This window comes from Pseudomonas sp. BIGb0381, from assembly GCF_024809815.1.
In the GTDB taxonomy this organism is placed as follows: domain Bacteria; phylum Pseudomonadota; class Gammaproteobacteria; order Pseudomonadales; family Pseudomonadaceae; genus Aquipseudomonas.
Genome location: NZ_JANUEN010000004.1, coordinates 1 through 115343, shown reverse-complemented (window position 1 = coordinate 115343; position 115343 = coordinate 1). Strand labels below are relative to the sequence as shown.

103 protein-coding genes, 11 pseudogenes and 1 riboswitch (1 of these 115 running past the window's edge) are annotated in these 115343 nt (G+C 56.1%); of the genes and pseudogenes, 47 read left to right on the top strand and 67 right to left on the bottom strand.

Features of this window, described 5'->3' with window-relative positions:
• The 8 genes and pseudogenes from fmdA to urtA all read right to left on the bottom strand — a co-directional run.
• Positions 1–706: the 5' portion of a formamidase gene (gene fmdA / locus M2397_RS14025; protein WP_131700170.1), read on the bottom strand. It extends 524 nt beyond the left edge of the window; the window shows 706 of its 1230 coding nt (coding positions 1–706); its start codon is at positions 704–706; its stop codon lies beyond the left edge, outside the window.
• Positions 707–795: 89 nt separating this feature from the next.
• A pseudogene (locus M2397_RS14020) lies at positions 796–936 on the bottom strand (GntR family transcriptional regulator); the annotation flags it as partial.
• A gap of 250 nt (positions 937–1186) precedes the next feature.
• Positions 1187–2164 carry a hypothetical protein gene (locus M2397_RS14015; RefSeq protein WP_259243679.1) on the bottom strand — a complete coding sequence of 326 codons (978 nt, stop codon included), beginning with the start codon at positions 2162–2164 and terminating at the stop codon, positions 1187–1189.
• 432 nt (positions 2165–2596) lie between these two features.
• The gene (urtE, locus tag M2397_RS14010; RefSeq protein WP_145337231.1) at positions 2597–3286 is read right to left on the bottom strand and encodes an urea ABC transporter ATP-binding subunit UrtE; all 690 of its coding nucleotides are present in this window, start codon (positions 3284–3286) and stop codon (positions 2597–2599) included.
• Positions 3287–3296: 10 nt separating this feature from the next.
• Positions 3297–4055 carry an urea ABC transporter ATP-binding protein UrtD gene (gene urtD / locus M2397_RS14005; RefSeq protein WP_259243678.1) on the bottom strand — a complete coding sequence of 253 codons (759 nt, stop codon included), beginning with the start codon at positions 4053–4055 and terminating at the stop codon, positions 3297–3299.
• Positions 4052–5203, bottom strand: a complete 1152-nt coding sequence (gene urtC, locus M2397_RS14000; protein WP_145337229.1) for an urea ABC transporter permease subunit UrtC — start codon at positions 5201–5203, stop codon at positions 4052–4054. The genes urtD and urtC overlap by 4 nt, the downstream gene beginning before the upstream one ends.
• A gap of 10 nt (positions 5204–5213) precedes the next feature.
• On the bottom strand, positions 5214–6131 hold the full coding sequence (gene urtB / locus M2397_RS13995; protein ID WP_178116768.1) for an urea ABC transporter permease subunit UrtB: 918 nt from the start codon (positions 6129–6131) through the stop codon (positions 5214–5216).
• Between the two features lie 103 nt (positions 6132–6234).
• Positions 6235–7443, bottom strand: coding sequence for an urea ABC transporter substrate-binding protein (gene urtA / locus M2397_RS13990; protein ID WP_131700166.1), 1209 nt, complete (start codon positions 7441–7443; stop codon positions 6235–6237).
• 215 nt (positions 7444–7658) lie between these two features.
• Here urtA and M2397_RS13985 point away from each other — a divergent pair, with 215 nt between their 5' ends.
• Together M2397_RS13985 and M2397_RS13980 are read left to right on the top strand one after the other, a co-directional pair.
• The gene (locus M2397_RS13985) at positions 7659–11042 is read left to right on the top strand and encodes an ATP-binding protein (RefSeq protein ID WP_259243675.1); all 3384 of its coding nucleotides are present in this window, start codon (positions 7659–7661) and stop codon (positions 11040–11042) included.
• Positions 11017–11682, top strand: coding sequence for a response regulator (locus M2397_RS13980; RefSeq protein WP_131700164.1), 666 nt, complete (start codon positions 11017–11019; stop codon positions 11680–11682). The genes M2397_RS13985 and M2397_RS13980 overlap by 26 nt, the downstream gene beginning before the upstream one ends.
• Positions 11683–11691: 9 nt before the next feature.
• Here M2397_RS13980 and M2397_RS13975 read toward each other — a convergent pair.
• Positions 11692–11793: pseudogene (locus tag M2397_RS13975) on the bottom strand (IclR family transcriptional regulator); the annotation flags it as partial.
• A 31-nt stretch (positions 11794–11824) separates the two neighbouring features.
• Here M2397_RS13975 and M2397_RS13970 point away from each other — a divergent pair.
• A pseudogene (locus M2397_RS13970) lies at positions 11825–12067 on the top strand (ABC transporter substrate-binding protein); the annotation flags it as partial.
• A 34-nt stretch (positions 12068–12101) separates the two neighbouring features.
• On the opposite strand, the gene nadE reads toward M2397_RS13970, so the two are convergent.
• Together nadE and pncB are read right to left on the bottom strand one after the other, a co-directional pair.
• Positions 12102–12908, bottom strand: a complete 807-nt coding sequence (gene nadE / locus M2397_RS13965) for an ammonia-dependent NAD(+) synthetase (protein WP_259243673.1) — start codon at positions 12906–12908, stop codon at positions 12102–12104.
• Position 12909: 1 nt separating this feature from the next.
• The gene (pncB, locus tag M2397_RS13960) at positions 12910–14088 is read right to left on the bottom strand and encodes a nicotinate phosphoribosyltransferase (protein ID WP_259243672.1); all 1179 of its coding nucleotides are present in this window, start codon (positions 14086–14088) and stop codon (positions 12910–12912) included.
• Positions 14089–15111: 1023 nt separating this feature from the next.
• Between pncB and M2397_RS13955 the strand changes: the two genes are divergently transcribed.
• Genes M2397_RS13955 through M2397_RS13935 form a run of 5 tightly spaced genes read left to right on the top strand, consistent with a single transcriptional unit; the run spans position 15112 to position 20947 of the window.
• Positions 15112–16533 (top strand): site-specific integrase, encoded by a 1422-nt coding sequence (locus M2397_RS13955; RefSeq protein ID WP_259243671.1) that lies wholly within the window; start codon positions 15112–15114, stop codon positions 16531–16533.
• The gene (locus M2397_RS13950; protein ID WP_259243670.1) at positions 16520–18421 is read left to right on the top strand and encodes an integrase; all 1902 of its coding nucleotides are present in this window, start codon (positions 16520–16522) and stop codon (positions 18419–18421) included. The genes M2397_RS13955 and M2397_RS13950 overlap by 14 nt, the downstream gene beginning before the upstream one ends.
• Positions 18418–20346, top strand: a complete 1929-nt coding sequence (locus M2397_RS13945) for an integrase (RefSeq protein ID WP_259243667.1) — start codon at positions 18418–18420, stop codon at positions 20344–20346. Before M2397_RS13950 ends, M2397_RS13945 begins: the two co-directional genes overlap by 4 nt.
• Positions 20343–20558: a hypothetical protein gene (locus M2397_RS13940; protein ID WP_259243666.1), complete on the top strand. Its 216-nt coding sequence runs from the start codon at positions 20343–20345 to the stop codon at positions 20556–20558. The genes M2397_RS13945 and M2397_RS13940 overlap by 4 nt, the downstream gene beginning before the upstream one ends.
• Entirely contained in the window at positions 20555–20947 is a 393-nt protein-coding gene (locus tag M2397_RS13935; protein ID WP_259243664.1) for a hypothetical protein, read from the top strand. The genes M2397_RS13940 and M2397_RS13935 overlap by 4 nt, the downstream gene beginning before the upstream one ends.
• A 498-nt stretch (positions 20948–21445) precedes the next feature.
• Here M2397_RS13935 and M2397_RS13930 read toward each other — a convergent pair whose 3' ends face one another.
• Positions 21446–22060 carry a hypothetical protein gene (locus tag M2397_RS13930; protein WP_259243662.1) on the bottom strand — a complete coding sequence of 205 codons (615 nt, stop codon included), beginning with the start codon at positions 22058–22060 and terminating at the stop codon, positions 21446–21448.
• Positions 22061–22658: 598 nt separating this feature from the next.
• On the opposite strand from M2397_RS13930, the gene M2397_RS13925 reads away from it, so the two are divergent.
• From M2397_RS13925 to M2397_RS13900, 6 genes are all read left to right on the top strand, one after another.
• Positions 22659–23690 (top strand): hypothetical protein, encoded by a 1032-nt coding sequence (locus tag M2397_RS13925; RefSeq protein WP_259243660.1) that lies wholly within the window; start codon positions 22659–22661, stop codon positions 23688–23690.
• Between the two features lie 277 nt (positions 23691–23967).
• Positions 23968–24279 (top strand): hypothetical protein, encoded by a 312-nt coding sequence (locus tag M2397_RS13920; protein WP_259243659.1) that lies wholly within the window; start codon positions 23968–23970, stop codon positions 24277–24279.
• A complete protein-coding gene (locus M2397_RS13915; protein ID WP_259243658.1) occupies positions 24276–24878 on the top strand; it encodes a DUF262 domain-containing protein in 603 nt (200 codons plus the stop codon). The genes M2397_RS13920 and M2397_RS13915 overlap by 4 nt, the downstream gene beginning before the upstream one ends.
• 512 nt (positions 24879–25390) lie before the next feature.
• Positions 25391–26008: a hypothetical protein gene (locus M2397_RS13910; RefSeq protein ID WP_259243656.1), complete on the top strand. Its 618-nt coding sequence runs from the start codon at positions 25391–25393 to the stop codon at positions 26006–26008.
• 18 nt (positions 26009–26026) lie between these two features.
• Positions 26027–27076 (top strand): hypothetical protein, encoded by a 1050-nt coding sequence (locus M2397_RS13905; RefSeq protein WP_169873802.1) that lies wholly within the window; start codon positions 26027–26029, stop codon positions 27074–27076.
• Positions 27077–27347: 271 nt separating this feature from the next.
• Positions 27348–28163 (top strand): DUF1206 domain-containing protein, encoded by an 816-nt coding sequence (locus M2397_RS13900; protein WP_259243654.1) that lies wholly within the window; start codon positions 27348–27350, stop codon positions 28161–28163.
• Between the two features lie 33 nt (positions 28164–28196).
• On the opposite strand, the gene M2397_RS13895 is transcribed toward M2397_RS13900, so the two are convergent.
• The 3 genes from M2397_RS13895 to M2397_RS13885 form a co-directional block, all read right to left on the bottom strand.
• Entirely contained in the window at positions 28197–28400 is a 204-nt protein-coding gene (locus M2397_RS13895; RefSeq protein ID WP_259243652.1) for a hypothetical protein, read from the bottom strand.
• Positions 28401–28412: 12 nt separating this feature from the next.
• Positions 28413–28820: a hypothetical protein gene (locus M2397_RS13890; protein ID WP_259243649.1), complete on the bottom strand. Its 408-nt coding sequence runs from the start codon at positions 28818–28820 to the stop codon at positions 28413–28415.
• A 227-nt stretch (positions 28821–29047) separates the two neighbouring features.
• Positions 29048–29605: a hypothetical protein gene (locus tag M2397_RS13885; protein WP_259243648.1), complete on the bottom strand. Its 558-nt coding sequence runs from the start codon at positions 29603–29605 to the stop codon at positions 29048–29050.
• A 244-nt stretch (positions 29606–29849) separates the two neighbouring features.
• Between M2397_RS13885 and M2397_RS13880 the strand changes: the two genes are divergently transcribed.
• Both M2397_RS13880 and M2397_RS13875 read left to right on the top strand, forming a co-directional pair.
• A complete protein-coding gene (locus M2397_RS13880; RefSeq protein WP_259243646.1) occupies positions 29850–30320 on the top strand; it encodes a helix-turn-helix domain-containing protein in 471 nt (156 codons plus the stop codon).
• Positions 30321–30504: 184 nt separating this feature from the next.
• Positions 30505–31113, top strand: a pseudogene (locus tag M2397_RS13875) (histidine phosphatase family protein); the annotation flags it as partial.
• 767 nt (positions 31114–31880) lie between these two features.
• Here M2397_RS13875 and M2397_RS13865 read toward each other — a convergent pair.
• Together M2397_RS13865 and M2397_RS13860 are read right to left on the bottom strand one after the other, a co-directional pair.
• Positions 31881–32345, bottom strand: a complete 465-nt coding sequence (locus M2397_RS13865) for a DUF3429 domain-containing protein (RefSeq protein WP_259243644.1) — start codon at positions 32343–32345, stop codon at positions 31881–31883.
• A gap of 514 nt (positions 32346–32859) precedes the next feature.
• Entirely contained in the window at positions 32860–35112 is a 2253-nt protein-coding gene (locus M2397_RS13860) for an EAL domain-containing protein (RefSeq protein WP_259243643.1), read from the bottom strand.
• Between the two features lie 295 nt (positions 35113–35407).
• On the opposite strand from M2397_RS13860, the gene M2397_RS13855 reads away from it, so the two are divergent.
• The 11 genes from M2397_RS13855 (at position 35408) to M2397_RS13805 (ending at position 43543) form a co-directional block, all read left to right on the top strand.
• The gene (locus M2397_RS13855; RefSeq protein WP_259243640.1) at positions 35408–35872 is read left to right on the top strand and encodes a thiol-disulfide oxidoreductase DCC family protein; all 465 of its coding nucleotides are present in this window, start codon (positions 35408–35410) and stop codon (positions 35870–35872) included.
• A 154-nt stretch (positions 35873–36026) separates the two neighbouring features.
• Entirely contained in the window at positions 36027–36587 is a 561-nt protein-coding gene (folE, locus tag M2397_RS13850) for a GTP cyclohydrolase I FolE (RefSeq protein WP_259243638.1), read from the top strand.
• 36 nt (positions 36588–36623) lie between these two features.
• Positions 36624–37334, top strand: a complete 711-nt coding sequence (locus tag M2397_RS13845; RefSeq protein ID WP_259243637.1) for an SDR family NAD(P)-dependent oxidoreductase — start codon at positions 36624–36626, stop codon at positions 37332–37334.
• Positions 37335–37666: 332 nt separating this feature from the next.
• Positions 37667–38104 carry a PAS domain-containing protein gene (locus M2397_RS13840; protein ID WP_259243635.1) on the top strand — a complete coding sequence of 146 codons (438 nt, stop codon included), beginning with the start codon at positions 37667–37669 and terminating at the stop codon, positions 38102–38104.
• 150 nt (positions 38105–38254) lie between these two features.
• Positions 38255–38464, top strand: coding sequence for a hypothetical protein (locus M2397_RS13835; RefSeq protein WP_259243634.1), 210 nt, complete (start codon positions 38255–38257; stop codon positions 38462–38464).
• Positions 38461–38937, top strand: a complete 477-nt coding sequence (locus M2397_RS13830; RefSeq protein WP_259243632.1) for a hypothetical protein — start codon at positions 38461–38463, stop codon at positions 38935–38937. Before M2397_RS13835 ends, M2397_RS13830 begins: the two co-directional genes overlap by 4 nt.
• Positions 38938–39154: 217 nt before the next feature.
• Positions 39155–39559 carry a helix-turn-helix domain-containing protein gene (locus M2397_RS13825; protein ID WP_259243631.1) on the top strand — a complete coding sequence of 135 codons (405 nt, stop codon included), beginning with the start codon at positions 39155–39157 and terminating at the stop codon, positions 39557–39559.
• Between the two features lie 142 nt (positions 39560–39701).
• On the top strand, positions 39702–40091 hold the full coding sequence (locus M2397_RS13820; RefSeq protein ID WP_259243630.1) for a DUF2946 domain-containing protein: 390 nt from the start codon (positions 39702–39704) through the stop codon (positions 40089–40091).
• Between the two features lie 105 nt (positions 40092–40196).
• Complete coding sequence (locus tag M2397_RS13815; RefSeq protein WP_405046435.1) at positions 40197–42278, top strand: TonB-dependent receptor; 2082 nt, start codon at positions 40197–40199, stop codon at positions 42276–42278.
• Between the two features lie 92 nt (positions 42279–42370).
• Positions 42371–42745 (top strand): copper homeostasis periplasmic binding protein CopC, encoded by a 375-nt coding sequence (copC, locus tag M2397_RS13810; protein WP_240888419.1) that lies wholly within the window; start codon positions 42371–42373, stop codon positions 42743–42745.
• A 510-nt stretch (positions 42746–43255) separates the two neighbouring features.
• The gene (locus M2397_RS13805; protein ID WP_122557269.1) at positions 43256–43543 is read left to right on the top strand and encodes a cytochrome c5 family protein; all 288 of its coding nucleotides are present in this window, start codon (positions 43256–43258) and stop codon (positions 43541–43543) included.
• Here the strand turns inward: M2397_RS13805 and M2397_RS13800 are convergent.
• The 5 genes from M2397_RS13800 to M2397_RS13780 form a co-directional block, all read right to left on the bottom strand.
• A complete protein-coding gene (locus M2397_RS13800; protein ID WP_259243619.1) occupies positions 43436–43831 on the bottom strand; it encodes a TonB-dependent receptor domain-containing protein in 396 nt (131 codons plus the stop codon). The two genes, M2397_RS13805 and M2397_RS13800, sit on opposite strands and share 108 nt — an antisense overlap.
• Positions 43750–44046, bottom strand: a complete 297-nt coding sequence (locus M2397_RS13795) for a DUF2946 domain-containing protein (protein WP_259243617.1) — start codon at positions 44044–44046, stop codon at positions 43750–43752. Before M2397_RS13795 ends, M2397_RS13800 begins: the two co-directional genes overlap by 82 nt.
• Positions 44046–44684 carry a putative natural product biosynthesis protein gene (locus M2397_RS13790; protein WP_259243615.1) on the bottom strand — a complete coding sequence of 213 codons (639 nt, stop codon included), beginning with the start codon at positions 44682–44684 and terminating at the stop codon, positions 44046–44048. The genes M2397_RS13795 and M2397_RS13790 overlap by 1 nt, the downstream gene beginning before the upstream one ends.
• A gap of 234 nt (positions 44685–44918) precedes the next feature.
• Positions 44919–45302 (bottom strand): DUF2946 domain-containing protein, encoded by a 384-nt coding sequence (locus M2397_RS13785; protein WP_083213929.1) that lies wholly within the window; start codon positions 45300–45302, stop codon positions 44919–44921.
• Between the two features lie 99 nt (positions 45303–45401).
• Positions 45402–46049, bottom strand: coding sequence for an energy-coupling factor ABC transporter permease (locus M2397_RS13780; protein WP_259243613.1), 648 nt, complete (start codon positions 46047–46049; stop codon positions 45402–45404).
• Between the two features lie 41 nt (positions 46050–46090).
• Positions 46091–46288: riboswitch (cobalamin riboswitch) on the bottom strand.
• A gap of 364 nt (positions 46289–46652) precedes the next feature.
• On the opposite strand from M2397_RS13780, the gene M2397_RS13775 reads away from it, so the two are divergent.
• From M2397_RS13775 to M2397_RS13760, 4 genes are all read left to right on the top strand, one after another.
• Complete coding sequence (locus M2397_RS13775; protein ID WP_259243612.1) at positions 46653–47036, top strand: DUF2946 domain-containing protein; 384 nt, start codon at positions 46653–46655, stop codon at positions 47034–47036.
• Between the two features lie 273 nt (positions 47037–47309).
• Positions 47310–49232 carry a TonB-dependent receptor domain-containing protein gene (locus M2397_RS13770; RefSeq protein ID WP_259243610.1) on the top strand — a complete coding sequence of 641 codons (1923 nt, stop codon included), beginning with the start codon at positions 47310–47312 and terminating at the stop codon, positions 49230–49232.
• Positions 49233–49295: 63 nt separating this feature from the next.
• A complete protein-coding gene (locus M2397_RS13765) occupies positions 49296–49736 on the top strand; it encodes a copper uptake system-associated protein (RefSeq protein WP_259243608.1) in 441 nt (146 codons plus the stop codon).
• A gap of 394 nt (positions 49737–50130) precedes the next feature.
• Positions 50131–52191, top strand: coding sequence for a TonB-dependent receptor (locus M2397_RS13760; protein WP_259243606.1), 2061 nt, complete (start codon positions 50131–50133; stop codon positions 52189–52191).
• A 643-nt stretch (positions 52192–52834) separates the two neighbouring features.
• On the opposite strand, the pseudogene M2397_RS13755 reads toward M2397_RS13760, so the two are convergent.
• The 4 genes and pseudogenes from M2397_RS13755 to M2397_RS30530 all read right to left on the bottom strand — a co-directional run.
• A pseudogene (locus M2397_RS13755) lies at positions 52835–53455 on the bottom strand (GGDEF domain-containing protein); the annotation flags it as partial.
• Positions 53456–53668: 213 nt separating this feature from the next.
• Positions 53669–54031 (bottom strand): histone-like nucleoid-structuring protein, MvaT/MvaU family, encoded by a 363-nt coding sequence (locus M2397_RS13750; RefSeq protein WP_259243605.1) that lies wholly within the window; start codon positions 54029–54031, stop codon positions 53669–53671.
• A 188-nt stretch (positions 54032–54219) separates the two neighbouring features.
• Positions 54220–54756 (bottom strand): annotated as a pseudogene (locus M2397_RS30535) (methyl-accepting chemotaxis protein); the annotation flags it as partial.
• 327 nt (positions 54757–55083) lie between these two features.
• Positions 55084–55206, bottom strand: a pseudogene (locus M2397_RS30530) (HAMP domain-containing protein); the annotation flags it as partial.
• Between the two features lie 1332 nt (positions 55207–56538).
• Between M2397_RS30530 and M2397_RS13740 the strand changes: the two are divergent.
• Positions 56539–56976: pseudogene (locus M2397_RS13740) on the top strand (transposase); the annotation flags it as partial.
• 407 nt (positions 56977–57383) lie between these two features.
• On the opposite strand, the gene M2397_RS13735 reads toward M2397_RS13740, so the two are convergent.
• From M2397_RS13735 to M2397_RS13725, 3 genes and pseudogenes are all read right to left on the bottom strand, one after another.
• A complete protein-coding gene (locus M2397_RS13735; RefSeq protein ID WP_259243599.1) occupies positions 57384–58445 on the bottom strand; it encodes a diguanylate cyclase in 1062 nt (353 codons plus the stop codon).
• Between the two features lie 529 nt (positions 58446–58974).
• Positions 58975–59193: pseudogene (locus M2397_RS13730) on the bottom strand (universal stress protein); the annotation flags it as partial.
• 11 nt (positions 59194–59204) lie between these two features.
• Complete coding sequence (locus tag M2397_RS13725) at positions 59205–60692, bottom strand: SulP family inorganic anion transporter (RefSeq protein WP_065889630.1); 1488 nt, start codon at positions 60690–60692, stop codon at positions 59205–59207.
• Positions 60693–61162: 470 nt separating this feature from the next.
• Here M2397_RS13725 and M2397_RS13720 point away from each other — a divergent pair, with 470 nt between their 5' ends.
• Positions 61163–62485, top strand: a complete 1323-nt coding sequence (locus M2397_RS13720) for a chloride channel protein (protein WP_259243596.1) — start codon at positions 61163–61165, stop codon at positions 62483–62485.
• 3 nt (positions 62486–62488) lie between these two features.
• Here M2397_RS13720 and M2397_RS13715 read toward each other — a convergent pair.
• The 13 genes and pseudogenes from M2397_RS13715 to M2397_RS13655 form a co-directional block, all read right to left on the bottom strand.
• A pseudogene (locus M2397_RS13715) lies at positions 62489–63811 on the bottom strand (DUF2254 domain-containing protein).
• A gap of 289 nt (positions 63812–64100) precedes the next feature.
• The gene (locus M2397_RS13710; RefSeq protein ID WP_259243594.1) at positions 64101–65741 is read right to left on the bottom strand and encodes a methyl-accepting chemotaxis protein; all 1641 of its coding nucleotides are present in this window, start codon (positions 65739–65741) and stop codon (positions 64101–64103) included.
• A gap of 666 nt (positions 65742–66407) precedes the next feature.
• Positions 66408–66860 carry a DUF4253 domain-containing protein gene (locus M2397_RS13705; protein WP_259243591.1) on the bottom strand — a complete coding sequence of 151 codons (453 nt, stop codon included), beginning with the start codon at positions 66858–66860 and terminating at the stop codon, positions 66408–66410.
• A 304-nt stretch (positions 66861–67164) separates the two neighbouring features.
• On the bottom strand, positions 67165–68271 hold the full coding sequence (locus M2397_RS13700) for a YecA family protein (protein WP_259243589.1): 1107 nt from the start codon (positions 68269–68271) through the stop codon (positions 67165–67167).
• 623 nt (positions 68272–68894) lie between these two features.
• The gene (locus M2397_RS13695; protein WP_259243588.1) at positions 68895–69806 is read right to left on the bottom strand and encodes a site-specific integrase; all 912 of its coding nucleotides are present in this window, start codon (positions 69804–69806) and stop codon (positions 68895–68897) included.
• Positions 69807–70061: 255 nt separating this feature from the next.
• Positions 70062–71177 (bottom strand): YiiX/YebB-like N1pC/P60 family cysteine hydrolase, encoded by a 1116-nt coding sequence (locus M2397_RS13690; protein WP_259243587.1) that lies wholly within the window; start codon positions 71175–71177, stop codon positions 70062–70064.
• Positions 71178–71245: 68 nt separating this feature from the next.
• Positions 71246–71818 (bottom strand): hypothetical protein, encoded by a 573-nt coding sequence (locus M2397_RS13685; RefSeq protein WP_259243585.1) that lies wholly within the window; start codon positions 71816–71818, stop codon positions 71246–71248.
• Between the two features lie 376 nt (positions 71819–72194).
• Positions 72195–73967 (bottom strand): ATP-dependent endonuclease, encoded by a 1773-nt coding sequence (locus tag M2397_RS13680; RefSeq protein WP_259243584.1) that lies wholly within the window; start codon positions 73965–73967, stop codon positions 72195–72197.
• Between the two features lie 273 nt (positions 73968–74240).
• Entirely contained in the window at positions 74241–74849 is a 609-nt protein-coding gene (locus M2397_RS13675; protein ID WP_259243583.1) for a Sir2 family NAD-dependent protein deacetylase, read from the bottom strand.
• 3 nt (positions 74850–74852) lie between these two features.
• Entirely contained in the window at positions 74853–75107 is a 255-nt protein-coding gene (locus M2397_RS13670) for a hypothetical protein (protein ID WP_259243582.1), read from the bottom strand.
• A gap of 64 nt (positions 75108–75171) precedes the next feature.
• Positions 75172–75555, bottom strand: a complete 384-nt coding sequence (locus M2397_RS13665; RefSeq protein ID WP_259243581.1) for a hypothetical protein — start codon at positions 75553–75555, stop codon at positions 75172–75174.
• Between the two features lie 88 nt (positions 75556–75643).
• Positions 75644–76087: a hypothetical protein gene (locus M2397_RS13660; RefSeq protein ID WP_259243579.1), complete on the bottom strand. Its 444-nt coding sequence runs from the start codon at positions 76085–76087 to the stop codon at positions 75644–75646.
• Positions 76088–76134: 47 nt separating this feature from the next.
• The gene (locus M2397_RS13655; RefSeq protein ID WP_259243578.1) at positions 76135–76530 is read right to left on the bottom strand and encodes a DUF6957 family protein; all 396 of its coding nucleotides are present in this window, start codon (positions 76528–76530) and stop codon (positions 76135–76137) included.
• Positions 76531–76660: 130 nt separating this feature from the next.
• Between M2397_RS13655 and M2397_RS13650 the strand changes: the two genes are divergently transcribed.
• Positions 76661–77122 (top strand): helix-turn-helix transcriptional regulator, encoded by a 462-nt coding sequence (locus M2397_RS13650; RefSeq protein WP_259243576.1) that lies wholly within the window; start codon positions 76661–76663, stop codon positions 77120–77122.
• A gap of 386 nt (positions 77123–77508) precedes the next feature.
• On the opposite strand, the gene M2397_RS13645 is transcribed toward M2397_RS13650, so the two are convergent.
• Positions 77509–78156, bottom strand: a complete 648-nt coding sequence (locus tag M2397_RS13645; RefSeq protein ID WP_131700161.1) for a nicotinamidase — start codon at positions 78154–78156, stop codon at positions 77509–77511.
• A 146-nt stretch (positions 78157–78302) separates the two neighbouring features.
• Here M2397_RS13645 and M2397_RS13640 point away from each other — a divergent pair, with 146 nt between their 5' ends.
• The gene (locus M2397_RS13640; RefSeq protein WP_131700160.1) at positions 78303–78995 is read left to right on the top strand and encodes an NUDIX hydrolase; all 693 of its coding nucleotides are present in this window, start codon (positions 78303–78305) and stop codon (positions 78993–78995) included.
• Between the two features lie 139 nt (positions 78996–79134).
• Here the strand turns inward: M2397_RS13640 and M2397_RS13635 are convergent, their stop codons facing one another.
• Both M2397_RS13635 and M2397_RS13630 read right to left on the bottom strand, forming a co-directional pair.
• The gene (locus M2397_RS13635) at positions 79135–79908 is read right to left on the bottom strand and encodes an L-iditol 2-dehydrogenase (RefSeq protein ID WP_131700159.1); all 774 of its coding nucleotides are present in this window, start codon (positions 79906–79908) and stop codon (positions 79135–79137) included.
• A 21-nt stretch (positions 79909–79929) separates the two neighbouring features.
• The gene (locus M2397_RS13630) at positions 79930–81189 is read right to left on the bottom strand and encodes an ABC transporter substrate-binding protein (RefSeq protein ID WP_405046434.1); all 1260 of its coding nucleotides are present in this window, start codon (positions 81187–81189) and stop codon (positions 79930–79932) included.
• 262 nt (positions 81190–81451) lie between these two features.
• Between M2397_RS13630 and M2397_RS13625 the strand changes: the two genes are divergently transcribed.
• From M2397_RS13625 to M2397_RS13615, 3 genes are all read left to right on the top strand, one after another.
• Complete coding sequence (locus M2397_RS13625) at positions 81452–82390, top strand: AraC family transcriptional regulator (RefSeq protein ID WP_259243571.1); 939 nt, start codon at positions 81452–81454, stop codon at positions 82388–82390.
• 155 nt (positions 82391–82545) lie between these two features.
• The gene (locus tag M2397_RS13620; protein WP_259243570.1) at positions 82546–83493 is read left to right on the top strand and encodes a nucleoside-specific channel-forming protein Tsx; all 948 of its coding nucleotides are present in this window, start codon (positions 82546–82548) and stop codon (positions 83491–83493) included.
• A 14-nt stretch (positions 83494–83507) separates the two neighbouring features.
• A complete protein-coding gene (locus M2397_RS13615) occupies positions 83508–84536 on the top strand; it encodes a purine nucleoside permease (RefSeq protein WP_259243569.1) in 1029 nt (342 codons plus the stop codon).
• 16 nt (positions 84537–84552) lie between these two features.
• Here M2397_RS13615 and M2397_RS13610 read toward each other — a convergent pair whose 3' ends face one another.
• The 3 genes from M2397_RS13610 to M2397_RS13600 all read right to left on the bottom strand — a co-directional run bounded on the left by M2397_RS13610 (position 84553) and on the right by M2397_RS13600 (position 86562).
• Positions 84553–85512: a zinc-binding alcohol dehydrogenase family protein gene (locus tag M2397_RS13610; protein WP_259243567.1), complete on the bottom strand. Its 960-nt coding sequence runs from the start codon at positions 85510–85512 to the stop codon at positions 84553–84555.
• A gap of 30 nt (positions 85513–85542) precedes the next feature.
• Positions 85543–85716, bottom strand: coding sequence for a DUF1427 family protein (locus M2397_RS13605; RefSeq protein ID WP_131700718.1), 174 nt, complete (start codon positions 85714–85716; stop codon positions 85543–85545).
• Positions 85717–85785: 69 nt separating this feature from the next.
• Positions 85786–86562, bottom strand: coding sequence for a helix-turn-helix transcriptional regulator (locus tag M2397_RS13600; RefSeq protein ID WP_259243874.1), 777 nt, complete (start codon positions 86560–86562; stop codon positions 85786–85788).
• A gap of 117 nt (positions 86563–86679) precedes the next feature.
• Between M2397_RS13600 and M2397_RS13595 the strand changes: the two genes are divergently transcribed.
• A complete protein-coding gene (locus M2397_RS13595; protein WP_131700717.1) occupies positions 86680–86922 on the top strand; it encodes a DUF6555 family protein in 243 nt (80 codons plus the stop codon).
• A gap of 16 nt (positions 86923–86938) precedes the next feature.
• A complete protein-coding gene (locus M2397_RS13590; RefSeq protein WP_131700716.1) occupies positions 86939–87202 on the top strand; it encodes a hypothetical protein in 264 nt (87 codons plus the stop codon).
• Between the two features lie 45 nt (positions 87203–87247).
• Here M2397_RS13590 and M2397_RS13585 read toward each other — a convergent pair whose 3' ends face one another.
• The 3 genes from M2397_RS13585 to M2397_RS13575 all read right to left on the bottom strand — a co-directional run bounded on the left by M2397_RS13585 (position 87248) and on the right by M2397_RS13575 (position 88452).
• Entirely contained in the window at positions 87248–87418 is a 171-nt protein-coding gene (locus M2397_RS13585; RefSeq protein ID WP_131700715.1) for a metallothionein, read from the bottom strand.
• 88 nt (positions 87419–87506) lie between these two features.
• Positions 87507–87959 (bottom strand): DMT family transporter, encoded by a 453-nt coding sequence (locus tag M2397_RS13580; RefSeq protein ID WP_167655416.1) that lies wholly within the window; start codon positions 87957–87959, stop codon positions 87507–87509.
• 4 nt (positions 87960–87963) lie between these two features.
• A complete protein-coding gene (locus M2397_RS13575; protein ID WP_065939787.1) occupies positions 87964–88452 on the bottom strand; it encodes a DMT family transporter in 489 nt (162 codons plus the stop codon).
• 118 nt (positions 88453–88570) lie between these two features.
• Here M2397_RS13575 and M2397_RS13570 point away from each other — a divergent pair, with 118 nt between their 5' ends.
• The 3 genes from M2397_RS13570 to M2397_RS13560 all read left to right on the top strand — a co-directional run bounded on the left by M2397_RS13570 (position 88571) and on the right by M2397_RS13560 (position 90354).
• Entirely contained in the window at positions 88571–89503 is a 933-nt protein-coding gene (locus M2397_RS13570) for a LysR family transcriptional regulator (RefSeq protein WP_145337222.1), read from the top strand.
• A gap of 126 nt (positions 89504–89629) precedes the next feature.
• Positions 89630–89980, top strand: coding sequence for a type II toxin-antitoxin system Phd/YefM family antitoxin (locus tag M2397_RS13565; RefSeq protein ID WP_405046433.1), 351 nt, complete (start codon positions 89630–89632; stop codon positions 89978–89980).
• Positions 89977–90354, top strand: a complete 378-nt coding sequence (locus M2397_RS13560; RefSeq protein WP_131700710.1) for a type II toxin-antitoxin system VapC family toxin — start codon at positions 89977–89979, stop codon at positions 90352–90354. Before M2397_RS13565 ends, M2397_RS13560 begins: the two co-directional genes overlap by 4 nt.
• Positions 90355–90375: 21 nt before the next feature.
• On the opposite strand, the gene M2397_RS13555 is transcribed toward M2397_RS13560, so the two are convergent.
• From M2397_RS13555 to M2397_RS13545, 3 genes are all read right to left on the bottom strand, one after another.
• Positions 90376–91695 (bottom strand): Nramp family divalent metal transporter, encoded by a 1320-nt coding sequence (locus M2397_RS13555; protein ID WP_145337221.1) that lies wholly within the window; start codon positions 91693–91695, stop codon positions 90376–90378.
• A 41-nt stretch (positions 91696–91736) separates the two neighbouring features.
• On the bottom strand, positions 91737–93290 hold the full coding sequence (locus M2397_RS13550; RefSeq protein ID WP_259243561.1) for a DUF726 domain-containing protein: 1554 nt from the start codon (positions 93288–93290) through the stop codon (positions 91737–91739).
• Between the two features lie 93 nt (positions 93291–93383).
• The gene (locus M2397_RS13545) at positions 93384–94166 is read right to left on the bottom strand and encodes a helix-turn-helix domain-containing protein (RefSeq protein ID WP_259243560.1); all 783 of its coding nucleotides are present in this window, start codon (positions 94164–94166) and stop codon (positions 93384–93386) included.
• Positions 94167–94269: 103 nt separating this feature from the next.
• Here M2397_RS13545 and M2397_RS13540 point away from each other — a divergent pair, with 103 nt between their 5' ends.
• The 3 genes from M2397_RS13540 (at position 94270) to M2397_RS13530 (ending at position 97689) form a co-directional block, all read left to right on the top strand.
• A complete protein-coding gene (locus M2397_RS13540; RefSeq protein WP_259243559.1) occupies positions 94270–95127 on the top strand; it encodes an EamA family transporter in 858 nt (285 codons plus the stop codon).
• Between the two features lie 126 nt (positions 95128–95253).
• Complete coding sequence (locus tag M2397_RS13535) at positions 95254–97062, top strand: monovalent cation:proton antiporter-2 (CPA2) family protein (protein WP_131700705.1); 1809 nt, start codon at positions 95254–95256, stop codon at positions 97060–97062.
• Between the two features lie 72 nt (positions 97063–97134).
• Complete coding sequence (locus M2397_RS13530; RefSeq protein ID WP_145337217.1) at positions 97135–97689, top strand: hypothetical protein; 555 nt, start codon at positions 97135–97137, stop codon at positions 97687–97689.
• 131 nt (positions 97690–97820) lie between these two features.
• Here the strand turns inward: M2397_RS13530 and M2397_RS13525 are convergent, their stop codons facing one another.
• From M2397_RS13525 to M2397_RS13515, 3 genes are read right to left on the bottom strand one after another with little or no spacing between them, the layout of a single operon-like run.
• Positions 97821–98540, bottom strand: coding sequence for an alpha/beta hydrolase (locus tag M2397_RS13525; protein ID WP_259243557.1), 720 nt, complete (start codon positions 98538–98540; stop codon positions 97821–97823).
• An 11-nt stretch (positions 98541–98551) separates the two neighbouring features.
• Positions 98552–99307, bottom strand: a complete 756-nt coding sequence (cobF, locus tag M2397_RS13520; RefSeq protein WP_131700702.1) for a precorrin-6A synthase (deacetylating) — start codon at positions 99305–99307, stop codon at positions 98552–98554.
• A 45-nt stretch (positions 99308–99352) separates the two neighbouring features.
• Positions 99353–99907, bottom strand: coding sequence for a histidine phosphatase family protein (locus M2397_RS13515; protein WP_131700701.1), 555 nt, complete (start codon positions 99905–99907; stop codon positions 99353–99355).
• 158 nt (positions 99908–100065) lie between these two features.
• Here M2397_RS13515 and M2397_RS13510 point away from each other — a divergent pair, with 158 nt between their 5' ends.
• Positions 100066–104676, top strand: coding sequence for a dermonecrotic toxin domain-containing protein (locus M2397_RS13510; protein ID WP_259243556.1), 4611 nt, complete (start codon positions 100066–100068; stop codon positions 104674–104676).
• Between the two features lie 26 nt (positions 104677–104702).
• Here the strand turns inward: M2397_RS13510 and M2397_RS13505 are convergent, their stop codons facing one another.
• The 10 genes and pseudogenes from M2397_RS13505 to M2397_RS30525 form a co-directional block, all read right to left on the bottom strand.
• Positions 104703–105680 (bottom strand): LysR family transcriptional regulator, encoded by a 978-nt coding sequence (locus M2397_RS13505; protein WP_259243555.1) that lies wholly within the window; start codon positions 105678–105680, stop codon positions 104703–104705.
• Positions 105681–105731: 51 nt separating this feature from the next.
• Positions 105732–106673, bottom strand: coding sequence for a peptidylprolyl isomerase (locus tag M2397_RS13500; protein WP_145338846.1), 942 nt, complete (start codon positions 106671–106673; stop codon positions 105732–105734).
• A complete protein-coding gene (locus M2397_RS13495) occupies positions 106670–107131 on the bottom strand; it encodes a YbjN domain-containing protein (protein ID WP_145338845.1) in 462 nt (153 codons plus the stop codon). Before M2397_RS13495 ends, M2397_RS13500 begins: the two co-directional genes overlap by 4 nt.
• Before the next feature lie 20 nt (positions 107132–107151).
• Complete coding sequence (locus M2397_RS13490; protein WP_131700696.1) at positions 107152–107778, bottom strand: DNA repair protein; 627 nt, start codon at positions 107776–107778, stop codon at positions 107152–107154.
• Between the two features lie 18 nt (positions 107779–107796).
• Entirely contained in the window at positions 107797–109497 is a 1701-nt protein-coding gene (locus tag M2397_RS13485) for a putative porin (protein ID WP_259243553.1), read from the bottom strand.
• A 46-nt stretch (positions 109498–109543) separates the two neighbouring features.
• Positions 109544–110248 carry an energy transducer TonB gene (locus tag M2397_RS13480; RefSeq protein ID WP_131700694.1) on the bottom strand — a complete coding sequence of 235 codons (705 nt, stop codon included), beginning with the start codon at positions 110246–110248 and terminating at the stop codon, positions 109544–109546.
• Between the two features lie 3 nt (positions 110249–110251).
• Positions 110252–110677 (bottom strand): biopolymer transporter ExbD, encoded by a 426-nt coding sequence (locus tag M2397_RS13475; protein WP_010211136.1) that lies wholly within the window; start codon positions 110675–110677, stop codon positions 110252–110254.
• Positions 110678–110688: 11 nt separating this feature from the next.
• On the bottom strand, positions 110689–112488 hold the full coding sequence (locus tag M2397_RS13470) for a DUF2341 domain-containing protein (protein WP_259243552.1): 1800 nt from the start codon (positions 112486–112488) through the stop codon (positions 110689–110691).
• Positions 112489–112512: 24 nt separating this feature from the next.
• On the bottom strand, positions 112513–114102 hold the full coding sequence (locus M2397_RS13465) for a ShlB/FhaC/HecB family hemolysin secretion/activation protein (protein ID WP_131700691.1): 1590 nt from the start codon (positions 114100–114102) through the stop codon (positions 112513–112515).
• A 265-nt stretch (positions 114103–114367) separates the two neighbouring features.
• A pseudogene (locus M2397_RS30525) lies at positions 114368–114464 on the bottom strand (transposase); the annotation flags it as partial.
• Positions 114465–115343 lie beyond the last annotated feature (879 nt).

The window sequence follows — 115343 nt, the reverse complement described above, 5'->3', positions numbered from 1 at the left end:
AGATCTTCGAACCCCGGGACAAATCCTTGATGTCGCAGTTACCGCCATGTTCACGCGGCGGCACGGTGCGCGCGCCGGTGGCGGCGGCATCGTCGCGGGCCTGCCCCTTGAGCTTGCCCATATGCGCGGTGGCGGCCAGCGGTGCGTTGGCCAGTGGCGGTACACGGGTTGGGTTGGTGTCGATCAGCTCCTGTTCACGGCGGTTCCAGTCGGCGAGCATCACCGGATCGGGCAAGCAGCCAATCAGACCAGGGTGGATCAGGCCGGCGAAATTCACCCCCGGAATATGCCGCGAGCGGGTGAACATGCCCTTGAAATCCCAGATGGCTTTTTGTGCGCTGGGGAAGTGATCAGTGAGAAAACCACCGCCATTCTGCCGGGAGAAAAACCCGTTGAAACCCCACTGTGAATCGGCCTTGGCACCGATATCGAGCAAGTCCACCACCAGCAGGTCTCCGGGCTCGGCGCCGTGCACACCTACCGGGCCCGACAGGTAATGCACGGTGGACAGGTCCACATCGCGCACATCGCTGGCGTCGTCGTTGTTCTTGATTGCGCCGGCGGTCCAGTCGTAGGTTTCCAGGATGAAGTCGTCGCCCGGCTTCACCCAGCACGCCATCGGGATATCCGGGTGCCAGCGGTTATGGATTTGCTCGTTCTCGGTAACAGGCTGGTTGAGGTCGACTTTGATCAGCGTTTCGGTCATGGACTGGCTCCTGGACGGATGACGTAGGGCGTTCGATCCAGTCTCGGGGAGCCAGGTAAATCGGGGAATACGTTGGATGACGTATGAGGTCAGACCTTGTCGCGTTTCATCTGCATGGTCAGGGTGAAACGATCGGTGGGGTAGACCGATTCCGACACGGCGATCAGCCCACCGGGCTCATCGCGATATTGACGAATGATGGCCAGGCCCAGTGCGCCACTTTGCGCTTTGAAGCAGTGCATCACCGGCGCTGGCGTCGACCTTGATGCTCGACACACAGAAGTAATGCCCCCCGGTTCCAGCCCCAGTCGCCGGGCCAACGCACTATCGAGTACGTTCGAGTTGAATGTGGCCAAGCCGGTGCTGATCCACAACGTAGAGCATTCACTGTTTATGACCACAGCACTCAACCCCGTACTGGGCTATGAACGCGTCGCTACGAAGCGAGGTGCCACCGAGACGGTCGGCGGCACCCTCGGTTCATCCAGCGGCAGTTGCACGCTTTTTATCGATCACGTGATCCAGGTTCGCCAGATCAAACCGCCCGTCCTTGTACCCAGGGCCGCCTTTGTCATTAACGCCAACATCCGTATCTTCCAGAAGCTGTTTGCGCTTGAGAAGTTCTGCCGCCGCCTGGCGCGCTTCCGGACTGTAGGCTTTATCCGAAGGCAACAACCCTGCTGCTTGTTTCAACTCCTTGAAGTTGACATAGTCATCACCATCACCGTACTCGACAAAGTTCGCTTTAATTGTTCTAAGCAGCTCTTCATCACTCATGCCTTTAAATCTATTGGAGGTATTACCGAGGTCGTCCCGGGTAAAACTCCCATCCAGCGTGCCTGTTTTACCTTCATCAAGTTCCTTGAACAAACTCCCCCGCGCCAGCAGTTCCTTGGCAATATTTATCTCATCCTGAGTGGCAGGTGTACCGTCCAGACGGTAACCCGAGGCCACTGCATTCAGCGACCTGTCGGTTATGGCGCCCGGGGTATTCGGGTCTTCCAGGGAACTGAAATGGGAGAGTACCTGATTGGAAAAGTCTTCCTTGCTGAGGTGGGTATAGGACTTACTCTCGGCATCAGGCATGCGCAAGACCTGGCCCCCACCGTAGTAGGGTTGCTGCGCGGCGAAGTTTGAATTGTCATACCTCGGCGATTGCCCGAAGTGCGGCTGGGGAAACTGCTGGTTGACCCTTTGCTGCTGCATGGCGCCGTTATAAGGCCCCGAGCGCGGCGACTGCTTGAAGGGTGCCTCCTGCGCTTCATAATGGTCAACGACGGCGGATACGTCCCCATGGCTGATAACGCCATCCTCCTGGCCGCCGTGGTTGATTGCGTCAAGCAGGTGTTCCATTTTCGGATTGTTGAGAATCGCGCGGGCCAACAGGGTCATCTGATCATGATAGGGGTTTCCCGTCGGCGGACGACCGGCAGCGTGCTGAAGCGAATCACGCGACACAAAAGCCGTTCCCGGGGTTCTGAAGTAATCAAAATTACCTGAAAAGTCTCGCGCGATTCTAGAGCTCTGAGCGCCCTCATAACCGCTATAACCATGACCCCTTCCAGCGCCATCAGTGACTGGATTAAAGCCAGTGCCGGCAACTGGCTGACAGTGGGGTTGTTGACGACAATACAGTTCCATAGCTACACCTCAGTGTTATGGGGGTCGATAAATGCCAATCCAATAAAACTGCTTGCTGGATCAACGCCCCTCTCTGTGGTGACTGATAATAAGCCGGTTCCAAAAAACCAATTAAATGTACAACTAAGCGCGGGAAAACTACTTGGACATACTCTGCATGCGCCCCGAGCAGCAATACGATAAAACCTGCCATGGCTGTCGGAGAGCGCCTGGAATAAACCTGTATCCTCGCAGCCTTTGCCGCCCTGCTCACACCGACAAGTACCGACTGATCGTCGCCTCATCCACCCGATCCCGGGTCTCTTCAATCACGAACCGCCCCTTCTCGATCACCAGGAAGCGGTCGGCGATCTCCAAGGTAAACGACAACACCTGCTCCGACACCACAATGGTCAGATCCCGCAGGTTGCGAATCTCCTTCAACGTGCGCGCGATGTCCTTGATGATCGACGGCTGAATACCCTCTGTCGGCTCATCCAGCAGCAGCACCTTGGGGTTGGTTGCCAACGCCCGGGCAATCGCCAGTTGCTGTTGCTGGCCGCCGGACAGGTTGCCACCCTTGCGCGATTGCATGTCGTAGAGCACCGGGAACAGTGCATACAAATCCTCCGGCACTTTCCCCCGCGCGGACGCCGACAGGCCGGTCTGGATATTTTCCAGCACGCTCATGCTCGGGAAAATCATGCGGCCCTGGGGCACATAGGCAATCCCGCGCGCTACCCGTTCATGGGTTTCCAGCGCCGACACATCCTGCCCGTCAACGCTGACCTGGCCCTTCCACTGCGGCAGGATGCCCATCAGGCTCTTGAACAAGGTGGTCTTGCCCATGCCATTGCGGCCCATCACCGCGACAATCTCGCGCTTGGCCACGCTCAGGTCCAGGTCGTGGAGGATCTGGCTCTGCCCGTAGCCGCAGGACAACTGGTCGATCTTGAACATGCGCGGTTCCTCAGTGGCCCAAATACACTTCGATGACTTTCGGATTGCTTTGCACCGACTCCATGCTGCCCTCGGCCAGCACCTTGCCCTGGTGCAGCACCGTGACTTTGTGGGCGATGCTTTTGACAAACTCCATGTCGTGCTCGATCACCAGCACCGAACGGCCCTGGCTGATGCGGTTGAGCAGCTCGGCGGTTTGCGCGCGTTCGTTGACGCTCATGCCGGCCACCGGTTCGTCGAGCATCAGCAGCTCGGGGTCTTGCATCAGCAGCATGCCGATCTCAAGCCACTGCTTTTGCCCATGGGACAGCAGGTCGGCCTGTTGCTGCAGAAAATCGCCAAGGAAGATCTCCCGCGCCACCTCTTCCACCCGTGCAATCACCTGGGGGTTACGCTTGAAAAACAGCGCCCCCCACACCTTGCGACCTGCCGGATAAGACATCTCCAGGTTCTCGAACACCGTGAGGTTTTCGTAGATGGACGGGTTCTGGAACTTGCGTCCCACCCCTGCGCGCACGATGTTGTACTCGCGCATCTTGGTCAGTTCCTGGCCGTCGAACTGGATACTGCCGCTGGTGGCGCGGGTCTTGCCGCAGATCAGGTCGAGCACCGTGGTCTTGCCGGCGCCGTTGGGGCCGATCACCACGCGCACTTCGTTGCGGTCGATATACAGGTTGAGGTTGTCGACGGCTTTGAAGCCGTCGAACGAGACAGTGAGGCCTTCGATGGCCAGCACCGGTTTATTCATTTCAAAGCCGACGGCGGTCATGGCTGGGTCTCCAGGATCTTGGTGTTGGCCTTGGCTTTAACCGGGGTGTTCGCCACAGGTGTGCGCCGCAGCAGTTTCGCCAACGCCTGGCGCCCATGACTGTCCCACAAGCCGGCCAAACCGTTGGGGAAGTACATGACCACGGCGATAAACAGCCCGCCCATCAGGTAAAGCCACAGTTCGGGGAAGGATTCGGAAAAGTAGGTCTTGCCGTAGTTCACCAGCAGCGCGCCATACACCGCGCCGAGCAACGACATGCGCCCGCCCACCGCCGCAAAAATAACCATCTCGATCGACGGCACAATGCCCACGAACGACGGCGACATAAAGCCCACCTGCAAGGCGAACATCGCCCCGCCAATCGCCGAAAACGCGGCGGCCACGCAGAACACGAAGATCTTGAAGCTGGCCACGTCATACCCGGAAAAGCGCACGCGTTCTTCCTTGTCGCGCATGGCCATCAACAGCCGGCCGAGCTTGGACGCGAGGATGAAACGGCCGATAAAGATGCAGCCGAACAACAAGCCGGCGTTGATGAAGTACAACATCATCTTCGCGCTGTCGGTACGCAGGTCCCAGCCGAGCAGCGTCTTGAGGTCGGTGACGCCATTGACGCCACCCGTCAGGCCTTGCTGGCCGACGATCAGCACCGTGAGGATCAGCGCAATCGCCTGGGTGACGATGGAAAAATACACATCGCCTACGCGCCGCTTGAACAGCGCCATGCCGATGACAAACGCCAGCAGCACCGGCACGGCGATCACCGCCGCCAGGGTAAAGCTGAAACTGTGGAACGGCTGCCACAGCCAGGGCAACTCAGTGATCTGGTTCCAGTCCATGAAGTCAGGGATGCCCGGTGTGGATTGGATCCTGGTGCTCTGCGGGTCCGATGCCTCAAGCTTGAGAAACATCGCCATGCAGTAGCCGCCAACCCCAAAAAATACGCCCTGCCCCAAACTGAGGATGCCGCCATACCCCCAGCACAGCACAAGGCCCACGGCGACAAACGCGTAGGTCAGGTACTTGCCGACCATATTCAGGCGAAAAGCGTCCAGGGTCAGGGGGAATATCACCAGGATCAGCAGCGCCAACAGCACGAGGCCGATCATGTTTTGCTGGCCGCCCAGCAGCTTGTCTAAAGCCTTCATCTGCTCGCCTCTACTTGCGCACTTTGATGGAGAACAGCCCTTGCGGGCGCAGCATCAGGATCAGAATCACCGAGGACAACGTAAGTACCTTGGCCATCGAACCACTGAGGAAAAACTCCGACAGCGATTGGGTCTGCGCGATCACGAACGCCGAGGCAATGGTGCCAAACAGACTTTGCGCACCACCGAACACCACCACCAGGAAGGTGTCGACAATGTACTGCGAACCTGCCGTGGGTCCCGTGGAGCCGATGGTGGTGAACGCCGCACCCGCCACGCCCGCCACGCCGCAGCCGAGGGCAAAAGTCATGCGGTCGACCTTGCGCGTATTGATGCCCACCGCGCGGCTCATCAGGCGGTTCTGTACGGTAGCGCGCACTTGCAAGCCCCAGCGCGAGCGGTACAGCATCAGGAAGATCACAGCGGTCAGCAGCAGGGTCAGGGCCATCATGAACAGGCCGTTGCGCGGGATTTCGATGGCGTCGGTGAAGTTTACCGAGCCCATCAGCCAGGTCGGCGGTTCGGCGCTGACTTCGCGGGCACCGAATACCGAGCGGAAGGTTTGCTGCATCATCAGCGACAAGCCCCACGTGGCGAGCAAGGTGTCCAGCGGGCGCTTGTACAAACGACTGATCATCGCCCACTCCACCAGCCAGCCAACGGCACCGGCCACCAGGAATGACAGGGCGATGGCGAAGAAGAAGTAATAGGGTTGGAAGCTCGGCGCAAAGTGCGCGGTAAGGCTGGAACATACGTAGGTGGTGTAGGCGCCGATGGTCAGGAACTCACCGTGGGCCATATTGATCACGCCCATCTGGCCGAAGATGATCGCCAGCCCCAAGGCCATCAGCAACAGCACGCAGAATACGGACAAGCCGTTGAACCCCTGCATCGCCGCGATGGCTCCAAATTCCGATAGCCATTCCATGATGATGGTCTCCTACAAAGAGATAAAATGCAGTCTGCTTTGGCTTTGCTGTATGCGGGAGGGGGCTTGCCCTCCCACATGTGGATCTGGGTTCGCCTGTTACTTATTGGTAGCCTTTGGGGAACGGGTTCGGCTCGATCAGATCCGACTCGTAGATCACCTTGAACTGGCCGTTGGGCAGTACTTCACCGATGCGCGACTTGCTCCACAGATGGTGGTTCTCGTGGATTTTCACGTAGCCTTCCGGCGCGGTTTTCAGCTCGATGCCTGGAGACGCGGCGACGACTTTATCCACGTCGAAACTGCCGGCCTTCTCCACCGCCGCTTTCCACAACCATGGCCCGAGGTAGGCCGCCTGGGTCACATCGCCGATCACCGAATCCTTGCCGTACTTGGCCTTGAACGCATCGACGAAGGCTTTGTTGTTGGGGTTGTCCAGGCTCTGGAAGTACTTCATCGAAGCGTAGAAACCGGCCATGTTTTCGCCGCCGATGCCGAGCAGTTCGTCTTCGGTCACCGAGAGCGTCAACAGCGTCTGCTTGGACGCATTCACACCTGCCGCATTGAGCTGCTTATAGAACGCCACGTTGGAACCGCCGACCACTGCGGCGAACACCACGTCCGGCTTCTTCAGCTTGACCTTGTTGATCAGCGACCCGAACTGAGTGTTGCCCAGTGGGTAGTAGTCTTCGCCCACCACGGTGCCGTGCAGCACGTTTTCAATGTGCTTGCGCGCGATCTTCATCGACGTGCGCGGCCAGATGTAGTCGGAGCCGACCAGATAGAAGGTCTTGGCGCCTTTGGTCTTGGCGATCCAATCGAGGCTGGCGAGGATCTGCTGGGTCGCTTCCTGCCCTGTGTAGATGACGTTTTTCGACTGTTCCAGCCCTTCGTAGAAGGTTGGGTAGTAGAGCAGGCCATTTTCTTTCTCGAAAATCGGCAGTACGGCTTTGCGCGAGGCCGAGGTCCAGCAGCCGAACACGGCGGCGACTTTGTCGTTGACCAGCAGCTTCTTGGCTTTTTCGGCGAAGGTCGGCCAGTCGGAGGCGCCGTCTTCCTGGATCACCTTGATCTGCCGTCCCAGAATCCCGCCCGAGGCGTTGATCTGCTCGATGGCCAGGCGCTCGGCCTGGATCGAGCCGGTCTCGGAGATCGCCATGGTGCCGGTGGCCGAGTGCAACTGGCCGACGGTGACTTCGGTGGGGGTCACAGCCAGGCCTTCGTTATCGGCCAGCACGCCCTGACTGAACAAAGCGGCCGCCAGTAATGACAGGGCCAACAGCGGTTTGGAGCGAATCAATCGTGATGCCATGGGGCGACTCCTCTGCAATGAGGAGGTCAGCATGGCGGCAGCCGGCCAGCGCGGGTATACGCAGCCTGACGTAACGGCATACGTCATTTGACGTATGCCGTTGCGCACTGTTTCAAGGCAGGTTGTGGCGAGCGACTTCACATGTGGGTCCTCAGCGTCTGCTGAGGCATAGAACTTGCTCAGTAATCACGCCAACTTCCCGGAGCCTACCCACCGTGCAATCCCCTCCCGGCACCCAGCGCATCGTCAAGATCCGCCGCGACTACAACACCTGGGTCGCCGACGAGACGATGGAAGACTACGCCCTGCGCTACACCCCCAAGTCCTTTCGCAAATGGTCGGAGTGGCGTATCGCGAACACCGCCTTGGGCGCGGTGTCGTTCCTGGCGCTGGAAGCCATCGGTGGCGTACTGGCCTTGAGTTACGGCTTCACCAACACCTTCTGGGCGATTCTGACCATCAGCCTGGTGATCTTCCTCACCGGCCTGCCCATCAGTTATTACGCCGCGCGCTACGGCGTGGACATGGACCTGCTCACCCGTGGCGCCGGCTTCGGCTATATCGGTTCCACCATCACCTCGCTGATCTACGCCAGCTTCACTTTCCTGTTTTTCGCCCTGGAAGCGGCGATCATGGCCTTGGCACTGGAGCTGTATTTCCATATCCCGCTGGGCATCGCCTATGTGATCTGCTCACTGCTGGTGATCCCGCTGGTGGCGTACGGTGTGACCCTGATCAGCCGCTTGCAACTGTGGACGCAACCCATCTGGCTGCTGTTGCTGGTGTTGCCCTACGGCTTTGTGGGGTGGAAAAACCCCGACGCCTTCAGCGACTGGACCAGCTTCGTCGGGCGCACTGGCGATGGTGGCGGCTTTAACCTGTTGGCGTTCAGCGCCGCCTGTACCGTGGCCCTGTCACTGGTCACGCAGATCGGCGAGCAAGTCGATTACCTGCGCTTCCTGCCGGAAAAAACCGCCGCCAACCGCACACGCTGGTGGGCCGCCCTGCTCTGTGCCGGCCCCGGCTGGATCATCCCCGGGGCGTTGAAAATGTTTGCCGGCGCGTTCCTCGCGTTTCTGGCCCTGCAACACGAAATCCCCATGGAGCGCGCCGCCGAGCCGACCCAGATGTACCTCGTCGCATTCCGCTACGTGTTCAGCTCACCGGAATGGGCACTCGGCGCCATGGTGCTGTTTGTGTTCATCTCGCAGATGAAGATCAACCTGACCAACGCCTACGCCGGTTCCCTGGCCTGGTCGAACTTCTTCGCCCGCGTGACTCACAGCCATCCCGGGCGCGTGGTATGGCTGGTGTTCAACGTGGCGATCGCGCTGATGCTGATGGAGCTGGGCGTATTCGATGTGATCGACCAGGTGCTGGGGCTGTACGCGAATATCGCGATTGCCTGGATCGGCACGCTGGTGGCCGACCTGGTGATCAACAAGCCCCTGGGGTTGTCGCCCAGGCATATAGAGTTCAAGCGCGCACACCTTTACGATATCAACCCGGTGGGGGTCGGCTCGATGCTGATTGCCTCATTGCTATCGATCCTCGCCCACTTCGGCCTGTTCGGCGCCCTTGCCCAGGCCGCGCCGCCCTTCGTTGCGCTGGGCACGGCACTGATCATGGCGCCGCTGTTGGCGTGGCTGACCCAGGGCAAGTACTACATCGCGCGCACCAGCGAAGTGCACTTGATTCATCCGGTGGCGCCCGCGACCCACGCGGTCTGCGGGCTGTGCAGCAACCCGTTCGAGACCGCCGACATGGCGTTCTGCCCAGCCTACAGCACGCCGATCTGTTCGTTGTGTTGCTCGCTGGATGCGCGCTGCGGCGACCGTTGCAAACCCCACGGGCGACTGGTCAGCCAGTTCGAAGGCGTGTTGCACTGGTTGCTGCCCAACACCTTGATGCCGCGCTTGCATACGCGCCTGGCGCATTACCTGGGTTTATTGCTCGCACTGGTGCTGATGCTTGCGGGGGCATTGGCGTTGATCTATGTCCAGGCTGCCCAAGGCTTGCCCCATTCGGAAACCCTCTACCAGGCGTTCTTCAAGGCTTTTCTCACCCTCTCGGTATTGGCCGCCGTGCTCGCGTGGTGGGTGGTGCTGACCCGCGAAAGCCGGCGCGTCGCCCAGGAAGAGTCCGACCGCCAGACCCTGCTGCTGATGCAGGAAATCGATGCCCACAGCCTCACCGACCAAGCCCTGCAACAGGCCAAGGAAGCCTCCGAAGCCGCCAACGCCGCCAAGAGCCGCTATGTCACCGGGTTGTCCCATGAACTGCGCACGCCGCTCAACAGCATTCTCGGCTTCACCCAGATTCTGCAGCGCGACAGCGCCATGCCCGAGCAGCATCAGGACGCACTGGCGACCATACTGCGCAGTGGCTCGCACCTGCTGTCGCTGATCGACGGCCTGCTCGACGTGGCCAAGATCGAGGCCGGCAAGCTGCGCCTGGAACTCACCGAAATCCCCTTTCCCGAGCTGATCCATGACCTGGAGCAAATGTTCACGCCCCAGGCCCGTGACAAGGGCCTGCGCTTTCGCCTGGACTGCGTGGGCAAGATCCCGGCAGTGGTGCGCGGCGATGAAAAACGCGTGCGCCAGATCCTGATCAACCTGCTCGGCAATGCGGTGAATTTCACCGACAGCGGCGAGGTGTGCCTGCGAGTCAGTTACCGGCGCGAGACCGCCAATTTTGAAATCATCGACACCGGTATCGGCATCGATCCGGGACAGTTGGAGCGGATTTTCCAGCCATTCGAACGTGGTGACCTGATGCGCCAGGACAAGGGCGTGGGCCTGGGCCTGACCATCACGCGCATGCTCACCTCGTTGATGGGCGGCGAGTTGCGTGTGACCAGTGAGCTGGACAAGGGCACGTGCTTCCAGGTGCGTTTGTTCCTGTCCCAAGTACGCGCGCCGCAAGCCGTGGTGCATGTGGAGCACGACATCATCGGTTATCACGGAGTACGCCGACGCATCCTGGTGGTGGATGACCATGTGGACCATCGCAAAGTGCTCAGCGGCATGCTGACGCCGCTGGGGTTTGAAGTGATCCAGGCCAGCAATGGCCAGGATGCGATCCGCCAGGTGGCGTTGCTGGCGCCGGACCTGATCCTGATGGACCTGTCGATGCCGACCCTGGATGGCTGGGAAACCAGCCGCCTGATCCGCCGCAATGCGCTGTCGAACGCGCCGATCATCGTGATCTCCGCCAACGCCTTTACCGACGACCGCGAACGCTGCATCGCCGCCGCCTGCAACGACTACCTGGCCAAGCCGGTGCGCACCCCGGAACTGCTCGGGCGCCTGCAACAGCATCTGGATCTGCACTGGCTGCGGCGCACCAGAAGCTTGACACCGCCGACGCGACCCAGTGTGTTGCCCAGCCCTGACGACCTTGCCGCACTTGCCGAACTCAGCGCCATCGGCTATGTGCGCGGCCTGCACGAAAAGCTCGACACGATCCTTGAACAGCGCCCCGACACCAAACCCTTTATTACCAAGGTTCGCGGGCTGCTCAAGGGTTTCCGCCTGGATGAACTCAACCGAACCCTCAAGGAGGCCGAAGATGAATGCACTCACCCGCAGCACTGAACCCGGCGTGGTGCTGATCGTCGACGATACGCCCGACAACCTGGCGATGCTCTCCGATGCCCTCGACGACGCCGGCTACATGGTGCTGGTGGCCCTCGACGGCCTGAGCGCCCTGAACCGCGTGCAACGCCGGCGTCCGGACCTGATCCTGCTGGACGCGATGATGCCCGGCCTGGACGGTTTCGAGACCTGCCGCCGGCTCAAGGCCCAACCGGCCAGCGCGGATATCCCGGTGGTGTTCATGACCGGGCTGACCGACAGCAAACACGTGGTGCGCGGTTTTGAGGTGGGCGGCAGTGATTACGTGACCAAGCCGATCCAGACCGACGAAGTCTTGGCGCGGGTGGCGGCGCATTTGCGCACGTCACGGATTTTGTTGTCGGCGCGAAAGGCGCAGCAGTCGAACGTGTTGACACTGGAAGACGAGCCGGCGCAAAAACTGCTATCGGCCAGGTTTCAACTGACCGAGCGCGAGGTGGAGGTGCTGCGCTGGGTGGCGTGCGGGAAAACCAATCGGGATATTGGCGATATTCTGGGGTTGAGTCCGCGCACGGTGAACAAGCACCTGGAGCATGTGTACGTGAAGTTGGGTGTGGAGACTCGGACAGCGGCCACATCAGTGGCCCTGGCAGCGATCTGAATGTGTGTGAGGCCCCAGGCGATCACTGATGGTCGCTACGCTCAACGCTGCCACCGCATGCCCATCGCGATTGAGGATCGGCACCGCCAAGCCCGCCATGCCTTCCAGCACCCACGCTGTACCTGGGCATGAACGGCGGCACCATGGTTTCCTGATGTTCAACCGCCTGCGGGGCGGCGACGAAACCAACGTGGAGCCCGGCTTCAAGGCCTGGCCAAAAACCGTCGGCCCCAACGTGCTGGAATACATCGCCAGCTCGGCGAAGATCTGCGAGCCGGTGCAAGCCGACGAAACCGCACTATTGCCCCTCACCCCGACCCAGGTCGCAACCCAGAAACTGCTCGGCGTGCCGATGGAATATGCGCGGCCCAAGGAAGGTGCGGTGGAGTCGGTCGATTGAGCGTTGAGCATGGGAACGATCATGGAACGATGGGTTCCGCGCGTTTGTGGGCGGTCTTCAGGTAGGCGCGTTCCACGATGTCCCGCACCCGCTCACTCACCGGCTCGCCCATCAGGTACGCATCGATCTCTTCGTACGTGCAGCCATAGGCCTGTTCATCCAGCTTGCCCGGCGCCAGTTCCTCGAGGTCGGCCGTGGGTTGCTTGTGCACCAGGTTCGCCGGCGCGCCAAGGGCACTGGCCAAGAGGCGCACCTGGGTCTTGGTCAGGCCCGACAGCGGTGCCAGGTCGCAGGCGCCGTCGCCGAATTTGGTGAAAAAACCCATCAGTGCTTCGGCGCCATGGTCGGTGCCGACCACCAGGCCATTGTGCAGGTTGGCCACGGCGTACTGGGCGATCATGCGGGTGCGGGCCTTGACGTTGCCTTTGATGAAGTCGACCTGGGCGGCGCTGGCGGCGGTGGCGGTCAGGCTGGCCATCAGGCCGTCGACGCTGGCGGCGATGTTCAGGGTGTCGATGTGGTCCGGGGTGATGAAATCCAGCGAGGCCTGGGCGTCGCTCTCATCGGCCTGGGTCTTGTAGGGCAGGCGCATGGCGATAAAGCGCGCGGCGTAGTCCTCGGTACGCAATTGCTCCACCGCCAGCTGGCACAGGCGGCCGGCGGTGAGGGAATCGACGCCGCCGCTGATCCCCAGTACCAGGGCCTTGCAGCCTGAATGACGCAAGGTGGTCTTGATGAAGTCAATGCGCCGCTGGATTTCCTGGGCTTCACCGCCCTTGACCAATGTGCGATCGATATTGAGTTCCTGCGCGATACGTTCCTGCATGTCACACCTCCACGTTGCCGACATTGAATACCTTCGCTGCGTACTGCAAAAACGAGGGGTCTTCGCAGACGTTCTTCACCGGGTCATCGGAGAACTTCACCACCGGTTCGCCGTGCACGCGCACCAGCTTCATGACGATGCTAAGCGGCTCCACGCCCTCCACATCACAGGCCAGGCTGGTGCCCATGCCGAAACCGAACTTGGCCTTGCCACGGATGTGCCGCAGGATCGGCAGGCATTTTTCGAAGTTCAGGCCGTCGGAGAACATCAGGTCCTTGGTCATCGGGTCGATGCCCAGCTGTTTGTAGCGGGCCAGCACCTTGTCGGCCCAGGCGATGGGATCACCGGAGTCCTGGCGCAGGCCGTCGTAGAGCTTGGCGAAGTACAGGTCGAAATCCTTGAGGAAAAAATCGGTGCTGATGGTGTCGGTCAAGGCAATGCCCAGGCGGCCGCGGTATTCACGCACCCAGTTTTCCAGGCCGGCGTTCTGGCTTTCGCGCAACCGCCCCAGTTGCTGGTGCACCATCATCCACTGGTGCGCCATGGTGCCGATCAGCGGCAGGTCGAATTCGTAAGCCAGGTGCGCATTGCTGGTACCGACGAACTGGCCGGGGAAGTCGCGGCGCATGATGTCCACCACTTCGCGCTGGGCCTTGAACGACAGGCGCCGGCGCGTGGAGAAGTCGGAGACGCGCAGGTCGGCCAACTCGTCGCGGCTGAGGTTTTTCTCCAGCCAGTCGAACTTCTGGTAGAGCTTGCGGGTGACGTCTTCCAGGGTCACGTCGGGGTATTTGGCGCGGTTGCGCAGCTCGCTGACCAGTGCCAGTACCGGTTGCTCGAACATGATGCAGTGCAGCATCGGCCCGACCACACGGATGTTCAGTTGGCCGTCGACTTCGCTGACGTGGATATAGCGCAGGTTGAAGCGGAACAGGCCGAGGAAGCGTTCGTAGTCGGGGGTCAGGTATTCGCGAAAGCGTGGGTTGAATAGAAAGCGCAGCTCGCCCTCACGCATCTGCAGGCCGGCCATGTTCTCAAGCTCGGCGCGCAGTTCGGGGATCAGGTGGCCGAGTTTTTCCTTGGAGCGCACGATGAAGTTGTATTCCACATCGACATTCGGGTGCTGGTGCAACACCGCCTGCATCATGGTGAAGGTGTAGTAGCACCCGTGAGTTTTCAACGATTGACTGATCCCTGTGAATTCCGCAAAAAATGGACAACCGAGTCTCAAGGTTTTCTAGAACCTGCACCCCAGGTGTCCCTTCCTGCTTCTCCTCAATGACAGGCAGCGCAAATAGCCCAACGGATGGTTTACGGGCGGACGACCAACTTCCTTTAATCAGCTAAAAAACGACAACTGGCTGGTAAGTGCTTCATGCGATGACAGCCCCCCTCCCGAGCAAATGAGGAACGTCATCGGAAGTAATGCGCTTGGCTAATTAACTGCTGAGAACACAGCTCACGCAGACCGATGTGAGTCACACCTATTAGATGAAAGAGAGGCGGTGGGTCTGGAAGGTGCACTAGCAAAGTGACCATGTCTTAGTCGATTTGAGGCAAATCGCTGCGAATGCCAGATACCCACACTTCGGGGAACGCCGATACCAATCTGCGTACCCAAACGCCTCTCGTCTGATGGAGCAGACGCCCTCGGGGATTCATCGTTGACAGTTCCACCCTACTGACACGAGGCGCCCGTATCTTGGGCCCCGTTGAGCATTTCCCAAAAAACTGGGTGCCGGAGGGTATCCCGAGGCGATTTGACGACCTCCGGATTGTCTCTGGCGTATCGCCTTAAGCGTTGAACTCATACCAGAGAGTGTCTGCCCACTCGCGCTAACAGTCTATTCGGCGACCGCCCATCAGTAATTACCTTGCCCTAAGGAACATCACGATCTCAATCCGCTACAACGCTACATTATTCGATATCTGCTGTTTACACATCAGCGCCATATATCTTCCTTAATCCGGCCCCTCCCCCATAAACCCCCAAAACCTCGATACGTAAGGCCTAGGAGATAACCCACCCCAGAAAAACAAAGGAAAGGCAAACCAAAATGAATATTGTCAATTAATAGAATAATATTAGCACTTCAAAACAAACTGCACACAAGGATAGTTAAAGCATACTTTGAATTAGGCTTGACAGCGACTAATCAACAACTTTAAATCTCCTATCCGAGATCACCAAGCCCCCCTGAAAATGCCTGCAGTAGTCAATCGAAAGCCGCGTCAGACTCCATACAGAAAGTACCGATACGTGGTGCTCCCACGCATATTCCTATTCAAGACTGAAAACGCTGCGAATGATGAATGTGCTACGAGCACGGTCATTATCCAGGGCAAATATGTTATTCAGCCTTTCAAAACCGAGTCAGGAAAAGACGATTTAAGGAATGTGCCAGTCATATTGAAACCAGACGGTTCTATATGGCACCACGGATCTCTCTACCTGCTTTCACGAGCATCTGAGTACAACCCTCCTTCCGACCAAACGCTCAGATCATATGCAAAGGGGCTGGTTGATTACATCAATACTTTGGCCGTTGACCAAATAGACTATCTGTCAACTCCAATTCGACAAGGTTCTCGACCCACCTACCACTACAGAGCCGAGCTAGAAGCAAGAATAAGTGAAAACCTGCTTGCGATATCTACGGCCAACTCACGTATAAGCACAGTAGTTAATTTTTATCGATGGATGAAAAAACGATATGACTACCATCCAAGTCAAGACCTCTGGACTGAGATTAAAAGATACGTTCGTTTTAGCAACTCAAAAGGCTTCGGCAGTGGTAAAGAAGTTATTACAACGAATTTGCATATCAAACAATCGCCAGAAACCAATACAGGAGAGTATGTCGTAGATGGTGGAAAACTATATCCATACACCGAAGAACAGCAACGCACGCTTGCAAAAATTCTTTTTAAAACTACAAACACAGAGATGATACTAAGTTTTCTAGTGGCATTAACTAGCGGCGCACGCTCGCTGGCAACTTACACCCTTCGAACATCTGACATATTGATTCCTTACACGGTTCAAGGCAGTGAAGTAGCCATCAAAATTGGGCGCAATACGGGCGTCGACAACAAAAACAATAAAAAAATGAAAATCTACATTCCGGCATGGCTAAACCGCCTGATATATACTTATATACACTCCGAACGTTACAAGCGTAGAGTTGCAAAGGCGGGACAGCCCACCGATGGCGAGCAGTACGTATTCCTAACATCGCATGGCAACCCATTTCATATGTCCAAAAGCGACATGAGAAGGGGACAGGGCCAGGCGATCCAAGAAGGAAGCTCTGTTCGTAAGTTTATTTCAGAGACGCTTCAGCCTGCGCTGAACCAACTAGAATCCCCTTTCAAGTTCCGTTTCCACAACTTGAGGGCGTGCTTCGGCATGAATCTTCTAGAAGAAAAGCTTAAAGGCTTACCTCAAGACTCTATCGCCTACACCCGAGCGGTGGGAAAAGTCCAACAGCGCATGGGTCATGCTGATATCTCTACCACGAATAGATATCTGAGTTATCGAGAGGATAACGAGTTGAAATTCCAGGCGCAGAGCATGTTCGAGCAGCATTTACAATCAATATCCGAAAATTATGTATACAGTTAAAATCAAATCCATTCTGCGTCAAGTATCGGGAATTACTATCATCGAGTTTGACAAGCTGTCGATGCAAGAAATCAACGCGAAAATTGATGAGATTGGCATACATCAAGTAGCGTTTGCGACTAAATACGAAACAGTATTCCACGTTGGATCACACTGCTTTCGCAAACGTTATCGCATTGGTGGCACTGCCCTCTATCAATGCCAGAGGTTTGATCTGATTGAGAGCAGGTGCAAGGCACTTGACGGCTGGGCGAGAAACGCCATCACAGCCGTAAAAACTGGCATGATTAGCCAACCGACATTCACATCGAATTCCCGCGAACTTAATCAGTTTCTCTGCTGGAGTTACAAAAATGGTTACTCTGACCTTTTTGACAGTGTCGAAAGGTATTACGAAGCCTACACTTCATACTCCAAACTTGCTTATGACAAATACACAGATGGTAAATATGTCTACCACACCGCCGCCATAAAACAAAGCGTCGCATTCAGCACGCTTTACTGGTTCTTTCCCGACTGCACTATTAATTACAAACCTGCACTGCCGAAAGTACCAGTGAAACATGGCTACAACCAAACTCCTGTACCACGGGAACAAGATGTGGCTCGCGGACTGGGATTGTGCACTGAGATTTTCAATGGATTCACAGAGGCGCTACTGAACGGCTGGAAATATCCATTCCAGGTAAATCTGATGGGTGAATATTTTTGGACAGTCCCACATCGCTGGCTATGTCATACCAATAGGGCAACTCCACCCGAGGTGAGCACGGGTCTATGGCACTACAGGTCAGGCACGTTAAAGCCTCAAACGCATGAGTATCGTATTAAGCGCTACTTCGAGGCTCTGGAGACAATTGCGGAAGAGAACAAGAACCCGCAGGTGCTGACGACTCACCGACACCGATTGGGAAAGTGGGCCCATGACAGCTTTGTCCTAATGTTTGCCGCTAACACTGGTATGAACGAGCATCAGATCAGGGATCTAGAATGGCTAACCGGTGAGTACGAGGTAGTACCAAGTACACAGGGATTCAGGACTGTAAAATGGCGCGCCGGTCGAAAGACGCAGAGTTTTACGATCACAAATCGCTTTGTAAAAGATTTTGAACAATATCTTAAACTAAGAGCGTTTCTCACTAGAGAAAGGCCAATCAACTCTCTTTTCATCCAAATCCCCGTTCAGGTGGAAAAACGGTGGAAACCGCTACAACTTTCCGCTCTGAGAAAACTAGGCGATGCAATTCGTCAATACCTTGATGAAAGCTTCCCATTTCTGAGTTACCGCCAACTGCGACTTTATAAATACAACTACTTATTAAAAGAATTTGGAGTTGTGGTGGCTAGTCAAATAATGCAGAGCAGCATCGGCACAATCGCTAAGGCGTATTCGTCTGCAGCTGACGATGTAGCAACCAAGGAAATCAGCGCTTACTACAACCTCCTTTCAGAGGCGCACAAAAAAAACATCCAGAGAAGGAAGCAAACGAGCACACCTTCAGGGCATTGTATTGAGCCAGGCAAAGCAATTCTACTGGTACAGATCGATCACACTGTAGCGGAACCTTCTTGTAGCAACTTTATCACTTGTTTGTTCTGTGAACACTTTGTCGCACACGCCACGTCCAACGACGTCCGTAAGTTGCTCAGCTTACGCTATTTCCTTATGGAGATACGGAGCCAGTCAATTTCTGCGGAAGAATTTGAAAAATTGAACGGAGCCACTCTACAAAAAGTGAACTACATCATTGAACGACTTAGAAATACCTCGAGCGAGTTCAGCGCAGCTGCAGACCTAATTGAATCAGAGGTTTTTGCCAGCGAAATTTTGACGGACTATTGGGCAGCGCTGCTAAACAACCTAGTAAGAGTTGGAGCTATGAAATGAATTCGACCAAAGCTAGAAAACACGCAGATAAGGGCCCCGACGCTTACCTAGACATGGAAGTAGCTGAGATCAATGAAAGCACCGTGATCAGCCGTGACGAGGATGGAAATATCAGCTCTATATTTGCTCACAACAAATGGTTCACACCTCAGCTTAACAATCATCATCTCAAAACATCCTGGGTTTGTTTTTCCAAGTTCAGCTGTAACAATACGAACGAGCTCGAAAGCCTGACACAAGCTAAAACTATTATCTGTACACAGATGTTTCGCCCGTCAAAGAGAACAGGCTCTCATCCTAGCCACGACGGAGTGATGTCCATTCTTGGGGCTCTCCGTAAGCTGCATGCATTCGCGTCAACAAAGAGTTTGACTTTAGCTCAGACATTTGAACGCCCAGTAGAATTCGGAGATTACATTCAAAAAATAGATTCTCTTATTGATCTGAGAGTCTTTAAGACAATGCTCAACAAAGTAGTGGAGCACTCCATATACCCGGTCTCGCCTCTCGCTCTCAAACTAACTGACCAGCTTATTCGAGAGTCAAACGACGAATCAGAGCAACACCCAGTTATTCCTGGTCGTATCCTCTTCCAGAAAATGTCAAATTACAAAGAACTTCTCACAGAATACAATTCTGTTGCAGAAAATATTGAAAAGCTCAACCTCAGAGTCGGTGCCAACCCGTTCTATGGTAGGACAAAGCAGATATCCACCGACCCAACGCTTCCCAATATTGCTTTCAAGCAGGCCATGGATGAGTGTGGCCTGACTGAAATTAGCGAGAAATATAAATTCAATCAGTTATCTAATATCGCAAAATACATCAATCGGTGCTATTACGCTGCAAAGATGCTCATACATGTGTTTACAGCAATGCGCGAGCGGGAAGCATACCTACTGAAAGAATCCTGCATTGAAAGGATCTCCACTGATACATATATAGTTCATGGTTTAACCATCAAGCTAACTAAAGCACCTCAACCAGCCAAATGGGTGACATCAGCCGATATTCTCTTCCCGTACGAGACGGCAATGAACATCACGCGGCTTATAAAGAATTTTATTCCAGACAGCATCAAAACCCAGGATTATCTTTTCCTATCTGTATCCTACTTGCCCACCTCCAATTATCACAACAGCGCTTGTAAATCAAAAAAATTAACTCAGGCTATCTTGTCGCCATTCAAGTTTGAGCAAACCTTCCCACCAACGCTTATCAGTTCCGAAGACTTTAGTGAGCTTATGATGCTGGATCCACTTAGAGAATGGCAATCTCAAGCGGCTTTCCAACCGGGTGAAAATTGGCGATTAACCACTCATCAATTCAGACGTTCAATGGCCGTATATGCCGCACAAAGTGGTCTGGTATCACTGCCATCTTTGAAAAAGATGCTGCAACACACACTGCTCCAGATGTCACTGTATTACACCAAAGGTTTTGCTACAGCTAAATACCTTTTCGAGGACATTAACCCTGAAACCGCAAGATACTTCAAAGAACAAGCGATTCCGGCGGAGGCTAGCCTTTTCTTGAAAGACGTCATTATGGAGGAAGCAACGCTTCACGGCGCAGCGGGGACTTTTCATGAGCGCAACATCAAAAATTCGTTCTTGGGAAATATTGTTACTAACTTTTCTGAAACGCTAAAAAAAATGAAGCAAGGATTGATTTCTTACAAAGAAACCATTTTGGGAGGTTGCCTAAAGGTAGGAGAGTGCCATGAGCGGGCTCATCACAACTATGTCGCCTGCCTCAACTGCACAAATGCCTGCATCAAAGAGAAGAAGCTAGACCAATCAATCCTAATTCAGGTCAAAGTTATCGAAAACATTCCGAAAGGAACGTTTGCCTACAACACCGAGCAGACCAAGCTCAGCATGTTACAACTCTTCAAAGACAAAATCTCACAGGTGATCGCATGACCTCAGATGTTATCCAGCAATACGAAGCTGCTCTTCAACGACTAATCAACAACCAGTCTGCTTCATCAAGAGTGAAAATCAGCCGCGATAGCGTGGCTAAAGCATCACTGCAAAGGAGCTCACCTAGCGGTAAACATCCTCGCCCCAAAGTACGCGCTCCAAAAAATAAAGCACAGCGTGTTGAGATTGTTACGGATGATGCGAACTCATGACTTCCGATGTCATTCTTCAATATGAAACAGCACTTCAACGACTGGTTGAAAACAAGCCTAACATTTTGCCGCCGGGCAGCAAGATCACCATCAACAACGTGGCCTTGGAAGCTGGGCGCGGTAAAGGCTCCATCAGAAAAGATCGCGAGTGCTTTGATGAGCTTCGCGAAAAGACCAAGGCAGCCGCAGCCAAACAAAAAAAAGAAAATAGTGCGAAACCCAACAAGGGGGCTGAAAAGCTTTTCAAAGACCTTTATCACGAGAGCTTGGCCAGGGAGCTGATGCTTATCTCGCAGATCGATGAGTTGGATAAAGACCTCTCGGCATTGAGTAACGTTACCAACATCGCCACTCATAAGGAAAAAAACAGCAAGGGTGCCAAGAAATGAGCGCCCGGAACAAGATTCTCAATTTTGCGTAGTGGATTAATGGAGTCACTGGAGAGGTCGCCGGAATGCCTTTCCAGAGCCGCTTTCAACGAATTGGAGAATTACCCCGAGAGTGATGATTGGCGAGGAAGGGGCTCCGGTTCATGACACTACTGAGGCGACCATTCGTACCTAGATCACTTCTGAGTTTGAACGTTACTCGCGGCTCCAACATAGTCCTCTTACCACGTTGCAGGTTACGCTTGACGGAGGAATGCGGAATGATCCCGAAGAACCGGGATCAGATTATCGCTGGTCGGGAACGGCTGAAATGCTTGGTCAGACAATGATGCCTATCGGCTTTCTGTAGTAGCCAGTGCAATGGCCTGCCATTCGCTCTGAGCCCGTAACTCACACCTCGACGAAAGCTATTCGTAACTTATTTGCACAGCCCTAATTCAGAACAAGTACCTTTTGGAACACGTCACCGGCTGCAAACTTAAACAGGGTCTCAAGCAACTAATCTCGCGTCTCGATTGGCACAGTCGCCCTTCGCGTCAGGGCGTTATTTCTGATCATCAAAAACTCACTTTCTTTTTCACTACGTTCCTTTTTTTTCTTTCGCTTTATTTCTTTGAAAACCCCATCGCGAATCTTATTGAACTGAAGATTTTCGCGCATCCTTAACGAAACTTCTGAAGATGGCCAACTTTTCCGCTCCATATCTTCAAACAAACAACCATTATTTACCATCCCCAACGGCCATAGGTTTTCCACATAATGGTCAACTGAACGGCACATATAAGCAAACCTATATTCCGCATATCCTAGGCAGTTAGCAACTATGTTGTAGGCAAAACTCAGCTTCATCGTCCCCCCGGATGAACTCACAACTCTCATAAGCTTCCGCGCTCGATATTTAATCTGAGCAACAGTCATACCCTTCGAGGTGCCAAGATATACTAGCACATCTGCCACTCTATCCTCTCTAAGAGTGTAATCGTCCAGTGGCGCCCAATTTGAAATATTGTTCGCATTCAGGAATGCTTGGAAATGTTCACCCAAATGTGTAATTGCAGCTCTAGCACTGAGAACGCTGTCGACTTCTTGCGGAGGATAGACTGTGTAGTTCATGGCAGGGAATGCTCTTAGATCAGTTCCTTTCGGTCATAATAATCAAAAAAAACCATCTGGCAAGCACGGAAAAGTTCGAGCTGTCAATATATACTTAATCTTATTGACATATATTGACAGGCTACCTTGCGCTTTGACGGATTGATTCTTTTTAGTGCGTTATTTTTTACCTCAGCGTGGCAACAAAACAACATTGAAGAGTCCGTAAACAAGCGGGGCTGATGTTAACCCATCATGTTGATGAGTGCTCATCTAACAGGTTGCTAGGACGAAGCGGTTTCACTTATAGGCGCCGCTAGGTTCAGAACCTTCCATCACTTCCTTAAGCATATCTGAGGTACCAATCGACGTGGCCATGTGGCGTAGCGCGTATTCAGAAGGTCTGCTCCATGGACGCCCTGTAAGAACGCAGAGCGGAATGGCGGCTAGAATGTCAATCACTGGATATGCTAACGTGATCGCTTCGGATCCCTAGTCGAGATCGGGCGGTCGGTTCGCCAAGGCGGTATAGCCACAGGGTGCTTCATCTCTTTCGCTTCATATGCATTCCGACAATAGTCAGAGGGCAGCCGACACCGCTGGCGAATTGGAGGATGCTATGCGCGTACCAATCTCTCTTGCCGACCTACGTATCAAATACGGCTTTAACCGTATCGTCAAAAAGCTCCAGCGCAATTGGCGGAGCGCTTTTTCCCTATCCCTCGCATCTTCGCAAGAAATCCTCTCGAAGGGTCTTGGCTATCAGGATCTTCATGATCTGCAAACCTCGGCTAGCAAGCACGCCGAGAATGTCGCCGGGCCTACTCAAGATGAAGTCAGGGACGGGATCAGTAACGCCCTTACCGCTTTCTGTCAGTCCAAAAAAGTTACTGACATGGGCGAGCGCGACGTCAACCAGTTAGTAAGGTTGCTGCCCCTACACGAGCTTACCGTGTTCCAGACTTCACGCTCACAACAGGCCGGTACTCTCGCTTCTCAGTCCGTCTTTGAATTAATCACAAGGCCAGCCAATGAGCTGGCTGGGGCTGCCAGTCAGGGACAGTCGAAGCGTCCCGCACACTTACGCGACGATCTGAGTGCAGAGCTTCTGAAGCCTCCAGCAGACCCCATCAGCCAAGAAGAACTGAAAAGCTTTTGGGAGGTTGTAGAGCGCAAGGGTAGTCTTCATGACCAATGTTTGTGCCTGGGTTTGCTGCAAGGTATTCGTCCGCTTGAACTGCTAAACGTCAAAGCTCATGACGTTTACACTACTGACGAGCACTCTCTCCTACGGATCAAGAATTTTAAAGCGCGCAGTCGTAGTGGTCAGCTATTTATCCCTCCCGTATTCAGTACCCTCATTGAGAGGTACGTGCGCCAAGCGAAGATTCCTCCAATCGGTTACCTCTTTCCTTCTCCGAAAGACAGCAATGTCCCTATGTCGCTCGAGCAAATGCATCGGATTATTGGAGTCTATCTGCGAGAGGCCATAGCTAATCCATCTCAGAGGCGTGCATCCTCCATTCGCCAATCCATGCTCCACGTTGCTGCGAAACATATTCTCGAGCGGATAGCGCAAAACATGGGACATCAGGTTAGCGGGATGACGATGAAGTATCTGCGCATTCCGAAATCAAGCTCTGAGGAGTGATGATTTGGCAGGGGCCACGTTTAATTTATGCCGTGCCCTAGCGGGCCGGCTGTCGTGAACCAGGCCCGGCGATACTCGCCGTTGTCCTGGCCCTGCCGGGCTTCCATCTTCGTGCCTGCGCGCTCCGCTTGCCTGATGCGACAGTCCTCCAACACACCAGTCCCAACTGCCGCGATTGGGCAAACCTGTATCTCTTCAAAAAAAATCATATCAGGCTCAAGGTTTTCCGAAACCAACCGTTTGTGATGGGTAAATACCCTTTTTTTGAGCGACGGCTTTGACCTTCTCTACACATGACTTCGCACAGCGCCTGAGCGGCGCCTTTTCGTTCCCCTGCACGATTCTCGGCAACCGCCAGCGGCGCACATGGGAGCGGCTGATCAGCTACATCGAATCCTCGGCCTGCGCATCCGAATTCAACAAAGCGGCGGCCTATGCCGAGGGTTATGCGCAGGCCTTGGCCGATACCGACCAGATCGAGATTTCCATCGCACGAGATCTTTTGATCATCGAAACGGTCGACGCCTGGCGATACGCCCGTACTTATACGAATACTTCGACCAACCTGAGCTATCCAGGAAAACCATGACTTCCTTTTTTAAACGCTACGCTGACGGCGGAACATCAGACCTGCACATCCATATGCCGCAGCGTCTTCTGCCCACTACCGTCAGTCATTGTCCCCTCGAGGTCTTAGTGGGCAATTGGGAAAAGTATCTCTTAGACCCCTCCTCCCCTCGAGAGCATTTTCCATGGGCAGCGCGTTTCGTTATGGGAATGCCCGTTCCAACCTGGGCGCGCGGGCTGGAGTGGAACCTCGGACAGAGGTCTCGTTTCATCTCTGCAGTATGGTCAGGCGCAGATCTGGGGAGCTACCTCACGAATGACTGGTACGAATCAGAGAGCGGTGGCAGGACATTGGCCGAAAACAGTGAAATTTTGATTGATGGCCAACAACGTCTGCACAGCTTGGAAGAGTATCTCCTCGACCGTCTCGCGATTCCTGATGCACAAGGGCAGCCACGGATTTGGTCTGAGCTCGGCAACGGCGAAAGGAAAAGGTTTCTTTCGACGATATTCACCCATGCGCGTGTTTCCTCTGCCGACGAAACAGCATTGCGCAGGACATACTATCTTTGCGCGCTGGGCGTTGTGCCTCGGTCATTTGATCAACGAGCTGTTCGGTAATCTTTTAATCAAGGCGGTCGGGCGTACCCCTTCGGGAGCGGCTGTCGTAAACCGAGCCCCGCTACGCTGGGTCTCGGCCCTTTGGGCTTCCACCCTTACGCTCTTCGACCATCATGGTCTGCGCGCTCCGCTTGCATGCTAGCAGAGGTCACTTCCTTGCTTGGACATTACCTCCAGCTCCCACATACTGATCTCGAAGCAATCGGAGATGAGGCCGGCGATGTCATGGCTTTTTTGGAAAGATAAACGCCCTGCCTGGGTGCAGGCAGAAGAGCGAGAGTTCATCAAAGCGGTGAACAGCCTGCAAACGCTGCAGACAACTCCTCGTGGCGGGATGAGGATTGATCCTGAAGAGCTCAGGGATCAGATCCTGGCGTCACGAGAACGGTACAAAAGCCTGGTGAAAAGATAGCCGTATCTAAGCGATGGCTTGATGAGGAAGATGTGGCGTAAGGAATTAGCACCTAGACTTCATCCTGCGTCCTATGGAAGGGACAGTCTCAGGAGATCACATGCGCATAATCATTAAATATCAAGACGGTGAAGGCTGCATTACCGAACGCGAAATCTCGGATCTGCAAAAGGAAAACGATAATCTCATTGGCGCGTTTTGCCACACCCTTGATGAATGGCGATCATTTAATGTAAATCGAATAATTCATGCGGTAGCTCGAGATACGGGAGAGTTGATTAACCCGTATAGGCTTGTGTCAGAGATGCGTGACGAGCAGTCTCTGGACTCGCTGACCTGGAAGTACCGACAGGCTATCAAGTCGGTGAAATTTTTCTGTCTCACCACTCGAGGATTGGGTAAACGCGAGCGCCCTCGGATCGTCGATTTCGTCAAAGTCCTAGTGGATCCGTCACAGCACTCCAGAGAAGATATCACCGAGTGGGTTAACAACCTGTGGTGCGCAGACCTTTATCGATACCGCGATGGTGACGTTGATGAGTACAAAGGGCTGCTACAGCAAATCCCTTACTCACTGCTCGACCAATGTCGGGAGTGCGCGCTGAAGATAATCGTGGGCTCAGGCCGGAAATCCGAAAACCCCGACTGGTTGCAGAGAATTGATGAAGAATTCAGCTCTCACCCCGTAGTGCGAAAACCGATCAATCCCGGGGTTTGACCATGATCGAAGGAGTGAATAATGAAGCTATTACGGGACGCACGAACCCTTAAGATCAAAGCTGTCAGTTCCCTTCGTATCGGGATGCAGTCCTTCAATAGCTTTGACGACGATGGCCGTATCACTACTGTATTGCTCCACCTTCAGCACGCCTGTGAAATGCTGCTCAAGGCAGTCCTTGTTCAGAACAAGGCCAAAGTATTCGATAAGGTTACAGGGCGCTCAATTTCGTTCGACAAAAGCCTTGGGCTTTGCATTGCCCACTATGGTCTGACTCAAGAAGAAGCCGGTGTGATGCGCGCGGTGGATAGTCTGCGTGATGCTGCCCAACATTGGTCGGTGGTTGTTGCCGAAGACTTGCTTTACCTCAACACTAGGGCGTTGATAACGGCATTTGATGCCTACCTGCTCCGAGCATTAGAGATTAGCCTGATTGATCACATTCCGGCTCGTGTACTGCCAGTGTCGACTATGCCGCCAGGTGATTTTGAGTTTTTAGTGGACAGGGAATACAACCTGATTAGGGATTTGTTGGAGCCGGGAAGACGTCAACGTGATGAAGCACGTGGCCGTATACGATCAATGCTGGCCATGGAATCCATCGCGGTGGAAGAAGTAGAAGTATCCGAACGCGATATTGATCGGGTAGAAAAGGCAGTGCGTGGCGGCCAAGGCATCAATGAAGTATTCCCTCGACTTTCGATGGTGGGCACTCGTACTGACGGCGAAGGCGTGAACTTGGTTGTTCACTTCACGAAAAAAGTAGGTGCGCCTGTACGATATATCGGCGGAGATGACCCAGCAGAGGCTGCGGCAGTGCGTGAGTTAGATCTACAGAAAAAATTTCATCTTGGAGCAGCCGATCTCGCGAAGAAGGTCGGGCTTTCCCAACCTAAAGCCAAAGCCCTACGAGCACATCTGGGCATAGACGAAGATGTGAAGTGCCGTAACGTATTCGAATTTGGATCGACTCGTATTCCTCAGTTTTCGGACAACGCCTTTACGCTGATGCGCGATGCCTTGGCCAATCTCGACATCGAAGAAATATGGCGGGCACGGAAGCGTTAGTTTAAAAAACCACCTCTCAGAGCTATCTGGCCGCTCTATCTAACAGGCCCATCGGATATGACCGCAAACTTCCGCACTTCGATAAAGAGTTTCCACTGACATCAAAGCCTCCGCGCTGGCAAGCAATACATGAAATCGATGGACGTACTGAGCTCAGGTTTGATGCCGGCAGTCGCCTTGGATGACGAATTCCCCGCAGTCACCGGCTTGATATAGAACCCTGCCCGGCGAGAGGGGTCTGCTCTTGTATCAGATCTCGGGAATACATCGAATGTCCGCGCAACACAGCCTAGTAATACTCGCTCGTGGAGGCTACGCCGCTCGAGGATTGCTGTATTTGATCATCGGTATTTTCGCGTTGCTCGCAGCACAAGACTCGACAAAACCGAAGGACAGCCACAAGAGCCTGGAAGCATTGCTGAGCCAACCATTCGGCTATTTTCTGGTTGGGCTTGTGGTGGCGGGTCTGCTCGCGTTTGCGGCGTGGCGCGTGCTTCAAGCAACGCGTGATGTCGATCATCATGGCAAAAAATTCAAAGGTTTGGTAATTCGCGCAGGTCTGTTCGCGGGAGGTATGGTCAACGGCGCTCTCGCGTTTTTCGCGTTGGGCCTACTCATTAGCGGTATTAAAAGCTCGGGCGATTCCGGAGGGCAAACCAAAGACTGGCTAGCGCATTTCCTATCCTGGGATCACTCGAATTTGTTGGTGTACCTGATCGCTCTCGTTCCCCTTGGTGTGGGTGTTGCTCACATCATCAAGGGATGGAAGGCGTCGTTCGAGAAATATTTTGAAGCTGACGAAGACGTCATGCGGTATGTCCGTCCGGTGTCGCGGTTCGGCCTAATAGCCCGAGGGGTTGTTTTTATAGAGATTGCGTTGCTGCTGGCAATCAGCGGTTCCACTTATCAAGCCATGGATCCACCTGGTATGAAGGAATCACTAGACGCACTCCAAAATCTACCTGCTGGTTGGTTGATTTTGATTGTGATGGCCTTGGGGCTGATTGCCTTCTCGGTTTACAGTTTCTCAGAAGCCTTTTGGCGCAAGATCAACATGGATGTGCCGGGAGTACCGAGCAGGGGTTGATGAGAAACGGAAGTCTTACTGCCATGAGGAGCCTTACTCGCACCAAGGCCCCCATGTTGGTGGGTGATCTACGATATCGATGGACGTACTGAGTTCGTCTTGCATGTGCTCGAAGACTTTGTCGAGACGCGGATGAGCTTTCGATTCTCGCAGTGCATTTACCAACTCCAGAAGCTCTCGGCCCTGGGCTAGCGGCATCTGGATATCGCAGTACACCGTGTCATCGTCTTGTCCCATGCCCTCACCCGCTCAGTCTTTTTTAGATTTATTTCTTGCGGCCCGATGCTGCTCCAGGTGTCGCATCTCTGCTTCCCAACTCGCCAGGAATTTATCCCAGCCTGAGGCGTATGGCCCATCGACCAACCTGGTCGACCCGACGCTTGCCTGGTAGAAACGCTCTCTCCAGGGTTGCGGAATAGTCTGCTCCAAAATGATGTTGATTCCGGAGTTATGGCGCATCACCGAGGCAGAGTTACGAACCTGAATGAGGTCGAGTAGCTTATCGCTAGAGGGGGTGTCGTTTCGCTCTTGGTCGTCGAGATCATCGAGGATGGCAAGGAGGTCGGATGCATTGGGATCACCAGGACGGCGGCTTGCAAGCGCCCACAGAACCTTTCGCCTAGTTCTCTCACGCTCGCGGAGTAAATCGCAGGTCATTTCAGCCTCCTTTTCACAAAGCTGGGCGGTGGTTATGGCGTGCCACCTTCGGCGGATGGCTGGCGTGAACCGAGCCACGGCAAACCGCGTCTCGGCCCTTCGGGCGCTCATCCTGCACGCCTGCGCGCTCCGCTTGCCTAACGTGTAGTGCGCCGGAATTCTGACTGAGTTCAATTTTCAGCGAAATTGTGGCGCAAACGTTTCGCTTTTCTCGCAAGCCACGAACATTACTCCTTATGAAACTTGCTGAAGCGACTCGACAGCGTAGAAGGAGCAATTATTTCCCAAGACTCCGGTCTAGAGGTCGCACTGAAAATTACCCAGGCACGCCAAAGGAAAAACAACGCAACCAAACCAGCTTCAATTATCGTAAGCACTGTAGCGTTATACATATAGCTTTGATCTTGTCCGAATAAGCAGATCAATGCGAATAAAGAAGGAAACCAGCCGATAAGAAATACCATGCAGAATGCGAGAGCGGCGGCGCCCGCCAAAATCATTGGCACCATGAGCCTAAAGGAAGTAGCGAAAATTTTCTCGCCACTTTCTTTTTGAACACCATAAATCACACCAATATTTTTTTCTTTTTTACTACTGCTCTTGAACATCCCATAAAATGTCACACTTTGGCCACCCTCTAATTCTTCGTAAATTTTATTGGTCAATGTCAAATTAGGAATGATGGATCCATCAATACTGATCTTGGCTTTATACCCACCGTTCATGGGCATCACAGATCGGACATAGTCGAGCGTTCCGGAAACTTTTACGCAATCAAACTTCATTACAACATTTACCTTTTATTCACGTAATAGAGTTCTGGAGCAGTTGAAATCTACAGCTTCCCCAAATGTAACCATGTCCCGGTAGCAGAGAGGTGCGCGCGGAAGACCCTGCTGCGAGGAGCTCTGGCGTTTCCCTGCTGGTAGGCGATACGCAGGTGATATCAACCAGCCACGCCCAAGGCTGAATATATTAGATGGAATGGGTTTTAGCAATGTGGCCTTATCCTCGCATTTGGAGATTCCAATGCTTGCTAAGGATTCACTTGCCGCTGTCCTACGCGTCCTCAGACGTGCGCGTGATCTGAAAGCAGAGGATTTTTCGACTGGCATCGACCCCACTCACGTGAACAACCTTGAAAACGGTAAAGTCAGCGTATCGCTTGAAACGCTAGAGTCCGTAGCAAAGATCCTTGACCTCCGAACCATCTCGTTGCTGGTGCTCGCAACAAGTCTTCGCGAAAAAATATCGCCTCATGAGTTACTGGCCGAAGTAAAAACGGAAGTACGCGAGTTTTCTTCGCCACGATTTTTGGCCGATTTCGCAAGCCAAATAGAAAATGGCGAGCTGGTGCGCAGACCCTCGGGAGCTCAGGTTTCCCAGAAAAAATTGGCTGCTGTACGAGAGTGCAAGGTTGCGGGCATGACTCAGCGTGAGACAGTCGTAAAGCTCGGTTTACCTGCTTCCACCGTGCAAAGGTACTGGCACAAAGAATAATTTCCTCACTAAAGCGCAGTAAGATCCGCAGCGGCTTTGCGCATCACCCCATCCTGATTTACCCGTGCAGCATTACTGATCAGAGCGTTCTGATATCGTTGCAGCAATAATCCTTGGCTCTACTTCAGTCCTGAAGATCAGCAATGGATAGAACGCTATGCGTACCAAGCCGTGAGAGAATTCGATGAAGCATGTCAGGTTAATCCGACACGGGGAAAGTGCGGCTAACGCCGGCGAAGCAAGCCTGGATCACGCGACCATCCCTCTTACGCCAAAGGGCGTGGGACAAGCGAGCCTAGTGGCAGGGTCATTCGCCCAGGCCCCAGATCTGATTGTTACGTCTCCATTTTCCAGAGCTCAAGCAACTGCGATGCAGACAGTGGCTGCTTTCCCTTCAGTGCCGTTTGAAATATGGCCTATCCAAGAGTTCACCTACCTTGAGCCCGCACGGTGTATCAACACGACCGTTGCTCAGAGGCGAGATTGGGTGGAAGCATATTGGGCCAAAGCAGACCCCGCATTCACGGATGGTGAAGGTGCCGAGTCTTTCCTGGACTTTATATCTCGGGCTCAGTCTTTCTTGGATCACCTTGCAGAGCATCCTGCTCATGACATCGTAGTGTTTTCGCATGGGCAACTTATCAATGCCGTAGCGTGGCTGATCGAGCGCAACCCGCTGACAATCGATGGCCAGGCAATGACCGAGTGGCGCGAGTACGAGATCACCAACCACGTGCCTAATTGCTGTGGCTACAAGCTAACCAAGCACCCAGAAGATGCTGGCTGGAGATTAAGTCCTGGAGAGTCGCGAATTGACGTAGCTCAATGCGTGCCCGGCAGAGCCTACCAAGCAGTTCGCGATCCCGAGCGTTTGCTCATTGAAGAGCGCGCCGAAGCTATCTCAGCTGCAGGCTATCCACTGCCAGTTGATGATCCGGCTATGTACGCTGAGCAAAGGCTAGAAGAGGCCACAGCGGCAGCTCGTTCATCCCGGGTAAGTCGCGTCAGCAATAGCACTGCGGCTGAGCTCTCAGCGAGAGAGGTATGCCAAATATTCCGAGAGGTCACCTTCGAGCGACGGACGATGACCAAAGTGAGCCAGACGTCTTGGGATGAGACTTATGCGGGACATTTCGTGGTGAGCGTCGAGGGTTGGCGGATATCGATCTACAACGACTGTGACACGCTCGACTACTGCGAAGAATGCGTCAATCCGGATGGACGGCGATGGTCGTTTGACGCGGGGGATAGATTTGGAACAGATCCCATTGCGTTGCTCAGCACTTGGGAACATCAGACGCTTGAGCGTCTCCTGAAGGCGCTCTAGGGAGCCAATGTCGAGCGGGCCTCTGCGAGGACGGCTGTCGTGAACCAAGCCTCGCCGTTGCCGAGTCTTGGCCCTGTGGGCTTCCATCCTCCCGCCTGCGCGCTCCGCTTGCTACTGACCCCCATGTCACCTTTCCACGAGCTAAGAGGCCCAACAGCCTCGTCTTAATTCAGACGCGGTGCTCGGATGGAAGTGAGTCGTGCATACAGGCCACGAGTCGGGCGCACGAGACTTCATGAATGAAGCGCCTCAACGAGCGCGGCAAGCAGCAAGCAGACGCTCGCCACCAGGGTAAGCCGTAATCGCATCGGCAGGTACCAGGCGGGCAAGCTCATAACCCGCAACAGCTGCCTGTCCTGCCGGAGGTGGACAACAAAGCCGATGACCAACAGCAAGCAACCCAATGGCATTGGCAATAACGTGGCAATCCAAGCAATAAGCGCAGGAATGACACTCCAGATGAACCGGTCGCTGCGCTGCTTGGCACTCATGTCTTGCACGGTCATGGCGAAGCCCCAGTGCAAGGCTCCAACGAAGCTCAGGATGACTGCGCCGTAGTTAACAAGCGCATTATCAAACAACGTCCGATAGTCGAGAGAGAACGGGATCAGCAGCGCCAGAAAAATAAACGGCAACAGACCGCCATAACCCAGCAGGCTGACGTACTTTGGCGGAGAGATTGAAGGCAACACGTTCATTTGTATTCCTTGCTGTGAGCGACACTCAAGACTGTAGGCCCAAAAGCCCCGCCTGGGCGAGATATTCATGGGATGGTGGATTACGTGACTGTAGCCCAGTGCAGTTCCAAACTTCGTGAGTCTGTTAATCGACCGTTCAGCACGAACTTGCACTTAACAGAGGCTGGGATCAAATTTGGAGCCGCGCCAGCTTTCCTCTCCATGCTTACCCTGGTCGCGCTTACTCGTTATACGTCCTTGATCTTTACCGGGCGTCAGTCTGAAGACGCTTGAGCGTCTCCTGAAGGCGCTCTAGGGGCAAAGTCGCAAGGACGGCTTTCGTGAACAGAGCCTCGCAGTCACCGAGCCTTCGCCCTGTGGGCTTACATCCTCCCACGTGCGTAATCCGTTTGCTAATGACCGCGCTTCACTTTTTCAGAAGCGCTGTTGACCCAATGGTACCGTGATTGATACGCGCTGATTGAAAGCAGCGAAGCTAACATTCTAAAACTCACCACGTTGGGGCATAACGACCTTAGCAGCTCGCATTCCAGGAATTCAGCAATGTAGATAACTCTTCCGCTCGTACTGGAGGGCTGAGCAAATACCCTTGTACGAATGGACAATCCATTTCTCTCAATCGTTGGAGCTGAGCGAGCGTCTCAACGCCTTCCGCTGTGATAGCCAAGTTCAACGTCCTGCCAAGGGAAAGGACACTTCTGATGATGGCATCACTTCGGTCGAAGGACATCATTCTAGAAACGAAGGAACGGTCGATTTTGATGGCGTCGAACGGGTAGCGGTCAATATATCCAAGGGAGCTATAGCCAGTACCGAAGTCATCAAGCGCCACGCGAACCCCTAGCGCACGAACGGCCTCCAGCACGCTTGCGGTCATCTCCGGCTCGTGAAGAAAAACAGATTCCGTAATCTCGATCTGAAGCTCGTGCGCGCAAACTCCCGTGGTCGACAGCACATTGATGACTTGAGCTACATAACCAGGGCGAATGAGCTCAGTGCCTGATACGTTCACATTCAAATGCAATTTTAGCGAAGGGAATTCGTGCTTCCAACGCTGCAATTCCGAGCAAGCTTGTTGCATGACCCAACGGCCCAACTCGTGAATTACACCGATATCTTCAGCTACCGGAATGAAGGTGTCTGGAGGCACATGCCCCAGCTCTGGATGTAGCCATCTGACCAAAGCTTCGACGCCACTGATTTCACCGGTCTCGACGTTATAAATCGGCTGGTAAACAACTGAAAACTCTTGGCGCGCGATGGCTTGTTTCAGCGCGTTTTGCATCAGGAGTGCATCAATAGCAGCCTTTCGCATTGAGGCATCAAATATCGTCCAGCGGCCACGCCCTTTCTTCTTCGCGGCGTACATCGCAACATCAGCGTCTCTAAGCAAATCTTCAGGTGTTTCGTGTGAGGCGTCAGCTGTCACAATGCCCAAGCTGCAGGAAGTGAAAATATCCTGGCCATCAATAGCAACTGGCTGGCTGAGTTGGCTAACGATGCGTTGAGCGAGCTCGATGGCTAGAGGAGCCTTTTCATCCCCGGCCAGTAGAATTGCAAACTCGTCGCCGCCAATGCGGGCAAAGATGTTGTCTCCCTGGATACAGCTTTCAAGACGCCGCGCGACGACTTTCAGGAGATGATCACCTGCGATGTGGCCGAGACTGTCATTGACAAATTTAAATCGGTCAAGGTCTAGAAACAGTAACGTGGCCGCAGGTATATAGTGGGGCTTGCTCGCAGTGAACATACTCAGCAACCTAGACATAAGATAAGCCCGGTTGTGCAGCGAGGTCAGATTGTCGTGAAAGGCTGCATATGAAAGCTCCTCCTCAATGCGCGCCCTCTCCAGCAGCCGCGTCTCCAACGCAACCTTCGCGTCTCTATCAGCCTGAGCCTGACGTGCGAGCAATTCTGCGTCCTTGCGTTCGCTGATATCCCTCTGAACGGAAACCCAATGGGTGAACCATCCTTGCTCGTTGGCGACAGGCACTATGCTCAGTTGCACCCAAAATTTGCTACCGTCTTTGCGAGCGTTGATAAGCTCCACCTCAATGGGCTCCCACTTAGACAATGCGACACGAATTGAATCGAGAGTTGCTCTGCTCGTATCTTCTGAATGGAGAATACGTGGGGTTAGCCCGATCACGTCTGACAAGCTAAAACCCGTAATGGTGAGGAACGCGGGATTACAGTAAACAATCCTCGGGCCGGGCTGATCTATGGGCTCGGCCTCAGTGATCAGGATTGAGTCTTTCGCATTGACCACCACAGACTCAAGTAGCCTTAAGCGCTCGATCAACGGATCTATAGCCGGAACAGGTTTGGTTTCCTTGGATTCGATCAGCTGACTAAAAAGAGCGCCATGAGTTTTCAATGCGTATTTTTGCGCCGCACTCAAGCGTTGTTGTGGCTTAGCACTGCTGACCAGCAACACGCCCAACAAACTGTTGTCCGCCCCACGTACGGCTAGGCCAATCAGAAAGCCCTCTCGAAAGTACATAAGCCGGTGACACAAGATAGGCATAACCTGTCCTGCGGCTTCACTGATTGCGATCAAGCCTTTTTGAAAAACCGCATCACGTAGAAAGCTTTCAGTAGAAGCCTCGACGATTAGGTCTTTGTGCACACCGTAACTGGCGATAATCCCCCACTTCCCTGGCAGCCCCCCGACAAGCAATCCCCTGGTGCAGTCTGCTGAGTGGGCAGCAGCCTGAGCCAACAAATTCATCGCGTCTGAGCTTTGGGTGTTGAAGTTATCTTGCATTTAATCGCCTATTATCAAGCCATCACTCGGGCTGGCGGTTACCAAAGTATCACTATGCCACCACCTGCGTATGAGGCTTTGACGGATGGCTAGGTTCCTACGCTATAGGAATAGGTAAGACAAACAGTGCACAGCCCGACCTAGCTGGCACTGCGTCTGAATCTCCGCTCTCCTCCCACACAAAGCTACGGTGTTTGAGGTCGGTAAAGTCTATCTCGCGGCAACCGCAACGTTCCCATTGTCAGTATGTTTCTTTCAGAATATCTTGTACAAGAGTTATACAAGAGTATTGTCAATGTACAAGAAAATGAATTGGCCGCTGACGCTGTACTTTGACGGTGAATGTCCTCTTTGTGCGCGCGAAATCAAGTTCCTGCGCGGACATGCCGTAAAGGAGCTACTGATTTTCGTGGACATCAGCAGCGGTGCATTCGACGCCAAAGCACTCGGGTTCACGTTCGAGCAGATGCAGTCCTCGCTGCACGCCCGCTTCGCTGATGGACGTTGGGTAACCGGCCTGGATGCCACCCTGTGGAGCTGGCGAGCCGCCGGCTTGGGTTTCTGGGCAGCGCCACTGACGTGGAATGTATTCCGCCCGCTGCTTGAATTCGGTTATCGCCTTTTCTGCCGCTTACGCCCCCATTTGGCGTGGTTACCTCACCCAGATAGCGGCAGCCGCTGCGTCGATCAACAGTGCGCGGTGCCGGCGTCAAAACCCGCATCAGACGAGCAGTCCACTTTGAAAAAAAAGCAGACCTAGAAAGCTTCGCCTTGTCATGTCCCAGACGCAGAACCTGGGTAATGGCTGATCTGGCGAACCCTGTGTCATCTGCGCCAGATCGTGCGCAGCAGATAGTCTCCTACCGCCAAGGATTGCCGACACATACAGCGCAGCATGGCTGCGAGGAATCAAGATGAACCCATCATTAGCCGAACATTACCGTGAAATTCTCGTCGGCGTAGGCGAGAACCCTGAGCGTGAAGGACTGCTGGACACGCCCAAGCGCGCAGCCAAAGCAATGCAGTACCTGTGCAATGGCTACGCAATGAGTCTCGATGATGTGATCAATGGCGCATTGTTCGAATCGCAAAACGATGAAATGGTCATCGTGCGCGACATCGAACTGTATTCATTGTGTGAGCATCACATGCTGCCCTTCATCGGCAAGGCTCATGTAGCGTACATCCCCACAGGAAGGGTACTGGGCCTGTCGAAGGTGGCCCGAGTGGTGGATATGTTCGCTCGTCGCCTACAGATCCAGGAAAACCTGACCAAACAAATTGCCGACACCATTCAGCACATCACCGATGCCGCCGGCGTGGCGGTGGTCATTGAAGCGAAGCACATGTGCATGATGATGCGGGGCGTGGAGAAACAAAATTCGGTGATGACCTCATCCGTGATGCTGGGCGCCTTTCGCGAGTCCTCCTCTACGCGTCACGAGTTCCTGCAACTGATAGGGCGACAGGGTTAACACCAACAAATCGCATCAGACTGCAGGAGAGCCTAGATGAACAGTCCCTTAACGATGAACTCCCTTAGTGAGGGCTATCGTGCCCTCGTAATAGGCGCCAGTGGGGCGCTCGGCTCGGCGTTTTGTGAGTTGCTCAATCAGGATCCACGGTGTGCGTATGTTCGTGAGTTAGGGCGCAACAGTGTTCCCTGCCTCGACCTGGAGGATGCCGACAGTATCGCCAAAGCGGCAGCCGAATTGACTGAAGAAGCACCGTATCAGTTGATCGTGCATGCCGCAGGTCTGCTTCATCGCGACGAAATAAAGCCTGAAAAAAGTTACTCCGCGATTGAAGCAGACGCGTTGCAGTCGGTATTTCAAATCAACACGTTTGGGCCTGCTCTGGTTTTGCGTCACTTCTTGCCGTTGCTGGACGCTCATGGCGCAATGGCGATGCTCTCTGCCAAGGTGGGTAGCATCGGCGATAACCGCCTAGGCGGCTGGTACGCCTATCGTGCCTCCAAGGCAGCACTGAACATGCTGATTAAAACGGCGGCCATCGAGCTGGCAAGAACTCGACCTCAGAGCCGACTGCTGAGCCTTCACCCGGGTACAGTTGTATCAGCACTGTCGCAACCCTTTCGGGGTGCATCAGCCGCCAGGCCGGCAAAGGTGGCCGCCTGGGAATTACTATCGCTGATCGACCGATTAGAGCCTGCCGACAGTGGCAATTTCTTCGCTTATAACGGAGAACGCCTTCCCTGGTAGTCGGGAGTGAACATTGATTCTGCAGCCGCTGACTGAAAGGGCCCGCGAGTGGGCAAGTACGCGATTTGGAGTAACTGTCGCTGGACTGCTATTTTTATCTGGCACGAACCTGGCTCTATAAGGGGCCGTTCACTTTGCGGGACGTTATAGCCAAGCCTATGCACCTTCGCTCCATCAATCATCTACTTGGGTTACCGCGCCCCCACCATTTCCATGCGCTCTTATGCAGCAGTGCGTCCGTGGTAGTCATAGAGATATTTTCAAAAGATCTCGAAAATGCTCATAACCCGCAAGTTATCCTAGAATGATGTGAAATTCACCGGGCTCTGAAAATGATCGACGCAGAACTGCTGAAACTGATGGTTGAAACTTCGAATGATGGCATTGTAATTGCCGAGCAAGAAGGCGATGAGAACATCCTGATCTACGCTAATCCTGCCTTCCAGCGCCTGACGGGATACAGCGTTGACGAAATTCTGTATCAGGACTGCCGCTTCCTACAGGGTGAAGACCGAGACCAAGCGGGCTTGGCTGTTATCCGAGAGGCGATAAAAATGTATGAGCCCTGCCGGCAAATCATTCGCAACTATCGTAAGGACGGTAGTGCCTTCTGGAATGAGCTGTCGATTACTCCGGTTTTTAACGAGGCGGATCAGCTCACCTATTACATCGGCATCCAGAAGGACGTCAGCGTTGAATTTGAGGCCCACGAACGAGTGCGTGAACTTGAATCGGAAGTCGCCAGCTTGAAAGCTCGCCTGGCTCAATAGCCATGTGAATCGCGCGAACGCTGATAGCGCCTTAAATGGAGGAAGTCAGTCGGCGTGTCAACGACTCTGCTAAAAGCGAGTGCGAAGATCTCATTCCAATACCATTCTCTCCTGCTGCTATTCTGTCGTTTCCCAACAAGAAGTTGAAAAATGCACGGTGAATACTCGCTTTCAGACACCTTAGAAAGAATGTACGAAAACCAGCTCGCCCTGGAGGCCGCCCTGATGGAACTGACGCTCCAGGTAGAAGCCCAGGGACATGCGGAAGTCGGCGACAACGTCCGTGGTGCGCTTTACACAATTGGTGAGAACGCTGGTCATATCAAACAGGGACTGGCCCGGCTCAAAAAGCTCCCATGATCCAGCCGCTTTTCGATTTTGACCTCAAACGTGTGTCACGCGAGCACTACATAACTGGTAAAGCCGCCATCAATTTTCCGCACGCTGGAAGCACTACAGGTGGGTGGCATTTCCTGTCCTACTTCGACCGCGATTCGGGCGTAGCGAAAGTGTCGCTTGCAGGTATTCATTATCCTGATACCACCGACTTCTTTGGTGACGCTGGGATATGCGACGTTACCGACCAGCTGGCGAAGCTAGGATGGGCATCAGAGGGCAAACGCCTGTTCATGGCCGATCATTACCGAGCGGCTTCCGACATGATCGTGAAGTGGGCACTGAACGGTTCCAGGCACTGCAATGTCGAGGTAGCTGAATGGTTTCCAACCAAAGTAGAAAAACAGCTGCTGCTCGCAACTCTTGAGATGGGAAAACCCAAGCTCTTCGAGCTAGGTATGCTGAAACAAGTGGAGGCCTGGCTAAGCTCGCAATAGATCAATCGAGACCGCAGATGTAAATCACAGCAGTCCCGGTAGGGTTAGAGTACGTAGCCCAACTCAGTGGGCATAGTTCCAGCTAGCTACAAGATTCATCTCGGCGTCTCTTGACGCATGAAACCCAGGCATACCGTGATAGACTTTGATTTGCCTAGAATGGCTCGTCCCAACGTATACAAGCTCACAGAGACTGACTCAAATCAGGAACGCGTATATGTCGCTCAAAAAAGCTTTCGCTGCTGTGCTTAAAGCGATGCGCGCTGGTAGGGGACTGACCCAGAGAAACCTGGCAGAAGTCAGCAGTAGGACATACGTCTCGAAACTAGAACGCGGTCAATCGAGTCCAACGCTAGAGATGATCACCGCGCTAAGTGGCCCACTCAATGTACATCCTCTGACCCTAGTAGCCATTACCCTTTGCGCCGAATCGGGGGAGTCCACCAGCGCTTTGCTGCGCCGGGTTCAAGATGAATTAGCGGATCTAGCCCATGACGGAATTCTTAAGAATTTATCGATTTCGTCGGACGATGGCTCGCCGGTAACACGCCTCTCTACTAAGACTTCAATTAATCGCTCAGTGACGAACTCTCCGCAAGTAGAATTCTGCTTCGTGGAGTAGACGATCCCCGACGCAGTGACACCGTATGGCCTGATCGTACTCGTCAGCCAACTATCTCAGGAAAGGAATGGCGCACGCATGAAAATTTTACATTGCTCCTTAATTCCGGCTAAATAACCGCCCCTCTACGCTGACTTTGAACATGTCCTCGTTGAAACGCATAAGCCCTTGGATCGCCTGCCTGGCCGTGTTGCTAAACATGTTTGCCATGCCGATGAGCCGCGCTATGCAGACGCCGGATGTTCAGCTAATGCTTTGGGGTGGGTTCTGCTCGGGAGGTAGTTCTCAAGCTTTACCTCCAGGGTTCAAGAAAACAGTCGACACTTTCCAGCAAGCCCCTTCAAAAACGGTTATGCAGCACGGTGATTGCTGCTGTGGCCATGCTGGAATGGCAGCGCTTCCCTCCAACTACTACCGGCACTTTTTACCGCAATACACATCCGACACTTCCCTCGAAAATCCTGCACTGCCGAAGCTCCATCCCAGGATTCGGTGGCCAAGCCTAAGTCCACGCGCCTCTCCCTTCGCTTGATCACGACGCCGCGACATTGTCCGGTGCTGTCTTTTTAAATCTTTTAGCGGCCTCAATGGACGCTAAACGCCCTTGAAGTTTCTTGATCATCAGGAAGTGCGTGCTATGCCTGCTTCATTTACTTTGCGTCATGCAAAGCGTCTGTCTGTGTCCCGTTCCATATGGCCGTTGATGTCGGTTGGTCTATTCGCAATGAACCCTTTGTGCTCGGCTCTGGCCGACGTCGGTAAAGTCGAAGACTCGACCCTGACTTTGGGCACCGTGAACGTTCAGGGCACAGCCAGCGGCCCCCTGAGTACCAGCAGTGTACTCAGCTCGGTGGATATCCTCGGGGGAGATATCCTCGAAAAGATGCCAGTCAATTACAGCTGGGAGTTATTCAGCCGAGCTCCTGGGGTGATGCTCACGGAGTTCAACCAGGGCACAACCTCAGGGAAAATCTCCTTCCGTGGCTTTAACGGCGAAGGCGAAGTGAACGCCGTAAAACTGTTGATTGACGGGATTCCGAGCAACAGCAACGACGGCAACATGCCGTTCATGGACATGATTTTCCCCATGGAGCTGGACAGCATCGAGGTTGTCCGTGGCACCAGTGATGCGCGCTATGGTCTGAATAACATCGCCGGTAACGTCAACATGCTGACCCGCACCGGTGGGGACTACAACAAGGCGCGGATTCGGTACGGCAGCTTCAACACTCAGGAAACCCAACTTGCCAAGGGCATCGAAAGCAGCAACTGGACTCAGAACTACTTCTTTGCCTATCAAAAATCCGATGGCTACAGGGATCATTCCCAAGCAGACCGCTTTTCTATGTCTGGTAAGTGGTTTTACACACCGGATGACGACAGCTACCGAATCGGTTTGATCGCCCGTCACTACGAAGCTGAGGCTCAGGAGCCTGGCTATTTGACCGAAGATGATGCCCGCCATCATCCGAACATGACCAACAGTTTCAACGCTACCGACAAGGGCACTCGGCGTATGAATCAGGTCAGTCTGCATTTCGATACGGACTTGGCTGAGAACCTCGCATGGTCGGCGAAGACCTACGTCAACACCTTCGATGATCGACGCTGGACGCAATATTGGCGCACTAGCTCCCAACAGGAGCGTGATGCCTATGAAACTCAATATGGCGCCCTCACATCTCTGACATGGCGACCGGAGGTCAGCTGGCTGTATGACTTCGCCTTGGAAGGTGGTGCAGACGTACAGCAGCAGCAAAACAAGAGTGAGCGCTATCGCACCAAAGACCGTGCTCGTCTGGCAACTACCCGAGATCAGCAATTCGACTTCGACACCTACGGCGCCTACGTCCAGGCTGAGATCAAACCTTTCGAGTCGTTGAAGATTGTCCCGGCATATCGAGTCGACAAAATCCAGGGTGATTTCACCAACGAAATGACCGGCCTGGATTACGATATCAACGATTATGGCCTGATCAAACAACCTAAGCTTAGCGTGGTCTATTCGCCCTGGGACGTGGCCAGTTTTTATGCTAACTGGGGCCGTACCTTCCAAGTTGGCACCGGCGCGGCAGCCTACAAAATCCCGCCAAGAGATACCGATCTGGCACCTTCAATCAATGAGGGCTGGGAAACAGGCATCAAGTTCACCCCGGCGGACTGGATTGATGGTCGCGTGGCTTACTGGCAGCAGGAGGCCTCGGGTGAAGTCAGTCGCCGCCTCAACGACCCGAGCGGCGAGTCGGACAACGTCGGTGAAACGCGACGGTGGGGTTATGACTTGCAGATGAACCTACACCCTAACGAACGCACTGAAATATGGATGGCCTACTCTTGGCAGTATTCGAAAATACTCCAGCCAAGCGCCAGTTTGCCTAACAGCAAAGGCCAGGAAATCGACCATATCCCCCATCACCTTTACAACGCTGGCATCAGTTATGAAGCGACACCTGCCTTGCAACTGACTGCCTGGATGAATGGCCAGACTAACTACTACCTGGAACGAGAAAACACCAAAGGGACTTATGGTGGATACGTACTGATGAACCTCGGCGCGACCTACAAAGTGACCGAATCGGTGAGCGTCGATCTACAGTTGAAAAACCTCACCAACCGCTATTATGAATACGTTTGGTACGACCCGGATGGTGCCCAAGCATCCCTGCACTCACCAGGTGATGGGCGTGCTTTGTACGCCGGGCTTACTCTTGACTTCTGATGTGGATAACCGCTGGGGCCCATCTGGCCTCAGCGATACAGAGTACGAATTCGCAGCAAACCTTTACTCGTCATTAACCAGAGGTAATAAAGATGCCAGCTCATTTTGCGAAAAAAATCCTGACCTCCGTGGCGTTGCTTGCATCCCTTGCAACGGCCACTTCAGTGTTTGCCCATGCCCACCTTAAGAGTGAAACGCCGGCTGCTGATAGCACGGTAAGTGCACCGCAGGAGCTGCGTCTGGTGTTCTCTGAGGGTGTCGAAGCCAAGTTCACCAAAGTTATCATCACTGGCGATGGCTCCGCAGTTGCGGTCAAAAGCATCGAAACCGCTCCTGGCGACCAGAAAACACTGATCGTCACACCTGAGAAGCCGCTGGCAGCCGGAAAGTACAAGGTTGAATGGCATGCCGTTTCGGTTGATACCCACAAAAGTGATGGCGACTACGGTTTCACCGTGGGCAAGTGATCTTGATCGGTAAGCTCGACTGAAGTTAACGAGGCCCACGCTGTGGGCCTTTTCTTTGAGGCGCTTTCAAAGAAAAGCTGGAGATGAGTCTGCTGGAGAATCAGTAAATAAGGAGCGCAGATATCGTATGCGGGAGTGAGCTACTTAGAGAAAAGAAAAGTGCCACGGCCCTTTCAGGCCATGGCACTCAGTGACACGACGTTAACCCTGCCAAGAGAAATCACCGCGTCGGCTTTAAATGTAGCATGCATCCACTGACACACTGGCCTGCGACAACCTGCCACAGGTGACGCTCGCCCCCCTCAAGCGAGCTACGGTTCATTAGCTAGGTCGCCAGGTGCGGCGGCCTGTCGCATTTGGGGTCTCGATACGCCCTCACTAAACTCAAAATGCCCTGCTGATGTGCTTTCTGCCAAACGGCAAATGCGTCGGCAATGCTCATGTGCCACGGATGGACTCTGTCATTCTGAAGGCGCCGCCTGATTATAAAAATGCCCCATGAGGTCGACCGTGAAGAAAGTATTGGCAGCAGCCTGTTTACTCGCATTCTCTACCGCTTATGCCGCCCAAGAGCCTGAAGCGGTATTCAACCGCGCCTGCACCATGTGCCATAGCGGCCAGTTACCTATGGCACCAAAAAAAGGTGATCAAGCGGCATGGAAACCCCGCCTTGAGCAGGGCACCGATGTATTAGTCAAACACGTGACCGAAGGCTTTAATGCAATGCCGGCGCGGGGCCTGTGCATGGACTGTAGCGCCGAAGACTACAAGGCCGTAATTGCGTGGATGTCGAAGTAAGGGTCGCGGTAGGGAGGCAGCTTGCTGCCCCCACCAGCTCATATCCGTAAGTGCGGAACTACCGCATATGCCTAGATCGTTGAAAGCCAGCTTAACGCCCGCCTCATAGTTGCGAGAGAGCTCAGGCTTGGGAGTCTCGCGACCAGTGAAGTTGAATGCCCCCCTGAAACCGGTGGAATACGCCGCGTAGAGCGCAAGACTTTCGGTCAGGTCATAGGTGATGCCAATCCGGGCAGATTCGACTCGATGAGTGCAGGGTGTTGGAACAGCAGTGAGCAGTACCCACACTTTTCCCACACGATCAGGTCATGGTGTTTGTCAGCAGAGCCGTGATGAGTCATCTGACTCATGCCAGGCATGTCGTGGCATTCCATGCCAGCCATTCCCATTTTCTGACTTTGGCCATGGGCAAGGCTGACACCCTGACTGATCAGCGGGCCGGCAAAAATCATCAGCATGGCGAACAGACTCAGCCATGCTCCGATGATGTAGCGCTTATGCACTAGCAGGACTTCTGCTTATCACGCACAGCCTTCAAAGGCTGGGCCTGTGGCTCGTATCCGGGGATAGGCAACCAGCGGCGAAAGCCAGCGCCCCCCTTTCCTGTAAGAGGGCACCAGGCGAAGTCCCAAGGCGTCGGTGGAAATTCCTCTTTTTCAGGGTCAACGCCGGCGACAGAACGGGGGGCTACCTTCCAGTCAAACACCCTCATAGGCGAACCCTGCCAAGCCAAGACCAGCCCGCGAGCTTGGCTATCGTCAGTATTTATCCAACGAGCCGCCGCCGCAGTCATGAAGGAGTCGATGTGTTCCTCGTGTATTTGCTTCTGGTAGGTCGAGTTGAGTAACCAGCGACAAACACTCAGGTAGTAAGTCCAGTTCAGAGGTGGATGATTGCGGTATGCCCAGGTCATGAAACTTCGAAATATGTTCAAGCCGTCCGGTGGATCTAACTTGAGCAACCCAGGACACACATCGAACAACGTATGCCAGTAAGGCAGCAACCGGGCATCCAGGTGAACAAAACAGCGTGCATTACTGGGGTAGTCAGGAAACGGCAACAGGAAGTCGGCACGACTGCTCACGCGCGACGCCTTACTGACCAGGCGCGAAGCCCCTGAAGGAATGACTACAGAGCGCATACCAACCTCCGTGCCACAACCGCTTGCGACTTACGGGATGCAGTAATACAGACAGTGATCCTTTCGGAAAAACTAAACCTGGAACTTGGATGATCAATAACAAGAGACATACGGATGTCCTTCCCGAGACGGTTGAACGGCGTCCACCCTTGGTCGCATCAGCGACAGCCGGCGTAAAACGGACGACGAAAAAACAAGCGATGGCGGGCAAATCAAGCCGGCCACTCACAGGCGTCAAATCTGAGGGGAAGCGCGAGGGTTGGCCGAGGGCCAAGAGTATCGAGGAGGTGCCTTGCAGCGCAGCTCGCGGCTGGGCTGCGGCTTTTGTCTGATTCGCAGCAGCCAGGTCAGGCAAAATAGAAAGGCGATGCTCAATGTCACCGCTGAACAGATAGGGCACGACAGACTACCGGCCCAGCCACCAGCTGACTGGTCAGTGAAGTCCGTTTTCTGAGTCGGGCTCTTGCTGCCCAGTGCAGAGCAAAACTGACCGCCGACTCCATTGAGTTCGAGCCCGCTCATCTGCCCATGTCCCAAACCGCAGGCAAACACGTTGAACAGGACGCAGAAATACAGCGTCCAGGCAACGAGCGAGCGGTTTGATAGGGACAATTTCATGGCAGCGACATTAACACCCAAGCAGGCGGGGTTGAAGATCGAAAGATACTGTTAAAACCCACCGCCCAGATATACCTAAACGATGGGGGCAAGGGTCAATTACGCAACTTTTAGTGATTTCACACAGGTGAATCGCTCGACAAAAGCGTTGTCGGCATGACGCTTAAGCGCACGTGCCACCAGGCAGGTGAACAGCGGCTCGCACAACACCAGTGGCAAGTACGAAACGGCGAACAGCGCCCAGTTACTCAGAGGGGTTGGTTCTTCGCCCATGGACAACCAGAAACCCACCATCGCTACCACACCGGTGTAATACAGCGCATCGAACTTGACCACTTCAGCCCAACGAATGCTGCGTCCGGCAACGTCGAAAAATCGGCGTCCCAGCAAGCCGTGGGCGGCAATCAGCGGCAACATCAAAGACAACGAGTTGACCCCTAGGTGCACTAGATCCTGCGGTTCGAACAACAATCCTTGCAACAACAGGCCAATGGCAAAACCAAACAGCGTGGGGATAAAGCCGAAGATGACGTAGACGGCGGAAGCACCGACGAAATGCAATTCAGAAGCGCCGACCGGCAAATGGAATACTTCCATGAACACCGAGAAAAACGCGGCGGCGAGTATCGTCTTAATCAGGTTATCGGGGCGTAGCAGCTTCGGCGAAAAAGCCGCCAGCGTAGCGATTGCAGCAGCGTTGGCGTACAGCACTTTGGCGGCATTGAGCACGCCGGGTTCGATATGCATCAGGTCTCCCTCCGAGGGATGCGGGTCTGGAAGCTGCCGGGATATTCGGCAGCACTTGTGGCAGGTCTCCTGGCTCACAGCTCAACACCCTCCCGCGCCTTCCCAGCCGTTATAGGCCAGTGGCATAGACGAGAGAGCTAACCGTTCACAGTTGCGGGGGCAGCGCAGGAATGGCCAAAGGGCGTACCTGCTTCCCTATTGCTTCACCAAAAGGTGAAACCACAAAGCGTCAACAGATTAAGGGTTTTGCACGGTCTGCGCACGAGCCGAGTAGTCTTTCCGACAAGGTTCCACGGAACAACGTGCGACAGTCTGCCTCAGGCGACTCGATAGGCATGTTTTATCGGACTTAGGGTAATGCCTGCGCCAGACTGTCGCAGGTTATTAAAGGTGACAGGTGTCGTTAGACTTTTTGCCCCTCCACGAGTCGGTCAGAACAAATGCTCAGTAGGCATGATTGGGTTTCACCTGACGCACTTCCGACAGTAGCTCAAATACGCTCGGACGGTTCGTCTGGAACTAGAAATGCTTCTGCGTTAAACCTCAACCAAATACATGGTCGTTACGTGGCACGCCCAAAAGTCGGGTGCTAGAGTCATTTCCATGAACAGAACTCGAACAGACAGCTCGTTGATTGCCTGGACGCTCTATGCCTGCGTCCTGTTCAATCTATTGGCTTGCGGTATTGCTCACGGACAGATGAGTGGCTTGGCCCTCAATGGCGCGGGAGGGCAATTCTGCTCAGTATCTAATGTGGGTGTTGCGGATGTCGGGGGGGATTTGGTTGCCCAGCCCAAGAGTAATTGGGCCAGCAACTTCAGTTGCCCGATGTGCTCCTCAATCACCTTAAACCTCGTGTTCCTGTTCTGCCTTGCTTGGCTTGCGCGAACCAACCAGGTTCAACGAAAACCCGTTGAAACCCACAGTAAGGCTCCTCCTCGCTACTCCTGGGCATCCGCCAACCCTCGCGCCTCTCCCTTGTACTAAGTAGCCACGGCCATCAGCGCTCAATTATTGCCAGCTCGATCTCTGGGATCCTTTGATGACCAAGAGATCCATCGTTGGTGCGCGTCCGATACCGAGATCTGAATCACGTACTGGTGTGATCAGGTATGCCCCGTGCTGGCTATTTCATTTGTGATGCAGCAAGTCCCTGCCGTGCATGGGGATGCACCGCAGGCGAGAAAACTTTGGCATTGAAAACGTAGGCACACACTCCGTTAGTGGGCAGGGCCTCGTCGATAACAAGGAGCACAAGGGATGATGCAAAAGGCTATTTGGTACGGTGTTTCGATTTCACTGTTTGGCGCCACCGCCGCTGCACAGGCAGATAATCAACCTGTGGAGTTGCCTGAAACGACGGTGATTGGCTCTTCTGTAATAGACCAGAACAAGGTCGACTCCTTCGGGAGCCTAACCACCGTGGTGGGGCAGGATCAGATCCGTGACCTCAACGCGCTAGATCTATCGTCCGCGCTGCGCCGTACTCCAGGGGTGACCGTTTCACGATTCAACCCAGTGGGGTCGTTCGGTGGGGCTGAAGGTGGCGCGGTGTATATCCGTGGTATGGGTGCCAGCCGGCCAGGCAGTGAGATCAAGACGTACATCGATGGCGTGCCTTTTTACATGGGCGTTTGGGGGCACCCTTTACTGGATCTGCTACCGATCAATGCCATGCAAAGCATCAGCGTCTACAAAGGCCCGCAACCGCAAAAATTCGGCAACACCTTTGCCGCAATTGATTTGACTCCTCGTACTGCTGAAGCGGGCGATAACCAGCATGGCGAATTGCAGGTAACTGGTGGCAGTTTCCACACAGCGACCGATCAAGCCTCCCTTATTGGCCGCAGCGGCGATTGGGACTACCTGCTAGCGCAAGGAGCAGCTCACTCCGATGGCGACCGTCCGGATGGCGATGGCCGTTTGAACAATGGCCTCGCGCGCATAGGTTATCGTTTAAACGATAACTGGAGTGCTGGCCTGTTGCTGTTGCATGCCAACAACCAAGCCTCAGACCCTGGACAGAAAGGTCTGCCAGAGACCAAGACCGGTGAGTTCAACACTCGCGGCACCTTGGCTTCGCTCTCACTTAACCACGACTACGACTGGGGCAACGGTAGCGTCAAGCTTTACCACAACGAAGGTCGAGGCAGCGCGCTCGATCAACCTGAGCTCGATGGTGACACCATCAGCGACTTCACCTTGCAAGGCCTGCGCTGGGAAGAAAGTCTGCGCCCTTGGCAAAACGGGGAAGTCGCGCTGGGCATGGACATCGATGAAAGCAAAGGCGACGTGACTTACAAACGTATAGCGCCGGCACCGCGTGCCGACTTCGACGCGCCAACCTTGCGAGTGATCTCGCCACACATTGCTCTCAGCCATGCATTTGAACTCAATGACAGCTGGACACTAACGCCTTCTGCCGGAGTGCGTACCTACGACCACAACGTCTTCGAAAGCGCTACAGCGCCGCATGCTGGTGTGCTGCTGTCCACTTCCAATGTCGAGTTTCGGGCCAACCTGTCTCGAGGCATCAATTATCCAGGGCTCGAGGCTTCAGTTCTCTCGAACCTAATCCCGGCGCTCGGCGAAAGCTGGAAAGATCTAAAGCCCGAGAAACTCGATCACCAAGAACTGGGGGTCAAATTCAACCCTATCGAGAGTGCAACCCTGGATCTGGCCATCTTCAAGGACAAGTACAAAGATCGCTATTTGTTCGCGTTCCCTCCTGCCGTTTCACAGCCCTCATTTACTAACTTGGGTAACTACGAAATCAAGGGCGCCGAGGCCACTTGGCAGCAGCACTGGAACGATAGCTGGAGCAGCTTCGTCGGCTTCACCTGGCTGGATCCGTCGCTGAAAACTCTGCCCTACGCACCGAAACGGTCTTTGTCGTTAGGCACGACCTACGAAACCGGCCCTTGGCGTTTGAGCGCTGATGCCCAGTATCAGAGAGACATGTACGTGCTAGCGGAAGAGCGTACCGCAGGGGCCGCGAACTTCGCACAGGTGGACAGCTTCACTGTCGTGAACCTGAGGGTGGGTCATGCGGTTCCGGCGCTAGGCAAAGTCGGTGAGGTTTTTGTGGCGGTAGAAAACCTATTCGACCGCAACTATGAGTATCGCAACGGTTATCCAATGCCAGGAACCTCGGCGCAGCTCGGCGTGAAAATGGGCTTCTAAACGACCCCGATGGAATTCGGCTGCTGAGTGATCGACGGCAGCCTCAACTCAAGGACACACACCATGAAATTCGCAACGCTATTTCTTATCTTGATGACACTTGTCACGGGGGCTTTCGCTGACACTGCATCGGATCAACAAAATATCCAACACCTGATGCGCCATACTTGGGAGCGTCCGGATGCTCCGCTTGATGTCGGCCCAATTACGGTCGAAGGTGATCACGCTGTCGCCGGTTGGACACAAGGCGAGCGCGGAGGTCGCGCACTGCTAGGAAAAAACGATAAAGGCTGGCGGGTCGTGCTGTGCGCCGGCGACGCGTTGCTGGATCCGACCACCCTGCGGAGCGCCGGATTGGCCCCTGACGCAGCCGTGCATATGAGCCAATCCGTGACGCAGGCAGAAAGCGCTGTATCTCCGAATCGGGTGAAGCAGTTCGCTCTGTTCAAAGGAGTCGTGAACGTAAGCCAGGAGCACTCTTCAGCGGCTAATCGAGCTGAATAGACTCACGACCTTGGCGGATGGATTCACCACGGCAGATCCCGACTGACCTATTGTCCAGTCGGGAAGTATCGGTCAGTCATCTTGATGGGACTTTAAAGATGATGCGCCCACACGGTTGCGCCTATTGCTCGTTGTTCCTCCACACTCCAAGTATTCCTCAGGCGCATTACCGCGATTGGGGCGCAGCGTTGCGAACCCTATGTGCAGTTGATCTGCTTAGAGACATTTAACATTCGGTTACAAATGTCAGTGGAAACGTTACGTTATAACAAATTAAGGTACTGGCCGTTTGGCTCCGGACGTCAGCACGCTCTTGATCGCTGCTTCCGCGATATTGGCTACCGTCGCCAGCCAGTTTCCCTTAATCACTGCGATCTGTAGTTTCGGAGATACCATGAAATCCGCCCCGGCCTCATTCGCTGTACTAACAGCGCTGGCCTCAACCGTCCTCCATGCCGCCGAGTCTGGAAACTCAACGATCACTCTGGGAGAGGTACGCATTTCGCAGCAGGAAAGTACCGCTTTGCGCATCGAGAACATACTTACTTCTGTCGATGTACTAGGCGGCGATCAGGTAGAAGACAAGAACGTAATGAACAGCTGGCAGTTGCTGGGACAGATGCCCGGTATCCAGCTGACCGAGACCGGCCAAGGCGCCGAGTCCGGCAAAGCTACTTTTCGTGCGTTCAATGGCGAGGGCTACATCAACGGCATCAAGGTGCTGATCGACGGCATTCCGAGCAACGTCAACAGCGGCAACCAACGCTTTGTCGACATGATCTTCCCACTCGATATCGACCATATCGAAGTGGTACGTGGGACTAATGATCCGCGCTACGGCTTGCACAACATTGGCGGCAATATCAATTATGCCACCCGCCAGGGCGGAAACTACACCGATAGCCGCCTGACCTACGGCAGCTTTAATACCCGTGAAGTACAACTAGCTATCGGCCACGAAGACGGCAACTTCGCGCAGAACTACCTACTGGCCAAACAGGATTCGGACGGATCCCGCGATCATAGCAACTCGAATAAATATGCCTTGGGTGGCAAGTGGTTTCTCAGCAACGACGATCAAACCTTCCGGATCGGCGCCATCGCACGTCTCTATCACCATCAGGCTGACGAAGGCGGTTTCCTCACTCGCGAAGAGCTGCACGCCAGCCGCAAGGATTCGCCGGAAAAGAACGACAATGACCGTAGTGACCGCGACATGAAGCACTTGAGCCTGCACATGGACTGGCAGCCAAATGACGATCTGAACCTGAGCAGCAAGCTGTACTACAACAGCTACAACGATGACCGCTCAATCACCTTCACCAGTTATCAGCCTGGTAATGCTCCGCGCCAGCGTCGCTTCTGGGACGAACAACAGCTTGGGATGCTGAACAATCTGACTTGGCGCGCCAACGACTGGCTCACGCTCGATGGCGGCATAAACTATGAGGAGCAGAACAACTCATACGAACGCAGACGTTTTGCGTATGGGGTGCCGACCGATTTCGATGCGCCACCAGCGCGCATTCAGAATGACGATCACTACACGTTGTATAACGTGGGTGGCTACGTTCAAGCGATTATCCAGCCGACCGATTCCCTTAAGATTATCCCCGCGATGCGTGTGGACAGGTTCAGCGGTAGTACCAAGGCGTTCAACGGCACTTCAATTGCAAAGGGATCTTTGCAGGATTACGGTTGGATCGAGCAGCCCAAGCTCAGCGTGGTCTATAGCATCAATCAAGATATTGACGTCTATGCCAACTGGGGTCGCACCTTCCAGATACTCACCGGCAACGCCGATCCCGGTTATCTAATTAACGGGGCTTCCCACTACGAACCGTCAATCAATACCGGTAAGGAAGTAGGCATAAAATACCGCCCATTCGCCGGTACAGAGACGCGAGTTGCAGTATGGCAACAAGACGCAACCGATGAAGTGTCGAACATGCCAGCGACAGGCACGACAGTTGGACTCGGAGAGACTCGTCGTCGAGGTGTCGATATGCAGTTCACTACCCAGCTTAATGACCAATGGATGATATGGGGCTCGCATGCAATCCAGGAGGCCAAGGTGGTTAAAGCTTTTGATGCCAACGGCAAATCCTTGGCGGGCAAGGAAGTCTTCTCCACGCCAAGATATATCAGCAATCTGGGCGTCGATTATCGCATGAACGATGACTGGCGCTTCGGCATGCAGGCCCGAGCCCAAGGTGATTACTACATCGACACGGCTAATGAGGCCGGGAAATATGGTGGCTTCGCCGTGCTAGATGCCAATGTCAGCTATCGCTTGAGCGCAGCGACCAGTATCGACCTTCAGGTTAAGAACCTGACCGACCGGGACTATGAGTACGTCTGGTACGACAACTTCTTCTGGGGAGGCGACGACCAGGCGATGTTTTCACCAGCACCAGGCCGTTCGGCTTATGTATCGCTCAATATGAAGCTTTAACACTGTGTTATCAAAGAGAGCAAAGTCAGAGGTATCTCTGGCTTTTTGGTTCTTGAATGTTTGACTCATTTAGCATTACGGGTAGAGCGTCGCATTCCTGCGCATTCGGCCCCTTCTGCGAAGATGCGCACTTTTAAGAGGCCTGAGCGCAATCCGCTCGGCGTTGGTAGTGGAGCTATGATGGCCTGGCGTGAGGATGAAATCGCGAACCACGTGCCCAATTGTGGTGGGGGCCTGTTTTCGAAAGAGCCCTACGAAGCCGGTTAGAGAGTAAGCCGGCCTGCCCCTGAGGAGCCAAGAATAAACGCCAATTTGGAGTGTGCCGGGCAGAGCCTACCGAGCTGCTCGTGAGTCCGAGTGCTCATTGATTGAGGAGTTGGCTATGGCTCTCTCAGCTGTGTGAAGCGCTCTAGGCCAAGGCAGGCTTCCAGGCTATCGAGCTGTAGTTGGTAATCGGGCCAGAACAAGGATGGCCCCAGATCGAATCGATTGGTCTAATCTGGCACGGCTTCGCCTGTACTCGTAAGCCCTACACATAGCGCCTTTCCACCAAGCCTCTCACGCGCGTCAAAAATAACGTAATCATAAATTCCTTGGGATTGGAGTAGATACGCTGCGTATAGAACCCTACGAAACTCTACGTTTAGCGCTCTGAGACAGCAAACCCCAGAGCTTCGCTCGGTTGGGGCGGCGGCGTTGCAAACCGCAAAGTATTCCGACCGGAGCCCTTTGCTTCATAAAGTGCCGAATCTGCGATGGTAAGCAGGCTGGCTGTGGTGTCTCCTTCAGTGGGAACCACACAGCAAACACCGATACTGATGCGCAGCGAAATCTTTGTCTTATCATACTGAGCTGGCGATTCGGCCAACGAAGCGCGGAGCTCATCTAGCACAGCTACGGCCCCTTCAGTATTAGTGCTCGGCAGCAAGATCAAAAACTCCTCACCTCCATAACGACCAATACTGTCGGAATGGCGAATGCGCAGGGTTAGATGATTGGCACAGTGCCTAATAACTTCGTCTCCTGCCAGATGGCCATACCTGTCGTTTATGTGTTTGAAGTGATCGATATCGACCATAGCAACTGCCAGGCTCGAACCGTCTCGGCGCGCACGCTCCAACTCCGTCGAAAACTGATCAAGGATGGCTCGACGATTTAGGATACCGGTCAGCACATCTCGCAGCGCCATGTGCTGAAGCAAAGCCTCGCTGCGCTCTTTAGCCAGGAGCACCAAGCCCAGGGAGATCATCATCGCAGTGAAGGTATTTCCACAACCCACCTAGCAGTTCGTATAGGTGAAGCAATGGAAAGAGTGAGCTTCTTGTAAAACCTACCTTACGTGCGGGGTTCCATTTACCTGGAGAAAAAATGGGCGCGCTGCTGAGAGGAAGTCCGGTAATGCTGAGAGCGCTGCCGGCGAACCAAAAGTTAAGCCCAAAAAAGGGCCATCACTGGCCCCTATGTACTCAACCCCAAATCACTTGCTTAGCCAGGACTCGACAGTCGCTGCGCCATGCTCAGTTTTCCATTCCTTCAGGCCGCGATGGTTCCCGCCTTTCGTTTCAATGATTTCACCGGTGTGTGGGTTCTTATAAACCTTCACCTGGCGAGCCTTGCGTGTGGCTTTAGGCTCAGATACTAGAGCGCGGCGACCAGCTTGTGGATCAAGCAGGTTGATCACGTCCTTCAGGCTGTAGCTGTATTTTGCGAGCAAATCTCTCAGCTTCGTTTCGAATTCGATTTCTTTCTTGAGGCCGGCGTCACCCTTGAGAGCCTCAAGCGCTTGGAGCTGTTCGGCGAGGTGTTTTTCGAGTTGACGAAATTCTGCGAGTTTGGACATGGGAGTTTCCTGAGCAATTAGTATTGTCACGTTACATCAGAATAGACACTCGAATGAAGGAGAAGACTCAACTCTTAGACCCTATAAAATGCTGGGTGTCCTTCGCTTCTGATTGAATCAACTCGCTATCGGTAGGCGCGTAAGAAAAAGCTGGAGGAGCCAACAAGTTGGGCTCCCCATTTCTCGCGCTAGAGCTTGAAACGCGAAACGACAGTACGCAGTTCCCCTGCCAACAGCGACAGCTCCTCAGCAGTCAAAGCGTTGTCCTCTATGCCTTCCATTAGCGCCACACTGCCGTTACGAATCTCGGTCACATTGCGATTGATATCCTCCGAGACAGCATGCTGCTGAACCGCCGCGCTGGCTATCTGGGTGTTCATGCCGACGATTTGCTCAACGCCGTCATTGATTGCATCCAGGCTGGTCGAGGCCTGATCAGCCGACTCGATGCATTCCTGCGCGCGCAGCTTGCCCGCTTTCATTTGCTCGACGGCGTCGCCTGTCGCCAGTTGCAGCTCCTGGATAATCCGGCGGATCTCTTCAGTGGAGTTTTGTGTGCGCGAGGCCAGCGTTCTGACCTCGTCGGCGACCACCGCGAATCCTCGACCCTGCTCACCGGCGCGGGCCGCCTCAATGGCCGCGTTCAACGCCAACAGGTTTGTTTGATCAGCAATGTTACGGATCACCTCAATAACGCCGCCGATCTGCTGGCTGTGTTGCGCAAGCGCCGAAACCTTTTGCGCACTGCGATCCACCTCATCGGCCAAGGCTTCAATAGTCACGCGGGTTTCCTGCATCCTCGCCAGGCCGGTGTTGGAGGACTGGCTGGCGTGCTCTGCGGCGTGGGCGGCGCCCTCGGTGTTTTGCGCCACGTCCGCAACGCTGGTGGTCATCTCGTTGATAGCCGTAGCGACTTGTTCGGTTTCGCTTTGCTGTGCGCTCATCGCGCGTTTAGCCGTGTCAATCGACACCCCAATGCGCTGCGCCGCATCGGAGACCGATTGTGAACTGCGCTCGACCTGAGCCAGCGAAGAGCTAAACGCCTGCGCCATATGGTTAAGGCCGTTGCCCACATCGGCCATTTCGTCTTTACCGCGCACGTGAATGCGCACGCTCAGGTCGCCCTGAGCAATGAGTTGGGTGGCAATCAACACATCGTTGATAGTGCGACGCATGGCGCTGTAGATGCCGCTGAACACATACACCAGCAACAGGCCAAGAACCACAAACATGCCGAGAATGAATAGGCGTTCCGAAGTTTTTTCCTGAACACGGCGTTCAAGCGCATTCAGTAGTGCTTCTTGCAACGTGTCTTGCGCCTTGTACAACTCAGCCACCACCGCATTGCCTTTGGCTGGCAGATTCTGAACGCCGGTGATGGTGTCGCTTGGTGCGTCAATCAATACTTCAAGGTCGGCGCGGAAACTGTCCAGGCTCACAAAAGCACTGGTGATCGGTGCCTGAATACTATCAGCGAGGGCAGGTTCTCTGCGACGCAACAGGGCCAGGCTTTGTTGAAGTTCTTTGTGGATGAGTAACTCATTTTTGAGCATCGACTTAATAACGCTGCGCGCACCCGAACTCAACTTTTGTCCGTCATGCAGTCCGCTGGCAAGCCCCCGCAATTGCCCGACGATGTTGATTTGCCGTGGCAGCCTCAAGGTGCTCTGGTCGATCATGAAAAGCGATGCGTAATCTTCATCCAACACCATGCCCGACGTGGCCGAGACGTAGTAAACGAAGTTCAATGTCTCGGTGAGTTGATCGTTCCAGTTGTCGAACATCTCGTTTGGGTTGGCATCGGCCTTTGCCTGCTCGATCAACCGCTGTGCCGCCGTGTACAGACGCTGCACGCGATCACCGGTTTCCAGCTGCGTGTTGAATTGCCTGTCGGTTGCGGCCAGTTTCGAAAACGCGTCCTCCAGCTTCATCTGGTTGGCCGATAGATCGGCTTGAGCGGTTCTATCACCGCTGAGAAAGCGGTTCGTCAACGCACGTTGCAACATTGATAAGCGCAGTACAGGTGTGACGTCCAACAGATAGCGCTGGCCCAATTGTTCCGAGCGAATAACCTCAAGGCTCTCGTTTATCTGATGGATGACGCGCGTACCGAGTAGAACCAGAGGGATGAAGACAATGATTGCGAGCACACCAAATTTCGTGGGGAAGCGTAATCGGTTAGCCAGGTGTACGGCAGGAGCAAGGATATTCATAGAGTTCTCACAGCCCGGAACGGGACGGTTTGTAGTTGGTTTTTGTTGAGAACGCTCCATTTTCTCGAGTGCCTGGCTCTGTCTGGCTCATTCGGCTAATCACGTTTTATGTAATTAAACGTTTCAGTCATCCTGTCGGCATTCAGATTGATAACTTTATGAAAAGTTGTACATATATTTATTTTTGTACAACCTTGGAACGCCTCGAGAGCGGTGATGTCGATGAGCCATCAACGCTTCAAAACGGCTCTTTATCGGGAAGCGCTGCAGTCGCTAATTTAGTTAGGCGAATGGATCGCCGAGCAGGCCTTGCGGTACATCCAGTTGCTGTACGAAATCGAGAGCGAAGTCCGCGACCTGGAACCGGATTTACGACGCCAAATACGGCAGGAAAAAGCTGTGCCGGTGATGGATAGGCTGCATGCCTGAATGATCGCCCAGCGCGATCTGGTGCCCGAACGTTCGGCCATCAGTAGAGTGCTGGATTACAGCCTGAAGCGCTGGGCAGCGCTGTCGCGCTACCTGGAAGACGGGGTCGTCCCCATAGACAACAATTGGTGTGGAAATCAAATCAGGCCATGGGCTCTTGGACGCAAGAACTGACTCTTCGCCGGATCGCTGCGCAGCGGAAAACCGGCGGCGGCGATCATGATTGTGATCCAGTCTGCGCGACTGAATGGGCATGATGTTTATGCTTATTTGAAGGACGTGCTCACGCGTCTGCCGACGTAGCGGGCGAGTTTGATCGATCAGTTGCTACCGCATAAGTGACAACCGGTTTAATCAAGCTAGGCGTGATGGACGGACGCATACGCAGGGTCTTGAAAATGACTTAATCGTACTGATACGACGAATGGAGATTTTGTGTAGGGATACCACCAACTCTGGTCTATATAGCAAGAAAATTGGCGTGATGTAGTCGAGGATAGCGCTCTTTGCCTGGGACGTGTGAGCGCCCGCCTGTCATTTGTGGTGTGGCGGTTACAGGATGAACGGTAACATTTACACCACTCATTCGCGCGACTCAAGCAGTGACTATAAGTGACGTCGCGATTCGACACGTTGAACAGAAATTGCGAAAGTACCCTCGCAACCTGCTTGTTCAACTCTACGACTGCCCATGCGAAACATGAACAGCCCTAATAAGCACTGTCGTTAGCGCGTATTTCTGTCTGTGACGGGCGCTCGATACCGACCACTCGGTTGCGTCCCGCGCGCTTGGCTGCATAGGCACGACCATCTGCAACCTTTAACAGACCGTCAAGGTGCTCGCAATTACTACCGAAAACTGCGACACCCGCACTCAGGGTCATGTTCAGTTGCTGGTCACTGAGCTCTAAGGGCGTCGCGGCAAGGTGCTCGCGCAAGGTTTCTGCAATTAGCATGGCCTGTTCCGCCCTGGCCCCCGGCAACAGAGCGGCGAACTCCTCTCCGCCCAGACGACAAAGTAGATCGGTGGCACGCAGACGTTTCGTTAGTATGCTGGCAAAATGGCAGAGCGCTTGGTCACCTGTGTCATGGCCAAAACGGTCGTTAATTTGCTTGAAGTGATCTATATCCAGGTACACCAGCGCTAGGGGAGTACCATTACGTAGGGCAAACTCTGACTCACGCTGAAATACCTCGGCCAGCTTCGCGCGATTAGCCAAGCCGGTTAAGTGGTCGGTAGTCACTAGCTCTATCAGACGCTGCTCGGTAAGAACTCGGGTACGCTCATAAGTGTGTGAGAAAATGGTGATTGCCAATGTCGCTAGACCAATGTCGAGAACGAAACCGATATCGTCCACTGGACTCTTTTCTGCATGGTGCATGGTGATCATGTATAGGCCAAGACTAACGAATAGCAGAGAGCCGATCAGCCCCAGACGTAAGCCAAGCAGCAGGTAGAGAATTATCGGTATGGTCTGGATCCAGGCAAATATTCCTACCGATGTCTCTGGCGAGACGAGCGTGAACATCATAACAGTGAAGAAAGGCAGCAGATAAATGATGGTCAGGGCTTGTAGTTTTTTGGTGCGGTCAATGATCATCAGCATGTACAGCGAGATGAACGCGTAAGCTAGTTCCAGCCCGGCCAGCAGCCAGTAACCACGGTTGGCGTTGAACAGAGAGAAGAAGATACCAAAGCACAGTGTTGTCCAAAGCAGCGACTTGAGCATCATGCGTCTGTGTTTCTCGCTATGGTCAATACGGTTGGGCATCGTATTTCCTTCTGTCAGGCAAAGTGTAGTGGCAATTGGCAACCACCAGTGTACCTCTTATCCACACTGAAATTGGCAACTCCGCCAACCATCTATCTATTACCGTCGAGAGTCGTTTTTCGATCGCGCTGAATTAAGCGGGCCGCCGAATCACATCGACCTGATTTGGGTATAAGGTAAAAGCTGTCCGCTAGGCTCTATTTTGTGACCTAGGAACCGTGAGGTAGCGCTGGGAAAGTCAACTGTCCCCAATGCTAGCCCCCCCTTGAGTGTTGATGTGAAAGAACAGAATCCCGAAGCGGTAGGGTTTATTTACATTGCATGTGTGTTCAAACAGGTCTTTCTCCGCTGGATGGCGAGGGCCACCCCTCCCCTTGCTGTACCTGTACCTGAGCCTGCCCCGCTAGAGCTGTAGTAGTGAATCGCTCCTAGCTTCTGCTTCGGGGCGATTCATTATTCAACAGGCCGGCATCCTTTAATTCGGTAGCAATTGCACGATCTTAATGGCTCTCTGTGTCCGCAAAGTGTCAGCAAATTTTTGAGATAATGTAGCAAGCTCCTCCAGCAGATGCTCTTGACTGCCAAGGCCGATATTGCAGCTCAGGTCTGCAGATGCAGGATATTTCTCCTTATCCAGCACATGAAGCAAGGTCAGGGGAGCGCTGAGTCGTAGCGAGGCCCATGCTGCGTAATCGCAGACCGCCAATGAGGATGTTGAGTTATCTATGCATGCCATTCCGTGGGGCATTGTCATGACCCCTAGTGGCTCATGAGCTTGTCGATGGCACTGGGCTTGTCATGCAAGCCAAACCGGTCAACGATTGTTGCGCTGGCTTCATTAAGACCGAGAACTTCAACCTCGGCGCCTTCGCGGCGGAACTTGATCACGATCTTATCCAGCGCTGCGACGGCGGTGATATCCCAGAAATGCGCCTGCGTGAGATCGATGGTGACCTTGTTGAGCGCTTCCTTGAAGTCAAAAACTTCAGTGAACTTGTCTGCAGAGCTAAAGAACACCTGGCCCACGATGTGGTAAGTCCGATGCGATTCCGTCTCTTCCAGAGTGCTCTTGATATCCAGGTAGTGCCCAACCTTATTTGCAAAGAACAGCGAAGCCAGCAGCACACCTACCAGTACGCCGTAGGCCAGGTTGTGAGTGGCCACGACGACCACTACGGTCGCCACCATGACGAGGTTGGTCGGCAGCGGATGCACTTTCAGATTGCGCAGGGAATCCCAGCTAAAGGTGCCGATGGACACCATAATCATCACAGCCACGAGTGCCGCCATAGGGATTTTGGAGAGCCATTCGCCAAGAAATACCACCATCAGCAGCAGGAAAACGCCGGCACAAAATGTCGAGAGACGGGTGCGGCCACCCGATTTCACGTTGATGATCGACTGGCCGATCATGGCGCAACCTGCCATGCCACCGAGCATGCCGGCAGCGATGTTGGCGACGCCCTGGCCTTTGCATTCGCGGTTTTTGTTGCTGGTGGTATCGGTGAGATCGTCGACGATAGTCGCGGTCATCATTGACTCGAGTAGACCTACTACGGCCAAGGCAGCCGAGTACGGGAAAATGATGCGCAGGGTTTCAAAGTTCAGCGGCACTTCGGGCCAAAGGAAAATAGGCAACGTATCCGGCAGTTGGCCCATGTCGCCTACAGTGCGGATATCCAAGCCAAGATAAATGACGATGGCAGTCAGGGTCAGTATGCACACCAACGGTGACGGAATCAGCTTGCCGATCTTCGGTAAGTATGGGAACAGGTAGATGATCCCGAGACCCGCTGCGGTCAAGGCATAGACGTGCCAGGTGACATTCGTAAGTTCCGGCAACTGCGCCATGAAAATCAGGATCGCCAAGGCGTTTACGAAACCTGTGACTACCGACCGTGAAACAAACCGCATCAACGAGCCAAGCTTCAGGTAGCCGGCAAGGATTTGAAGTACGCCGCATAGTAGGGTCGCGGCCAGCAGGTACTGAAGTCCATGCTCTTTTACCAGCGTAACCATCAGCAGTGCCATGGCGCCTGTCGCCGCCGAGATCATTCCGGGACGCCCGCCCATAAAGGCGATGACGGCACATATACAGAAGGAGGCGTAGAGACCGACTTTGGGATCTACCCCGGCGATGATGGAAAAGGCGATGGCTTCCGGGATCAGCGCGAGTGCGACGACGACTCCTGCGAGCACGTCTCCGCGAACGTTGGAAAACCACGTTTGATTAATTTTTTGCAGCATAGAAATATCCAAGGCAATGCACCGCACGCACACCAAAAAAATGGCGAGCGCATCGATACGAATTCAAATTGTGAGGATTATTTGACTGTGTGCTTTGGGTGTAAGAACCGGGCATACAGCAGCACGCACCGCGAGCGAAACAGGCGTGTGCGGGTGTTGCGAGGGGGCGTAGCGCTAAGGCGGCGTAGGCTGCCAGTAGATCGTTTGGAGTACAGTCATGCTGATGTTCCTGCAGCTCAAGGCGGAGGCGGCACGAATAATACATTAAAGCTAATTTTGATTGCGACCCATTACCTGACCGACGGCGCTTTGCATTAAGTCATGCCCTTCCACGGCGCGTCCTCTACTACGCACTACCTGCCGGCCCTCCCCCTCCTTATCTCACTCGCTGCGCTCCAAGGCCGTTTGGAGCCAACGTTTTATTTGTATAGTCTTGCCCTGAATACGGCTACTTGGACGGGAGTTCCGGATTGATCAAAACGATAATACTGTTACGGCGAGGCTTCGCTTCCATGCGCTGGCGCATCAGGGTCACCTTATGGATTGCGGCAACCATTGCCGGCCTGCTGGTGGTGGCTTTCGCAAGGCTGGCAGACATGGCTCTGGCGCAGTTTGCCCAACAGACCGCTGAGAGAGCGTGGCTTCCTCTTATTTACACCCCACTGATCGGCATGCTCGTAGTCTGGCTGACAACACGTTTTTTCGTTGGCGCCCAAGGCAGCGGAATTCCTCAGGTAATCGCGGCAACACGGCTTGCGCGTCAAGGTAAGCCCATTAACCGACTGGTTTCACTACGCATTGCTTTCGCCAAGATAAGCCTTGGAACTCTGGCGCTGACGGGTGGCTTTTCGGCGGGGCGTGAAGGCCCCTCAGTTCAGGTTGCCGCGTCCATCATGCACTTCTTTCACCGATTCCTGCCCAATGCACGAATCGTACGCAGCGAGGATCTCATCCTGGCGGGAGGTGCGGCGGGTATTGCAGCTGCATTCAATACGCCCTTGGCAGGGATTGCATTCGCGGTAGAAGAACTGGGACGCAAGCTGGAAACCCGTACCAGTGGCGTTCTTCTCAGTACCATCATCCTTTCCGGGATGGTCGCGATTGCGCTGCAGGGAAACTACAACTACTTCGGTCATTTCGGCATTCAGGACATCAACCTCGACATAGTCGTCCCGGCAATAGTCATAGGAATTGGGTGTGGGCTATTGGGTGGTTTGTTCAGCCGAATGTTGTTATGGGCGCAGCGGCATCCACACTTCATCATCTGGCAATGGCGGCGCCTGCACCCGGTGTGGTTTGCCGGCATCTGTGGATTGGTCGTCGCCATCTTAGGTTGGTTGAGCGGCGGAATGTCGTTCGGTAGTGGGTACGGAATTACTTCTCAGGTCATCGCATCCGATGTAGTCCTGCCATGGCACGCCCCCATTACTCGCTTCTTAGCGACCGTAGTGACCTACTTCTCTGGTATCCCAGGAGGTATTTTCGCCCCCTCGCTCGCTGTAGGGGCCGCAGTCGGCGCCAATACCGCAGAGCTATTCCATCTGGCCGCGCAGCCCACTATTGCACTCTGCATGGTCGGATTTCTGGCTGCCGTTACTCAGTCGCCAATCACCTCCGCGATCATTGTGATGGAGATGATTGACAGCCACAGTATGGTGATCAGTCTCATGGCCGTCGCTTTGATTGCCAAGGCTATCAGTTCAAGAATGGGCCCTGAGTTGTATCAGCAATTGGCGCGAGGCTTTCTCGAGAGTGCAGAACCTGCTGCTGCACCAAAGAATCCAGCTCGATAGACCTTATCGTGTCATCGTTCTAGCCAGAGAGTTCAGTTGATCCTTCTCATGCTGCAGCGCTAAGGTGGTCTCTGCACGAGTGATCAGAAGATCCACGTGCCTGTAGCAGGCATCTTTAAAGATCGCTGGGTCTATTTCAGAGAGACTGATGAGGGCTTTCAACAGGCGCACGTTAACTTCCAGCAAAGCTGCGCCGTCCCTACTGATCGGAGCAAAGAAATCATCAAACAGATCATCAACCGTCAATCCTCGGAGAAAGACCTGTTTACAGCCTTGATCCGTTTGCGAGCTAGGGACGTGAGGCTTGCTCCAGCAAGTTAAAGTCCTCACTCCCCGGCCAATGACATCGATGGCTGTCCCTGGGTCGTTCACAGCAGGCGATAAGGCGCGAGAAGCGATTTCGGAGAGCACACAAAGTCCGAAGCGTGGATCATTTTCAAAGGTTCGACGGACGCCGAAGGTCAGGGTCGCTAGAATCTTCTCTCTTGTAGTATCGGTATCACCGCCCCTCGTGTTGCCCAAGCTCACAATGTGGAGCAGTGGCATTCCTTCGTGCACAAATGTCCCAGGAAGCACCTCCAGATAAATCTGTATTTGATCGTCCTGCGCGATGGCTCCAAGTGCGCTCACATCAATATGTTGCACATAGCCTGTTAGCTCACTTTTGACTGTGATTACGCCAGGAGGTAGCGAAAGATCGGTCGGGTAAGCTGAACCGCCTAAGTAGGGCCACTGAACTCGTTGAGTGATTGCCGTTATCGCAGCCTTCTCGACGCGGTCGATGGTTTCTCCCACACGTCCAAGTTTTGACAGGTGGTCGATCCAGCGCAAGAGGGTGTAAACGATCAAGATCACCACAATTATCGTTACTGCGAACAGCAACACCCGGCCTTGCGTGCCATAAGCACCCGTGCTCAACGCGATGATCCCCACCAGGCTAAACAGGAATGAGCCTATAAACGTGGCAAGGGCATTTTGGGTCGTGGTGTCTTCCATTACCAAGGTGGTGGCGCGCGGTGTCACTCCGCTGCTCGCGGCCCCATAAGCGGTGACCATCGTGCTTAACGAAAAGGTTGTGACGGCCAGCATGCTGGAGGCAGTCCAAGCATAGGCTGGAGATGTCTACGATGCCGGGGGCAGTCCAATGATCCCCAAAATTTTGTCTACGGCATCTGCACCGATACGCGCTGGCAATGACTCCGGAATGAAGTCTTTGAATACAACAGCGAGCAGTGCCGTAGCCACCCCTAGAAGGGAGAATAGGGAGGCTCTGAACCACAGCCGTTTGGTGAGTTGATTCGTTACCCAACGCCAACGAGCAATCATGTGCAATCCTTCAGTGACGACGTCAATTGAGTACCGGGCGGCGCAGAAGTTTTATCGGAAATTTGAAACGGGTTTACATCCTGGCTAGAGATGAAGCATCTCACAGATATGAGTGTTGCCGCGATTGCGCGCGTAACGTTCACGAACCCTTGCAACTTGATGAAGAGAAGTTGTTAAAACGTTGATGTTGTCTGTTCAGATAATGGCCGTATCAGAACGTCAGGTTATTCCGCGCTCGTGTAACGTAGGGTGAAAAGTGCGCCAGCAAAAGCGCACTTTTTTGCAGGATCTAAAGCTTAAATTTGGCTACCAGCTGGTTGAAGGACACTGCTAGCCTCGAGAGTTCGTGGCTTGAGGCATTTGTCTGATGCGCTCCGGTAGCAGTTTGAGCTGACAAGCTTTGAATGTTGACGAGGTTACGATCCACCTCACGAGCAACCTGTGCCTGCTCTTCTGACGCGCTTGCGATCACTAGATTGCGCTCTGTGATCGCAGCTACTCCCTCTGTAATTGACTCCAGAGCAATGCCTGCAGCCTGCGCAAGCTGACGTGTGTTATCTGCCTGGCTCTGACTCTTAGTCATCGTTGCTACTACAGAGGTAGCGCTTGTCTGAGCAGCGTTAATCATCCCCTCGATTTCAATAGTCGATGATTGGGTACGATGAGCTAGAGCCCTTACCTCGTCAGCTACTACTGCAAATCCGCGACCTTGCTCGCCCGCTCGAGCAGCTTCAATGGCCGCATTCAGAGCTAGGAGATTGGTTTGGTCAGCAATCGACCTGATGACTTCAAGCACCTTGCTGATTTCTTTAGTCTGATGAGCAAGCTCTTGAACCTGCGAGCTCGATGAGTTGATTTCCCCAACCATTCCTTCAATCGCTACAACAGCTTCTCCAACCTTACTTTTGCCTGCCACGGCGTCTTGATTGGTTCTTTGCGATATTTCTGCTGTAGAAACGGCATTTCGAGCGACTTCATCGACCGCAGCTGTCATTTCATTCACAGCGGTAGCAGCCTGTTCGATTTCGCTGTTCTGCTGAGTAAGACCCCGTGTGCTCTCGTCCGTTACGACGCTCAGCTCTTCTGCTGCCGAGGCTAGCTGATCTGATGCACTGGATATATTTTGAATTGTGCTTCGAAGGCTAGCCTGCATCCCATCTAGGGAGGACAGTAATTTCCCGGTTTCGTCCTGGCTACCTGCGTCAATACGTTGCGTAAGATCTCCACCCGCAATACGCTCCGCAGCCGATACTGCATAGGAGAGTGGCCGTGTAATGAGTCGCGTAATAAGAAGACCCAGGCCCATTGCCAGGACGAACGCGATTACCATACCTGCAATCATCGTTAGCTTAGAATTTTGAATGAGAGTATCGCTTTCACTTCGGAGATCGTCTGCTTGATCATTGTTAGATGCAATTATCCCTAGCATTTCTTTCTCAGCGAAACCGTACTTATCGCTGACGTCTCCTATCAGTTGCAATCTCGCCCCTGGCAAATCCCCCGACATCAACGTATTAGCGAACTTCTCTCCCGCTTTTATATAAGCAGGCCAATCCCGTTCAAAATTATCACCTAAGGTTTTTTCGTCATCGCGCAGCGGGGTGCTACGATAAATAGCAAATGCTTTCTCTACAGCACGCTGACGATCAGATAATGATTTTTGAGTGGTTGCGAGTTCCCCCTCAGCTGCACCACCAGCTTTTTGTGCCAGCAACAAGTATAGGTCTCTATTGTGATAAATTACTTGCTGCAGGGCCTCATTTACCTTGTTAATTGAAGTTATATTATTGCTAAATACAGATGAAATCGCGTCGCCCAGCCGTGAGTTGCCGTTCATCCCGACGAGCCCAATCGCGATAGTTATCAATGCGCATATCAAGAATGATGTGGACAGTTTTGCCGCAAGGCGCAAGTTCAAAAACCAAGTCATAGAGCTTTCTCTTCATAGGGGAGATCTGGTTAACCTTGAGGCGTGCCATTGATCAGGGAAGGTATCGGCAGGCAAGTATGTTTATTGAGCTTTTTTCTCACGCACAGCTCAAATAGATTGTTTTTTATATTTATTACCCTAAGCATAGGTAATGTTGATTTTGATAATAATTCGCGCTTCATTTTTTAGTTTTGTTGAATGTTCACTGAGACCAACTTGGCAGAGTTAGCTTCTCGCCCATTGAAGGCCGCCTTTCCCAGTTTGGTGCGAAGCAATCTGAATAGCTGATGCCTCTCTGATCCTTTCACTAGATCGAGACAGCTGGGAATCTAAGGGCGCCAATCCAGCTTAACCACAGGACGTCGGAAAGCGCTGAGTAACCGAAGCAAGCGGAGCGCGCAGGCTGGCACAGCCGAAGGCGTGAAGGATGGACGCCCGCAGGGCCGAGATACAGCGGAACGCGGGAGCTCGGTTTACGACAGCCTGCCCGCGCAAAGCGGCTCGCCAACAGACGTAAGTGAGTCAGATCTTGCTTGACTCAGTAGCACTATCGTCGCGGGCCGAACACAACGTAAAAAGCAACTGCCCTCCTCCAGGGCTGCCAAAAGCTCCAGACCTCTCACAAGTCCTGGTATCTATTCAGCCGGGCTTTTGCTGCGATGAAGCTCATTCCACGTAACGGAGCCACAAATACGTCCGACCGGAGATCGCCTGTGCAACTACAGAAATGCGTGTCTGTAGGTCTTCATCGCTAGTGTTATAGAGCGCACAGAAGTCTTGGGCTACGACGTTAGCAAGGGATGTATCAGGCGGTTCAGCACGAATGAAGCCGATGTAAGAAGCACCTACGCCCATCAACTCATAGCCATGCGCTTCTGAAAAATGACGCGCAACGGCAAAGTTTTTCGCGGGATCCAGATCCGAAGTGAAATAGCCATTCGGAAAAGCCGCGAGTGCCTGGCAGGACTGCTGAACGGGTACCAGGAGCGCTGAAAGAGGCTGCTCTAGAAGAGAGATAGGGTTGTTCTGGTAACCGATCCACTCCTGGAGGGCCTGCTGATCTAGCGTCAAACCATGAGTACAAGCATCCTCGAAAGACGTGGCTGCAACCAGGGTCATGAAATTGCGAAGACAGATTGCGAACTCCTCTTTCGTAGTCGGATACCCGTGAGTAGACACAGGTAGACTTACAGGCATAGCGGGTCGTTCCAAGCGTCTGCAGCTCAACCGCGCCAATGGTGGAAAGTACGCCCCGGATCAACGTCGGACAATTGAAGGCGCAAGTACGAACAGACAAGGGGAATCTCGAAGCTTTTTGAATGGCCAGCTTTGAGGCTAGGCGTCTCCAAACAACCAATTAACGGCGAACCCAGCAGGGATGGATCAACCCATTCGCGACAATTAGTGTGCTTGCAAAATAAATCTAAATCATGGGGCAAGTCATGATATTTGTTATGCTTGGAAAAAATAGAGGGCGACTGATGCTTATTGAGTCCCCGTCGGTACAAGTATCTATGCCTTGTGAGTAAAGTTTTTTTACTACGATTTGTGTGTCGCTATCAAGGGACACCCACCAGTCAGGCGAAATGTAGAAATTTTCGATAAGTAACATCATGAAGACTGCCAAGCTGTCAGCATTGAGTTTCTTGTCCAAAAACTGCCTTATTAACTTGCTGCAGGTTGTAGCGTGCTCTGATAGCCAAGATAAAACAATATACCCTTTATTTTCACTTGAGAATGAGTTGATGGCGATGTAATCCGGCATATCGCTGGCGGTGCTTGATATGTGCTGAGCTTTATCGCCATTGAAGTCAAACGTTGGCCCCACGATGGCGCTGCCCATTATTGGCGGTGGAGAGTCAAGTGTAAATACAGCATAACTTAAGCCTGAATAGTTATTCGACATCAGCATTGCATCGAGTTTTGATTTTATGTATTCCAAATCACCTATAGTCAAAGAATTATTGATACCGAGCGAGCTCGCTGCGGCTTGGATAGCAATCTGATGAGGCAGGCTTTTTCCTCTATCGAGGGTTTTCATAAGCTCAAAGGTTTTAGACGCGTAATCCTTGCTGAATAGTTCTTTAGAGACTCCTCGATAAGTGACTAGAAAGCAATGTAGTGGCACGGGTTTGAAAGGTGTATCTTCTATTGGGGAAAACAGTCTTTTGTCATGGGTAGAGCAGAAGCCTGAAAACGTAGATGCACTGTTTATTCCAGTTTTGATAAGTGTGATTTTTGGTGCGGTATTGCTCTTTAGGTCTACAGATATTTTTAGCACATGCCCGTCTTTAGCTATCGCTTTCAAGGATGAGCTTTTTGAAACTGTGTGAGCGTTAATTATCTTAGTTGAGCATTCATGCGCCAGTGATTTTGGGACACTGCATTTTCTGATTTTTTTGAAGGAGCCTAGAGTTTGAATCACTGTGTGAGTCGCTACAGATGACTGATTTTCTGTATCTCGGTGGCAGTGTTTATACTTTTTTCCTGATTTGCACCAACAAGGATCATTTCTTCCCGGAGTCTTCATGAAAATCCTTTAAAAACTAGATAATTCGCGTTAATCATGAGCGCCGCTGTGCCCATAGCGTCGACATCTAGTCGGTAGGCTAGTCGAATAGTGTATGCGTTATGGGATCAGCGCAAGCCATCGAGGTAGCTCGGAATAGCGACTCTGAAACCGCTCCGCTCACTGACTGCTTTTGGCTGTGGACTTCCAACCGGTCAAGGATACGAAGCGTAGCGGTCAAATCCGTTGTAAACGTCTGGTCTGGTCGAATGCAAATGACTGATAAGTGCAATGCATACGGATGATCAGGTGGAATGCAGTTTCCCACATAGGCCAGACAAGTCGACCTTGCATCAGCCTTCGGAACGGTAAACAGCAGGCTGCATCCGCTGGACATGCCAGGAGGAGTTACTCGGATACAGGCCATGATCGCAAGCGGAGCGCGCCGGCCCTCTGGGCCAAAGGCCTGAGGATGGATGCCCGCAGGGCCAAAACCTGGGAAACCAGGGTTTGGTTTACGACAGCTGCACCCCGACACGGGGCGGGCTCAAGGCAGGGATACTCTTGATCGCCGTCGAACTATGAGGCAGACAAAGCGCCAATAGCCTCGCGAATCAAGCGCTATGTCATTTCCCGATTTGGGCCTAGTGAATAGTGCTATTGGTTGTCGGTAATCCGACTGCGTATGCCAATGACGTGTTTGCTGAGTAGTGCCCCATCCTCTCGCTCATTTTGCGCATCAAGTCGGCATACTCATCAGTGGTTCTACGGATGCCATGGGGCGTGAGCAGACTCACATCGATATTCGCTTTGGGAGCCCAAGAGAAACAGATCTTTCTCAGCGCGTAACGCGATAGTGGACGCCCAGGGGCATTGGCGGCACTGAAAATATACTCTCCGTCCGACAACTTCGAGGTCTTGATGTACTGCTCGAAAACCGACCTGTGCCTATCGGGAATTGCATCGATTACATTCTTGGTATCACGGCTCTTAACGCTATACACCGCAACACCGTGCTTCATTTTCGCCGATAGTAGCTCGCTTGCCCGCAGCGCACCCAGCATGCATGCGAACAGAGCCCGATCCCTCAAGCTGCCAGATGCAGCAAGGATCTTTTCCAGGGTCTGAATGTGTTCTTTGATCAATCCGTTCTGAGCCCCGCTAACCAGTTTAGGTAACAGGTTGTGACCAGCATCGTGAGAAACCTGCACCCGTTTGAAGGCTACAAGGTTTGTCAAAGGAAGATCGGTTAAGAGCTGTTCCAGCTCCCCTTGATCTACAGACAGCAATGCTTCCGGCTCCAGGGTAGCTTTGATGGCTGAACCAATTGCCTGCCTGACATCGGCTCCTGGCGGCACAGGTTCACCTGGTTGGCAGACCTTGGAGGTCTCGCTGAGATCGTGGAAGCTCAGATAACCCAGTCCCTGCGCGAGCGCTTTTTGAGCATCTGCAAGTGAGATTGGGGCTGGGCCACACCAGTGCTGCTGCAACTGCTTGGACAGGCTTTTGAAGCCGCGATTACGGATCAGGTCGTCTGGATAGATTGGAACGCGCATAGCAATTCTCCGGTCGCCAGGGTGTCGGCTGCCCGCTGACTATCGTCGAAATGCGTGCGATAAAGAGGGTGTTGCAACCTGTGGCATATGAGCCTTCACGAGCCGACCGTTTGATCCAGGGAGATCAGAGGCGGCGAAACTAGCATGCTCAATTTAAGGATGTCTAGACACTATCGGCGGCGGTGATGTGATCTGTTCGTTGGTCGGGTGATGATTACCCGACCCCATCATCAGTAACTGGGCGATTTCTCGAGCTCAACTCGCGCTGTTCAAAACCTTGTGTCCCTCATTGACTGCCGATTCGACTATTCGAATTGAAGATTCAAGATTTTCAGCACTATCTAGTTCTTCAAAATATACAAGGGCATCTCGAATTACCAAGACGCGGAGTAGGATTTCTGAAAGCATATTGTTGTAGAGCTGTATATGCAGCTTAAAGAATTTAAGGTTTTTCTCTTTGAATTGTTCGCAAAAATGATGCTGGTTTGACGCGTATCGATTAAATAAACTTACTTCTTTGGCTAGTTCGTCTTGTATGGCTTCGTCGATATCCTCAACTTGCGAAATTTGATGTATGAAGAGATCAGCTTTGTATCGAAAAGGATTTTTACGTGCATCTATAGTGTAAAATTCTAGATATCCACTGTCTTGCATATACTCGGATATTTGACTGTCGTACTCAGGGTGAGCGCTAAGAAATGGATCTACATCATTCTGAGTTTGGATGTCCCACTGCTCCGCTAACTCTTTTTTCTGGTTGACAAGTGCCCTGACTTTATCGAGCCACTCGTAGATTTGCCTGAAATTTTCCTGGGCTGGATCGTCGCTTTCTGCAAATGCGACCTCCGCATCGCTAGCAGGCCTGACAACCCCTTTAACCGGCTCGAACGCTTTGCATAGCGCCAATTGTTTGGGCGTGCAGAATGCAGGATTTCTCAAGTTCATCAAATCAAATTCAGCATGCTCATAAGATTTCGCGACCAACCTTGAGCAGAACTGCTGCTTTGAATCTTGATGTCTTAACAGCGTCCTCAGCTTAATGGTAATCGCTTCATTTAGGGCGTAGAGGCTTCCGACTTTTGACTGGGCATAGGAGCAAATTGCGCGAGTCTCAAGCTCAGATAGCGGGCGTTTCGCACGTAAAACCAGTACATCCGTAGGTCTGTCGAATATCAGGCGTTGGGGATTTTTTGAGAAAACGCCAGCCATCGTAGCTTCGATAGTAGTGTCTCCGACATAAATGGCAGCATGTGAATATCTACTTATCGTGGCTGCCCTTACTGAGAGGCTTACCCCGCCCTTGTCGCCGGTAAGGATGATGTCAGCAGGCTGAAGCAGTGAGCGTTCAAGTATGTATTTTCTAACAGACATCAAAAATCCCTTTAATTAACCTGAGGTAAAAAATTTAGCTATCGAAATCAGCTAGGGCTGCGTGGGTTTCATCGACGTCTCGACCTCGTGTGGTCACTAACATGGTGCGATCTCACATTCACCGGCCCGTTACGAGTGTGCCTGACATGGCTGCTTCGAATGTGGCCGTTGACACGCCGAAGCAACAACCATTCGGGGAAGAATGACATTGCCTGAGTATGCCGCCTATACACCTTAGGCATCTGTTGCTGCAGGTACACAGCAAGCGAGTCTTCCGTGACCTCGAAGTTGTAGACGCGCCAGTATGCTTCGATGAGATCTCTGTTCCGGCCAAGGTAGTAGCGCCATAACCACCCTGGGTTCGGCGTCTCGTACTGGAATTTGGCCAGGGCAGGCGCGTCATCCAGCGATGCCTTAAACCCCTCCGTCCAAATCAGGAGCAGCATAAAGGCCGCCCCGATGACGATCATGAATGTCTTGTCGTAGATGAATGAATATATCGCTGCCGGAGAAGCCCAGCCCCACATGATCCAGCCGAACAGGAAGGCGGGCAGTAAGAAGAGCGTCATTAGGAAAAGGCCGATTGCCAGGCCAATCCAGGCGCCAATGATATCTGGCAGCTTCGACAAAACGTTCGGCATGTGTGTCCTCCCTGGAACCTGGTTGATCAGGTATATCTCGATGGTATCTCAGGGGCTGATGCTCAGGGAATGGACGTCGCACATGGCCAAGCTGCTTAAGGTCGCCGAGGCTGCCAGCGCCGGGAATGAAGTGCTCCAGATTGCGATGTCTGGAAGGCGCAAGCAGGTATACATCCTCCTCCCAGCCTGAATGCCCTGAGAGCAGCCAGAGAGTAACTGTTCTGGCTACGGGCGAAGCGTGCAGGGCCTTGAGCAGAGTTAACTTGGGGCAACGAAGTAGCGAACCGGCGAGCAGCTATGCAGCCCCGAACGGGATCATTAGCCAGGATTTGCCCATGTAATGCTCCCAATTGGAAGCATTACAATTGAGGTGCTGTCAGATAGCCCGCATCCAATCTAGAGTGCTACGGAAAACGGGAAACTCTTGGTCAATTACCTCCGGCTGCCAGTTCCTGATGCTGTCCTCCTGGGCGATGATGGCTGCCTCTCCCTTCTCCTCAATATTTAATGCGTCCTCAATGCACCCCATTGGCCAGACCCAGGTTGAGAACGTTGCCTTCATGGCCTCATGGGCGGCGTTTGCGAGCGGTCGGCCTTCAGCATGCCTCGCGAAGGCAGCCCAACAGTCCGCTGCAGTTCCGCTTTGGGATTTCTGAGGCATTCCATTTCCTCCGAGCTGGAAACCTTCGGCTTGGCTGACAACCCGAAGTACAGATTTGACGTTATCCATCTCTTCGCATTCCTTCGTAAGCCAGGGGCCTCTAGCGTGGGTGAATGCAAAATCCAAGTCAGCGATCACGCCACATTTGATACCCATTGCCGTCAGTACAGAAAATCCTTTAGGGATAGCGGTGCAACTCCCAAGCGCAACGAAACAGATCCGTTCAAGCTCCGGACTAACGCCATAGAGCTTTTCGTAAATGAGGGGTAGCAGCCTCTGGTCGGTTTTGCCCTCGCACAAAATTACCTTTTCAGCGAAATAGATCTCCGCAATGTTTCCGAGCTCAAAAAGAGTTCGAGATTGGCTTTGAGCCTCTGCTATAGCTTGAGTAACCGCCGTGCCCATCGGAATCCGAACCTCGGAACCATTCTCCCGTGATCTGCGCACGATGACCGTTTCTGGCGCGTTATCCCTGCTTACCATCAATGGCGAATGGGTCGTGAACACAACTTGGTAGCCGGATTTTGAAAGCACATGGAGTGCTTCCCTAAGCCCCCTGACACCTTGTGGGTGGAGAAAAATCTCGGGTTCATCAATCAGCAAGAGACGACGAGAAAGGTCTTGATCGCGGGTTTTACGGATGTCGGCTAGGAGCCGGATCAAGGCCATTTGTATTGCGCGCTGAGCACCGCTACCTAAAGTGTCGAATCGTCTGGTTTGACCAGATATCTCATCTGTCACGTTCAGATCACCGCTCTTGAAAAATTCCTTAACGTCGATTGATGGTACGTCCAGGTTTAACTGCAAACCAGGGAAGAAGCTTGAAAGAGCATTGGTGGCACTGGTGTCGAACTCAGTCAGCAGAGGGGATCTGTTTTCACCGTCGGTGCCCAGGATATTCCTGACTGCTGTGAGCGCATCCTGAACCTCTTGGTGGGCAGTGAGGATGGGCGCCATGATTTCATCCAGGAGCCCACGAATTGTGCTCCCAGCTTTGCCTTTACCTAAGTCTTCCTGAACATCGTCCATGGCGCGGATATGCAACGCTTCTGGTAGCAACGCCGAAATGGCTTGAGGCAGGCCCGTCGGATAGGAGCGCCAAGAAGTAGGGACACCTTGATCATCGAGTTCAGCATTTTCCCACACCTCCGTGGAAGGCCTAGCCGAGCCTAACGCAGAAATCCTGATCCAAAGGTCACCGCCGATGCAGTAGGGAGTAATAGCGGCTTGATGTCGGGCTTCAGGGATCTGCGCAATCAGCTCCTCCGTAATCCCGGACACGCAGGCGCTTATGATGATGGGCTGGGCAGGGTCATTCGCATCTGTCTTCGCAAATGCCTTGGGCGCAAGCACCAACCTGATCGCGTCCAGGATGGTGGATTTTCCTGCGTTATTTTGACCGACCAGTGGGGTGAAATCGCCCAGTGGCAGGATTACTTGCTTGCAAGAGCGGAAGTTCTTGATGTGTATTTTGCTCAAGGCGTGCATGGGATGAATTCCTTTTCTAAGGCGGGCAAGGCTCCTCAGCGTAGCTGGAAAGTGGCGATGCGCTATAGTCTTGGCATTATTGCTCAAGGATGCAGCAGCGCTGTGGGCACATATCGTCTCTCGCGCAAGCGGAGCGCGCCGGCTTAAGATGGGCCAAAGGCTTGAGGATGTAAGCCCGGAGGGCCAAAACCTTGCGCAGTCAGGGTTTGGTTCACGCCAGCCGTACCCCGAAGGGGCAAGCCCAAAGCAGAAGCAACGTGAGTCCCCCTCGAACTACGAGGTAGGAAAGTCGCCGAAGGTCTCGCGAAATAGTCCCTTCATCATCATCATCATCATCATCGAGGCAGGGCCTTGAAGAAAGTGCTCCTGACTGCTGATATCGAACCGCACAGAATTGATGTGAACGACAGTCGCCCCGCGCCCCAAAGCACGTAGAGGTAGCTCGGCAGCCGGATACACAATCCCGGATGTCCCAATCAAAAGGAAAAAATCGCAGTCCTCTGCTGCTGCGAGACTTGTACTCCATGCGTCCTCCGAAAGCATCTCACCAAACCAAACGACGCTAGGCCGAACATACCCGCTGCAAGCACTGCATAGCGGCGGCTCAATCCGACTTCCATCCTCAGGCAGCGCGTCAGTCGTGAGGGGCAACGTATACGCAAGCCCGCAATCAATAGAGTGCAGGCTGCCATGTAGATGAATCACATCTTGGCTGCCGGCGCGTTCATGAAGGTCATCAACATTTTGAGTCACCACTGTCAGCTTAGGCACATGGTTGGCAAGTGCAGCGATAGCTCGATGCGCCCCATTTGGCTGCGCCTGGATAACTTTCTGCCTACGCCACTCGTACCATCCCCAACAGAGCGCTGGGTCGGCTTTCATCCGTCAGTTCAACGTCACCCAAAGACCCAAGTGAATTCGTCGACAAGGTAGCTCTACAAGGAAACCTTGCTCAAGAAGCATCCGAGGAACCTCCCAAAGCACTCCGGTGATCTCCCAAGCTTCCGTGACAGCAGACACGGCTTTAGCAACGAATGCACCAAGGTCGAAATCCTTAGTGGCTACAAACGGCCCTTCTCGGCTGTACGACTCAAAGATACCGGAAGCCATTGTGAAGACCTCGCCTTTCTTCAGGAGCATCAAGCCACCTTGATCCCAAACTCACAACAGTAGGCCGAGACATCCCCTCCATCCCGGTGAAATATCACTGCAAGATCCGAGGGGTCGGATGGTACTGACCCTTAGTAGTACGCAAAAAACCACGCAAGCTGGCGCGGCCATTTTGGCGCTGAAAAGTCGCTAAGACATAACGGCTATTCTCCGTGGTCATTACCCAAAACCGCCCCTCACGCTCAACTTTCAGAACGTCAGAAGTCCGAATCAGATGGCCATCGCCAAACCTCCCATACTGATCTTTTCGCTTGTGGCCAAAAACCACGCCGATGCCTGCTCGTGACCTGATCGAAACACCGCAGAGGTAAGCGGTAACCGGCACGTCAAAGCCTTGCTCCTGAGCTTTAATGATTCGTTTGAGATCGAAATCTGTATGGCGCTTTCCGTGGAAATTCACATCTAGGGTATCGAGCATTGTGGGCTCCGGTTGCGGTCTGTATGGAGTTATCAGGAATTGCACACGCAACCAGGAGCGCTGGTATCGTGGGGATTACTTATAAATTTCAGGCTGATCGAATCATGGTTTCGAGAAAAATTGGCCGGCAGTTCTGTAGTAACTGAATTTGAAAACCTGGGCGGTGTGAGTTGTGGTAAACAGCTCCACTATCCACCTCCATCAGACTAACTTCAAAGTCGTTATCATCACCGATAGTCACCTTAACGACACGATCCATACGCCAGCCATCGCAGTTATTCATCCAGGGCGGGGTGACCACTTGCACGTCGACTATCACTTCCCCTGCACCTTGCTGCACAAGCATTTGCTGCAATCTGTGCTCACCTTCAATCATCCGTGTGAACTCGGTGCTGCGACCTTGCTCGGTGATTCGGACGGTCAGGTGATACCAGTGCGATCTAAGCACCCGTGACACACCCTTCCAGTGCATCAAGCCTTCGCCGAACAATCCTGGAACGCCAATAGCGTCTGAGTTTTCAGTTCTAAACATCAGGTGCCTCAGTTTTCTGCGGACGCAAAGCAGCCCGGTTGGTTAATTCAAAATAGAGAGAAGATTTCTTTGATGGTTGCTGCTTTGCGATGACCCGGCCCAAGCAGCACGTAGACGCTATTCCGAGTTTCGAACAGAAAGCCGTCGTTGAATGCAGTACCCATGCTCGATCTCACCCAATGGCCTGGCTCGAAACGCCTCTGCTCATCGTCCACAACTTTGTGGGCAAACATAAACATTGGTTGGCAGCCTGCGGCGGCCACTTTGGCTCGCTCTTCGTCGGTGACGATGGCGTCTAGGATTGTCCAGTCCTCGACAGCGCAGAGAGGCATCCACTTGTAGCGCTTTCTGGCTGCATACATCGCTGCCTCGAGACCGTGTTCAGAACCCATCAGGCTGACTCCGGAATCGCCCAACAGACCGTCTTCGATGATCCCATCCACGGCCCAACCCCTCTCTGTCAATATCCAATAATTAGCACCTGAGGCATAATACCGCCACGGCAACCAATATATCTGTTTGTGTGGCGGCAGGCAAATGCGACATACCGTCTCCTTTTATTGGGATAGTGAAATGTCGCTGCGCAAATCTTATGCAGCCGTAGTTCAACTGCTTCGCACTCAGAAAGGTCTATCTCAGGCGGGTCTTTCGGGCTCCGTCACGCAAACGCACGTGAGCGAGCTTGAGCAAGGAAAAAGCTCAGCGACAGTCGATATGAGTGCCCGTCTCGCCATAGCGCTGAACGTAGAGCCGATCACGTTGCTCGCACTCGCTGTTGCATCCCATGAAAAACGCTCAATGCGCGAAGTTCTTTTGGCTGCGCTGGCTGAGGCGGAATCCCTAGGGCTAGCGGACACTCTTCTTCCAACCGAACCACAAGTCATGGCTCCGCCTAGAGTGGTGGAAGCCAAGAGAAAATGGTTGACCGTGCAAGAGCTGAAGGCGAAAGGGCTCAGTCAGAGTGAGGCAGCGAAACATCTAGGGGTGCCTGAATCGACACTGCGTCGGTTGTGGCATCAGACGGCTAAAGATTAAGGCGGGCGCGGCGAATGCATCAACTGGGGCAATTAGCTAACTGAGAGTCTTGCGTTGGGGATCAGCAGTCTCGCCAGGCTGGTGCTAAAAATCACGCTTTCAGGCGACAGGAGCGAGGTAGGCCTTAAAGGGCCTGCAAGGTTTGGATTTACTCAGAGACGTGGCTTGTCAAGCACCACGATTCTCCCCTATCAATATTGAGATCTTACCTGCCCTGTCCATTTTCTTGGAAAAAGATGGACAACTGCTATTACCTTTAAGTTGTTGTTATTTATAGTTTTTTCATGTCCATTTTTGGGCCGTCTCACGGGTGTACATGTCGGTGTCGAGCAAACCCTGGATCACCGGGGCTTCGTAGTCGTAGGCACTTTCCATGGTGTATCTCCTTAACGCGTGGCCATCGCGGCCAGTTCTTCGCGGGTGCTGCTGATGACAGCACCGGCCTTGAGCAACTCATTGACGGCCTGTACGCCGCCCTCCTCGCTGATCCCCCGGCACGCCGGCAGGTGCAGGACCACCTCCAGGCCGGCCTTGAGCAGTTGCAAGGCGGTGGTCTTGACGCAGTAGTCCAGGGCCAGGCCGCCGACGATCACGCGGCTGACGCCCTGGGCCTTGAGGTACTCGATCACGCCGGTGGAGAGTTTGTCGTGCAGGTCGTGGTAGCAGGCGCCATAGGGGTGCAGGTCGGGTTCGACGCCCTTCCAGATGAAGTAGTCGTAGTCATAGGGCGTGGGCAACTCGTCGAGCAAGGTAAAGCCTTCGGTGCCCGGTACGCAGTGGCTGACCCAGGTTACATCGGCATGGGCCAGGCCGGTGGGCTGGAGCATCTCGCTGTGCTGCGCGACCACCCAGGGTGCGTGCGGGGTGTGGGCGTCCTTGCTGCCGACGCGGTAGCCGGCGAGGCTGGCCATGTAGTTGAGTTCGGCACCGATCTGGTCACCGCCGACCACCGGCAACTCGTTGGGGCACAGCGGCGTGAAGCTCTTCTGGGCATCGACGTCGAATGAAGCAATGGCAGTTTTCGCAAGGGTCATGGCGGTTCTCCTGTGGCCTGGAAACAAAAGTACACGTCATGTACTTTCATTGCAAGAAACATTTGGTTATCTACCCTGGAGCCAGTACATGACATATCTGTCCGATCCGTTAGACTGTGCCCCACCGCTGTTCAGAAGGACGTCACATGCCCCTTAGCCCCTACCTCCATACCGTCGACCTGTGCGTGCTGTGCTACTGCCGCGCCGCCGGGGAACTCAAGCTGCTCTTGAACAAGCGCGAAGCCGAGCCCTTCGCCGGGCATTGGGCGCTGCCGGGCGTGGTGGTGAATGGCGGCGTGCAAGATCTGAGCCTCCAGGATGCGGTGGAACGCTTGCGCACCAGCAGCAAGGTCGGCCTGGAGCTGGCCTGGAGCGAGCAAGTGGGCACGGTGGGCGATGCGTTTCGCGATCCGCGTTGCTGGTCGTCGTCAACCTACTACCTGGCGATCATCGCGGATGAGGTGGCGCCGAGTGAGCATCAAGGCTGGTTCCCGCTGAAGGCAGTGGCCGATGGCAGTATCAAGTTGCCGTTCGACCACAACAGCATCGTCGCGGCAGTGCAGGACCGGCTGTTTTCCAAGTCGCTGTACAGCAGCTTGCCGCTGATGTTCCTGGGCAATGAGTTCAGCGCGCCGGAGGCGACCACGATCTTTTCCCTGGTGCTGGAGCGACCGGTGCTCAAGACCAGTATTCGCCAGCGCTTGTTGAAGCTGACGGAGGCGGGATATTTGCGCGAGACGGGGCGCAAGAAGCAGGGTGAAGGCGGTAGGCCCCAGGCGACGGTGGAGAATCTGAAGCCTGGGGCGGTTTACTTCTTTGATCGCAGTTTTGCCGACTAAGCCGCCTTTTCAAGAACGATGACGTTCAAATGTGGGAGGAGGCTTGCTCCCGATAGCAGTGTGACAGTCAGCAAATAAAGTGACTGATCCACCGCTATCGGGAGCAAGCCCCCTCCCCAGTTTTGATTGGGGAATTGCTTTAGCTCATCCAGTTGCCGCCGTCGACGTTATAGGTCTGGGCCACCACATAATCCGCCTCCTTCGACGCCAGGAAGATCGCCATTCCGGTGAGGTCTTCAGCCGTACCCATCCGCCCGAACGGCACCTCTGCTCCCACGCGCCGCTTCTTCTCGCCAGGCGCCAGGCCTTCATGCCTGGCAAACAGCGCATCCACCCCATCCCAATGCTCACCATCGACCACACCGGGGGCGATGGCGTTGACGTTGATCCCTTGCTTGATCAGGTTCAGCCCCGCCGATTGCGTGAGGCTGATCACCGCCGCCTTGGTCGCGCAATACACCGCCACCAACGCCTCACCGCGTCGCCCGGCCTGGCTGGCCATGTTGATGATCTTGCCGCCGTGCCCCTGGCTGATCATCTGCCGGGCAGCGGCTTGCAGGGTGAACAGCGTGCCGGAGACGTTGATCGAGAACAGTCGATCAAAGCTGTCGCGGCTGATGTCGACGATGGGGGCCAGGTCGAACAGCGCCGCGTTGTTGATCAGGATGTCGAGCTTGCCGGCCTGGGCAACCACGGCGGTAATCGCGCTGTCGATGGAAGCCTGGTCGGTGACGTCCATCGCTACCGCGTAGGCTTGTGGGCCAAGCTCGGCGGCGGTGGCCTGGGCCCGCTGCAGGTTGATATCGGCGATGGCGACGGTCGCGCCTTCATGGATATAGGCCTGGGCAAACGCGCGGCCAATCCCGCGTGCCGATCCGGTGATCAGCGCGCTCTTACCTTCGAGTCGTTTCATAAGGCATCTGTCCTTTGAACATTATTTGGGATAGCCGGCGCGTTTCATTTCGCGCTCGGTGGTGGACTGCGCCTGGAGCAACGCCTGCTCAACCGACATGCCCCCCGTCAGCGCCGCCGAGAACAGCTTGCCGACGGACGTGCCGATGGCCTGGAACTCCGGGATGGTCACGTACTGGATACCCACGTACGGCACGGGTTTGGCCGACGGGTGTGCGGGGTCGGCGTGCTGCATCATCTCCAGGGTCACCTGGGCAAACGGTGCGGCCTTGAGGTACGCCGCGTTGTAGGTGGACTGGCGGGTACCGGGCGGTACGTTGGTGATGCCTTCTTTATCGGCGACCAACTGGATGTAGTCCTTGGACGTGGCCCAGGCGATAAAGGCCTTGGCGGCGTCCTTGTGCTGGGAAGTGGCCGGGATCGCCAGCGACCAGGCGTACAGCCAGGAGGAGCCTTTGTCGGTGACTTCGGTGGGGGCCGCGGCGAAGCCTACGCTGTCGGCGACTTTGCTTTGACTCTTGTCGGTGGTGAAGGAGCCGGCGACGCTGGCATCGACCCAGATCGCGCACTTGCCGCTGTTGAACAGCGCCAGGGTTTCGTTGAAACCGTTGCTGGACACGCCGGGCGGCCCATATTGCTTGAGGGTGTTGACGTAGAAGTTGGCGGCGGCGGTCCACTCGGGGCTGGTCAACTCAGGCTTCCACTGCTCATCGAACCAGCGCGCACCAAAAGCGTTGGCCATGGTGCTCAGCAGCGCGATGTTCTCGCCCCAACCGGCCTTGCCGCGCAGGCACATGCCGTACTGGCCTTTGTCCTTGGCGGTGAGCTGGGCGGCGAATTCACCGAGCTGCGTCCAGGTCGGGTGCGCCGGCATGCTCAGGCCGGCTTGCTTGAACAGGTCGGTGCGGTAGTAGGTGACGGTGCTTTCCCCGTAGAACGGCAAGGCATACAAGGTGCCGTTGACCGACAGGCCCTGGCGCACCGAGGGGAAGATATCGTCGGCGTCGTAATCGGCTGGCAGTTGGGTCAGCGGTTCCAGCCAGTGCTTGGCGCCCCACAGCGGGGTTTCGTAGGTGCCGATGGTGAGCACATCGAACTGGCCGCCCTGGGTGGCGATATCGGTGGTGAGGCGCTGGCGCAGCACGTTTTCTTCGAGCACCACCCAGTTGAGCTGGATGTCCGGGTGCTGCTGCTCGAACACCTTGGACAGACGCTGCATGCGGATCATGTCGCTGTTATTGACGGTAGCGATGGTCACAGTGTCGGCAGCATGGCTGGGCATGGCCAAGGCCAGGCCGGAAAGCAGGAACAACGCTTGCGGGAGCTTGAACATAGCGGTTTCCACCTGTTGTTTTTGTTGTTGAGGGCCGATTACAGCAGCTTGGGCCAGGCCCTCACAAACGCCTGACGCATGCCTGGCTGATACTTTTTTAACCGCTGCATAGGGCGCAAAAAAGTATCAGTGCCAGGCGAAACCGGGGGTAGCGAAGGTAGCGCCAACCCGCGTATTTTGAGGCGACTGCACCCATAGAAGAGGCATCACCATGCCCGTCAGTCGCGCCACGCTGTTCGAACACCGCCCCGCCGAGCTTGAGGTGATCCTGCCCGAGCCGCAGCACTGCTTTCGCTGGTTCGAACACGACTACCCTTACGATCTGGCGCGCTGGAACCACCACCCTGAATTCGAAATCCACCTGATTCGCCAGGGCAGCGGCAAGTTGGTGGCGGGCGACTATATCGGTGCGTTCAGTGCCGGGCATGTGGCCCTGATCGGCCCCGACCTGCCCCATGACTGGATCGGCGAACTGGCCCCCGGCGAACATTTGAGCGGTCGCGACGTGGTGCTGCAATTCGACGGCGCCGCCCTGCTTGCCCTGCGCCAGACCCTGCCCGAACTCGGCGACTTGCAGCCGTTGTTCGAACAGGCCCGGCGCGGCCTGGAATTCAGTGGCGACACCGCCGTGCAGGCCGCACGGTTGATGGAAGCCATCGGCAGCGCCCACGGCCTGCAACGGCTGACCCTGTTCCTGCAACTGCTCGACTGCCTGAAAAACGCCCCGGCGCAGCAGGTAAAGGCCCTGGCCAGCTCCTGTTACGCTCCGACCCTGGACGCCCGCAGCGCCGAGCGCATCAACAAGGCCTTCGACTACCTGATGCGCGAACTCACCGGCGACGTGCGCCTGTCAGTGATCGCCCAACAGTTGGACATGAGCGAACCGGGCTTCTCACGCTTCTTCAAGCGCAACACGGGCCATGGATTTATCGACCTGATGCGCAAATTCCGCGTGCAACGCGCCTGCCGGTTGTTGCTGCAAAGCGAGATGTCGGTGGCGGATATTTGTTTTGAAGTGGGCTACGCCAACCTGTCCAACTTCAACCGGCACTTTCGAATCGAGATGCACCAGACGCCCAGTGAATACCGCCGTGAAACGGCGATGCACCTGTTCAACCCCATCGAGAAAATGACACCCAGTCATTTCTGATCAAAAGGTCGAGTAATTCTGCTTTTTTCCATGGCATTCAAGCCATTAAGTAAAGTTGGTACAGCCTGTGCAACCGTTTGCGGTACGAACTTGACCGCCAAGTTCCCCACGACCCGATGAATCGGGTTCAAACCGCGTACGAATAGGGACTTTCAATGCACCCAACCTCAAGGCCCCGTGCCTGCTTTGGTGTTTCCTTGCTACTGGCCGCCGTAACGGGAGTACTCAGCGCGCCCATTTTGGCGCAGGAAAAACCCGTCGATGACTCAGCACAGGGCGAAACCCTGAGCCCTGAGGCCAGCCCGGCGAAAAAAGGCGTCTATCTGTCGGAATGGTTCAACCAGGACCTGACGCTAATCGGCAGCAAAGACATCAGCTTCGGCCCCAAGCCCCAGGATGATGTCTACCTGGAATACGAGTACTTCGGCCGCAAGGGGCCCTTCGAGTTGTACGGCTACATCGACGTGCCGAAGATCCTCGGCATCGGCAACAGTAACGACAAAGGCGCGTGGGACCATGGCTCGCCGGTCTTCATGGAGCACGAGCCGCGTATCTCCATCGACTACCTGGCCGGACGCAGCCTGGCCAGCGGCCCGTTCAAGGAATGGTATGTGGCGTTCGACTGGATCTACGACCACGGCAGCAATAAGGCCAACCGAGCCAACACCCTGTACAGCGGCCTCGGCACCGACATCGACACCCACTCGCGTGTCAACCTGTCGGCGAACTTCTACGGGCGTTACCAATGGGAAAACTACGGCGCCAGCAATGAGTATTCCTGGGACGGCTACCGCGCGCAGATGAAATACATCGTGCCCATCGGCAAGTTCGACAACGGCGCCTCGCTGACCTACATCGGTTTCACCAACTACGATTTCGGCTCGGACCTGCACAAGGACAACCCGGCGCGCACCGCCAACGCCCTGGTGGCGACCAACGTGCTGCTGTATTCGTTCACCCACCTGCGCTTTACCCTGGTCGGTCGTTATTTTCATAACGGCGGCAACTGGGAAGATGGCAGTGAGTTGAACTTCGGCGAGGGTAACTTTCGCGCCCGCTCCGACGGCTGGGGTTATTACGCCGGCGTGGGCTACCAATTCTGATCAAGGAGTATTAGATGAATACGTTTACCCGTCTTTCGCTGGCCGTCGGCCTGGCGCTGCTGCCCCACGTGGTGCTGGCTGATTCTGCTGCCCCCATCAAGCCCAAGGTGATGCTGATCACCATGTTCGCCCCCGAGGCGCAAACCTGGATCGACCGCCTGGAACTCAAGCAGGAAGTGCGCGTGCCGGGCCTGTCCGCCGAATACCCGGTGATCCGCTGCAACACCCGGGACGTGTGCTTGCTGGTGACCGGCATGGGCCAGACCAACGCTGCCGCATCCACCCTGGCCCTGGCCTTGTCGCCCAAGTTCGACCTGCGCCAGAGCTATTTCCTGATCGCCGGGATTGCCGGCATCAGCCCGAAACACGGCACCATCGGCACAGCCGCCTGGGCCCACTACCTGGTGGAATTCGGCACCCAGTGGGAACTGGATTCGCGGGATGCACCCAAGGATTGGCCGACCGGCTACCTTGGCATCAACACCAAGGGCCCCAACGAAAAGCCGCCACTGGACTACAAGACCGAAGTGTTTGAGCTGAACCCCAAACTGCAGGCCAAAGCGTTCGCCCTGTCGCGCACAGTCGAACTTACGGAAAGCAAAGAGTCCGCCGCCTGGCGCAAACACTACCCCGCCGCCCCCGCCAACCAGCCGCCGCAAGTCACCCGCTGCGACACCCTGGCGGGCAATACCTGGTTCTCCGGCACGCGCCTGAGCGAACGCGCCGAGGTGTGGACCAAGTTGCTCACGGATAACAAAGGCGAGTACTGCACCACCCAACAGGAGGACAACTCCACGTACGAGGCCTTGCTGCGCGCCAGCCGCGAGGGGTTGGTGGACATCCAGCGCCTGGCCGTCGTACGTGCCGGATCGGACTTCGACCGCCCGTACCCTGGCTACAGCGAAGTGGACAACCTGCTCAAATACGCCGACCAGGGTGGGTTCGTACCCGCGTTGGAAAACCTCTACCGCACGGGTAACCCGCTGGTACAGGCGATCCTCAAGAACTGGTCGGCATGGGAGAAAGGCGTCCCAGAAGCCTAGTGCACATCAGAATGTGTCAAGGCAGCAAAATGATCTTGTCCGCACTGCCTTGATTCACGTCCTCATAGCACTGCACGCCATCGGCCAGCGCCACTTCGCGCAGGCCGGTCGGCAGCGGCAGCAGGCCCTCATCGAAGAAACGCCCGAACTGCTCCAGCATCACCGCGCACTGTTCACAGTTGTAGAGCAATGAATTGATCCCCACCACCGAGCCGCCCTTGCGATACAGGGCCAGGGCCGGCAGTTGCACGTGGCCGTCCACCGGCGCGGCAATGATCGCAATGCGACCGAACGGCGCCAGGCCTGCCACCGCCGCCGGCAGCCAGAAACCGGTGGTGTCGAAGATCACATCGGCGCCGCCCTTGAATACCGCATTGACCTGCGCGCCCAGCGCTTCGGGCTTGCCCAACGCAATCGCGTCGAACCCTTGCGCCTGCAACACCTCGACCTGGTCAGCCTTGCGCACCGCTGCCAACACCTGCGCACCAAGTACCCTCCCCAAGGCCAATGCCGCACTGCCCACCGCCCCATTAGCGCCGATCACCAGCAACCGCGTGCCTTTGCCCACGCCACTGCGCGCCAGCGCATCCCAGGCGGTGGTGTACGGCACCCCCAGGCTGGCGGCCTGGGCAAAACTCAGGTGGGCGGGTTTATGCGCCACGCCTTTGGCCGAGACGGTGAGGTACTGGGCGTGGGAACCGTCGGCGAAAAAGCCCAGGTCGCGACCGGTGCCCCAGACCTCCTGCCCCACCAGCGCCTGCGGACCTTGCACAACCACGCCGGCAAAGTCGCGGCCCGGTATGCGTGGCACGCTGGTGTAGGGGAAACGCCCGAGTACGTTCTTCACATCGCTGGGATTGAGGCCGGCGGCCTTGATCTGTACCAGCACTTCATCGGCGGCCGGCACCGGCGTGGCGACGTCGACGAAGCTCAGGGCGGTGAGGTCGCCAGTGGCGGAAAATTGCAGTGCTTTCATTGCCAGTATCCATCGAAGGGAGAAAAGGAATCAGGACAACCAACCGCTGACCAACTGCCGGCCCATGGGCCAGAGTTTTTCGCCGAGCAGCATGCCCATCAGGCCCACCAGCGCAATGGCGGGTGGTGCGGGCGAGCGGAAGTCCAGTGCGCCGTAGATCACGCCGACAAAGAGGCCAATGACAAGGGAGATCAGGTAACTCATGGGGGCAGCGCCTGGTGATTTGATGGGCTTAGTGTAGGAAGCCCATCCCGGCAGCATCGGCCAAACGCTTCAGGATTTCGGCCAACTCACATACTGAGAAGGCGCCATCCCCAGTTCACGCCGGAACATGTCGCTGAAACTGCTCGGCGAATAGCCCAGGGACCGCGCAATAGCGCTGACCGACTGGCCCTGGATCAACTCGGCCACCGCCGTGGCCAATTGCACCTGGCGACGCCATTCGGCAAAGCCCATGCCCAGGTGGTGCTGGAACAACCGCGCCAAGGTGCGCACACTGGCACCTGCCGCCTCAGCATGCTGCTCGAAAGGTATCTCCAGGGACGGCGCCGCCATGACCGCCTGGCACGCGCTGATCAGCCGGCGATCGGCCTCCACCGGCATGGCGATACGGATCTGCGAGCGGCGTGCCCGGCGCAACTCCAGCAGGGCCAGGCCGACCACCGCGTCGTAATACCCCGCATCACCGCTGTCGCCCTGTTCCACCAGCGTGACGATCAACTCACGCAGCAGCCCACCGACTTCAATCACCTGCACCTGGCTGTCCAATGTCGCCGCCAAGGCCGGGCGCAAGTAGATATTGCGCATCTGCAAATCCGACACCACCCGGATGCCGTGCTCAACCCCCGGCGGCAGCCAGACCGCACGCTGGGGCGGCACCACCAGGGCTTCACGAGGCGTCTCGACCCACATCACGCCGCTCATGGCATAGAGCAATTGGCCCCAGTCGTGCCGATGGGGCTCCACATACAAGCCACGCGGGTACGTGCGTGCCAGGGGTTGCACGGGGACAGCGTGATCACTGAGGTCGGGGGGCGCGGCCAGGGCCATGAGGTGCACGTCTATCGATGGGTAAGCCGTCATGGTAATGACCACCGCTCGACAATCCGAGTGAATTTTTGCCGCCTGGGGCGATCACTTGTTTACACCACCAGGGTTGATGGGCCAATGAATAACGCAAAACTGTTTGTGATCGACTACACCCTCCATGGCGAAGCCAAGTCATTCATTATCCGTCTGGAAAAGCTGGATACCTTGGAGGCCTGGCATTGGGCAAGCTGTGACGCTGGCGTGGGCCGTATCGGCCGTTTCGCCCGCGAGCAGGTGAAGAAGACCAGCCAGGAACAGGCCGAGAAATTCGGCATAAAAAACGTGCAATGGCGCCGCTCGGATGTGCGCGCCCAGGCTTGATCAAGGAGAAATGAGCATGGATTCAATCAACGGCAAAGCGCGCATCGATTACACCCGGGACACGTTGTTTGGGCCATTGGCCAAGCATGTCGAGTGCCAGGTGAGCGTGCAGCATAAGCCCGGCTGGCTGGTGCTGAAGGTGTTCCAGCCGTTGCCGGACGATTTGCATGATGCGCAAACCCTGGTGCTGGCACTCGAAGGTCGACGAACCAGCGGCGTGGTAAAAGACAGCCGGCATTTGTCCGACCACAGCCTGCGCCTGGAGCTGGAACCCCGATAATCGATACGCAGGGAGCCCACTATTTCAGGCTCCCTGCGAACGTATTCAGCCTTTGGCCGACTTGGCACACTCGCACCCCGTTGCAGCCGAACAAGGCTCGCCATGGGCATGGTGCTCGGCACAGCCCTGGCAGCAATAGCCCTTACCGTCCTTCATTACCGCATCGACGCCCAGCACACACTTGCAATGTGGGCAGGCACAGGTTTGATCAGGCATGGCCAGACTCCTTCTTCATGGTCGTCTGGTGCGGCGGTTGCCAGCACCTTAAGCAGTGACTGCCCGCCGTCGGCGATGGTTCAAACCATCAGTCGGTACGCGTATTGCTGCGGTACATGAACACCAAGGCCAGCGCCAGACACACCATCGCCAGGATGCGGCTGCTCGACAGTTCGACAGCCGGGTTGCCCAGCCACCCGAAGTTATCGATCAGCATGCCCATGCCCAATTGCCCGGTGATCACAGCCACGGTTGCCACCGCAGTACCGACCACCGGCACCGCCCCGACCATCACCATCATGTACACCACGCCAAACAATGCGCCGGTCAGTTGCCATTTGGGGACGTCCAGCAGGCTGAAGGCCTGGGCCGGTTCGAAGAAGAAAATCAGCAGTGCGGTGGTGAGCGCGCCCACCGCAAACGTCAGCAGACTGCTGCGCAACACGCCTACCGACTGGCCGAGGCGCCCATTGATCGCCGCCTGCACACTCAGCACCGCACCTGCAGCAATCACCAGCACCAATAACAGAATCAGATTCATCGCCTTACCCTCGTGCTATCAGAACAAGTGCCGCCACAATCAACGCCAGGGCTATCCAGCGCTCGCCATTGACCCGTTTGCGTGCGGTGCCGAACCAACCGAAATGATCGATCAGCACGCTCTTGCCCACCTGACCGGACAAAATCGCGATCATGGTCATGGCAATACCGATGTGCGGCGTGGCCAGGGTCAGCACCACCACATACATCGGCCCCAGGAACCCACCGATCAATTGCCAGCGCGGCAGCTCGGACAGCGCCGGCCCCTTCTGCGGGCCGCTGAACAGCAGCAGCAAAAACAGAATCGCCGAGCCCACGCCGAAGATGCTCAAGGTTGCCCACAGGTGCCCCACTTGCACGCCGAGCGGCCCGAGCAATCCTGCCTCAACCGACAAGCCCATGCCGGCCAGGATCACCAGCGGCAACAGCAGCAGCCGTAGGAGGTTTTTCTTCGGCGTGGCTTGCGCCACAGCCTCGATGGAACTTGCTTGCATACATCACCTGCACGTCAACAAAGGATTGGATGACGCGCATTATCCGGTGGTCGTTCTGTGCGATAAATGGGAGTATGCGGACAACACCTTTGCGCAGAACGCACAGCACGGAGCCACGATGCAGGGTTTGAATGAATTGAGTTTCAAGGCGCTGCGCCTGTTCGTCGCCGTGCTGGATCACGGTAGTTTTTCTGAAGTAGCCCGCCGTGAAGGCTTGGCACCTTCCTCGATTTCCCGGCAGATCCAGCTGATGGAACAAGCCCTCGGCCAGCAGTTGCTCTATCGTCACACCCGCGCGGTAAGCCCCACCGAGGCCGGGCGCCTGCTGGGGCGGCACGCGCGCGTGATGCTCGAGCAACTGGAAGCCGCCGGCCAGGCCCTGCAGGAGCAGGAAAGCGAACCCAGCGGCCTGGTACGCATCAACGCACCGATGGTGTTCGGCCAGCGTCACCTGTCACCGTGGCTGGGTGAGTTATGCCGGCGCTACCCGAAACTGCAACTGGACATCCAGCAAACCGACACCTTCGTCGACCCGCTGCAAGACGGCACCGACCTGCTGTTTCGTATCGGCGTGCTCAACGATTCCAGCATGCAGGCACGCATCTTCGCACCCCAGCGCTTTCGCCTCGCGGCCAGCCCCGCCTACCTGGCCCGGCATGGCATGCCCCGACACCCTGAAGAACTGATCCACCACCAATGCCTGGCCTACAAGGGCATCACCGGCCAGCAACGCTGGTTTTTCCGCAAGGGCCAGGACGACTGGACACCCTATAGCGTTAAGGGCCCGATCACCGGCAACCATGCCGACACCCTCACCCACGCCGCCGAACAAGGCCTGGGGCTGGTGGTGTTTCCGTCCTGGCTGATCGGCGAAGGCCTGCGCGCCGGCACCTTGCAGGCGGTGCTGACGGACTACGATGTGGCGACAACCCTCGAGCCCCAGCAGATTGCGGCGTTGTGGCCGGGGAGCCGGCGCCTGTCGCTGAAAGTGCGCACGGTGATTGATTACTTTGTGGAGTGTTTTGGGACGGTGCCGTATTGGGATCGATGAGCGGTTGAGGAATTTTCCGCGTAGTAAAAGTAGGCTCGGTCTGATTTAACGGGCCACTATATTTTGGACTGGGTGCATTGCGGCAGACTTTAGCGATGTCTTTTTTGGAGAGATGCCATGGTTTTCATGTACCCAAAGCCATCGCGCGATGAACGCGCGGCGGCAACCAGCGGTCGGCCCGTCTTGGATAGCTCGCCCAGTTTTGGCTATATTTGGCCAAAATACGCGGAGCACCTCATGATTACCGTACCCTTGGGCGAAGCAAAAAATAACCTGTCAAAACTGGTGGATGACGCCGCCGCCGGCAAAATTATCACCATTGCCAAGCATGGACGTGCAATGGCGCAACTCGTCCCCGTGGGGAAATCCAAAGGTCAGCGAATTGGCGCGATGAAAGGAAAGCTGGTTGTCCCCGAGGATTTTGAAACGCCCCTGCCAGATGACCTGCTGGATGCGTTTGCAGGCAGCCATCCATGAGGGTGCTGCTGGATACCCATGTTCTGCTCTGGGCACTGAGTGATGACCCGAAGCTATCCAGCAAAGCCCGACGACTGATCGAGAATGCCGCAGAAATTTACGTCAGCGCGGCAACCTTCTGGGAAATGGCGATCAAGGTCGGCCTTGGAAAACTCGATGCAGACCTGGACGAAATCCGGGAATATTGCCTTGAAAGCGGTTTCGTCGAACTGCCCATCACCTCAGAACACGCGATTGCCGTAAAGGATCTTGAGCATCATCACAAAGACCCTTTTGATCGGCTCATCGTAGCGACAGCCATCAGTGAACCGATGAGGCTAATGACCGCCGACGCGCAGATTGCCCAATACACATCCCTGGCCATTCTGGTGTAGTCCACACCCACTGCCCGGAACTCAGAACACCCACTGTCCAATCAACCACGCATTGGCCCCACTGATGACCGCAAACAGAAACCACGCCAACACGCGGGTATGCAGGCGATTGACGAACGGCCCCATCAGTTGCTTGTCGCCGGTCATGCGGATCAAGGGGTACAACGCGAACGGCAACTGCAGGCTGAGCACCACCTGGCTGAGGATCAGCAGCTTGCCAATGGCCTGGTCACCCATCAACCACACCCCGAGAAACGCCGGGATCAGCGCCAGCCCACGGGTGATCAGGCGGCGTTGCCAGCAGGGAATTCGCAGGTTGAGGTAGCCCTCCATGATCACTTGCCCGGCGATGGTGCCGGTAAAGGTCGAGCTTTGCCCGGACGCCAGCAAGGCGATGCCGAACAGGATGCTGGCAAAGGCGCCGCCCACCAGCGGGTCGAGCAAGCGGTAGGCGTCCTGGATCTCGACCACCTCAGTGTGCCCCGTCTTGTAGAAGGCGGAGGCGGCGAGTATCAGGATGGCGGCGTTGACCAGCAGTGCCAGGGCCAGGGAGCCAATGGTGTCGATCCGGGCCAGCTTGACCGCGTCCTGTTTGCTCGCGAGGTCTTTGCCGATCAGGCGGGTTTGCACGATCGAGCTGTGCAGGTAGAGGTTATGGGGCATCACCGTGGCGCCGAGAATACCGATAGCCAGGTACAACGGCGCGGCATCGCTGATGGCCGAAAGGGATGGAGTGAAACCACTGAACACATCCGGCCAATAAGGTTTGATCAGCACCAGCTCAATGAAGAAACACGCGCCGATGGTCGCCACCAGCGCCAGCATGATCGCTTCCAGGCGGCGAAAACCACGGTTTTGCAGGGCCAGGACCAACAGCGTATCGAAGGCGGTGATGACAATGCCGGTGGTCAGGGAAACGCCCAGCAGCAGGTGAAACGCCAGGGCGCAGCCGAGCACTTCGGCGAGGTCGGTGGCGATGATGGAGATTTCCGCCAACACCCACTGGGTGCGTGCGGAGCGTTTGCTGTAGCGCTCACGGCACAGTTGCGCGAGGTCCTTGCCGGTGGCGATGCCAAGGCGTGAGCACAGGCACTGCACCGCCATCCCCGCCAGACTGGCGAGCAACACCACGAACAACAGGCTGTAGCCGTAGCGCGACCCGGCTTCGATGGCCGTGGCCCAGTTGCCCGGGTCCATGTAGCCGATGGAGATCAGCAGGCCGGGGCCGGCGAACATAAGAATGCGTTTGAAGAACGACGCCGTGGGGTCAACGGCGACGGAGCCCGCCACTTCCGGCGGGCAGAATGGAGCGGTAGCGATTTTCGGCAGGCTGAATTTCACGCGGTATCCCAGGCAAACACACTCGACAGGGGCTCAGCTTATCAGTCAGACGCAACGGTGCGCATCACCGTCTCCCGAGGCAGGTCAAACGCCTCCACCACCTGCACCACCAGGTCCATCTCCTGGTTCAAGGCTTCACGCTCCATGCGCTGGCGAATCACCCCGACCACCAACACCGCCAGGGTGGTAATCGAATAGGCCGGGCCGGAAAACGCGCGCACGCCGCTCACCAGCAACATCGCCGCCGCCAGCGCCTGGCCCACCACAGGGATCGCCGTGGCCGCACCACGACGCAGGATAAACCCGGTCAACCCGGCCAGCGCCGTGCCACTCAATGCCGTAGTGGCCGAGCGGCCGACATCGAAACGGCTGAACAGCCCCTGCTCTTTCTGTGCAGCCGCCTTGAGCTCTGCGTCGAATACCTGGCGGTCGGCGTTGCTGAGTTTGTCCTTGTACTGCTCAATCAGTTTTTCCGCGACCAGGGCTTCAAGGTCAGCCAGCGCAACGGTTGCGACGGGCTCGGAAAACTTGATCCCCAGCCGCTGCGCCACATCTTCGGCAATCTGGCGATAATTCACGCCGTGGCCACGGGCCAGGTTCATAAAACTATCGCCGCCCATGCGCTGCAACTCGATGGCCAGCTTGAGCGGCTCGCGCACCGTGGCGTCGATCGATGCACTGCGCTTTTGCGCCATCAATTCGGCGAGAAACTTCAGCTCTTCCGGCCGCGCCTGCACCAGGGCCGGAAACAAGTCGACGTCCTCTTCGGCAAAGCGTACCTCGCTGCTGCGCTGGTCGGAGCGGATCAGGCCGCGCCGCTCCTGCAACAGGTCGGTGTACTGCACCACGGTCTGCAACTGCGGCCAGTAGGCGGCGTGATCGAAGGTAGCCAGATGCACATTGGTGACCTTGGCCTTGAGCGCCGGCGTCACCGGGATCGCGTACCGGCCGATGCACCGCTCGGTGTCCGGCTTCATCGCCAGGGCCCAGTCCTTGCTGGAATGGCAATTGATCACCCGCCCCTTGAGCGGCGCGCACACCTCTTCCCAAGGGCTCGACGTACAGATCGCGCCGCCCATCAACAGCAGGTTGTCCAATGGCAGCTCGCGCGCGGTGTCCGGGCTGGCCAGCAGGCTCTTGACCAGAATCCGCGCCCCCAGGGAATGACCGATCAGGTTGATACGCCGCACCTCCAGCGACTCGCCATGCAGGTAGCTGGCCAGCTCCGGCAGCAAGCTCCTGGCCACTTCGTCCACCCGCGCCTCGACGCTTTTATAGTGGTCGAGAAAATACGCAATCGCCTTGCCCACGCCTACGGTCGCAGCACCGATGCTGCCACCACCCAGCATCGCGGTAATCACATCCTTGAAGGGCGCAAACAAGTTTTCCAGGAAATGCCCCGCCGGCCAGAACAGCATCAGGTTGGTCGAACCCTCGATACGCGCCAGCTGTTGCTTGAAATTGCCCAGCTGTTGCCGGTTAAAGAACGCCGAATAACCGTGAACATAGAGATTGAGCACATCCCCCTGAGGCTCGCCGCACAATACGAACGTGGGCTTGCGGGTACGGTGCATTTCATCCCACTGGTGCTGCATGGGCCGGTGACTCCTGGTGACGAGGGACGGCGATAATACCAAAGGGAGGCTTGTAGGACGGTGAATCCTGACCGGCGTGGCGGTCGCGAAGGATCAGAACTGCGCCGCAGCCTTTGATTTGGCCAGGTAGCGCGCCGGCGAATCCCCCAGGTTGCGCCGGAACACGGAGGTGAATGCACTGGAACTGCTGAACCCCAATTCGAGCGCTACCTCGGTGATGGACGCGCCGTGGCTTAGCCGTGCGGTGGCTTCCAATAGGCACACCTGCTGGCGCCAGGACACGAACGTCATCCCCGTGCCCTCGTAGAAATGGCGGGTAAAGGTGCGCCGGCTCATGTTCGACCAATCAGCCATCTCATCAAGGGTGATTTTCTGCGTGGGCGCATCCAGGAAGCGCTGACAGGCTCGCGCCAGCCGCGACTCGCACGGCAATGGCGCGCTGAGTGGCAGCTCGGGCATGGCTCCGATTTCATCAATCAACAGCGTCAGCACGCAGTGATGCCTCACGCTGGGTAATGTCGAGGAGTCGATAGCCAACGCCGCCTCGAGCAAATGCCTGAGCAGGGGCGACACTTCAAACACTTGGCAGCGCTCCTGCAACCCCGCCCGCTCAGCCGCCTCGGCGTTCAAGTAGGTATTGAGCATCACCACATCCCCGCGCATATGCATAGCGTGGGGCACACCACTCGGCACCCAGATCGCCCGCTGCGGCGGTACCACCCAGTTGCCGAGATCGGTGAACATTTTCAGCGCGCCGGTGGAGGCATAGGCGAACTGCCCACGTGAATGCGTGTGCCGCTCAAAGACGGTGCCGCAAGGGTATTCGCGCAGTGTTACCACGGCTTCAGGGCTGGCGGAGTCAAAGGTCGGAATCATGGCCCGATTCTGTCAAAAGATGACCTTACATAGCAAGCGGGCCAGCCAACCACCCCCTAACATCCACGCCCTTGGATAACTGTAATGACCAAGGGAACATTCCATGCTGAAAAAACATCTGGCGCTCGCCGTGCTCGTCACCTTGGTATGGGGGGTGAATTTCCCCATTACCAAACTGGGCCTGCGCTCGGTCGACCCCTTCGTCCTCACGGGCATCCGCTTTGCCCTCGCCGCCCTGCCACTGGTGTTCTTCATCAAGCGCCCCGCCGTCAAATTCAGCTACGTGGCCGCCTACGGCGTCATCTTCGGGTTGGGCATGTGGGGCGTGATCAACTATGGCATCGAGAGGGGTGTGAGCCCCGGCATCGCGTCATTGATCATTCAACTCAGCGTATTTTTCACCCTGGGCTGGGGTTGCGTGTTGTTCAGGGAAAAACTCCGCGGGACGCAAATGGCAGGTGCATTTCTGGCCCTGATCGGCCTGGCAGCTATCATCTCCACCCGGGAAGGCAGCCACGCAGTGCTGGGCGTGATGCTGATCGTATTCAGCGCGCTGGCCTGGAGCGTGGGCAACGTCATCATCAAGAAGTCGGGGGTCACTGAGGTCTTCTCGTTCATGGTGTGGGCCAGCCTGTTTCCGCCGATCCCGTTATTTCTTATGGCCTGGCTGATGCATGGCAGCGCGCCGTTCGAAGGCTTGCAGTCGAGCCTCGACATCATGGCGATCCTGTCCATTCTGTTTCAGGTGTACCTGGCGACGCACTTTGCCTACTGGGGCTGGAACTCGCTGCTCAAGCTGTACCCGGTGTCCACGGTGGCGCCACTGTCGTTGTTGATTCCGGTGTTCGGGATCAGCAGTTCGATGCTGCTGATTGGCGAGCGTGTTTCCACGCCGGACCTGATCTCGATTGCGATCATCATCGTCGGCCTGGCCGTGGGTTTGTACCGCAAGCCGGCGTGAACCGCCCGCCGCCAAACACGCACTGGCGTGTTGTCCCTTCAAACGCAGCAAAAACACAATTTTCGAAAGGTAAAAAACGCTCTAATACCCTCCTGTCGATTGGTTTTAAAGATCCTGGAGTTCGCAATGCCCCATGAAGGCAACCTGCTACAAGCAGCCGTGGTGTTCCTGCTCGCCGCCGTGCTGACCGTGCCCCTGGCCAAACGCCTGCAATTAGGTGCGGTGCTCGGCTATCTGTTTGCCGGTGTGATCATCGGCCCATCGGTATTGGGCCTGATCGGGAACCCGCAAAGCGTCGCGCAGTTCTCCGAATTGGGCGTGGTGTTGCTGCTGTTTATCATCGGCCTGGAACTGTCGCCCAAGCGTTTATGGGTGATGCGCAAGGCTGTATTTGGCGTCGGCCTGGCCCAGGTGCTGCTCACCGGCCTGGTCATGGGGGTGGTGGCGTTGTGGCTGTTTGGCCAGTCGTGGAACAGCGCAATCGTGCTCGGCCTTGGCCTGGCGCTGTCGTCCACCGCGTTCGGCCTGCAAAGCCTGGCCGAGCGCAAGGAGCTGAACCAGCCCCACGGACGCCTGGCGTTTGCGATCCTGCTGTTCCAGGACATCGCCGCGATCCCGTTGATTGCCATGGTGCCGCTGCTGGCCGGCAGCGATCATCCGACCACCGAAGCCCAAGGCCTGCAACACGTCCTGCAGATCCTCGGCAGTATTGCCGTGGTGATCATCGGCGGGCGCTACCTGCTGCGGCCGGTGTTTCGCATCGTCGCCAAGACCGGCCTGCGCGAAGTGTCCACCGCCACCGCCTTGCTGGTGGTCATCGGCACCGCCTGGTTGATGGAACTGGTGGGCGTGTCCATGGCCCTCGGTGCCTTCCTCGCCGGCCTGCTGCTGGCGGACTCGGAGTACCGCCACGAACTGGAATCCCAGATCGAGCCGTTCAAGGGCCTGCTGCTGGGGCTGTTCTTTATCAGCGTGGGCATGGGCGCCAACCTCAGCCTGCTGCTCAGCTCGCCGCTGGTGGTGATCGGCCTGACCCTGCTGTTGATCGGTTTGAAGCTGCCGCTGCTGTACGCCGTGGGGCGTATGGTGGGTGATCTCAACCGCGAAAGCGCCCTGCGCCTGGGTGTGGTGCTGGCCGCGGGCGGTGAGTTCGCCTTTGTGGTGTTCAAGATCGGCCGCGACCAGGGCCTGTTCGAACCGCACCTCTACGACGTGCTGGTGCTGACCATCACCCTGTCCATGGCCGTCACGCCGCTGTTGCTGCTGGTGTGCCCGAAGCTGTTCAAGCCCAAGGTCAAGCCGGTGGAAGTACCGGAGGAATACCGCACCATCGAAAGCGATGCGCCGCGGGTGGTGATCGCCGGCATGGGCCGTATGGGCCAGATCGTCGCGCGGATCCTGCGTGCACAGAACATCTCCTTCATCGCCCTCGACACCTCGGTGGAAACCATCGAGCTGACCCGCAGTTTCGGCGGCATGCCGGTGTTCTACGGTGACCCACAACGCCCCGAGATTCTCCACGCGGCCAAGGTCGACCAGGCGGAGTTCTTCGTGATCGCCATGGACGACCCGGAGATCAACATCAAGACCGCCGAACTGGTGCGCAATCTCTACCCGCACATGAAGATCATCGCCCGCGCCCGTAACCGCCAGCACGTGCACCGCCTGGTGGACCTCGACGCGTCACCGGTTCGCGAGACCTTCTACTCCAGCCTGGAAATGAGCCGCCGTACCCTGGTGGGCCTGGGGTTGAGCCAGGCCCAGGCCGATGCCCGCATCACCCGCTTCAAGAACCACGACCTGCAAGTGCTCGCCGCCCAGCATGCGGTGTACGACGATGCGGCCAAGGTGATGCAAACCGCCCAGGAAGCCCGCGCCGAACTGGCGCGACTGTTTGAGATGGATCGGCTTGAGGAAGAGTCCGACAAGGTGTGAGGCTAAGGATGAACGATATTGCGAATTTTCTGACAGAATACGCCGCAATTTCGTTCATCCTTGGAGCGCTTCATGGTCAATTTCACCAAGACCGCAGTCCTGTTGGCCCTCGCGCTTACCGCCGGCAGCGTGTTCGCCGCCGCCAAGCCGGCCACGCAAACCATCTCCACTCTGGGCGGTAAGTTCAACTTCAACCTGCCCAAGGCTTACGCCGCCGACGCCCTGCCAGCCGGCAAGGCCGAGGACGGCACCGCCGATACCCAAGGCACGATGTACGCCAACCAGACCACGAAAAGCGTGGTGATCGTCGCCGAAACCGTGCGTAACGACGGTGTAACCATCAAGGACAACGACCCGCAGTTCCTCGACGGCGCCGTGGCCGGTTTCGTCAAGGACCAGAGCGCCGCCCTGCCCGACTTCAAGAAGCTGAGCGAAAAGAAACTGACCTTCAAGGGCCTGGGCCTGCGCCAGGTGGACAGCACCGCCACCCAGGGCGGTGGCAAGACCTTGAACTCCACGTTCCTCGGCGGCTCCGGCAACCACTTGCTGGTAATCCAGGCGATCTCGCGGGCCGATGATGCGAAGGGGCATGCAGAGCTGGTGAAGCAGATTACCGGCGGCAAATAACAAAGAGTCCTGACAACACCCATCAAATGTGGAAGGGGGCTTGCCCCCGATGGCGGTGGATCAGCTAATGAATCTGTTCACTGTCACTGCGCTATCGGGAGCAAGCCCCCTCCCACCTTTGTTCAGCGCGCTCACTTCAAACTCGTTTCCAGCCACGCTTTCAAGTCCTGCACTTCCGCCTCACTGACCGTGTGGTTCATCCCCGGATAGCCATGAAACTCCGGCTTCAACCCAAGCCCCACCAACACCTCATTGGCCCGCGTTGCCGACGCATACGGCAGTGCCTGGTCCAGGGTGCCGTGGCCAATAAAGATTGCCAGTTTGTTCAAGCGTTCGTCCGGCTTGAGCTCAGCCTTGAGCACCGGCAGCACGCTGCCACTCAACGCCGCAATGCCGCGCACCAGCTGCGGGTCACGTAGAGCCACCTCATACGACATGATCGCACCCTGGCTGAACCCCACCAGGAACACCCGGTCAGGCTGGGTGTGATACTTGGCGGTGGCTTTGCCGACAAAATCCTTGATCAGCTTGGCGCTGCTGTGCAAATCGGCGGTCACACCATCGTAATCGCCGTCACCCGGTGTCTTGGTAAACCAGCGAAAGCCATTCGGCTGCACCGGCGTCGGCGCGCGGGCCGACAGGTAGGTCCAGGTGGGCGGCAGCGCGTCCTTGATGCCGAACAGGTCTTGCTCATTGCTACCGAACCCGTGCAGGAAAATCACCAGCGGCTCGTTGCGCGCATCGGCCTGGGTCTGTTCCAGGTACGCCAGCGGCAAATCGGTGTGCAACTCGGAATCAGCGTGGGCAACGCTGGCCATCAGGGTCAGCGCGAGGGCAAGCAGTTTGAACATGGGACGTTACCTCAGGGTTTGCGTAACAAGTAAGTGTCCATGATCCAGCCATTCTCAAGGCGCGCCGCCTTGCGCACCCGTTCGATCTGTTCTGCCACTTCACCGACCTTGCCGCTGATCAGGATTTCATCCGGTGTGCCCAGGTAGGCACCCCAGTAAATATCCAGGTCCTGATCGGCCACCGTACGGTAGGAATCTTCCGCGTCGAGCATGACCACCAGGGTATCGGCATCGCTGGCCTGCCCCGCCGCCAATCGACGCCCGGTGGTGATCTCGATGGACTTGCCGATACGGTTCAACGCCACCTTATGCTGGGCCGCCAGGGCTTGCACGCTGGTGATGCCGGGGATCACTTCAAATTCAAAGGCGCAGCGGCCACTGGCCAGGATCGCCTGCAGGATGCGAATGGTGCTGTCGTACAGCGCCGGGTCGCCCCAGGCCAGGAAAGCGCCCACTTCACCATCGGCCATTTCCTCGTTGATCATGCGCTCGAAGGTGGCCTGCTTGTCGCGGTTGAGGCCCTGTACGGCGGTGGTGTAGTCGATCTCACCGCGTACGCGCTCGGGGCAGTCGGCCTCGACAAAGCGGTAACCGGGTTCGGTGATATAGGTCTCGCAGATCTCGCGGCGCAGGTCGATCAGCTTGTCCTTGCTCTGGCCCTTGTCCATCAGAAAAAACACGTCGGTGCGGTTCAGCGCTTTCACGGCCTGCATCGTGATGTAGTCAGGGTTGCCGGCGCCAATGCCGATGATGAGGATGCGTTTCATGGGTTGCTCTCATTGCGGGGCGTGGATTTTGCCATGTTCACGCACTCAGGCGTGAGTTTCCAGGCGCAGGCGCCACACCGTGTTGAAGCGCAGCTCGGTAGCGGACAGGGGCTCGACGTCGATCTGGTAGAACATCGAGACCGGACACTGCATGACATACAGCATCGCCGCGCGAATAACAAAGGGATGGGTGATGGCCACTACGTGCCCGGGCTGGGCCTCCAGGGTTTTCATCCACGCTGCGACCCGTGCGCAAATTTGCTCAACCGACTCGCCACCGTGGGGCGCACTGGCGCTGTGGGTCATCCAGTCCAGCAACGCATCGCTGTCCAACTCGCTGATGGCTCGGCCCCTCCAGTCGCCAACGTCGCCATCGCGCAAGGCGTCTTCAATCACTGCTTGACCGCCGAACAACCCTGCCGTCTGCCAGGCACGTGCCTCGGGCGCGCACACCAGACGCAGGTTTTTCTTATAGCGCCCGGCCAGGGATAGCGCTGCGGCTTGCCAATCCATCATCACGGACTCGTTATCGGGAAAACGCCCGTACTTTTGAGCGGGTGTGGCGGCATGGCAAATGAGGGTCAAGCGGGTGGCCTGCATCACTGCTCACTCTGCATCGGGATAGCGCTCTGTATACACCTGATACACATGTGCGGAACCGCCGAGTTTAAACACACCACTCCCTACAAGCCACACGGTACACGCATCAAAGCGCGATCACGGTGTCGCCTTTTCCCTCATTATTACGAGAAAGCCTTATGAAAATCGCGCCCCAGACGTTTGCCGTACAGCCGCATCCGGTCGCGCAGCAGTCCGGTCAGAACAGCGATGCGTCAGAACATTCGAGAGCCAAACGATCACTGACTCAGACAATCACACAGTGGCCTGTGAATCCGCTACAGCCCTCCCCTACGGATGCACGTTTTCAACGCATTCAGGAACAAAGCAAACACCTTGTGCAGAAAAGCGACAGTGAAATGGCAAGCCAGTATTGCGCTGCATTGATGTTGCTGGATCGTCACAAGACGTCAGTGAGAAAAAATGCTGATCAACCTCCAACGGTCACTGACATACCAGCGTTTTCCACCTTCGGCCAGGCGTGGGCACTCTTCACGCAGGCGCTCAAACAAGAGCCATTTGCACGCTATGCCAAAGACAACAACATCGATATCTCAAGCCTGAGGTGGTTCCCTTCTGCGGATTCAATGGAGTGCAGCATCAACGGCAAAATTCAACTCTTCTCGCGCAATAAGCCCGGCTGGAAAGAAGCCTCCGCTGCTATTGCGGCCGCGGCAAAAGAAGTGGCCGCCGGTCGACTTGAATCGTTCCAGTACACCGGCGAACACAACGCGCCCATTGACGTGGTGGGTAACTTCTATGGCGAAGATCCCGTGGACCATCGAGGCGAACTGCTCAGTTCGATCAGCGACTTACAGCACAGCGATAAATTCAAATCCCTGATGCCCTTCAACGGCCCACTTACGCCGCAAATCACGCGCGTCAGGGCGGCACAAGCCGAAGTAGAAAACGCCATCGCCACGGCAACCTATAGCCATACCAGGGGGATAGCGGACGCTAACCGCACGCCGACACCTTCGGAACGTGTCGAGGAAGCCGACCGGGAAGTTGCTCGCCTGGTCAGCAGAATAGTGACACACAAAGCCATAAACCCCGGCACCGGCGCTAATGGGGGCATCATCGGCACGCCTGAAGACTCATCCTATGGACAGGCAGTGCAAGCCTATAAAGAGGCCCTCTCCGGCGACGCGTTTAAGCGCTTCATGCACGCACAAAATCTAGATCCCCGAAGCGTACATATCAATTTGGATGGAAGTCTGTTGGCCTTGGGACCAGACTCAGACGGCAGCCTCAAATGGCTCACATTCCCCGCTGAATATGCACCGTGGGCAGCCGTTCAACCTGACATCTTGAAAGCGGCCCGCGAGATAGGAGGTAACGGGCCGATGGGCTTACCGAACTACAACTTCGTAGAGGATCGCTACCCGATGGCGGGCATCATGGAGTTTTACGGAGTCCGCGAGCATTACGGCTCACCGCAGTGGCTCGAACAAAACGCGGGGCTCATTCGCGACGGTTTCCCCGCCCTGCTCAAAAACAATCCTCCGAACGACGCCCCCTCCCTTGCGGTTCGCGAACGCCAACAGACAGCCAAGCAGCGCCTGGCGCGCCTCCAAGGCCTGCCATCTCCAAGCGTCCAGACGCCCACGCCACCGTTCAGACGCAACCTGGTCGACGCGGCTATACCCACGCCACCGCCCGTTGGGTCCGTGGACATCATCGGCCAGCGTCTGTTTGAAGGGGAACCGAACAGGCAAACAGTGGTAGCCGGATTGCTCAAGGACGCCATCAGCAAGGCATTGCCCGCACTGAATGTGGATGTCCAGCAGTTGGCCTTCGCCGTCCCCGACCCGGCAAATCCCGGTCAATTCCTGGAAACACCGCTGATGGAGTTGGCCATTAACCACGTAGAAGGCGCTGATGCTCCGGTGTTCAGCAGTGACGGCAAGTTTGTCGACACCCGCGCGGACGTACAGGCACGTACCGGCGACCCTGCGGGCACCGCGCTCGACATCGATAAAGCGGCTGTCCAACAGGCTATCAGCCAGTTGCCAGGTAAACTGAACGAAGCACTTCAGACAGCCAGGCTCGATTATTGGGGCAGGCCACCGTTCAATGACCCCATTCCTGGTTCAGGCACCGACACGTCAGTGGGTGTCACGCCCATTTTCGCCGGAGACCGCCGGTTGATGCTCAGTGACCTGGTACGTAACAACCTGCGCCTGGCCAGCATCAAGCAACCGGGGCTGGATGACGAGCAACGCGAAACCCTGGACATGCTCGTGAGGTGTCCCCAGGGCTCGACACGCCCCAAACTGGCGGATGATTCTGAAGTAGCCGTGCACATGCTGGCCAGCACCGAGAATAACCATTCAGGCACCCCGGAGTTCCAAACCCCCAACCTGGTTATCGAACGCAAGGTCGCAGGACGCACGATCGTATTGGTCTGCGAACCGAGCGGCAAGGTAACCCCTTATGCCTCCCTGGCTGCCGTCAAAGATAAATGGGACCAACACCTCGAACAGGCAAGACCACACGAAACATTCAGCACCCACTTGACCAAGGTAGACGTCGATGCGTTCTATATCCAAGCGAACATCATTATCAACGGGCATGAAGCAAAAGCAGTGGCCACCGAGCCAACGCTGCTCGATACGCAGCGACCGGATCGCTCTCAGCACAAGGTGTCCGATTGGATAAAAAATACCTCCGATGCCAACCGCTTCATCTTGCACGACCTCGTCCTGGAACTGGCGGGTTATATGTACCGCCACAAAGAGCAAAGCTATAACAGCGGTATCCCGGACATCCGTACTTTTATCCAGAGCCAGTTAAACGCGCTCTCACCCCCTCCCGTCCCCTATGACATCAATGATGTGGAAGTGGTATTCCACACGCCGTATGCCGTGCCTGTCAGCGGGTTCGGAGCCATCCAAACCACCAGGATGCCCCTCAGCGACGCCTTCATTCAAAACCTTGCAGGACTACCGGGCGGTCGCATAGAGGTTCGTCACAAACCGACCGGGGCATTGATACCTGCCTTGGGGCAAGAGGGTGCTCTCAAAGAACTGATTCAAAAAATAGATGCCGGCAAAAACTATCCCGAGCTGCTTAAACGCGAGTTGCTCAACGACCCCGCCAAAAAGACAGAACGTCAATTACGCTTTGCGCAACAAGTGCCAATCGAGTTGAAGATGAAAGCCTTGGAGCTGACCAGTAAAGGCGCTGAGGGTTTTGATAACGCCATGGGTTACCGGTACCTCCAGGCAATACTTGACCCCACGCCAGGGAAAAAGTATGTCAATGGCAACGAGATCACGATGCGTCCCTTGGCGTTCGAACGCGAGCCGGGCGCCACACCCGATGTCGTCGAAAACATGTTCCTGATCGAACCCAAGGACAGCTCGGTAGGCCCGCATATTCTCTATCGCCCCTTGATAGCAGAAGAGCCCTTGCTACAGTTTCCTTCGCGCCAGGCTTTAATGGAGGCACTGCGTAAAACAAAGTCGCTCCAAGATGACGCAGTTGCCTGGCTACCTGATGAAGCGACCCGCTCCATTTATGATCACGGTGGTTTCAGCGAGCCCCATCTACCGAGAAACAGAGTGTTTATCGATGAATTCACGTTACCGCGCAGGCCTGCCGCCCCAACGTTGGCGACCAACGGCGATGCCATCGACAAACTTGCAGAGAAGGTGCAATCCGGGCAACTGATGGACTACCTCTACGATGCCAACGCCAACGCCCTGGCAACATTGGCCGAGCGCCAATCGGTGTCCAATTCGCAAAGCCGTTGGGCGACCTTCAAAGAAGGCGGCTTCCTCCTGCTCAACGCAATACTGCCGGCCCTTCGCGGGCCGGCGGCCGTTGTGGGCCTGGCACTGCAGACCCAGGGCATCCTCGGCGATCTTAAAACCTTGGCCAGTGAAAAGGAGGGCAACAAGGACGCGGCCATGGCGGATCTGTTGGCCAACCTGGCATCGTTGGTGCTTCATTCCAGTGTGCGGCGACAATCCAGACCGGCAAGCGTTGCCCCACCGAGGCAAGTGCCGCCCAAACCACCCATAACGGTCGTTGAAAACAATCATTTGCCCACCACCGAAGTAACAACCTCGACTGCAACAGATGGAACACAATATCGCCCCATCATTGAAGCCTTCCAAAAAGACGGATTACTGATCAGAACCCTTCAGCTCAGGAACGCGCATCTGGAGTTTCATAACACCGGTGAGAACCTTGACAGCATTCGTGCGCAGGGCGAGGCCAATAGAGGACACGGCGGGCTGCGCAAATGGAGCCTGGCTCAAGCAGACTTGTTGCCCAACTACTACAAAATGGGTGACAACGCTGGAGCCCTGCCGCGAAACATGGCCATCCTGGCGCTGCCGGAAAAACTCCAGGACAACATCACGGCCATACATGAAAAAGACGCCTTCTCTGGGAACATCCAGGCCGACACGCGATACCTGGGGCGGGAGAAGGCCCGTGAAGGCATGCAAGGCTTATTGAATGACCTGAAGAACCAACAAGGCGAGCACCCCGGCAGCGCGCTTGAAAACAGCGAAATACAGACGGTAGGCGTGCCACCCGATGCACTGGTCGGCCTGGTTTTCTATGGTTCAAACGGTCAGACCTGGGAGGCCGCCAAGCCACAGTTTCAGAAAGCCATTAACCGAGCCGGCCCTGAGTTCGATGGGAAGTCATACCCTGTCTTTACCTACAAGGTAGAGGGCGGAAAAACCAAGCTGGAATACCTCGAAACACTGAAGGTTGATACCAAGACCGGCTAGCAACACCCTTTGCCGGCCAACGCGCGTTAATCAAACCACTCCCGCCGCCCCTCGAACGTACTCACGATCAGCTCGACGATCATCTGCACCGCTTCGGGGTGGTGCACCTGCGCATTCACCGCCAGCCACACCTGGCGCTGCATGCGCTCGGCCAACAGCCCTGGTAACGCCACCAGCCCCCGGTCGAAGCTGCTCATATAATGGGGCAGCAAACCGATGCAGGCGCCGCAGCGGATCATCTCCAGCATCAGCGAATAGGCATGCACCTGCACCACCGCCGCCAGGCGCTGTTGCACCACCTGATTCCACGGCTGCAGAGCCTCGACCTGGGCGTCCGGCTGCCATTGCACCAGCATGTAGTCGGCCAGGTCTTCCACGCTGTCCGGGCGCGTGATCAGCCGTGAATAGCGCTTGGCGATATGCGGCAGGTACTGCAATCGCGCCAGCGCCCGCGGCGGTTCGGTGACGAAGCTCGGGCCGGGCATCGGGCCGTCGGTGTCGGCCAGCCACAGCACTACGTCCACGTCCACCGCTTGCAGTGACAAGTGGCTGTCGAGGGAGATGATCTCCAGGCGCACGCTGGCATTGCGGCGCAGCAAGGCGATCAGGTCGCGGCCGAGGATGTCGTGCAGGATCGGCTCGGCCACCGCCAGGCGAATCAGCGGCTGTTCCAGTACCGGCAGGTGCCGTTCGTGGGCCAGGGCGATCAGTTGGGCCTGCAATTGCTGGCCGTCACGGCTGAGCACCAGGCCGTTGCCCTGGTAGCTGAACAGCGCATGGCGCAGGTGTTCCTCCAGCTGGGCCAGGCGCTTGCGCAACAGGGTTGCCTTGATATTCAGGCTGCGCGCGGCCTGCATGAAACAGCCGCAGCGCGCACTCACCAGAAAGTAGCGTGCCACCTCCGGATCGATCTCACTGGCCAGGGCCAACCAGGCACTGCGTGGCTCGGAGGGTGCGCGATAAGCAGTGGGCCCCTGTGGGGCAGACGGTTCGAGAAATGCCATGGGAGACTCCCTGTCTGGTTGGTCTGTGCATCCAATGCGGGTTGAGGCGTGTTACTCCAGCACTTTGTTCAACTCGGCGCCGTCGATACTCAAGGTCGCGGTGTTGAGCATGCCTTCCAGGTAGGCCTTGGCGATCTGTTCCTGGCGCTGGGCGCGCAGGGCCTGGGTCAGGCGTTCACGCAGCTCGTCCAGGGTGGCGGTACGCGCCGGCTGCTGGCCGATGAGCTTGAGCACATGGAACCCGGCAGGACTTTGCACCACGTCCGAGACCGCACCGACCTTGAGCCGCGCCACCGCGCCGCGCACTTCCGGCACCAGTTGCTGCAACGGCTGCATCCCCGAGTCACCACCGCGCGCGGCGCTGTCGGGGTCCTGGGAAAACTGCGTGGCCAGGGCGGCAAAATCAGCCGGCGCGGCCTGCGCCTTGCGGCTCAGTTCCTGGGCCTGGCGCCGTACGGCATCGAGGTTTTGCGGGTCATTCACCGCGAGGAAAATCTGGCTCACCCGGTACAACGGCGGCGTCACCCACTGCGCCTTGCCACTGTCGTAGGCCTGTTGCAGTTCGGCGGCGCTGGGGTAGTCCGCCGGTACCTGGCTGACCGAGAGCATGTAGTCGCGAAACACAATCTGCTCGGTGGCGGCGCGGGTCTGCTGCTCCACCTCCGGGCGCTGGCGCCAACCCTGGGCGTCGGCCTGTTCGAGCACAGCCTTTTGCGCCAGCCTCGAGCGAATCCAGGTTTCCAGGGCGCCACGGTTGCCGCGCAGTTGCTCGCGGGATTCGGCCGGCAGGCTGGCCAGCACGCTTTTCAGCTCCGGCAGGTCGATCTGCTGATTGCCCAGGCGCGCCACCGCCGGCCCGATCGGTGCCGGATTGACCACCGGTGCCGGTTGCTGCGCCGCCACCGGGTCACTGCCCGGTCGCAGGCTCAAGCCCACCGCCACCACCAGCAAGGCCAGCGCACCCGCGCCGACCATCAGGGTTGGCTTTTTCACAGGACCGGTGCCTCTTCACCCACCGCTGCGGCCTGCAACTGCGCGGCCTGCTGGCTGTACTCACGCAGGTAGACGATAAATTCCTGCAACAGGCGGTCCCACAATTCCAGCTGGCTGCGCAGGTGCGTGGCGCCAACGCCCGCCACCACCACGTCCATTTCCATCAGCAGGAACTCACCCTGCACCGACAACCGCGCAAAGCGCCGCGAGGCGTTCCATACCGGGGCCAGGCCCTCGGGCAACTCGCCCTGCACCCGCAGCGCGCAACTGTAGGTGAAATCCACATAGCTGCCCTGCTCCGCCGCCGAGTTACCAAAGCGCACGGCGAAGCCAATGCCCTGGCTGGCGCTGAGCAGTTGCACGATGCCGTTCTGTTCGCTCTGGTTAACCCGGTAGCCGGCGTCCTGCAACAGTTCGGTAAGGCTCTGGACGGTGACGCTGGTGATCAATTCGCTCATGGTGATTTCTTCCTTGTCTATCAGTGATTGGCAGTTGCCTGGGGCGCATCAAAACGGCTCTTGTACAGATCATCGCCAAAACCCTGGGCCAGTTCCTCGAACTTCACCCGGGCGCTGCTGGCGAACGGCTGGCGAATGCTCATCACCTCGGCCACATCGATTTTTTCGTAGGCCGCGAGCAGTTGCTGGGCCACGCCGTACATCTGTTGATTCTTGACTGAACATTGCTGCACTTGTGTGTCACGTTCGCTTAAGGCCGCCTGCAAGCGCGCGCGCTCGGCTTCCTTGCCCTTGGCCAGCACCAGCAGTTCGTCATAGGCCTTCTTGAACTTGCCGATCTGCTCGTTGCTCGCCGCCACCTGGGCCTGCGCCTGGCTGTGCAGGCTCTGTTGCTGGCCGGCCAGTTGCTCAGCCGTGCCACGGGCCTTTTCCAGCTCGGCCGTCAGTTGCTTGATTTGCGCCTGGGCCTGCTTGGCCTGGTTTTCGGCGGCCAGCCGTGCGGCACTGGCCTGGGCCTGTTCGCTTTGCAGCGCCTGCAATTGCTGGGTGGTGCTGCGCAATTGCGTCCGCAGGCGTTCCTCCATGCCTTCGGCCGAAGCGCCAGTGGTGACCAGCAGCAGTAACAGCGCGCAGATTCGCGTGTTCATGTGGCATCTCCCTGCGCATCAAAAGCGCGTGTTGAGTTCCAGTTGCATCACATCGACTTCGAACGGCTGGCCGTACACTTCGGAGGCGCTCAACCAACGCGCACTGGCGTAGATGTTCTTGTCGATACCGTAGTTGCCGCCGATGAAATAACCCTTGGCGTTGGTGCCGCCCAGGTGGAACGACGAGTCGTTGAAGCCGTCGGGCAAGGCGTCCGGCTGGATGTACTTGTAGCCGGCCAACACGTTCCAGTCGCCGCGCTTGCGCATCTCCAGGGCGCTGCCGAGGGTGAACGAGACCATCAGCGCATTGCCGCCACTTTCAAACTGGCCATTGCTGTTGAGGTTGTTGACGATCTCGCCTTCGCTGCGCTTGAGCATCTCGCCCTTGTCGTAGGCCAGGTTGTGGATGAAGTTCGCCTGGCTGCGCAGTTTGAAGTCGCTGGGCAGTTCGCTGTCCCAGACCAGGTTGAGGTCCAGCACATCGAACTTGGACGCCAGGCCTACGTACTGCGGGTCAGGTGTTCGCGCGGGATCCGCCGGGTTGGTGGTGTTGTTGCGCAGGTTGAACACGGTGTTGCCTTTTTGCATGAAGGCCACACGTGTGCCGTCGGTGTCGCAACCTGCCGCGCCCTGCCAGGTGGAGCAAGGACTGGAGCGCTCGCCTTCGATGTCCTGGAACTGGTAGTAGGCAGCGGCGAGCTTGAGACGGTTACTGCGGTTGATCTTCCAGTCGGCGCCAATCTGCCCGCCAAACAACCATTTGGTTTCGCTGTCTTCCTTGTCGATGCCATTGCTGCTGGCGGCGTCGGAGGTGTACTCGACCGGAAAGGCGCCGAGGGTACCGAACAGGCCCCACTCGCTGTTGAGGCTGTGGTTGAAGATCGCGGCCACACCGTCAAAGTTGAGGTCGTTGGAATACATCATGTCGGTGGCGTAGAACGGGTTGCCAATGCGCCCGGCGGTCAACGTCATGTAGTCGGTGGTTTTCCAGCTCAGGTAACCCTGGTCGAGCCAGATGTCCTTTTTGCCAAAGCCGCCGCCCAGGGTCTGGGTGGTGGACACCGGGTTATTGTCGGAGCCGGTGGCGATACGAATGCCGGCGGTCCATTCGGGCGAGATCATCGCTTTCATGCCCAGGCGTGCCCGCAGGCGGAACAGGTTTTCGCGGTCCTCGCGGGTGTTGATCAGCGGTGGGAACTTGGTGTTGGAGTTTTTGTTGACGTCGTAGGGGCCGGTGTCGTTCAGCTTGGCGTAGTCGGTGATGGTGTTGTCGTTGCGGCCGGAGAAATAGCGCGACTCGTCGCGCAGACGAATATCGCCATCGAAGCTGATGCGCGAGATCCAGTCGGGGAAGGTATTAGGCTGCGCCCAATTTTCCTTCTTGGCGGTGGACATGACTTCGGCTTTGACCTGGTCGCGGATCTGGTCGCGCACCGCCTGCGGCACGTACTGCACGCGCACATCGCCAGGCGCGGTCGCCGGGCCGCTGGCGACCACCGGCGCGGCATTGGCCTGGCGGGCCTGCTGGGCTTCTTTTTCGGCCTGGGCGATCAACCCATTGGCGGTGTCCTGGGTCAGCACACCTTGCTGCACCAGCAGGCGGATCAGGTTGATGGTGACGTTTTCCGAAGGCGCAACCGGGGCTGCCGCCGCTTGCCCGACCAGGGTCGCGATGACCATGCCAACCGCCAGGGTCAGTCGATTCACGGGGGAAATCATGTGTACGCAACTCCTGTAAAAACCGTAGATAAGAGGTTTCGTGCAATCAATCCGGGCGCCGGCCCTTGAGGGACAGGCGCATGGGCAGCGTCAGCGACGCCGGAGGTTTCTGGGTGGCACGCGGCGCTCGGATCAACGCGAGCATCTGGGCGTCGGTCTCGGCATCCCCGCTGGACTTGGCCACCACGGCCTTCGTCACCTGGCCATCGGCGCCCAACCACAGGTCTATCTGTATCGAGAACGCCTTCTTGCGCAGCTCAGGGTCTTCGCGCATCAGGCGCTGATACGTACCGGCCAGGTACTGTTTGTACGTGCCGGTCCCCAACCCGCCGCCGCCACTGCCGGCCATGCCGCCACCCTTGCCGGCGCCGATGTTGAAGCCGTCGTTGCCGGACTGCGCATCGCCGTCGATCTGCATCGGGTTGGCCAGGTCTTCATTCGGTGAAGGCGGTGCTTCCTCGGCCGGCTTGACCTCTTCGGGCTCGGGGCTCGGCACCGGCTCCGGGACTTTCTCTTCAACCTGGGGCTCGGGCTCCTTGGGCTTCTCCGGGGGCGGCGGCGGCAGTGGCGGCAACGGGATAATCGTCGGCACCTTAGGCGCTTCACGGCGTACGCCACTCATGTCATTGGCCCACTGCCAGAGAAACCAGGCCGCCACGGCGCCCAGCAACAGGCCGGCGCCCCACTTCAACGGGCGCAACGGCGGTTTGTTCTTCACCGGCAATGGCGCGATCGGGATCTGTGCGGTCATGACTCAGCCCTGGCTCGGTTTGCCGGTGACCAGCCCGACCTGGGACAGCTCCAGCCGACGCAGCAGGTCGAGCACCTCGATGACCTTCTGGTACTGCACCATCGCATCGCCGCGCACGATCACCGGGAAGTCCGGGTTCAGCGCTTTCTCGATGCGCAGGCGTTCCTCGAGTTCGCCGAGGGTCACCGGGTAAGCGTCGAGGAACACCTGGCCGCCGTCGTTCACGGAAATGGCCTTGGTCTTGGCCTCCGACAGCGACACCGAGGCGCTGGCCTTGGGCAGGTGAATCTGGATCCCCGAAACCTGAGCGGTGGCGGTGAGGATAAACATCACCAGCACCACCATCAGCACGTCCACCAGGGGCGTGATGTTGATGCTGTCAACGGCGGCATCATCGTCATCGTCGTGGGAGGCATTTACGGAAGCCATGGCGATTCTCCTCAGGCCGGAACCGATGCGTGATGGTCGCGACGGTGCGCGGTTTCACTGTGCTGGCTCTCGCCGTGCATCTCCGCCAGGCGGGTGATGAACTCGTCGACGAATACCCGCATGTCGGCGCTGACTTCCTTGTTACGCGTGATCAGGCGGTTGTAGCCAAACAACGCGGGGATCGCGACGAACAGGCCCATGGCCGTGGCCAGCAAGGCCGCCGCCATGCCTGGGGCGATGGCGTTGATGTTCACGTCGCCGGCCATGGCCGTGCCGAGGAACACCACCATGATCCCCAGCACCGTACCGAGCAGACCGATGTACGGGCCGCCGGCGATGGCGTTGGACAGGGTCGACAACTTGGAACTCAGGGCCTGGTTCTCACGGGTACGCACGCCGTCCATGGAGCAGCGGATCGCTTCGATGGTCGCCGCCGACACCGACGAGGTATCGGCGCCCTGGGCACGGCGGGTGCGGATCTCCTTGACCGCCACCAGGTACAGGCGCCACAGCGAAGAATGGCTCAGGCGCTCAGCCAACTGCGCGTCGTCGGCATACATCTCCAGGCGCGTGCCGATCTGGGCGAAGTGCTCGCGGAACACTTCGTTGGCACTGCTCAAACGGCTGACCTGGCGGTTCTTGCGCAACATGATCACCCACGACTGGAACATCATCGCCACCAGCACCAGGATGATCACCCAGGCGTCCACCGGCACGGCGTTGAGCAAAAAGCCCAGGCTGCCGAAACCGAAACCGGACTGTTCTTCATCCACGCCGTAGGCCACCAGTTTCGACTCGGCGCCCTGGGCACTCGCGTCAGCCAGCAACAGCACGGCCGGGCGTGCCACCTTGGACAGGCGCAGCTCATCCATGGCCCCGGCGAACGGCAGGTACGTGCTGCCGGCTTCCGGCAGGTCGGCGCCGACCGCCAGCTGCGTATTGAACGCGGGCATGGCCACGGCGAGGTTGGCGGTTTCACGGCCATTCACATACAGCGTGACCTTGTCGCCCTCGGCGGTGAACGCCAGGTGCTGCCATTGGCCAGGGTTCAGCGGTTGGGTCGACACCGCGCGCTGGCCGTCGATCTCCACAAACGGCGAGCCCTGGTTCAGGCCCAGCAACAGGCTGTGGGCGCCGTCACGCCGGGCCAGCACGATTTGCTCGCCACTGGCCTGGTCCAGGCGCAGCCAGGCGCTGAAGGTGAAGGCAGCGCCGGCGGCGTGTTGCAGCGACGGGCTGGCCGGCAACAGCAGCGGCTGGCCGGCGAACTGCAAGGCGCGGCCGATCACGCCGTCGATGCTCGCGCCGGTGGCGTTCAACGCGGTGTTGGCGTAGGCCGTGGTGTCCCGTGGCGGCGTCGCGTTGGCGCCATCGAAGTGATAGAGCGCGGTGTAATTCGGGTCGAAGGTCAGTTGGCCGTTAGCGGTGGCCGGGGCCTTCTGGTTGCCGTAGTACATCCAGATGTCCTGGCGCTGGCCGCCTTCGACCTTGGGTACATCGACCCAGATCAACGCCATGCCCATCAATGGGTCGAAGCTTTCGATCTGGTGATTGAACACGGTCTTGTCATCGGCACTCACAAAGCGCAGGTCGGCGCCGTCGTCCTTGACCCCGTCAAAGGTGAAGTTGCCGGTGTGCAGGCGCACCAGCAACGCGGTGCGGCCCAGGGCCTGATTGATCGCGGCGCCTTGGGCGGTGGTGTCCACCGAAATCTGTTTGCGGTAGTGCCAATCGTCCTGCCACCAGGCATGGGCGGTGGCCGGGAGCGCGAAGCCCAGGCAGATCAACAGGCTCAGGAATAGGCGTTGCATGGGTGAAGTCTCCGGAAGAAAAAGTCAGAAAGTCGCCTGCACACTGAAGTGCAGTCGCGAGTCCTGTTTCTGGGTGTTCGGTCCATCGAGCAGCGGGTAACCCCAATCCAGGCTGCCGGACAACCACTTGCTCAAACTGGCGCGGGTGCCAAGGCCGACACTGGCCAGGCTGTATTCGTCTTCTTGCTCGGGCAGCGGGTCGTGCAGGCGCATGCGCGCGCCTTCGGCGAACGCATAGAAGCGCCACTCCTGCACGTAGCTGCCGAGGAACTTGGCCAGGGACGGCGTGCGCAGTTCCTGGGAGAGCAAATACCCCTCGTCCCCGGTGCGCTCGGCCGCCAGGTAGCCGCGCACCGAGGTGGCGCCGCCGGCGGAATACTGCTCGTTGGACACCAGCGGCCCGGAGGCCAACTGGAAAGCGCCCTTGGAGGCCGACTGCCAATCGTTGGCGAAGGTGTAGGTGTAATTCAGGTCACCCTTGAGCACGGCAAAACTGGCACTGGCCTTGTAGCGCTTGTAATCAAACTCTTCGGCGTCGCTGCCGTAGCCAAAGAATGCGCGGGTGCCGACCACCAGGTTCAAGCCCAGCCCCAGCTGGGATTGCTCGGTGTAGCGATAGCCGTTGTAGCCCAGAGTGAACGGTGCGTACTTGAGCGGCACCTGGTCGCTGCTGGAACCGAACTTCAACTGCTCGTCAAAATCCTTGAAGTCGATGCCGAACGAAAACGAATTGGCCCAATTGCCCGCCGCCGGCAAGCTGTAAATGGCGGACACGCCATAGGAGTGGCCCTTGCCCAACACGTTGCTGCCGCCGATGGTGGCGATGTTGCTGTCGGACTGGTAACCGGAGAACTGCAAGGTCCAGCGTTCGTTCAACGGCGCACTGTAGGAGCCCGACCAGACCTTGGCATTCTCGGTGTCCTGAGGCGCGGTGAAGTAGGTCAGGGAAATGCTGTGGCCCAGTTGCCAGAGGTTGTCGTAGCCCAGGGTGGCGACCGAGCGCAGCTTTTCGGTGTCGGCGCTGTAGTCGTTGTTCAAGCCGATACTGGCGTGCCAGGGGTTCTGGTCTTCGACCTGCAGATCCACGTCCATGGTGCCGGGGCGCTGGCCTTCGCGTACCAGTGGCGTAACCTGCCGACCGGCACTGCGGTTGAGCCCGGCCAGTTGGGTTTGCACCGTGGTGAAATCCGGTACCGCACCTTCCTTGAGCCCCGGCACTTCGTCGCGGATCTCCACCGGCGAGTAGTGCTTGGCGCCGACCACACGCACGCGGCCCACCTTGGTCTCGCTGACCTGCAGATAGACGATGCCGTCATCGACCTTCTGCTCCGGCAGCTCGACAAACACCGACTGATAGCCACGCGCCTGGTAGATCTTCTGCAACGCATCGCGCGCGCCTTCGATATCGTCCAGGGTCTTTTGCGGGCCAAGGAACGGGTACACCGCCTCCTCGATCGTCGCCGCATCGAGCACGGTATTGCCGCGCACGAAGTACTCGTTGACGTCCACCTTGCGCGCCGGGGCCTCATCGCCCTCCTCGGCCCACACCGGTTGCGCCAGGACGCCCAGCGTCAGGCAGCACAACGCCAGCGTTGATTTGAACAGATGCTCCACACCGCCCCCTAACTGTCTAAGATTTTTCGCCGTCGCCGATTGCACGGCGTCTGGCCTGCTCAATTACTGCTGGTCGAAAGATGGCTGTGCCGCGCCAGCCAGGTGTGCAGCAAGGCGAAGTTCAGGGAGAACTCCGGCATGTGCAGCAAGGCGCCGCAGAACACTTCACCGATGATGGTCTGGATCAACTGCACGGCCTGCGGGTTGTTCAACAGGCTGGCGATGTCGCGCTGCAGGACGTGGATGCTCCACACCTTCTGGTTCAGCTCCAGGCCGACGAACCAGCGGAACAGCAGGTTGTAGTTCAGTTGCTCGTGCAGCTGCTGTTCGCTGGGCACCGAATACAGCAGTTGCAGCAGCAGGATCTGCACCACGGTCTGCGGCGCGATCAACATGCCCGGCTCGGCCTGGAGCAGGTCGCGATGCTGCTCGAGCACCTCGTCGATCTGCGGGCGCAACAACACCAGCGAATGCCCTGCCGGGATGTAGCTGGACACTTCCTTCAACGCGCCCTGCCAGTCGTCCTGAGAGACGATCCACACCCACGGCGCGCCGTAGCGGTACACCGAAACCGGCTTCTTGCGCGCGGCCTCGACGATCTTCGACAGGCGCTGGTCGAGCTCCTGCATGCCGACTTTCGAGTAACGTTCCATAGTTCCCATTGCCCCACTCCTGGCGTCCCGCTGACGGCTGGGGAGGCGGCTCGTGGCGGCCTCCAGCGCGTTACATAGGCAAGACGGAAGTGGCGATGAGCTACCGAACTTTTGTCATGAAAGCTTCATTTGGGATTGTGAGGGGGGCAATTTTTCGGGGGGCTGCTTTTGCTCTGGCTTTTACGGCCCTAGAGCTGACCGGAGTTGCGCCGGGTGTACTCGGTTAGAAATGTGGGAGGGGCGGTGCGACGATTCGACTTGCTCCGTGGTGGCTCGGGAGCTGACGACTCTCTAACGGGGGCCCCGGACCTAAATGTGGGAGGGGGCTTGCTCCCGATGGCGGCCTCTGGGCCGACCATTTTTTTGGATTGGACCGGGTACATATCCGTTGCTGCGGTAACGGCCACTTAGGGTTCCGCTCTTACAGCGGGTCACTTTGGAAAAGCCCCAAAGTAACCAAAGGGCTCTTGCCCCACCACTCGGTACCTCGCCGAGGCTCGGTATGCCCTCACTCCGGCTTGAATCCGTGGGCCGCCGTCATGGGCCATCCTTGGCCCAGGACGGCTAACCCGGCGTCCTGCCGGGTTA

What these genes read in the sequence shown, in the direction of transcription:
- urtE (WP_145337231.1), bottom strand. Translation starts at nt 3,286, where the DNA reads ATGTTCAAGATCGACCAGTTGTCCTGCGGCTACGGGCAGAGCCAGATC.
- urtD (WP_259243678.1), bottom strand. Translation starts at nt 4,055, where the DNA reads ATGACCGCCGTCGGCTTTGAAATGAATAAACCGGTGCTGGCCATCGAA.
- urtC (WP_145337229.1), bottom strand. Translation starts at nt 5,203, where the DNA reads ATGAAGGCTTTAGACAAGCTGCTGGGCGGCCAGCAAAACATGATCGGC.
- urtB (WP_178116768.1), bottom strand. Translation starts at nt 6,131, where the DNA reads ATGGAATGGCTATCGGAATTTGGAGCCATCGCGGCGATGCAGGGGTTC.
- urtA (WP_131700166.1), bottom strand. Translation starts at nt 7,443, where the DNA reads ATGGCATCACGATTGATTCGCTCCAAACCGCTGTTGGCCCTGTCATTA.
- M2397_RS13980 (WP_131700164.1), top strand. Translation starts at nt 11,017, where the DNA reads ATGAATGCACTCACCCGCAGCACTGAACCCGGCGTGGTGCTGATCGTC.
- nadE (WP_259243673.1), bottom strand. Translation starts at nt 12,908, where the DNA reads ATGCAGGAACGTATCGCGCAGGAACTCAATATCGATCGCACATTGGTC.
- M2397_RS13955 (WP_259243671.1), top strand. Translation starts at nt 15,112, where the DNA reads ATGCCTGCAGTAGTCAATCGAAAGCCGCGTCAGACTCCATACAGAAAG.
- M2397_RS13950 (WP_259243670.1), top strand. Translation starts at nt 16,520, where the DNA reads ATGTATACAGTTAAAATCAAATCCATTCTGCGTCAAGTATCGGGAATT.
- M2397_RS13945 (WP_259243667.1), top strand. Translation starts at nt 18,418, where the DNA reads ATGAATTCGACCAAAGCTAGAAAACACGCAGATAAGGGCCCCGACGCT.
- M2397_RS13940 (WP_259243666.1), top strand. Translation starts at nt 20,343, where the DNA reads ATGACCTCAGATGTTATCCAGCAATACGAAGCTGCTCTTCAACGACTA.
- M2397_RS13935 (WP_259243664.1), top strand. Translation starts at nt 20,555, where the DNA reads ATGACTTCCGATGTCATTCTTCAATATGAAACAGCACTTCAACGACTG.
- M2397_RS13930 (WP_259243662.1), bottom strand. Translation starts at nt 22,060, where the DNA reads ATGAACTACACAGTCTATCCTCCGCAAGAAGTCGACAGCGTTCTCAGT.
- M2397_RS13925 (WP_259243660.1), top strand. Translation starts at nt 22,659, where the DNA reads ATGCGCGTACCAATCTCTCTTGCCGACCTACGTATCAAATACGGCTTT.
- M2397_RS13915 (WP_259243658.1), top strand. Translation starts at nt 24,276, where the DNA reads ATGACTTCCTTTTTTAAACGCTACGCTGACGGCGGAACATCAGACCTG.
- M2397_RS13910 (WP_259243656.1), top strand. Translation starts at nt 25,391, where the DNA reads ATGCGCATAATCATTAAATATCAAGACGGTGAAGGCTGCATTACCGAA.
- M2397_RS13900 (WP_259243654.1), top strand. Translation starts at nt 27,348, where the DNA reads ATGTCCGCGCAACACAGCCTAGTAATACTCGCTCGTGGAGGCTACGCC.
- M2397_RS13895 (WP_259243652.1), bottom strand. Translation starts at nt 28,400, where the DNA reads ATGGGACAAGACGATGACACGGTGTACTGCGATATCCAGATGCCGCTA.
- M2397_RS13890 (WP_259243649.1), bottom strand. Translation starts at nt 28,820, where the DNA reads ATGACCTGCGATTTACTCCGCGAGCGTGAGAGAACTAGGCGAAAGGTT.
- M2397_RS13885 (WP_259243648.1), bottom strand. Translation starts at nt 29,605, where the DNA reads ATGAAGTTTGATTGCGTAAAAGTTTCCGGAACGCTCGACTATGTCCGA.
- M2397_RS13880 (WP_259243646.1), top strand. Translation starts at nt 29,850, where the DNA reads ATGCTTGCTAAGGATTCACTTGCCGCTGTCCTACGCGTCCTCAGACGT.
- M2397_RS13865 (WP_259243644.1), bottom strand. Translation starts at nt 32,345, where the DNA reads ATGAACGTGTTGCCTTCAATCTCTCCGCCAAAGTACGTCAGCCTGCTG.
- M2397_RS13860 (WP_259243643.1), bottom strand. Translation starts at nt 35,112, where the DNA reads ATGCAAGATAACTTCAACACCCAAAGCTCAGACGCGATGAATTTGTTG.
- M2397_RS13855 (WP_259243640.1), top strand. Translation starts at nt 35,408, where the DNA reads ATGTACAAGAAAATGAATTGGCCGCTGACGCTGTACTTTGACGGTGAA.
- folE (WP_259243638.1), top strand. Translation starts at nt 36,027, where the DNA reads ATGAACCCATCATTAGCCGAACATTACCGTGAAATTCTCGTCGGCGTA.
- M2397_RS13845 (WP_259243637.1), top strand. Translation starts at nt 36,624, where the DNA reads ATGAACAGTCCCTTAACGATGAACTCCCTTAGTGAGGGCTATCGTGCC.
- M2397_RS13840 (WP_259243635.1), top strand. Translation starts at nt 37,667, where the DNA reads ATGATCGACGCAGAACTGCTGAAACTGATGGTTGAAACTTCGAATGAT.
- M2397_RS13835 (WP_259243634.1), top strand. Translation starts at nt 38,255, where the DNA reads ATGCACGGTGAATACTCGCTTTCAGACACCTTAGAAAGAATGTACGAA.
- M2397_RS13830 (WP_259243632.1), top strand. Translation starts at nt 38,461, where the DNA reads ATGATCCAGCCGCTTTTCGATTTTGACCTCAAACGTGTGTCACGCGAG.
- M2397_RS13825 (WP_259243631.1), top strand. Translation starts at nt 39,155, where the DNA reads ATGTCGCTCAAAAAAGCTTTCGCTGCTGTGCTTAAAGCGATGCGCGCT.
- M2397_RS13820 (WP_259243630.1), top strand. Translation starts at nt 39,702, where the DNA reads ATGTCCTCGTTGAAACGCATAAGCCCTTGGATCGCCTGCCTGGCCGTG.
- M2397_RS13815 (WP_405046435.1), top strand. Translation starts at nt 40,197, where the DNA reads ATGCCTGCTTCATTTACTTTGCGTCATGCAAAGCGTCTGTCTGTGTCC.
- copC (WP_240888419.1), top strand. Translation starts at nt 42,371, where the DNA reads ATGCCAGCTCATTTTGCGAAAAAAATCCTGACCTCCGTGGCGTTGCTT.
- M2397_RS13790 (WP_259243615.1), bottom strand. Translation starts at nt 44,684, where the DNA reads ATGCGCTCTGTAGTCATTCCTTCAGGGGCTTCGCGCCTGGTCAGTAAG.
- M2397_RS13785 (WP_083213929.1), bottom strand. Translation starts at nt 45,302, where the DNA reads ATGAAATTGTCCCTATCAAACCGCTCGCTCGTTGCCTGGACGCTGTAT.
- M2397_RS13780 (WP_259243613.1), bottom strand. Translation starts at nt 46,049, where the DNA reads ATGCATATCGAACCCGGCGTGCTCAATGCCGCCAAAGTGCTGTACGCC.
- M2397_RS13775 (WP_259243612.1), top strand. Translation starts at nt 46,653, where the DNA reads ATGAACAGAACTCGAACAGACAGCTCGTTGATTGCCTGGACGCTCTAT.
- M2397_RS13770 (WP_259243610.1), top strand. Translation starts at nt 47,310, where the DNA reads ATGATGCAAAAGGCTATTTGGTACGGTGTTTCGATTTCACTGTTTGGC.
- M2397_RS13765 (WP_259243608.1), top strand. Translation starts at nt 49,296, where the DNA reads ATGAAATTCGCAACGCTATTTCTTATCTTGATGACACTTGTCACGGGG.
- M2397_RS13760 (WP_259243606.1), top strand. Translation starts at nt 50,131, where the DNA reads ATGAAATCCGCCCCGGCCTCATTCGCTGTACTAACAGCGCTGGCCTCA.
- M2397_RS13750 (WP_259243605.1), bottom strand. Translation starts at nt 54,031, where the DNA reads ATGTCCAAACTCGCAGAATTTCGTCAACTCGAAAAACACCTCGCCGAA.
- M2397_RS13735 (WP_259243599.1), bottom strand. Translation starts at nt 58,445, where the DNA reads ATGCCCAACCGTATTGACCATAGCGAGAAACACAGACGCATGATGCTC.
- M2397_RS13725 (WP_065889630.1), bottom strand. Translation starts at nt 60,692, where the DNA reads ATGCTGCAAAAAATTAATCAAACGTGGTTTTCCAACGTTCGCGGAGAC.
- M2397_RS13710 (WP_259243594.1), bottom strand. Translation starts at nt 65,741, where the DNA reads ATGACTTGGTTTTTGAACTTGCGCCTTGCGGCAAAACTGTCCACATCA.
- M2397_RS13705 (WP_259243591.1), bottom strand. Translation starts at nt 66,860, where the DNA reads ATGACCCTGGTTGCAGCCACGTCTTTCGAGGATGCTTGTACTCATGGT.
- M2397_RS13700 (WP_259243589.1), bottom strand. Translation starts at nt 68,271, where the DNA reads ATGAAGACTCCGGGAAGAAATGATCCTTGTTGGTGCAAATCAGGAAAA.
- M2397_RS13695 (WP_259243588.1), bottom strand. Translation starts at nt 69,806, where the DNA reads ATGCGCGTTCCAATCTATCCAGACGACCTGATCCGTAATCGCGGCTTC.
- M2397_RS13690 (WP_259243587.1), bottom strand. Translation starts at nt 71,177, where the DNA reads ATGTCTGTTAGAAAATACATACTTGAACGCTCACTGCTTCAGCCTGCT.
- M2397_RS13685 (WP_259243585.1), bottom strand. Translation starts at nt 71,818, where the DNA reads ATGCCGAACGTTTTGTCGAAGCTGCCAGATATCATTGGCGCCTGGATT.
- M2397_RS13680 (WP_259243584.1), bottom strand. Translation starts at nt 73,967, where the DNA reads ATGCACGCCTTGAGCAAAATACACATCAAGAACTTCCGCTCTTGCAAG.
- M2397_RS13675 (WP_259243583.1), bottom strand. Translation starts at nt 74,849, where the DNA reads ATGAAAGCCGACCCAGCGCTCTGTTGGGGATGGTACGAGTGGCGTAGG.
- M2397_RS13670 (WP_259243582.1), bottom strand. Translation starts at nt 75,107, where the DNA reads ATGCTCCTGAAGAAAGGCGAGGTCTTCACAATGGCTTCCGGTATCTTT.
- M2397_RS13665 (WP_259243581.1), bottom strand. Translation starts at nt 75,555, where the DNA reads ATGCTCGATACCCTAGATGTGAATTTCCACGGAAAGCGCCATACAGAT.
- M2397_RS13660 (WP_259243579.1), bottom strand. Translation starts at nt 76,087, where the DNA reads ATGTTTAGAACTGAAAACTCAGACGCTATTGGCGTTCCAGGATTGTTC.
- M2397_RS13650 (WP_259243576.1), top strand. Translation starts at nt 76,661, where the DNA reads ATGTCGCTGCGCAAATCTTATGCAGCCGTAGTTCAACTGCTTCGCACT.
- M2397_RS13645 (WP_131700161.1), bottom strand. Translation starts at nt 78,156, where the DNA reads ATGACCCTTGCGAAAACTGCCATTGCTTCATTCGACGTCGATGCCCAG.
- M2397_RS13640 (WP_131700160.1), top strand. Translation starts at nt 78,303, where the DNA reads ATGCCCCTTAGCCCCTACCTCCATACCGTCGACCTGTGCGTGCTGTGC.
- M2397_RS13635 (WP_131700159.1), bottom strand. Translation starts at nt 79,908, where the DNA reads ATGAAACGACTCGAAGGTAAGAGCGCGCTGATCACCGGATCGGCACGC.
- M2397_RS13630 (WP_405046434.1), bottom strand. Translation starts at nt 81,189, where the DNA reads ATGCCCAGCCATGCTGCCGACACTGTGACCATCGCTACCGTCAATAAC.
- M2397_RS13625 (WP_259243571.1), top strand. Translation starts at nt 81,452, where the DNA reads ATGCCCGTCAGTCGCGCCACGCTGTTCGAACACCGCCCCGCCGAGCTT.
- M2397_RS13620 (WP_259243570.1), top strand. Translation starts at nt 82,546, where the DNA reads ATGCACCCAACCTCAAGGCCCCGTGCCTGCTTTGGTGTTTCCTTGCTA.
- M2397_RS13615 (WP_259243569.1), top strand. Translation starts at nt 83,508, where the DNA reads ATGAATACGTTTACCCGTCTTTCGCTGGCCGTCGGCCTGGCGCTGCTG.
- M2397_RS13610 (WP_259243567.1), bottom strand. Translation starts at nt 85,512, where the DNA reads ATGAAAGCACTGCAATTTTCCGCCACTGGCGACCTCACCGCCCTGAGC.
- M2397_RS13605 (WP_131700718.1), bottom strand. Translation starts at nt 85,716, where the DNA reads ATGAGTTACCTGATCTCCCTTGTCATTGGCCTCTTTGTCGGCGTGATC.
- M2397_RS13600 (WP_259243874.1), bottom strand. Translation starts at nt 86,562, where the DNA reads ATGGCCCTGGCCGCGCCCCCCGACCTCAGTGATCACGCTGTCCCCGTG.
- M2397_RS13595 (WP_131700717.1), top strand. Translation starts at nt 86,680, where the DNA reads ATGAATAACGCAAAACTGTTTGTGATCGACTACACCCTCCATGGCGAA.
- M2397_RS13590 (WP_131700716.1), top strand. Translation starts at nt 86,939, where the DNA reads ATGGATTCAATCAACGGCAAAGCGCGCATCGATTACACCCGGGACACG.
- M2397_RS13585 (WP_131700715.1), bottom strand. Translation starts at nt 87,418, where the DNA reads ATGCCTGATCAAACCTGTGCCTGCCCACATTGCAAGTGTGTGCTGGGC.
- M2397_RS13580 (WP_167655416.1), bottom strand. Translation starts at nt 87,959, where the DNA reads ATGAATCTGATTCTGTTATTGGTGCTGGTGATTGCTGCAGGTGCGGTG.
- M2397_RS13575 (WP_065939787.1), bottom strand. Translation starts at nt 88,452, where the DNA reads ATGCAAGCAAGTTCCATCGAGGCTGTGGCGCAAGCCACGCCGAAGAAA.
- M2397_RS13570 (WP_145337222.1), top strand. Translation starts at nt 88,571, where the DNA reads ATGCAGGGTTTGAATGAATTGAGTTTCAAGGCGCTGCGCCTGTTCGTC.
- M2397_RS13565 (WP_405046433.1), top strand. Translation starts at nt 89,630, where the DNA reads ATGTACCCAAAGCCATCGCGCGATGAACGCGCGGCGGCAACCAGCGGT.
- M2397_RS13560 (WP_131700710.1), top strand. Translation starts at nt 89,977, where the DNA reads ATGAGGGTGCTGCTGGATACCCATGTTCTGCTCTGGGCACTGAGTGAT.
- M2397_RS13550 (WP_259243561.1), bottom strand. Translation starts at nt 93,290, where the DNA reads ATGCAGCACCAGTGGGATGAAATGCACCGTACCCGCAAGCCCACGTTC.
- M2397_RS13545 (WP_259243560.1), bottom strand. Translation starts at nt 94,166, where the DNA reads ATGATTCCGACCTTTGACTCCGCCAGCCCTGAAGCCGTGGTAACACTG.
- M2397_RS13540 (WP_259243559.1), top strand. Translation starts at nt 94,270, where the DNA reads ATGCTGAAAAAACATCTGGCGCTCGCCGTGCTCGTCACCTTGGTATGG.
- M2397_RS13535 (WP_131700705.1), top strand. Translation starts at nt 95,254, where the DNA reads ATGCCCCATGAAGGCAACCTGCTACAAGCAGCCGTGGTGTTCCTGCTC.
- M2397_RS13530 (WP_145337217.1), top strand. Translation starts at nt 97,135, where the DNA reads ATGGTCAATTTCACCAAGACCGCAGTCCTGTTGGCCCTCGCGCTTACC.
- M2397_RS13525 (WP_259243557.1), bottom strand. Translation starts at nt 98,540, where the DNA reads ATGTTCAAACTGCTTGCCCTCGCGCTGACCCTGATGGCCAGCGTTGCC.
- cobF (WP_131700702.1), bottom strand. Translation starts at nt 99,307, where the DNA reads ATGAAACGCATCCTCATCATCGGCATTGGCGCCGGCAACCCTGACTAC.
- M2397_RS13515 (WP_131700701.1), bottom strand. Translation starts at nt 99,907, where the DNA reads ATGCAGGCCACCCGCTTGACCCTCATTTGCCATGCCGCCACACCCGCT.
- M2397_RS13510 (WP_259243556.1), top strand. Translation starts at nt 100,066, where the DNA reads ATGAAAATCGCGCCCCAGACGTTTGCCGTACAGCCGCATCCGGTCGCG.
- M2397_RS13505 (WP_259243555.1), bottom strand. Translation starts at nt 105,680, where the DNA reads ATGGCATTTCTCGAACCGTCTGCCCCACAGGGGCCCACTGCTTATCGC.
- M2397_RS13495 (WP_145338845.1), bottom strand. Translation starts at nt 107,131, where the DNA reads ATGAGCGAATTGATCACCAGCGTCACCGTCCAGAGCCTTACCGAACTG.
- M2397_RS13490 (WP_131700696.1), bottom strand. Translation starts at nt 107,778, where the DNA reads ATGAACACGCGAATCTGCGCGCTGTTACTGCTGCTGGTCACCACTGGC.
- M2397_RS13485 (WP_259243553.1), bottom strand. Translation starts at nt 109,497, where the DNA reads ATGATTTCCCCCGTGAATCGACTGACCCTGGCGGTTGGCATGGTCATC.
- M2397_RS13480 (WP_131700694.1), bottom strand. Translation starts at nt 110,248, where the DNA reads ATGACCGCACAGATCCCGATCGCGCCATTGCCGGTGAAGAACAAACCG.
- M2397_RS13475 (WP_010211136.1), bottom strand. Translation starts at nt 110,677, where the DNA reads ATGGCTTCCGTAAATGCCTCCCACGACGATGACGATGATGCCGCCGTT.
- M2397_RS13470 (WP_259243552.1), bottom strand. Translation starts at nt 112,488, where the DNA reads ATGCAACGCCTATTCCTGAGCCTGTTGATCTGCCTGGGCTTCGCGCTC.